The organism is Blautia segnis (genome assembly GCF_014287535.1).
In the GTDB taxonomy this organism is placed as follows: domain Bacteria; phylum Bacillota; class Clostridia; order Lachnospirales; family Lachnospiraceae; genus Blautia_A; species Blautia_A acetigignens.
Map to the genome: position 1 here is coordinate 57,672 of NZ_JACOOT010000023.1, position 86,731 is coordinate 144,402.

The following is an 86,731-nucleotide window of genomic DNA, read 5'->3' on the forward strand; positions in this document are numbered from 1 at the left end:
TTACTTGATGCATAACCGACGATATTCTTATAAACCACATACAACCATTTCACGCCGTTGCAATCGTTATAATATCCATAGCACTGGACTTTCTCGTCGTGATTCATCACTGCAAGGATTGATTTTCCTGTTCCTGCTCCCGCACGGAGATTCAATCCGGATACAGTCACCTTGTATGTTCCTGCAAGGCTCTTGTTGAATCCGTGTGCAACATCAACCTTTGTGTTGCTCTTGACTGGTGTTGTGTTGGATGCTCCCGCTCCGGATGACTTTGCACCGTCTGTGAGGTTTGTTGCTGTGTGAGCACCATCATTCAACAGAATATCTCCCGCAAGCAAGTACGCATCCGATGTCAGATATTTGTTTTCTGTCAGTACCTCGAATCCTGCTGCCTTGAGTGCTGCTCGCAGGTTTCCGGTATAACATGCCGTACTCACCTTTTTCAGTGCGTCAATCCCCAGTCTGTAACCTGCACCCTTTACGATTGCAGCGACACCGGATGAACAGTCTGCCTCACATGCAACTGTAATCTGTGCGGGGTCGAAATTTGAATCTGCAAGATTCGTCCAAAATGTACCCCTGTGAGACTGACAATATCCGATTTTATTATTGACTGCTGCTGCCTTTGCCATGCTCGCAATCATCGCTCTCACTTTTGCGTTCGGGTGACGGAGAACGCATTTCCATGGTCTACTATACCAATTTATAACCTGCCACTCTGTACCTGTTTGGTCTCCGGCTTTTCCTCCGGAGTATCTTCCGTTTTCGTCATGTCCGCAATTTGAAATCATTTGTTTTCCTCCTTGTCAAAATCGTCTGCTTTGAATCCGCACAATTCCGGATTCTTTTCTTGTATCTTGTCATATATCATCAATCCCGCCACGATTAGAGGTGTACACCACCACATCACCGCAGCAGGAATTGAAATGATGAATCCGGTCAACCTTGTTATGTGTTTCCCGAATTTTGCCTCGTCCGTGTCAGAATAGCAATCCCCGTATTCTCTCATTTCTTCCCGAATTTCTCTGTCTAAATCAAAAGAAATTTTCCAAAAATACAGATTTACCGCCACCCATACGATGACAGCGACGATTGCATATATCAGCACGATTGTGTGTGCGTTTCCGGTTGCGAAATCACATATCCTTTTCAACCGTTTCACCTGCCTCACCGCTCACAAGCGTCTGCATCGCTTTGTTGCTCTCAAGCATCTTTTTCATTCTCTCAAGTGCCTCGTCGACCATCATCGAAAAAGCCTCGAACGAAATCACTCTCGCAAGCCATGTGAACCGTGCGACGAACATATCATATACATATCGCAGTTTGATTTGACCTGTACCGCCTCCCAGTTCCTTTTCTGCCTTTGTGACTGCATAGAGCAGCCATTCTCTCACTTTGTTCAACTGTTTGTCTGACGGCATTTTCACGAAAACATATACTGCATATCCTCCCGCTGCACATACTGCAATCAGACCCACAATCACAAACCAATTCTCGACGATGTATTTCATCCTTGTACCTCCTCGTCATCCTGTTCCGGTTCGTCATTGTGTTGTATTTCTCCGTTTGACTTTGTTCCCTTGACCGTTTTCACGGACTTAATGAGTGCCATCGCCCCGCCCTCGACTGATAGAAAACGGAATACATTCTCAATCAGTGTCGACGGTTCTGAACCCATCCGCAAAAACACAAATATCATCACGACTGTAAAGATAAATGCTGCAAGAATCAAAGTGAATACAACACGTTTCATGAACAGACCGGACACCTTTTTGTCATGTCTCTCTTTTCGCTCCCTTATCCGGTACATTCTTTTCAGATGCCGGATTCTGATGCGTCGTTCCTGTTCTGTCATTCTCATGTATTGCCTCTTTTCTGTGAGGTTGATTCTTGCCTGTTTCCTGCCCTCCTGTTATCGGTCGGAATGCTGTTCTCCGTCCAGTCTCTTGTGATAACTCTTGAGTGACTGTTCCACAATGACAACACGCTCTCTCAACTGTTTCATCTCCTCACGGTTCTCTCTTGATTCCCGTTTGATGTCCTTGATGTCGTCTGCGATGTTCTCAAGTTTCACAACCACCATTGTGTCATTTTCTGCTCGTCTCTCCGTTTCTTCCTGTGTGTCTTTTTTGTCGTTCCTCTGCTTTGAGCAGATTCCGAAAAAGATTGCGAATGCAACCGACACTCCGGAGATTAGCAAGGAAACCTCAATCGTCAACGGCGTTCTCCTTTCCGAACTCTGTCGCCTCGATGTCGTCGGTGTCGCAGTATTTCCGCATGTGATATTCGAGAACATCCATCTCCCTGTCTGTCTCCTCTACCTCTTGCCGGAGTTCCGCTCTGACCGCCTCCTCGATTTTCGACTGTTCAATGATTGTTTGCTGTTTTTTCACGATTGCCGATAGATTTTCCGTCACATCGCACAATCGTGATATTATTTCAAGCGGACTCATTCTGTATCACCGCCGGAGAATTTTTCTCCTGTGATATATTCATATTCATCCGCTGAAATACTGCCCTTTGCGACACGCTCGGAAATCTGTTCCTTTGTGAGAGTGCCTTTTTTGTACATTCTTTTGAGACTTTCAACAAGCATTTTCATACTAAATCAACCCCTCCTCAATCAACTGCTGTGTGTATTCGTCAATGACCGCATCTTTCTGAAACTGTGTCACTGATTCGACGATTCCGGATGTGTTCTCCTCAACGACTGACTTCATGAGTGCCATGTTCTCATATTCCTTGACTGTCATTTCTTTCTCGTCGTACTGCCATTCGGTCACTGTCTGCATCTTTCCGTCGCTGCCCTCAACCTCTCTTGTCACCTGTTCGATGTTCTTACGCAGGTAAACCGTTGACGGCGACGATGTCCTGTCGACCTCCTCCGGCTTGTCCGGCTGTGTTCCTGTCACCTTTTTCCAGTCTGTCATGTTCATTCTCCTTTCTGCTATGCTTTGAAACTATCCTCTTGAGTTTCTTGACGTTGATTTTTGGTTTGATGTAATCAATGTAATAGTTGTATGTGTCCGTGTGTTTGAACAATCCCATATATGACAACATCACCGATGCGTTATACCATGAGATTTTATCCTGCTTTGAGATATGGTTTGCCTTACGTCTCGCAGCCTCAATGTTTGATTTCCGGATGGTTGTCCGGTCATGGTGAAATTGAAATCCCATAAAATCAAGCATACGACCCTTTGTGACCTGCTTTCCGTCTTTATCGAGTACCGGATTCCCGCCTTTATCAAATACCGGATATTCAAATCTAAACACCTGCCAATCGCCTTTTATTTCAAGGTCGAGATTGTCATTCAGATATGTTTCGATTGCTGCATGTATTTTGTGCAGTTTCTTTTTGCTCTTTCCCAGTATCACCATGTCGTCCATATATCGCATGTAATGCTCTGCATGGAGTTCCTCCTTGATGTAATGGTCGAGTGCTTTCAAGTAAAAATTGCCGAACCATTGTGATGTGAAATATCCCAACGGAACGCCTTTTCGCATCTCCTCAATAATTTCTTTCAGTTCATCGAACATCGCTCCTGTGATGCCGATTTCCTGCAATATCTCCAACGCTCCGGAGATGTCGTCAAATGCTATGCATCCGACAAGCGTTTTCGTCTGCTCTGCATCTATCTCAACGCCTGCATCCGTCAAAATCTTTGCAACGAGTGCTATTTTGTCATGTTCAATCAGTATGCAGAGTAATCTATAAAACCGTTTATCTCGAATTACCTCTTTGAGTTTCCTTTTGAGGATTCTCCGGTTTATGGATTCAAAGAAATGGTGAACATCCATCTTGAGAACAAAGAATTTCTTTCCGTCGTAGGAATCAAGCCATTTTCTCATGTACTTCTTTCCGTAATGAACACCCCTGTCCGGAATGCTCCCGCATGAAAATTCATACAATCCATTCATCACAATCGGTTTGAACTGACCTATTGCACAATGGTGAATGACCTGCTCATATTTGTAATGTGGTTTTAATATACGGCGTGTTTTCTTGCTGCTGCTCTCGTTGATGATGCTCGGTTTGTGATAGTCCGGAATGAACAACTCCTCTGTCAACATCTTTTTCAAGAGTTCTGTGTGTTCATCGAGGTTCTCTAATACCTCCCGCACATCATTCCTGTTCTTTTTCTTTTTGGATGCATTTATAAAACACTGTTTTATGTAGTCGTCTTGCAACATTGGTTCATATAGGTTGTTGTAACTTCTCATATAGTATTTTCTTATCTCCTATCGGTTTTTGTGCTTATGCTTACTCAACCGACCCTATATCCGGAATGATTTTCGCCTTGTGGCGTGGGATATAGGCTGCATTTGATTAAACGCTCCGATATGAGAAGAAATTGGACGCACCGATGTTCCAGTTCGCATTGCCCGCAGAATTGTTCAAATTCAAGTAATCCGCACCGCAGTTCTCGCCATTGTTACAGTTACCGCCGACAAGGGCGACCGCAGGGAGCAGGAACACCGCCCGACACCGCACCCTATATCCCTATATTCATTTTTCTAAAAACGACCACACCGCCTAACGGCGGGAATAGCGGAGGCGTTCCCCCTCCGTTCCTCCCCCTGCTGCTTACGCAGCGATAGGCTGTTCTAAGAAAACGGACGCACCGAAGTTCCAGTACGCAACGCCCGCAGAATTGCTCAAACTCAAGGAATCCGCACCGCAGTACTCGCCAGCGTTACAGCCACCGCCGACAAGGGCGACCGCAGTAATTCCGGCGTTCCACCAAAAATAATCACATGTGTATGTGCTACTGCTGCCACCTATTGAGTTGACAATGCGTCCGAATCTGCTTGACTTTGTTCCTTTCTGATAACCGTTGCCGGATGATGTGAATGTGATTCCGACCTTTTCAAAGTCCTTTCCTGTCAGATTGTACGGTGGTGTCATCTTTGCAAGGATTTCACCGCCTACCATCAACAGACCGTTGATTCTATCCCAGCGGTTGCCCCACGGTTTTTCCATGTAGAACACTTTGACCTCATGTGTTGTGTCGTTATATCCGAAAAACTGTCCTTTGTCCTTGAGTGTTCCGGTTGCAAGATGCCCGTAATTCTGTGATGCGTCGTTCACATATCCGGATGTCTGACCCTGTCCGAATGCAGTCTGTGAATTGTCTGTCTTTGACATAATCTTGAGCATACAATTCAACAGGTTTCGTTTGCTCCATGAGCCGATATTCCATCCCGCACCGTTTGCCTTTGCTCTTGCAATTTCTGTTGATGCGTTTGTGTTATACATGAGTGCCTGTCTTGCAAGTGAGCGGATGCGTGTTCCATCATACGAACCGCCAAACATCGGGAAATAGAGTTTGTCCGCATGTGAACCGTCCTCTCTGACATATGCGTCATCGTTGTATGATTCATCGTACTGGACGTTTGAAATAATCATGTACTCATAGTTTCCGACTTCAAACTGTGAGAGCCAAATCTTGCCCTTGTCACCGCTGCCATCGAATACACTCATTGCATTTCCTCCGTATGCCGTGTTTGAGACATCGGATGCCGTTTTTCCGTCTGCTTTCTTTGTGTGGTCGTTCGGGTCGAGTTTATAATCTTCTGTACCGTCATATTTGACCATTGCCGGATAATTGTTCTTTACAAAAAAGACGTTTCCCCAGTCTCCAAAATCGAACCGTCCGGCAGAATAATTCATCGCAGCGGGTGTCATTCCCACCGCATCGAAAAGATATGTGCATCGTGTCGCCGGATTGCTGTCATTTTTGTTGATTTTCATTCCGTAACGCTTTACACCCTTTATTCTTACATCTTCCCCGACTGCTGCCAGTATAGCGTTTGTATTCGCATATGTGCGGTCGAGTGTGTCTTTGTCTGCTACTTTTACAATCAAGTCTCCACTTGCCATTTTTTACGCCTCCCTTATCGTCAAAATTCCATCCTCAACCGTGAGGACACATGATTTCTTTGTGACGGTGTCAACCATAGTGTTGAGACCGTTCACAATGCCTTGACACGCTTTTGCTGCTGCACTCGCTGTCGACGCTGCATTGTTTGCCGTTGCTGCTGCACCGTTTGCACTGTTCGTCGCCTCTGTCATGTTCTTACTGAAATTGTTCACGGTGTTCATATATCCCTGTGTCAATGTCAGTATTTCCTCATAACGGGCATTGTTGACGATAATCGGCAGGTCAAAGAATTTCTTTTTACCATCTCCCTGTCTGATTTGATAATGACCGGATGCATCAAGTTCAACTCCGATTTCTCTTTCCTTGAGAATCAGAGTGTCCTCAACCGCTTTCCAGTCTGCCGTTGTTCCGGTGCATGGTCTGATTGCTGCCATTGTTCAACCTCCTTTGCTCCGTGATTATGGAATATATCACACAATCACTCCTTTGTGTTCGTTTCGCCGTCTGTTTCCAGTATCGTGGAATTATACTGCTAATTGTCGGGAGGTCGGCGTTCCTCCGTCAAAATCAACACCCTCATTCGCATTTCTGACCTGTGGTGTTGCTCCATCAATGAAAATCGGTGTCACTGTTCGCAGATACGGTGTTTCGCCGTCACAATCAAGATACATACTCGAATATAAAGCCTCGGCACGGTTGAAATAGTCCTGCACACTCTCAAGGATTTTCTCTGCTGATGCAAGCAGTGAATTTTGAATCGTGTCATCAATATCCTTTTTGTCCTGCTCGACCTGTTTCTTTGCCTCTGCAACTGCTGTCTGCATCTGTGACACATCCTGTCGAATCTGTGTCGCCGTGTTCAATGTCGCCTCAAGTTGCTCTTGATTCTGCAATGCATCCTCTGCCCGCTCTGTAACCTCTTTGCAGGCTGTTGTCGCCTTTTTGGATGCATCTGTTGCCTCATTCGTATTCTTGACCGCCTGTGAGGTGTCCTGCTGCCTCTGCTGCTCCTGTTGGATGCGGGTGTTCTCATTTTCCTGTCGCTTATTTTCTGCCGTCACCCTTGCCTTTTCCGCTTTCACTCTCGCATTCTCTGCGACCACTCTTTCGGATTCTGCTTTCTTGACTGCTGCATCCGTGTCATCAATATTCTTGATGTGTCCTGCAATCCGGTTCTCAAGGTCTGTGAACTCATTCGCTGACAAGATAGCATTTTCATTCCTCTGTGACGGTTCAATCTCCATTGTGAATGATGCGGATGTGATAACCTGTGAATCATCGCTTGTCCGGATTTCAATGTCGCAATACGCCGTTCCGGAGGCTGCAAGTGCTTGATTTGTCAATTCGACTGTCACATCCGAACCGGAATATGAACATGTGTTATACACATGCTTTCCGTCCGGCTTTGCGATGTTGATGACCGCTCTCGCACCCGTCGGGATTGTGTACGGTTCACCGTTGTTGAGCAGTCTTGCGACGATGAATCGTGTTGCCTTGTCTCCCTGCTTTGCAGATACTAAATATCTTTTAGTGTCTCCGGACATTTCAAGATTGATGTTCGTTGTCAGTTTCGTCAATGCTGCCATGCTCTCACCTCCTCTCGGTGTTTACTTCTTATTTTTCCGGATTCTCCGGTGCATCCTGCTCCGGCTGCTCCTTGTCCGGTTCTGTTTTCAAAACTCTCTTTGCTGCTTTCTTTGCCTTTTCGAGTTCCTCGTCCTTTGATGCCATCATCGCATTTGTTGAGTTTATGAGTTCAATCTTTGCCTCACTCCTCACCTCTGCCAGTACGGACGACAACACGCCGTCCATGATGCAGGGAGGCAACGCATGTCTTTTCTGTATCGTCTCCATAGCGTTGAGGATTTCTCCCTTTGCACATTCAATTCTTACTGCAATCGGTGTATTCATGATTATTCCTCCTTTGCTGCCTGTGTCGCTGTTTGTGCTGCAAGCAGCATGTCAAGTTTCTTGTCAATACTCTGCAAGAGTTCTGTGTTTGTCTCCTCTGCTGATTCCCTGGTCACAACCTCTGCTGTTTCGTTTGGTCTTGAGTTGTCGGTAGCATCTTCCGGAATTTTATACTCCGGTTCTGCTGCTCGTTTGACTTCCTCTGTCTGAATATTTTCGTCATTCATCTGCATTTCTTTTCCTCCTGTTTTATCCATTGCTCCATGTTCCGGACACTAATATTCCTCTTTTGAACTCAAGCGTCGCCGTTGACCACTTTGCCAGTTTCCCGTCGCTGCCTACTTCTAAAGGTTGTTTGAATGTTAGCGTTCCACTTATTGAGCCATCCTCAAAACTTACATTCCTTAATGTGAAGAAATGCATGTTGATGTCTGCCCCTGCATGTAGCATGTTCGCCTCGTAATTTCCACACTGCTGTGTGCAGTACGACCATTTCATCGTGTACACATCTGCATTCTGCGATTCTTTATTTGACCATGACATATACGCAGTGTTGTACTCAATATCAAAAACAAGTCCTCTCTGACTGTCGTTGTCTTTCATCGTGTTCGTTCCGATTTTTCCGACATAATATCCGTCACGATAGAAATGAGTTCCGTTGTAGTCAAATCGTGTTCTTTTTTGGTTATCCGTAATCGTTCCGGTGTACATTGTGATTGCGGTCGAATCAAACTGCATGTACGAACTGCCTTTATTAAATGCAATTCGGACATTGTATGCGTTCTGTGTGATTAGTGTTCCGAAATCATCGCTGTTCACTTTTTTGTTGACCTCGGAGGTTATTTCCTCCGCAGTCACTTGAATCTTTGCATCCGCATACAATGAATACAGTCCTAATACCTCAATATCCGTGATATACACGGGTGCGTTCTGTGTGTATGCGTAAATGTAAATATATTTCGTTCCCTCTGATACCGTGATTTCACGTTCAATCGTCGTGAACTCTTTGCTCTTTAACATTCCGGAGGATGTCGTTGAATAACTTCCCAACGCCCCCACCTGCACCCTTGCCGTGCTTTCGTACCCTGCTGCTGTTGCTGCCTTATATCTCACACGATATGTTCCCGCAGGTATTTTCCCTAAATTCTGCCGTATATAGGAACTGCTTGAGGATGTTTTCAGTATTTTTGCAACCGTACCCAAACCGGACACATCCATCACGGAGTTGTTTGTCTCGTCATTGTTGTACCAATTATCATCAAACCCGTTTGAAAAATCTCCGTTCACAACATAGTTGTGCATCGAATTTTCCTCCACATGTTTGACCTCTTGTGAGATTTCATCCTTTGTCGCTTTTATCAACGAATCCATCTCGACCGACGTATAATAATTTTTCAGTTTATAGGAAACGCCCTCCTCAATAGCCTCTTTTGATGCCGTGATTTTGGTTTCTATTTCCTCCGTGGTCGAATAACTCTCAAGGACTTTCTTTGTCGCCCTGTTTGAGATGGAGACCGCCTCCTCCGTGGCTGCTGCCGTCTCCTCTTTCTGAATCTCTGCGAATGTCTTTCTCGCATTGGAAATCTCAACCGTGTTCTTTTCCGGCGATTCCGGATATTCTGTGATTTTGACAATCCTCTGCTTTTCCCTCGTCCTCGTTTTCTTTGACACAAGTGTGACCGTGTCTCCGATTCCGTATGAGAGAATGTCTTTGTATTCCTCTGACGCTTTCGCAAGGTCGACCACCTCTGCGGTGTATGCCTTGTACGGTCTTGACATTTCCTCAATCTTTGCTGTCGCATCCTCAATCAGACTTGTGGTATTGGTATATCTTTCGTCTTTCCAAACATACGCCTTGATTTTGGAACTGTACTGAAAATTGTCGATGTAATCTTTTCCGGTCAACCATTCCGGTGTGATGCCGTCTTTGCCTATCGGATAGATTCTTGTGTAAAAATCGTATGTGTCCGACTTCAATGATATTTTCCGGAGGTTCAACCCCTCCATGAAATAGCAACCTTTGTCACTCCCTATCCGGTCATATATGTCGATTGTTTTTGTCAGAGAGTGGATGATGCACTCGCAACAATATGTCGTGAGGCACTTTTGCAGGACATCCCATGCCGTGACGCTTTCCTGCTCGTCGATGGTTCTTTTCTTTGTGACGGTGCATGTTCCGACATGCCATCCCGTACCCTCGAACGCAAACTCAAGACACGCCTTGATTGTCTGCTCCTGTGATTCAAAACCATACGGGAACGGCGTTCCCTCCAACTCCTCGACATTGAGGACTGCTGTGTATTTGTTGAACTGCTCTCCCTTTTCAACCGCTTTGATGACATATTCGTCCGTTTTGGTGCGTATATAATATTCTTCTTTTAGCAGGTCAACCAATGCTCCCGTTGTTGGATAACTGAACGACAACTCTTTGTCTCCGGAATCCAGTGTCGTGGTGATTTCCCTGTCCTTGAATCCGGACAATGTTCCGATTCTTTTCTTTTTGTCGTTAAAAATCTGCAATGCTCTCACCTCCTAAATCCACATAGGCGTGTATCTGATAGTTACTCTCGCCTTTGTGTTGGAAAATGTGAGTGCTGTTTCTCCGGTCTTTAATGCCGGAAACGTCCACATGTTCACCTTGTCGAATGCATTTGCCCCGTCGATTGTCACAAGTCCTGTCTTTGCATCTATCACAACCGTCTTTCCTGCTGCCAAACTCTCAATGATGATGTCATCCTCTCCCAGTCCGGTGATTGTGTAATTCGTCAAGGCACTCTTTGCATATACCTCCACAACGCACGGAGCGTCTCTTGTACCCACTTTATAGAACGATGCAGAGGTTTTCCCGTCGAATGTGATTGAGAGGTCGTCATCGACGAAAAAGCCGTCAAATTCGAGGTTTACAATGTACCTCTGTTTTACATTCTTTTTTTCGTAGTCATTTGCTGTGATGAATCCGATGTATGTTCCTTTGTAGCCGTCGAGTTCCATCTTGCAAGCCTTTGTGAAATTGCTCATGAACTCCGATGCAGCACGGATGATGTTGTTCCTGTCCTTGCCTTTGAAATATATTGACAGTTTCAAATGACCCATCTGAACCTCTGTCTCAAATTCCGTCGGCAGTGCTGCACTCGTCAGCCATTCATAAGAATTTGAAAAAGAGGGAGGCTGCACATCGGCGGTCAACTGCTTTGCATCGTATTTCTTGATGTCTATTCCGTTTATTTTCATCGCCCTGTTTTACCTCCCTTTTCGCTTATTTATTACCATTTCCGCATCAACCTTTGACACGGTTCTGCTTGCTATTTCGTCGCCGTCAATGTATGTGTGATTCGTTACATACACAACTTGCGATTTCTGTACTGCATCCAGTTTCTTGTCAAGGATGCTGTTCAATTTGTTGTAAAATTCCGCAAGAGGCAATATTGCCTCGTCTCCTGCCTCGCCTCCTACCATGAGACTGTTTCCGTTGATTCCGAACACGGTCGGATTCGTCATGATACCGCCGTTTTTGTACCATTCAATCGAGAATGACGGGAGTGAACCTTTTCCTCCGATTCCGTATGGTGCTTTTCCTCCGTTTACACTGATGTGTGGGAGGTTCAAATGTGGCAATGACCACTTGAAATTGAACACGCCCTTGATTTTCTCAATCACGCTCGAAACAGTAGACTTTGCACTTTCTAATTTTGACGAAAATGCACCCTTGATGTCGTCAAGCACCGATGACACGGTTGACTTTGCTGCTCCCATTTTTGAGGAAAACGCCGACTTGATACTGTCGAGTTTTCCACCCGTCAGAGTGTTCGCCGTACCCATGAGAGAGTTCATCGTGTCCTTTACGCCTGTGAATGTAGCAGACACGATTCCCTTGATTCCCCCGCCTTTTTCACTGTATGCGGATTTCATGTTGTTTAGTTTCGTTGACACATTGGACTTTGCCGTCTCCATGAGTGAGGTTGCCTTGTCCTTTATATTCGTGAAATCCGTTGACCATTTCGTTTTTATCTCCGAAACTTTTGAGGAGAATCCGGACTTGATTTCCGTCAATTTATTCGATGCATTGTTTTTCCATTCGGTCATTTTATTCGTGACCGTGGTTTTCATATTCTCCCAACCTGTCGAAACATTGGACTTGATGTCTGAAACCTTTGTTGAGAAATTCGTCTTTATTTCATTCAGTTTGTTTGATGCATTGGTTTTCCATTCCGTCATTTTTGTTGTGACGGAGGTTTTCATATTCTCCCAACCCTCGGAAACTTTTGTTTTGATTTCCGATGTCTTTTCAGAGAATTTTGATTTGATTTCAGAGAGTTTTCCTCCGGATAAATTATCAACGAATGTAAATCCTGCTGAATAATATCCTTTGATTCCCTCCCATCCGGCAGCAACAACGCCCTTGATACCGCCTCCGTTTTCTTCATAGGCGGTTTTCATGTTCCCCAGTTTTTCCTTTGCCGTTTCGGTCGCTGCCGACATGACATTGTGAACCGTGTCCTTTACGCCGTTGAATACTTTCGATGCAGCTTGTCCTATTGTGCTGTTTTTTATGTTGTCGCCGATTTCCTTGACCTTATTCGTGACCGCCTCTTTCGCTTTCGTGAATGCTCCCGTGATGGTCTCTTTGATTGCATTGAATTTTTCTTTGATGTTGCCCCACAATTCGGACAGTTTTTCTTTGACTTTATCCCAATTTTTATATAGTGCGACACCTGCTGCAATCAGTCCGGCAATCAGTGTCACAATCAAAATAATCGGACACAAGTTCATAACTGCATTGAGTGCCGTCTGTGCTACCGTCATTCCTCCGGTCGTCGCCGTGGCTGCTGTTGTGGCTGCCGTGTGTGCTGCCGTGGCTGCTGTTCCTGCCGTATCTGCTGCCGTTCCTGCTGCCGTGGCTGCTGTCTTTGCTGTTATCTTTGCAATGATTTTCGCAGCACCGGAAACAAATTTCTGTCCGGTCGTTATTGTGTCGGAGATACCCTTTGCCACCTTACCGAATCCGATTGACAACGGACCGATAGCAGCGACCACAAGACCGACCTTGAGGATTGTTTCTTGCTGTGCCGGAGAGAGCGACGTGAACCACTTTGTCAACTCTTGAATCTTTCCGGTCAGTTTCTCAATCATAGGTGCTGCGGATGTCTGTGCTGTGGATGCCAGTGTCGACAATGCCAGTTTTGCGTTGTTCATCGCAACTTTTGCATTATCAATCGGGTCGAGAGTTCCGTTGTAGGTGTCCTCGACCGTCGTTCCGTATTCCTCCATTGATGACGACAGACTGGTGAGGTCGATTCGATTCTCACGAATCGCCTTTGTCATTTCTGCTGCACCTTTCTTTCCAAACAGTTCCGTTGCAATCTGCATCGCCTCGGTCTCTGTTTTTGCGTTCTTGATGCTGCCGATAGTATCTGACAACGCCTCGTCCATTGATTTCCCCTCTGCTGTGGCGTTCTGTAATGCCTTTTTAAGACCCGCCATTGCTTGAGTTGAATCAACACCGTTTGCATCGAATTGAGCCATCAAATTGATTGCTTGAGGCAATGACAGACCCATTTCTTTGAACGCTGCGTTGTTATCAAGTACATTTGATTCAAGCGTGTCAACGGAGATTCCGGTTTCCTGTGCCTTTGCCGTGAGCAATCCTAACAGGTTTCCCGTCTGTGATGCATCCACGTTCCACGCTTTCATGATTTTGTCGACTTGGTCAACTGACTGTGTGACGTTTGTTCCATTGATTGTTGCAAACTGTATGAACTGTTTTGAGGTCTTTTCAAGTTCCGTTCCTGTTGTATGGAATCTTGTGTTGACTTCTCCGATTGCCTCGCCTACCGTCGACATATCCTCCGGCATTGTGCCGAAAACATTATCCGCAGACTTTGTCAATCCCTCAAGTGCCTCTCCGGTTGCTCCGGTCTTTGTCACTATGGTGTCATATCCCTCGTCGAGTTCTTTGAACGCTGCAATAGATGCTGCACCAATGCCCGCAATTCCGGCAGAGACAACCGACATTTTCTTTCCGAAACTTTCCATCTTTGTTCCCGCCGTATCGCAAGCGGTCGCAAATTTTTCAAGTTTATTATCTTTCAACTGGTCATTAACGTTTTTTAGTTCTGCCTCCATGTTCATGAGAGCAGTTTTTGACTTTTCCGTCTTTACTGTCTGATTTGCAAGTGCGGTCTCTGTCTTTCCGATTGCTGTCTCATTTGCAGTAAACTCTTTCTCTAACTTGTCAAGTTCCTCTTTGAGTGCCTTTGACTGTTCAGAGTTCTTTCCGGTCTCTGCTGTCGATTTCTCATAAGCCTCTTTTGCAGCATCAATCTTTGTTTTGAGTTCCTCTTGCTTTGTCTTTTGGTCTGACAGTTTCTTTGTCAACTTCTCCTGCTGCTCACTGTTCAATTTCACGATGTTTTTCTGCACCGTGATTTTTTGAGTGAGCGATTCGGCTTTTGCCTTGAGGCTATCTGTTTCCGACCCGAACAACTTTGCTTTCGTCGCTGCCGTCGTATATTCCGCAGACAAGACTTTCATCTGCGATGCTGCTGATTTCATTTGCGATTGATAACTGCTCGAATCTGCCGATATTTTGACGCTTGTATAAGCCATTCGGTCGCCTCCTCTCTTACTGATTTTCGTTGATTGTATCTAATTCAAATTTTAAGTAGTCCAACAACGTGACAATGTTCTCTTTCATGCATTGACTGTATGAGTTTTTCAATAGCCGAATCGCAATTTTTACAACACGGTCAACAATTTCCCCGCAGACTTTCCATTGATTTTCCTCCGGTTGTTCATCCTCGTCCTCATATCCATTTTCACGGTCATAGTCATCGAATGCGGATGCCTCTTTTTCCACCTGCTCAACCTCGACAATGTTCAACATCTTCTCTGCAACAATGTTCTGCATGATGAAATGAACCGTCTTGATTGCCGTCAGAAATTCAACTGCATCAATCTCCCCAACTGCTGCAAGCGACAATTCATTCCCGAACATCTCCTGCATTATCTTTTTGTTGAAAAACATCACTCCGGAGAATTTCTCCGTGTCATTCTTTTCCATGAGACTGATGTATTTTTTATACTGTTCTACCGTTACGGAATTGATGAAAAGTCTCTCACCTCTGCAAGTGACCTCGATTTCCGGTATCACTTGCCACTCTGAAAATTTTTCTCTATCTTCTCCATACGTTTGGTGAGGTCGTCGGCGATTCCCATATCAATGAACTGGAACTCAAGAATCAATCCTGCTGCATCAAGTCCGGTCTCCGGATTCTTTAATTCCTCAACGGTGAACTGGTCTCCGTATGCTTTGCAGATAAAAAGACCCATCGCCTCAATGTCCTGCTTTGAATACCTCTGTTTTGCGTCGACAATCTCTGCAAGTTCGAGATATTCCGTGTATGTGTCGATTGACATTTTCGGCATTGTAAACTCTTTGTTATTGACTATAATTTTTCTTTTCATGATTTATCCTCCTGTTATATGTCCTCTTATTAGCCTAAACCGCCGTTTTTCTCCTGCACTTTGCTGAACCATGCCTTGATTGCCTCTGCTGCCTTTGTGTCTCCGGAAACGAGGTTTGATTCGTCGACCGAAATCTCATACGCATTGTCAAGACTTCTCTCATAGAATGAACCCTTGATGCTCTTTGTTGTCGGAGACAATTTGCCCTCTTTTGTGCTTGCCTCCTCACTGATGCCCTCTGCGAACTTTCCGGCGTATAACCATTTGAAATCATACTTTCCGTTGAGTTTTCTTTCTCTCCATCCGACAGCGACCTCCGGTGCTTTATCATCCGCAGTCTTTACAAGAAAACCGTTCTCGTATAACTGACCGAAAAGAATCTGTCTGTCCTGTGGTGCAAGTGCATTGACCTCAAGTTCGATTTCTGTTCCCTCATAGGAATTGATGACTTCCTCTGTTCCATCGTCAGAGTAAATCTTTTCAGAACTCCACTTTTCGTCAACCTTTGCTTTGATTGCTCTTGCCAGTTTGACCGGAGTTTCTGCAACGTATGCTTTCGCATCGTTCTGTGTGAGTTTTGCGATGTAGAAATCTCTACAACCGCAAGTTCTACTCCTCACAATCTTCTGTTCTGTGTCGCTAACCTGTGTTACTGTTTCGCTCATGTCTATTCCTCCATTTCATAAAACTTTGAAAACCTTTGTGCTTTCATATAGATTCCGTCCTCCGGCTTTGAATCGTCTCCGTTCCTGCCGTCAAATGAGAAATCATTTTCTTTCATGAGTGACTTGATTTCCCTCGCAAGTTCAACCTCGTCATTCTCTGAAAATATAGTGACCTGCACTGACAGCGTCACTCCCTCTGCATCGTCGTCCGAAAAATTCTCGTCGTTTTCTCCCAAATCCCACAATGTCACATGTCTGTCATGGATGTTTTTGTCATACCATCCTTGCATCACAATGATTCTCCTGTCTGATATTGGTTTCAATGCGTCGGATGCATCTTTGATGATGTCCGGACTGCTGCTCATGCTCTCACCTCATTTCAATGTGTTGTCTAAATATGATTGATATTCCTGTTCTGCGATTTTTTGCAGTTCCGCATCTGCCTCACGCCCTGTTGCATAGATAAATTCTTGAGGCGGGCGATAGATAGTTCCCCAGTTTATGAATTTCACATAAAAATGTTCGCTGTTGTCCGACTTTTCCCATCCAACATCCGCAGACGCTCCGGTGTCTTTCACCTTGACCGCTCCTAGTGGTATGCTGTCCGCTGCATGTGATGTCACGGATGACTTTGAACCAAATCCTCGACCGGACAATTTAATGTCCGCAGATTTCGGAATCTTGCCGGACATGATGTTTTTCACGACTGGTTCGCTTTGCTTTACAATCTTTTGATTGACCTCTTTTATGTCCTCGTCGCTTGCTGCGTCCTCAAATGCTTTCATGAGTTCTTTCAAGCCTTGAAATTCCATCTCGATTTTCACTGCATCACCTCCGGTGTCAGATTATGACACTACGCTCCCGCTCTGCATTTCAACTGATATTTCCTGTCGTCTGTGAACATCGGACACGCATCATATATCTTGAACTCAACGCCTTTATACACTGCATAGAACTCTTTCAGATTCAATCTGATTTCCTCCATCTTGTCGCAGGCTCTTGTTTCAAACACAATCGTGTTCTCAAGACCTATCTGCAACGCATTGTATTTCTCGTTTGTTCCCAAACTCTTGACATCGCACCAACATGAGAAAAAATCCTGTTCCTCCTGCTGCCGTCTGCCATCAACAACGCTTGTTGTCTTGCGAATTATCTTGATTCTGCCTGTCATTCTGCTGCACCTCCGTATATTTCTTTCAATAGCATGGAGGAAACGGCAGCAGAGAGCGTTTTCGTGTCGCTCCGGTACTTGTCACGGTTGTCGTACAGTTCTTTCACGGACATAAATGCAAGCAGTTTTTGACGGCTTGTGAGGTTGTTCCGGTCGAAATTCGGAATCAGTTCCGTCATTTCATCCAGTGTCGTGTCAAACATCAATTCAAGGATTTCGATGTCGTCATCATAGTCGATGTGACAATATGTCTTGCATGTAGCAATCAGACCGCCTCTGTACTTCTCTTTTTCTTCATCCGTCATGTTCTCACCTGCTTTCAATAGCAGGACGGATTCACCGCCCTGCTGCCATATTACCCGTTGATAACTTCTGTAATCTGACCCTTGATGACTGCTCCCTTGTCAACAGGCTGCACATCGAAACGGTCACGCACCTTGATTCCGGTCATGTCCTTATCCCATAAACCCGCACCTTTGTCATTAAGGTCGATTGTGAGGACGTTTCTGTCAAAGAGTGTGACTGCCTCTTTTAAATCACCGCAGAAAATAGGATGCTTGTACCCGTCGATTGTGTGACCATCGGTGTTCATAATCTTCTCGGATGCAAGAGTTTTCTTTGATAATTTGATGATAGGATATTCACCGAAAAGCATCTTTCCCTTTGTCTGCTGTGTCGGGTCTTTCTGTAAAATATAGTTGCCGTCTTTATCCTTTAACTTGTCAAGGTAGTTGAAACCGCTCTGATTTGTGATAACAACTGCATTGTCAGCGATTGCAGGGTCTAACTGCTCATTGAAAATGTCCTTGAGGCTGTCAAGGTTCTCGACTGTGACCTCTTTCCCTTTTGTCATCTCATTGAGTACCTTGAGAATCATTGCGTTACGGGTTGCCTTTGTTTTCTTGGCAATCCATTTGTTAATGTATGCCATGATGTTGGATGCTGTGTCCTCAAGTAACTCTGCTGTCATCTTGAGGATTCCACCCTTTTTCTTTACCTTGTACTCAATCGGTAAAAATTCCGGTTCGTCCATCTCCGGAAAATCCGCAGCCTCGTCAACATTGTCAAATGGTGTTGATTCTGCATCAACCTCAATGTTTCGTGTTCCTGTCTTGGTTGTTACGCCCTCGACATTGACATACTGTTCAAGGTTGTCGGATGAACGACGCAACTCGATGATGTCTGTTCTGATGTCCTCCGGAATTGTCACACCGATTCCGACCTCTCCCTCACTTCCTGCGGTTGTGTCAGATGTGAGTGCATCCTTGTACACCTTGATGTCTGCCTCGTCTGCCTCTTTGTGCAGGAATCCGGCTTTGACAATGTTGACAAATGATTTCACGATGTTCTTTTTGTCCGGCTTGACATCCCCGCCGACCTGCTTTGCAGTTCCGTTGTTGACTTTGTCCTCGATGTCATCCTGCTCCTCCTCGTCCAAATCATAGAGGAGGTCAAATCTGTTCTGTAACTCCTTGAGTTCCTCTTTTGCTGCCTTTGCCTTGTCGAGTTTTCCATCGTTCACAAGGCTCTTGACTTCATTCTTCTTGTCGTTAATCTGCTTTAATAACTTCTGTAATTCCTTATTCATGACTTTCTGTCCTCCATTTCTTACATACCGTAAAGGTATAAATCATCAAGAATCTGCTGCTTTTCTGCCTCGATTCTCTGTTTCTCTGCCTCTGCTGCTGCATTGTTCCGGTTTTCCAATTCTGCAATTACGGCATCGACAATGTCCTTTGTGTCAATTCCTTTGAGTGCCTCCGGAATATTGTTGTATTTCTCGAAAAAGTCGGATGCACACGCTGCAACTGCTGCCTTTTCCTCGATTTCAACGTCGAAATACTGCTGCATCTTCTTACTGTCAAACCATGTCTCATTGCTCATAAGGGTCTGAATCTTGTCTCTTGTGACACCCTCCTGCACATGCTCCATGTAGACATCAAGAATCGAATCCTCGCAGAGATTCAACTGCTTTATAACTGCCTTGAAATCGTCTGCGTTTCCGTATGCCATGCATAACGGTTTGTGAATCATTGCTTGAGCACCTGTTGCAAAATGCAGTTCGTCACATGCGAACATGATAACTGATGCGATAGATGCAGCCATTCCGTCGACATATCCGACTTTGTGTCCGTCGTATCGTTTTAACTGGTTATAGATTGCCAGTCCTGCGAATACATCGCCACCGCCGGAATTGAAATAGATGTCAATGTCCTCATATCCATCTAACTGGTTGAGGAAATCTGCGATGTCCTGCGGACATCTGTCCTCCTCGTACCACATGGATTCCCATGTCGCCGATACAATGTCACCGTAGAAATACAAGGAACATCTGCTCTGTTCCTCGTCCTGCTCTAAATCCAAATAGCCGACATTTTCAACTTTCCCGCTGCGTTTATTCTTCTTTGTAAAATCAAAACGTCTCTTTTTTGGCATGATTATTCACCTCCCTCCTGTTCATCCTCGTCCTCTGCCTCGTCGGTTTCGTCCGGTTCTGTTGCTGTGTCCGGCTGCTCTGTGTCCGGCTCTGTTTCTTCCTCCGGCTGTTCCGGTTCATCGGCGTTCTCCTGTTCGGATTCGCCTTTCAAATATGCTGCACCCGCCATCGTCAACGGTACGATGCTACCGTTTGCAAGTAGGACATCGCCTCCCTCCGCATCTTCCATGTCGAGTTTACGTCTTGCCTCATTCGGTTTGATAATCATTCCACCGACACCGTTTCTCAAATATTCCATCTGTGTTTTTGAATCGGTTCGGAATAATACTTTTTCGTTGAATTTGTAATAATATCCGTCGTCTGCATCTTCATCCGGCAGCATTTTGAAATTGATTTCCTCCTCGTACTGCTTGATGATGAACAGTTCTGTGTCAACGTAGAACGATAACTGCTGCATTTCGCTGTTACTATATGACGACTTTGAATAGTCGTTGATTTGATTCGGTTTCACTCCGAACGCTCCGGCGATTTGCAGGGCATTATATTTTTTCAGTTCAAAGAACTGCGAATCAGTCAGTTTGATGTCAAGGGGCGTGAGTTTCATTCCTAACGGAACAGGCAGGATTTTTCCTGTGTTCTTTGCTCCGCTGCCGAACTCCTCAAACGACTTGACAAGTGCTGATTTTGCCTTTTCGTTCAATTCTCCGGTATATTCAAGAGTTGCCTTTGCCGTCAGACCGCTCTCGTACAGATTATTCATAAACGCCTGTGATTCGGATGCACCTGCAACCGTGTCTCTCAATATCTGCTGCACTGGTAGTCCTGTGATTCCGTCAAAACTGAAAGATGTCTTGAAATGCATCACCTCGTCTGTACTGAACACATATTGACGACCGGATGTCGGGTCTGTGTAGACGTACCACAAACGCCCCACTCCTGCGAATATCCCTGCATCGTCAACGACTATCTGCACACAATTTGACTGCATGACCCACAAATCAACGGTTTTGATTTCACCGCCGAATTTCTTTCGGTCAAACTTCTTTCTCATGTACACATATGCGTTTCCGTAGTGGTTACGGTTGATTTCAACCGTGTTCCAAAATGTTGTTGGTGTCATGAACGGATTTGGTCTTTTTGAGAGCAGTTTTGATGTATCTGTCGCCTCTGCCTCAATGATTCCCTTGTCCGTTTTCTGATAATATTTGATAGGCATTTTTGCAAGGGTTTCCGACAGCATCTTGAGACATGTGAAATATGTGACCTCCGATGTCGGTTTTCCTTTTCTTTTCAGTCCTATCCGCTCAAGGAATGACGGTGAGTTCAATGTCGTTTTGCCCCCGCTGTCCTGTGGTTCGCCTTTCCACCAATTTGAAATTTTTGCTCCTAGTCTTTGAAACGGATTCATTTATTTCTCACCGCCTTTCTTCATGTATTTTTCAAATTGCTCAAGCCATTCATTGACAGTTTCGTTCACATCCGGTCGGTACTCCTCTTTCATTGCGTGTTTCCATGCGTCGATGATAGCGTCAATCGGGTCGATTCGTTCTGTCGTGATGTCTTTGTCAATCTTTATTTCACCGTAGTTGTTCGAGATGGTCTTTGCGTTTGCAATCGACCAAACAAGCAGGCTGTCAACTGGAACAACTATCTTGTTTCCCTCTTTGCCGACTTCCATTCCCTCGATTTCCACATTGCCCGCAAGAATCTCAAGTCTGAAATCAACTGTCGCATCGTTCAACTCTTTTGCTGTCTGTGTGACAGAGATTGAATCGAATCCCATCGCCTCAAGGTCTGACAGGAACGCCGATGCATTGTGCGGGTCGTAACAAATCAACTGCGGTTTGAGGTTGTATTCTCTCACTAAATCCTCAAGATATTTTATGATGTATTTATAATCTGTCTTGATTCCTCCTAGTGTTTCCGTTACCGTCACAAGACCTTTTTCAATCCATACGTCATACGGTACTTTGTCGGTCTTGATGTGTTCATCCACTCTTGAGGATGGGATGAACGAATGTGTGTGAACAAAATATTTTTTCGTGTCCTCCACCATAAACGGAATCACGATTGCGATTGAGGTCAAATCTCCTCCGGATGACAAATCAACTCCGACATAGCATTTTGACCCTCTGAAATCCTTGAGTGATTTCAGAACGGCACACGCTTTCCATGATGCAATATCCTTGATGTACAATGAATTTGACCACTGCATCCACATGTTGAGCTGCTTGACAAGGAAATCTCTCAAGTCCTCACCGCCCATGTCACGGGCAGTGTGTGCAATCGGTATCAGATTTTCAAGTGCATCCCTGTCAAATTCAAGAATCGGGTTTGCTTTTATCCAATTTTCCGGCGTGTATCTGTCATCGTGTTCGTCCATCTGTGCGATATACACAAATTGACTGTCGTTCTCGAAAACGCCCTTGAGTAGATTGCAGCAATACTCATATAACTTGTAACACGGCGACTTGAGGTCGAATCCTGCTGTCGTGATGACCGAAATCAACGCCGACTTGAGTTTCTTGATACCACCCTCAAGCAACTTGTACATCTGATTTGTTTTGTGTGCGTGATACTCGTCGACAATTCCCAAATATGCACGATGTCCGTCAAGTGACTTTGTGTCTCCGGACAACGCTTTGATTTCCGAATGTGTCAGCAAACAGTCAATCGTGTGGTTGTGGTCGTGAACCTTGAACCACTCTGACAAATCCTCGTCGGAATTGATGAATTTTGCGACCTCGTCAAAAACAATGTTCGCTTGGTCTTGCTTTGTAGCCGTACAAAATATTTTTCCGTACTTGTACCCGTCAAAATTGCCGTAATAACACGCCAAAATACCATTGATGAACGATTTTCCGTTCTGTCGTCCTAATTGCACATAGGATGTTCTGAATCGTCTGTATGACTTTTCCTTTGTTCTCCATCCATTGAGTGACCCTAAAATGAAACACTGGAACGGATATGCCGTCACATGCTCATTTTCCTCGCCCTCTGCAATGGTCAATTCCTCTGCGAAATTGAGGATTTCCTCTGACTTTTCAACGTCGAAATAGTATTTGTACGGTGCTGCTTTCGATTTTTCGATGTCGTCAAGATGCCTTTGACATGCAAGACGGACATATTCTCCGGCTGTTATCTTGCCCGATACGACATCAAGGGCGTATTGTGTGCAGCGGTCTTGTGTTTCTCCTGCTTTTGCCATGCCTTAATTTGCATATTTCGCAAATTTGTTCTCCGGCTTTTGCTGTTGTGGTTTCGGTACGACCAAACGGCAGCGGGATGAAACTGTCAGTCCGAAATCTGATGCTCCCTGCCTACACTGTTTCATGCAGCGGTCTTGAATAATCATGAGGCGTTCTCTTTCTCCGGAAACGACCTGTCTTGTACCGACCTGCACACGTTCTTTTTCGCCCGTGTCCGGATTTTCCCGCATCTCATAGACTGGAACATCCTCCATCAATGGAGTTGCTCTGATTTGCTCTGTGATTTCGATGTACTGCGTTTGTGCAATGAGCAGTCTTGCCAGTGCATCGCAATCAAGGTTTGAAATCAGTTTGATTTCGAGTAATTCTTTCGCAATCTTCCGGAACTGTTTCTTTTGTTCCGGTGTCAAATATGACGGAGGTCTCACTTTGTCGCATGGTGCTGTGACCTCGGCGTTTTTTCGTGCCTCAATCTCGGCTTTTGTTAGGTGTTTTCGCCCGTTCATCACAACCAAATCTGTGGGTTGTCTTTGTCCTGCCATGATGCAACAAACCTCCTTTCCGTCAGTATTTCAGTGCTTTTGTGTCACATTCTGACACCTCTTTCGGATATACCCATCTACTGAAATTCCCGTGGGGAGTTTTCTCCAAGGAAAAGAGGGGGTGCGACTAAAAACGAATCGCACAAAACTTTTTTATATCCCCCTGCCTCTCGAAAGTGGTACTCAATCAGTGACCTCAACTGTTTTTGTGTTGCTCTCATACTTGCTTTGCTCTGCTTATATAAAGCAGTGATTGTGTTGTGTGTCTTATGGTTGAGAGGTATGAGGTTGAACGGATTCAAACGCTGTTCCCAGTCGTCCTCAAGTTCAATGATATGGTGAACCGGATTGCATGTGAGCAACTCATGCTCGACATATAATGCGTATATATCTACGTTGTCATAGACCTCAATGATACGCTCCCGCATCGCCCGCCATTCCTTTGATACATAGAACTCTGCTGCTCTCTCGTCTCGCCGTGTGTTGTTATATATCATGTGTCTCGACTGCTGCCGTTGCTCACATTCCTCGCACATCTTCATTGACTGCGGAATCAACTTCCCACACCTGCATGATTTCAATAGCATCTGTGTTCTCCTCTCTTGCTGTGTTCTCCTGCTGTGTTATCCACAAGAGGCGGGCAGTTATGCACATGACTGTGTATATCCCACCCGCATATAACAGGAGGGCAAACAGGCAAGAAAAAAGCGACTGCATATCTGCAATCGCTCGTCTCAACTGTTCACGCTAACATATTATCACGTTTATTTTGTCTTTTGTTCACCCACTTTTTACCCCTGTTTTCACCCTCATTTCACCCTGTTTTTACTCCGTTTTTATCATTTTCAATCGCTTTTGCACCGAATAACTTGATTGACAACCTCTGAATCATCACCCTGCACCACTTTTTCGGTGAGTTGCGTCCGCACCCTGTCTCCCTCACTATATCCTCGTATGACATGCCCTTTATATAGACCGCCTCAAGAGCGTCGTATTTGTACCCCTCACCTGCTGCCTCTGCATCTTCCTTGAGCGATGCAAGAGCCTTTTTCAAGTGTTCAAACAGAATGACCGTCTCTGCACGGCACTCTCTGACCGATTGCAGGAACGCCTTTTCTGCTGATATGTTGTATTTGCCTATATCCGGCACTTGAGAGGTCTCTGATACCGCCTCATTGATATATCGTTCCATTTCACGATAATTCTCAAGATATAGCAAGGTTTTTTCAATGACCGTCTGCTCCTTTTCCTCTTTCATGCTTTTTCCTCGCTTTCTGCTTTCTTCTCATAGGCAGACCGTGCATTTTACGCCAGTTATTCGTGTTTTTGCGATTTTTCGCATCTCTCAAACTGCTCATTTTCAAAATTGCCGTTTTTGCCTATTGCAAAGTCGTTCCTGTTCGCAAGACTGCCTCAACGAACGCCTCTGCTGTTGTTTCAATCTTAATTTCCGGTTTTTTTCGGTTTTTCCGGTTTCGTGACATCCGGATTTGCGGTCGCTTTGTCTGCTGCCGTCTCGATAATGCTCGAAATCTCTTTTTCTGATTTTCCCATCGCCCGAAATCGGTCAATTATGCCTTTTAAGATTCCCATATTATCACAACCCTCCTTTTCGCTTACATAAAAGGCAATTCGCCGTCGACATCGTCCGGAATGTTCATGAATCCGTCTCCTGTGTCTGAATATCCGGCATTTTCTGCCTGTTCTCCTGCTGCTTTCTTACTTTCTGCAAATTCCTGTTCCTCAATCACAACATCCGTCGTATATACCTTTTGCCCGTCTCTGTTGGTGTATGAGCCTGTCTGAATCCTGCCAGTAACAACAATTTTTGTTCCCTGTTTCAGATATTTTTCCGCAAACTCGCCGTTTTTCCCAAATGCCACGCATGAGATAAAATCTGCCGACTGTTGCCCGTCTCTTGCACCTCTCCGGTCGACTGCCAGTGTATAACGTGCCACGCACATGGATTCCTGTGAACTGTTCTGCTGTGTATATCTGACATTCGGGTCTCTTGTGAGCCTACCCATCAATATGACTTTGTTCATTCTCTTTTTCCGTCCTTTCTTGAATCAATCTCTCGTATAAACGCAAATCATCCGGCGGGATGTCGAGATTCCAGTCTCTCGCAAATTCTATCCCGCCGATGAACGCCTCTTTTTCTCTATCAGTCATTTTCCCGCTGCATGACATATTCATTTTGCATTTTCTGCAATCTGACAAGTCCTTTTTTGAACTCAAGGTCATCACCGTTCATGCAGACATCGAATATTTTCTCATAGTCGACAATGTGTGTCTTGATGAACTCTGCCTCTGCTGCCGTCCTGCTCTCATTGATGAACATTCCCTTGACTGCCTCTTTTATCATTTCACAATGGGTCTGTTCCTCCTCTGTCGTTGGAGGTGTGGTTGCAATCATTTTCTCATACGCATTGTCAATCGCTCCTGCAATGAGTTCTTTCCAACCCTTGCCCCGCTCTCCTAATAACTGACATTCAATATCCTCGAAACGGTTTCCTTGCCCTGCTGCCGTGATTCTGATGTCCTTTTTGCCCTTTGCTGCAATCAGAATCAAATCGTCGTCGTATGCCTCCATGTAGTAGTCAAATTTCGCATCAAAATTCGGATTCGGATTGATGATGATTTCCGGTTGACTGCTGCCCTCTGTTTGGATGCTCACTCCGATGTATTTTGCATCTGTCGCCTTTGCATTGATAAATATTGCTTTTAATTCGCTTTTGTTCATGCTGCTCCTCCATTCACTAATCTATTGAGTAACTGTTCATACATGGTTTTGTATGTATCTCTTTCGGTCTGCAATCTGATTGTGTCCTCTGCCGATGCCACATTCGCAATTTTCTTGTTTTCCTCAACATAGACTGCTGCATCCTGTTCAATCTCTGCGATTGCCTCCTCATGTTCCTGCTGCATTGTCTCAATTTCTCTCTTGAGACTGTCGATTTCCTCCTGCTGCTCCTTGATGGTCTTGTAATACTCTTTTGCTGTCTTAATGCCATTATCCAACTGCAAGGAAATCATGAGAGCAATGTCGATATTCTCCATTTCCTTGTCTGTCGCCTCTCCGATATATGTTCCGATGCGTTCCGTTGATACCGAATAAACCTGCTCACACAATACCGTGCTGATTCTGCCTGTTGACCTTATTGTCACATGTGTCGGGAGGTCTGTTTTTGGCTGTGTAGTCATATATACAACCTCAACAACATTGCTGTTCTCATTGTTCTTGTTGTTGCTAACCACTACCGCCGGACGGTCTGCGTGTTGTTCGCTCCCGTTGTAGGATGCCCCCCCTCTGCTGATATAGAACATTTCGCCTCTTTTGATGTCATTCATGATTATTCCTCCTTTTCTACTACAAGACCAATGACACACCATCCGTCCGTCAATCCGCTGCATGTGATGTCGTCGTCTTTGCATGTGATTCTCATGTCTGCTGTTTCTCCGGTTGCTTTACCTGCTGCAAATACTACCAATTTGACGACATTTCCGACCTTGAAACCGTCGTCTTTTGTTATCATGTACGGTTTTCTATATTCTCCCGTGTATTCCTCGAATTTGTCCTGTGACACTCTGATTGTCTTTATTTCCTCCGGTGCTGTTGACGGGAGTTTCTGCATCTTCTCCTCCTGCTCCATCTCACGGAGTTTTTTCTTTGTCTCACGGTCGATTGCATCCTGTTCCTCTGAATATCTCTGCTCGTCGGTCTTGTATGCCTCTGTACGGTTCTTGTACTGGTCGCATGATGTACATGTTCCGGTTTTGACGTTGCATGTCTCATATCCGGTGCAGGAATAACATATTGATGTGATTCCCTCCGGATGCGGTGTCTCATATTCGTCGCCCGCTCTCACTTCCGGCGGGTTCATGCCGATTTCTGTCTCTGTGTCGGATTCTGACACCTGCTGCCCTGCTGCCCTTTCTGCTTTCATGTCTTTCACATCTTTGTGTGTGAGTTCTCCGGTTTCTGTAAATTTCCCCAGTGCCTCCCGCTGCTCGTCCTCTGTCATCCCGCTCAATTCATAGGCTGTGGAAAATGTGAGGCGTTCGCCCTTGAGTTCCTCTTTCCATTCCGGAATCAGATTGTTGTTGACTGCCTCTATTTGAGCAACCTTTGTTTTGCTCATGTGCAGCATTGAGGAAATCACCTCTCTCAATCGTCCGGATTGCAGGTCATATCCCTTGATTTTCTTTCCCGCTGCTTTCATACGCTCAAGAGATGCCTTGAGGCGTGTTTCCTCCTCAATCATGTCTGAAACGGTCTTTGTACGGTATGCATTCGCAATTATGATTTCAACCTGCTCCTCGTCATCGTCCTGCGGTGTCGTCAATTTACTGGTCGCAAGTTCAAATTCTTTATATCCCTTTGATACAAGATACTTGAGAGCCTCCCACCGTCTTTCACCTGCCACGATTCTATATTCGCCCATTTCGCACGGTGCATATACAAGTTCGAGGTTCTGTTTCAGTCCATACATGAGGATGTCTCCTGCCAGTTCCTCAATCTGCTCTACACTGTAAAAATTCATATCATTCCGGTACATCTTGAAAATTGAGATGTCCTTTGTCCGGAATCTTGCTCTCGGAGATTCGTCAATCCCCGCTTTGCTGTTCTTGTTGAGTGCGTCTTTCACGCTGAATCCTGCTGCCATCTGTTCAACCTCCTGTCATTACTCTGTGAGTTTCTGTTTCTTTGTCTCTGTACGCTCGACGTTGATTTCACCCTTTGCATTCTGTGAAATTGATGCTTTGACCCCCCCTCGGAGGTTCAGTGTGACCTTTGCAAGTCCTCCGGTGTAAATCTCCTCGACTGCTGCCTTTAAGATGTTTACGATGCCCTCACCGCATCTCTTGTCCGGTGCTGCATTCTCTCCAAACAAGGCAGATACATTCATCATTGCTTTTTCTTTTCTCTGTTTCTCTTTCTGATACTCGACCGCCTCTGTGCAGTTACATGTCATTGTTGCCTGTTCCTCTGCCTGTGGTTGCGTCAGTTCCTTGTCGGTCTCAATCTGTACCATCTGACCGCAAAACCTGCACTGTGCTGTTTTCACGATGTTTCCCATGTGCTTTCCTCCTTTTTACTCGATAAATTGTTCAGCTTTGAATCTGTCTCCCATATCCATAAAATAATTGTATAAAAAATCTTTCTGATGTTTTGTCAGTGCTTTCATGTTTGTCACTATATATCCGGCATATCCGGACGGATTGTGAATCAGACAATATCCTTTGACCTCCGAAAGAAAATCACGCATGAGGTGTCCGATTTCATTGTCTCCGGATTCTTTCACCCATTTCCAATACTCATCCGTGAACCCTTTTCTTTCGCATATCTGTTCCGCTGATTCTTCATGCGTTCCGAACGGTGATTCCGTGAAAACGCCTGTCGGAGACAACCACCCGAACTCTTTCGTTTCGGTTTTCTTCTGTTCCTGCTCTTTTTGTGCTTGATTTGGCATTATCCCGTTCTCAAAATCATTGAGGTGTTTTCTGAATTTTTCCATGTTTAACTCTCTCGCTGTGATTCCCTCATAATTCAACGGTTCGCCGTTTTCTCCGTTCTTCAGCATGAGCATCCTGCATGTTCCCCATTCCATTTCCGAAAATCCCAGTTCGTAACATTCCATCACATAATACATTCCGATTCTCAAATCCGGATTTCTCTGCACCTCTATCATGTCAATAAAGTTTTTGTTTCCCAGTGCATCCCATACAATGTGAAAATAATATGCAAAACCTTTTTCAAAGGACTTGCATTTTCCCGAACTGTCAAGTGTGATGCAGGTATCGCACCCGCCTCCGCTTATGTGGTATTTGCAGGAGACGTTGTTGCAGGTGATTTTCCTCTTTCCCACATTTACCCCTCCATTTCCTTGAGTAACTCATGCACCACGCATCTGTAATCTTGAGACACAATTCCTCTCTTTGAAAATTTCGGGAGTGGAATCATCGCCGTTGTTGATTTTTCTGCAACGATTGAACGTCGAATCGGTGTGACGAACATGTCAAATCCGGATTCTGTTTTCAACCATTCCTCCACCTCAAGAGAGGTCTTGTTTTTCTGTCTCATTGTCATTAGTGCCTTGATTCTCAAGTCCGGATTGATGTCTCTCAAATCCTCAATCTGTTCCTCAAGGTTCTGCAATGCTTCGATTTCATATCCTCCGACCTTTACCGGAGCGATGACAAGTTCTGCTGCAATCAGAATGTTGATGACGACCATGTCAAGTAGGCGACCACAATCACAAATGCAATAATCGTATGCGTCAGATACTTCCTCCAACGCCTCACGCATCCTTGTTACTTGATTGTCCTCTGATTTGAGCAACAGGTTCATGTCGGTTTTCATGAGATAGCCATTCGCCGGAATGATGTCAATGTGCGAATAGTCGGTCGGTCGAATTAAATCGCCCGTTTTATATGTACCTCCGACACATTCATGTTTCTCAAGCAGTTCACTCATGCCGATTCCGTCCGGTTCATATACCCCGAACGTCTTTGATGTGTCTCCCTGTGGGTCTCCATCTAACACAAGCACTCTTTTCCCCTGCTCCTCGCCCAACATGTAGGCGATTGAATCGGATGTCGTTGTTTTCCCGATTCCTCCTTTTGGTGACATTACTGCAATAATTTTCATTTCGTTTCCTCCTGTTTCTTTTCCATATCTCTTTTTAAGTACCCAAAAAAGTGAGCAATCATGTCCGCAGTCCATGCATCGCCGATGACATCCTCTGCCTCATTTTTAGATAACCCTTTTGTATATCCGACTGGTAGTGTCTGCCCGATTTCCAACTCTCTTGTTGTTAAATATCTGCAAAAATCTTTATAGGCTATCAATCCGGAGTTTTTCCATCTATCTTGTTTTAGCGTTATGCAATTTATTTTTTCTCTATTTGTTACATTCGGACATTCTCCGTTTCCATCACCCCACATTCGTTCTCTGCTCGGCGTTCTATTTACTATGAACTTGTCGCAATATTCTTCATCAGTATCCTTGTAATCTTGAAAATTTATATGCCTATCTTTTGGCAATTCGATTCCTGGAATGTTCGTCCAATACAATCTATCTCTTTGTTGATATGATACTAGGCTACTATTTGCACGAATTGGTTCTACTCCCAAAAGTCTGTTTATAATCTTCTGGTCGTCAATCGGCATCCATACGTTTTCAAGAAAAAAAGTATTTAGGATTGTTCTCTTTCAAAATCCTTAAATATTCAAAAAATAGTGAACTTTGTTCTCCTGCTAACCCATCAATCACGTTGCAGTGTGATGTTCTCGCTCTGCTAAAATTTTGGCATGGCGACCCGCCTATTATGATGTCAACATCATATTTTTTTCCGTCAACTTTCCTTACATCTCCTATCTGTTCGATTGCATCTCCCCAATTATTAAAGCTGCATTTCATAGCCTTTGTTTTTATTTCTGATGCATAGTATTTTTCCACATCGAATCCCGCTCTTTTTAGAGCCAACATTCCGACGCTTATTCCATCAAATAGACTTAATACTCTGATTTTCATGTTTTTATCTCCTGTTATATATAAATTGTGTAATACAGTTTCATTTGCAATTCTTGAAACTTGAAATCCGGCGTTTCGTCCGGTCGTAGTGGTGACATGAGGTTCAATTCTTTCCATTTCCTATGAGTAATCTCCGGAACTGTTCTGAATTTCACAACCTCGTCAAATTTATACTGTTCATAGAGTTTGCAGTTCGTGTGACCGACCTCCGGTGCAAATAATGCAAGATACCCGACGAATATCTCCTCGTCTCCCTTGATGATTCGCAGCATGTCCGCACTCTCTAATGTGTTGAGTAAATCCGCAAGTGTCATGACCTGCCTCCCTTGACTTTCCCGTCCTTGAGGATGCTGTTATTCGGGAATGACATCATCCCTTTATTCTCACCTTGAATGAACATCGCCTTTATTTCATTACCGTCAATCAATTCAAGATACTCCTCAAGGACTTTGATTGCCTCCTCTGCTGAATAGCAGGTTGCAACAAAATGTCCTGCTGCTGCCATGTCTGCAAGGAACTCTTTTTGTGTGTCCTGCTGCCTGTTGTTGCCGTATTTCATTTCGATAAACAATCCGCAGTAAATCCCTTTCGGATATGGGAGGCACAAATCAGAAACACCCGCCTTGACACCCATCTGCTTGAATTTGACTGCCTCCTGCTTGTTTCTGCTGCCTCCGTTCGGTACATGGAACAACCATCTCAATTCCGGATAACGGTTCATGTTCCAATTCGCCCACGACACGACATTGATTTGCTCTGTGTCCTCACTTCTCATTGCATATTTCATGTTCATTTGCCTTTGCCCTCCTGTCTGCATGTGTCATAATATTCGCAGAACAAACAAATGTGTCTGCAATCCTTGACCTTGAACATCCATGTGAACCGTTGCAGCTTGTACCGCAGTATGTACCCGATTTGTGCAATGTACGGATGTTTCTGTCTGTATGTTTTCATTTGTCCTGCTCCTCCATTTCTAAAATCATAAAAGCATGTATGAAAATGCTCTTGTGTTTCCTGCCGAACTGGTCTTTTGCCGGAGGCACTTCATGCATGTTCTCAATCGTTCTCTTTGCCTCCCACCATCGGCGTGTTTTCCCGTCTCTCGAAATCGGTTTGAAATGTACCTTGACCGTTCCCTTGACGACGGAAAACTGGTCTCTGTCTACCCGCAGGATGTCATTGAATCCCGCTGCCTTGACTGCTGCCTCTGCTTTTCGGAAATACCTCTCTTTCGATTCCGGTTTCCAGTCAAACCTCATTTCCCGACCACCTCCTCAATCTCTTTCATTCTCTGCATGATTGCCGTGTTGTATGAATAGACATACACGCCGTTGTTCCACAAATGTTCCCTTGCACCTCTTTCACCGTAGTTGTACGCTGCAAGTGCATCCTGCACCGTTCCGTATTTCTTGAGGAGATACGAGAGGAAATCAATCCCGACTTTCACATTCTGATATGGGTTCATGAGGTCGGTGCAGTTCAATTTCTGCATCCGGTCGGTGTGCCATTTCTCATATATCTGCATATATCCCTTTGAGTTCCCGTTGTCTCCGGTCTTGTCGAACTCATATCCGGATTCATACTCTATGATTGCCAATACAAGGGCATACGGAACATCGTTTTGCTTGCATAGACATCTTGTGTATATCTGCATTTTCTCCGGAAAATAGCCTTTGTCTGCATACTTCTCCGGCAGGTCGTAGAACACGAATCCCTCAAGGTCATCACTCCCCCAGTCCTCGGACATGGTATCAAACACCTTGTATTTGTCCTCGATGCTCTCTGCCGTCTGTGTCATTGTTTCCGGATTCTGTATCACTTCCGCTTGCGTCGTCTCCGGTTTTTCCTCCTGCTGCTCCGGTTCTTTGACATTGAACAATATCACGCAAAATCCTGTCAGTAATACCGCAATCAATGTGATGTGAAATGCATTATATAAACCTGCTCTTTTCAATGCCCGTCTTATCCGTCTTATTCGTCTTTTCACCTGTCGACCTCCTTTTCCGCATTCGTGCATGTATATAAAACATGCAATTAAAATCGTTGTAGTACACTGCTGCATTCGTGAAATCCATGTCCGGATACCACTTTTTCAATGTCTCCGGAATGGAATCCCTATCCTTGACCATCTTGTCAACGAATGAGCCTATTTTTTTATAACTGCCTCCTGCTGCCGGACGTTTGGAATGAACGACCTTGATTCGTGGGTCTCTCAATCCTTGTGAACTGTTCCACCTCTTTTCCGACGGAACACGGTTCTTTTCCTCGACGATATAATTCGCCATACCGGACAGACCGTTTTCGTCCGTCTGCAATCGGCGAACCTCATTCCTGCTTGACTGTTTCCAACAGGATTCAACCGTCTCCATGTCTAACGCTCCATCCATGACAATGTGATGATGCCATCTGATTTCCGCATCCGGATTGTATGCGGTCACATAGACATATTTCGCATTCGGGAGACCTCTCTTTTTCCTCTGATAGTTGATGCGTCTGATGTACTTTTGCACATTCTTGATTGCTGCATCCACATCCCCGTCCGGTGGGAGATGCTCGTCATCATAGGTCAATGTCATCCAAATATCACGGTCACTGAAATTCTCATTGATTAGCCTCTCAACATATTTCCGTGCGTTCTTGTCATTCAGATTCTTTTGAGCCTTGTTGTTGTCTTTCTTGATAGTTCTCCCCTCCGGAGGTACTTCATCCATGCTCCGAAACTGCGGATATATCTCAATTTCAAACTGGTCTCCTGCTGTTATCTCTTTCAGTGCATATATAACTTTCTTTCGATGTTGGAACAGGTTCTCAATGAACCACTCATGCATGTCCTCCATCGCTTTGTTATATGCTGCCTCATAATCATACGGGATATATTGCATCCCTCTTTTTCTTGCCATCTGACACAATCCTCCTGTTATGTTTTCGTAGACTTGTTATTATCTATTACAAGGACGATAAAAGTTCCGAAAACCCTTGATTTTATAGACCTTTTCGGTCGCTTTTCAAGTTGCTTTTTTGTGTCAGATTTGCTATAATATTTCTATCAGTTAGCGACTGACACAATCAGTCGATACAAGGACGACCACTGCAATGGTTGTCCTTTTTTCTTTGCTCTCATGCTCCTGCTATGTACTGCCCCGCCGTTATGACGGGGCGTTTTCATTAAACGGCTGCAACCGCCTCTTTCTGTTCCCATCTGCGACGCTCCTCTGCTTTTCCTGCTGCCTTACCCTCGGCATACGCAGACATCACCATAATGGTCATTGACTTTCCCTCAAGGTCGTCAATATTCATGAATTTTTCTGCCATGCTCTCAATCACTGCCTTTTTCTCGTTTCTCGTCATTTTTCAACACCTCCTCGGATTCTCTCAATCTCTTTTTCTATGTTCTTTCCGGAATAATCTGCAAGCAGTTTTTCCGAAATGTGATACGTCCAAATTGAGGACATCTGCACCGCCGTTCCTATCGGGAGTTTTCCCTGCTGCATTGCTACCCTCACGAATTGCGGTGACACATTGAGGATTGCTGCTGCCTCTGTCGGCAATATTCGTCCTATATCCATCCTGTTTCCTCCTGTCGGTGGTTCTCTCGGTCTTTTCATCCCGTCCACCTCTTTTCCGGCAATGTATACCGTGTTGATGCTTTTCACATTAAAAATCATCGAAAACCTGTTGACCATCCACGCACTTTCTAGCAGGTGCGACCGCTGCCATGTTTCCCACGGTATCGCTGAACGATGTCTTTCGGCTTGCCATCGTCAGAGTGTCGGTTGCCATCCGGACACTGACGGGGCGACTGCTGCCCCGTTTCGGCTTTAATAATTCAGTTCAATCGGCTTTTTCTTTTCGTCGATGCAATCCTCATAATCGAAATCAAACCATGTGTCTAAATTCAAATCGTGTCCGTCTTTTGCCAGTCTCTCAAAATCTTTTTCCTCAAGTGGCTTGATGATGTATTTCCCTGTTTTGATGTCAATGTCTACCAATTCAACATATTTGATGTTGTAATAGCATCCGTTCGGTGTCTTTCTGTAACCGCTCTTGTCTCTTACGACCATTCGTTTGATGTCTTTTTTCCTTTCCGGCTGTGGGATGCTCTTGAGCATTGTTCTGATGCTCTTTACAAATTCCGCTTTTTCAAGGTTGCTACTCATATATAATGTTTCAATCGCTCTGTACTGTTCGTTTGTTACTGCTCTACCTGCAAGGTTTTCAAATTCAGATTTCATCATTGTTTTGTACCTCCTGTGTTCTTTGTAAGAACAGTATAATTCCTTGAAAGAACAATGTCAACTCTTTTTTGTTCTTTGAAAGAACTTTTTTATTGATTTTTGTCTCTTTCGGTGTTATGCTTTAGAAAATAGAGGAGGCGATTTCACATGACACAAGGCGAACGAATCAGAGAAGTACGAAAAGCACTCGGTCTCACCCTTGAAAAATTCGGTGAGAAAATAGGAATGAAAAAGAACTCTGTCAGTCAAATTGAAAACGGAAAAAACTCCGTTACTGAACAGGTTATCAAATCAATCTGCCGTGAATTTAATGTTGATTATATATGGTTGACTACTGGTGACGGTGAGATGTTCGTTGATACCGACGATGATTTCATCGAAAGAATCGACCGCATCATGGTAGGTGAGGACGATGCCCGCAAGAATCTTTTCAAGGCACTACTTGAGGCAAGCGACGAGGACATCGCAGCATTTCAAAGAATCATAGATTTATTTGCATCAAAAAAAGACTGACAGTCTTTCAACTGCCAGTCTCATGGGTGTAGAGATACAACACGAATTTGTATATCCTCTTGAGGATGCGTTCGCTGTGTATCTTTCCGACTATTTCGACAATAGCCTCTTTGTAATTCAAGGGAGACACCACCCCCTTTCCGAATTGCATTGTATCATATATTTCCATGATTGTGGAAATATCGAGGTTGATTTCCATAATCATGGAAATCGTTCCTCCTGCTGCCGGAATCCCGCTGCATTATGGTACAATTATTTGTATTCGGATTCAAACAGGTCGGTGATGTTCACGCCTAATGCAATCGCTATCATTTCAAGTTGAAACAATGTCGGTGACACCTTACCGTTTTCGATGTTGTTTATCGTAGATTTTCCGATTCCGGATTTCTTCGATAACTCCATCAATGTGAACCCTTTTGAGGTTCTCACTTCCCACACAAGGATTTTCATTCTGCTCACCTCCTCTCTTGAGGAAAGTTTACAGAATGTTGATTTTATAGAAATGGAGGTGTGTTCATGAAATACGGTGTCAGAAAGCCAAACATTAAGAAAAGCATCAAGGCAAGAACAACAGGAAAAGTCAAACGGCAGGTCAAAAAGGCGGTCAATCCCCTTTATGGTAAAAAGGGAATGGGAATCGTCAACGACCCGAAAAAGGCAGCATACAACGCAGTGTATAACAGAACTACCGTCGGCGTGTCCGACATCGCAAAAGGATTGACGGCTGCAAACGGAAATCCTGCTGCATCCAGTTCCACAAATGCACCGCAGAAAAAGGAATACTCTGCAAATACATACAGTGTTTGCGGAATCCTCATGATTGTTCTCGGTGCTGTCCTTGCACTTTTAGGATTGATTCTATTGCTTGCTGTTCCGGTTGCCGGAATAATTGCTATTGTGTTCGGTGTCGCATGTGTTGTCATCGGTCGCAAGTATAGAAAAGTCGCAAAAGAACGCCGTGCAAATGAATAATGCACAATAAAAAAGACGACCCACACTGCAATGTGAATCGCCTTTGTGAAACCTCCGTCTCATGCTCCTGCAAAAAGCACCGACAGAATGTTCCTGCAAACACCATTCTATCATAAAACCGTGCTTTTTGCATTGGTTTTATTTTTTATACTCTTTTTTAGGATGGTGATTTTATGAAACTACCGAACGGATTCGGAACGGTTTACAAATTATCGGGAAATCGACGGAATCCTTATGTTGCCAAAAAGACAAAAGGATGGGAAATCGACCCGAAAACAGGTAAATCAAAACAATTATATACGGTCGTCGGATATTACCCGACCCGTAAAGAGGCATTGACCGCACTTGCGGAGTTCAATGCAAATCCTTATGATGTGGATGCTGCAAAAGTCACATTCGAGGATGTATATGAGCGATGGTCTGATGAACATTTTCCGACCGTCAGTGATTCCAACGTCAAGGGTTATCGTGCAGCATGGGCGTTGTGTGATAAACTTGCACGGATGCGGTTTGTCGATGTCAAACTCGACCACCTGCAAATGATTGTCGATGAATCCGGCAAAAATTATCCAACACTCCGGAAATTGAAAGTCCTGCTCGGTCTGATGTATAAATACGCCGTGATTCATGAGATTATCCCAAAAGAACGGAATCTCGTTGAATACCTCGACATCAAAAAGGCAGGAAACCCGAACGCATACAACCGGAAACCTTTTTCAAAGACAGAGGTCAAAAAGATATGGGATGTCAAGGATTCAAATATATATTATACTGTCATCCTAATGCTGATATATACCGGATGCAGAATCGGCGAACTCCTCGACCTCAAGAAAGAAAATGTGAACCTTGAGGAAAGATATTTCAAGATTGTCGCCTCGAAAACTGCTGCCGGAATCCGTACCGCTCCAATCTCTGAAAAGGTTTATCCGTTCTTTGAATACTGGTACAACCTCAATGATTGTGAATATCTCCTCTCTACTCCGGAGGGTGAACATTTCAAATACCGGAATTATTATGATTCGTACTGGTCGCCACTTATTGAGACCCTCGGAATGAAACACCGTCCTCACGATACCCGTCACACATGTATTTCCATGTTGACGGTTGCCGGAGTGTCAGACAAGGTCATCAAGAAAATTGTCGGTCATAAAGGACAGGGTGTGACAGAGGTCGTATATACACATTTTGAAATTGAGGAACTGATTGACGCTATCAACAAAATATAGAGGTGTGCCATGAATAGAACTGAATACAAAAACAATTTCGGGCGTGAGCATTACGAACGAATCAATCTCGTTGTACCTAAAGGCATGAAAGACATCATCAAGGCTCTTGCATCCAGTAAAGGAATGTCAGTCAATGCGTACATGCAAGACCTTGTCAGAAAAGACCAATGCGGTTTATTTGATACAATGCAGATTGCAGAAAAGAACAGAGACATGATTTCCGGAATCACCGGAAACATGCACGACGGATATGACATCATTTTCAAGGACGGTCATTCCTGCCATTGCAGGACGAAAAAGGATGTCCGGTCATGTATCATTGAATACTGCAACGAAAAGGGCGATTGATTCGTCCTTTTTTTATTGCGAAAATGTGTCTTACACAAGACTTGCAATGTCTTACACAAGACAGTGTTTTCCGTGTTAGTTACCTGTTAGTTATGTGTTAGTTACCGTTGAAATTTCGTGTGTTTTTGTGGTATCTGATAGATTTATCGGAATATAAAGAAATCCCCGAAAACTCGATGTTTTCGGGGAAATTTGCTCTTTTCTGATATTCGTTTGAATTATCGCTTGCTGAACTGCGGAGCGCGACGTGCTGCTTTGAGACCGTATTTCTTACGTTCTTTCATACGAGGATCACGAGTAAGGAATCCTGCTGCTTTAAGAACTGGTCTGTACTCTTTATCTGCTTCAAGAAGGGCTCTGGAGATACCATGTCTGATAGCACCAGCCTGTCCTGTATATCCGCCACCGTGTACATTTACAAGGATATCGAATTTACCATCTGTTTCGGTAGCAGCCAGTGGCTGACGAACGATAACTTTAAGAGTATCTAATCCGAAATACTCATCGATGTCTCTTTTATTGATAGTGATTTTACCAGTACCTGGGGTAAGGTAAACTCTTGCTACTGATTTTTTTCTTCTTCCTGTTCCGTAGAATTTTGCGCTAGCCAATGTTTTCTACCTCCTCATTAAAATGTTAAAACTTCCGGTTTCTGAGCCGCATGTTTGTGTTCAGGTCCGGCATAAACGAAAAGTTTTGTGTACATTTCTCTTCCTAATGGTCCTTTTGGAAGCATACCTTTAACTGCCAGCTCAACAACTTTCTCAGGTTTCTTAGCCATCATCTCTTTTAATGTAGTCTCTTTCATTCCACCTACATAATCAGAGTGATTGTAGTAGATCTTCTGATCCATTTTCTTACCTGTAACTTTGATCTTGTCAGCGTTAACAACGATTACATAATCACCTGTGTCAACGTGTGGTGTAAACTGAGGTTTGTTCTTTCCTCTTAAAACGCTTGCTACGCCAGAAGCCAGACGGCCAAGGGTGCAGCCTTCAGCGTCAACTACATACCATTTTCTCTCGATTTTATCTGGATTAGCCATATAAGTCTGCATGGTTTTACCTCCTGTTATTTATCAACGATTGTTTGTATAAATGCGATATCTCGCATATTTTAGTAATATGGAAACGATGGTGCAATTACTGCGGAAATGTCCGAAACCGCTGATAAATACTGTCGCCGGGGCTATTGGCTAAAGTATCTCGCACTACGTCACATTGAGTAATTATATTATAACCCCTCTCTTCTGTCAACTACTTTTTCCCCATATTTCCATATTTTTTTCAAAAAGTTTTCCACATTCTGCCAGAGATTTGAACTAGATTTTCCACAAAACATATTTCCTGTATCCACCGCATGCACTTTTCTCCACAATCGTCTGAGAAAATGCCGACTAAATTAGCACACCCAAATTATGTATGATTTTATAAATTTCCACTAGCAATTTCCCTGACAAGATGTTATATTGGAAAGAATGTATTTTCGGATACGGGTACCCTTTTATTTTTTCTTCTTATATGATTGAGGTGAGGTTTTTTATGATAACATTTTTATCCCGTTTTTTCATTAAAGATTACAAAGATTACGCTTCCCCCAAGGTACGCCAGTCTTACGGCATGCTGTGCGGAGCTGTAGGAATTGCCCTGAACATTTTTCTTTTTCTTGGGAAATGGCTGGCAGGCATGTTAAGCGGTTCCATTGCCATCACGGCAGACGCCTTCAACAACTTATCAGACGCCGGCTCTTCTGTGATTACCCTTGTAGGCTTTAAGCTCTCCGGACAGAAACCGGACACCGAGCACCCCTTCGGACATGGACGAATGGAATACATCTCCGGGCTTCTTGTCTCTGTTGCAGTTCTGATCATGGGCTTTGAGCTGATCCGTTCCTCCATTGACAAGATCCGCACACCGGAGCCAATCGAATGCAGCCCGATCATCATCCTGGTACTGGCAGCTTCCATTCTGGTGAAAATTTATATGTACACTTACAACCGCGGAATCGGCCACAAAATCGACAGCACTGCCATGCAGGCAACTGCAGGCGATAGTTTAAGCGATACTGCCGCTACCAGCCTGGTGCTTCTTGCAACCATTATCAGCCAGCTTACAGGACTGATTCTGGATGGCTGGTTCGGTGTTCTGGTGGGAATCTTTATTTTCTATACCGGAATCACAACTATGAAGGATACCATCGATCCGCTCCTTGGTCAGGCTCCGGAGAAAAATCTGGTAGAAGAAATCGAGGAAATTGTTCTCGCCCATCCCCTTGTCCATGGCATGCACGACCTGATCGTCCACGACTACGGCCCTGGAAGACTGATTCTCTCCCTACACGCCGAAGTACCGGAACATGGAGACCTGCTGATCATCCATGACGAGATTGACAATATCGAGCACGAACTCCAGGACAAACTGAACTGCTCCGCAACCATCCACATTGACCCTATCGTCACAGACAATAAAGAGGTCAACGACATGCGCACCCAGATTGAGGAAGTTACCCACAATCTGGACCGCCGCCTTTCCATCCACGATTTCCGTATGGTAGAAGGCCCCACCCACACCAATCTGATTTTTGATGTGGCCGCTCCTTTTGAGTGTAAACTTACCAACGTAGAGATAACCAATCTCCTGAAAGAGCGAATCCGCAACATGGACGATGGCAACTACTGCGCCGTCATCCAAATCGACCGCGTTTATTTCTAATATTAAGCTGCGCCAAAATTCCCCCAGACAGTATTCTTACTGTTTGAGGGAATTTTTCTGCACCTTTCCCTAGAGCGTGTTTGAAAAAGGCTTGCTGCAAGATGTGCGTCACAATTTGTGGGAGATTTTGCCCGGATGAGGGCGTCGTAGCGGGCTACGACAACCGAATTCGGGTGAAATATACCGCAAAGTGGGGCGTGCAGATTGCGGGAATGATTTTGGGGGCAGGCTCTAAAATACATCAAAGCTTTAAAGATCACAAGTGTCCGAATGCGTCCGCCTTGAACCATATCTATCTTATATTCAAATAAACATCCTCCCTTGTATGGAATCCCCCGTCAATAATCACCTCATCCATATTCTCCGCCGTCACCGCAATAGGATCAATCTTATAATAAGGAATCTCATACGTACCGTCATTAAACGTCTCTTCCGCTTTATACTCCCCGGAACCAGATGTAATATCCTCCCCATTTCCAAGAGCCACCGCAAACTCCGCCGCCGTATTCGCCTCCTGCTCAATAGGTTTGTAAACCGTCATCTCCTGGGTGCCTTCCACAATTCTCTGACAGGCCGCCAGATCCGCATCCTGCGCAACCACAGCCACCTTTCCAGCCAGCCGGTTCTCCGACAAAACCTTCACCGCCTGACTGGCCAGATCATCATTTCCGCACATTACACCCACAATATCCCTGGTTACTTCCAGTCCCTTGTTCACATGATTCCCAGCCAGTTCCGCCAGCCAGTTATCACAGTAGCCAGTATAAACAACATTCAGATTGCTTCCCTCCAGAGCTTTGTTAAACCCTCGCACAACTTCATCCACATTTTTATCTGTAGGAGAACCATTAATCGCAAAAATATTTCCCCCGTCAGGACAAGCCTGCATCAGCGCCTCGCCCATAAGAGTTCCCACCTTTTCATTATCAATGGTAATATACAGGTCTGCATTGATATTCCCCACTATACGGTCGTAACAGATCACATAAATCCCCTTATCCTTGGCTTCCTTCACCACATCATAAAGGGCATCTCCGTCAATAGGGATCACCACGATCACATCCATATTCTTCTTAATAAAATACTCAATCTGCGAAATCTGCTCTTCCACCACGCCCCCGGCAACCTGCACATTCACCTCTGCCCCAAGGCTCTGCGCTGTGGAAACAAACATATCCCGGTCCCGAAGCCACCGCTCGATTACAAAAGAATCAAAACTCAGTCCAATTTGCAGCTTGTCCTCTTCCTCTTTTTCCGTCTTTTCAGGCTCCCTTTGGGCGGTACCGCACCCAGCTGTAAAAGCCAGCGCCAGAACCATAATCAGAAACGTCCATCTTCCCTTTTTCATTTTCCATACCTCGCCTTATATTCGCTTGGTGTCATATCCATCTGCTTCTTAAAAATCCTGCTGAAATAATTAGGATCCGAGTATCCGCTCTGAATTCCGGCTTCCTTCACGCTTATATTGGCATCCACCAGAAGCTCTTTTGCTCTCTCAATCCGCACTCTGGTCAGATACTCAATGAAATTTTCTCCTGTCTCATCCTTAAAAATCTTGCTGAAATAATAAGGACTGATATTCACCTGCCCGGAAACATCATCCAGGGAAATATCCCTGCTGTAATTTTCCTGAATATAAACCATGGCCTTCTTCACTGCTGAATTGGACTGATCCACCTTCTGGTCACGGATCGCACGGCACACATTCACCATTTTCTCCTGAAACCACTTATGAAGCTCTTCATAGGTGGAAAGAGACATTGCTGTATCCAGATAATCTCTGCGGTAACTGAATCCATAATTGATCGCCCCGCACTCAAATGCAATCTTCTCGCTCCAGATAATAAACTCCAGGATCTTCAGACGAATATTGTTCATATCCTGGGAATAATGCTCCACCATCCAGTCAAAGAAGAAATTCACCTCCTGAAGCATGCCTTCCTCATTTCCCTCCTCCAGGAAACGATACATCCGCTTCTCATTGTTGCCGGGAAATGCTTCATCATACACACCATTCTGGGAAAGATCCTCAATATGTATCACACGGCTGAGGCTGCCATTCAGCGCACGAAGAGCCTCGCGGTAAGAACGCTCCATCTCCGCCATCTCCCAGATTCTTCCGATTCCTACACGGAATTTAGCATCCAGACGGTTCTCCAGCCTTGCCACCAGCTCCCTGGCTTTTTCCACCAGATCAATACGGTCCTCATAAGGATTCTGGGAAATCTCGCAGGGAACTACCACAGGGATACGATTAGACATAATATTTCCTACCACACAGGGAAACGCGGATTTCACCACATCCCGAAATTCCGGGTAAAAGCTCTGCGCCTTCACATTCATCCCAACCGGGCTCACCAGCCTGCCGTTCTCATAGCTCTGCCCAAACTGCACCACCATAACAAACCCCTGTGCATATGCAATATCCAGAAGCTGCTGGTAATAATCTGCTGCCTGCATCTCCTTCTGGAAAAGCAAAGCACTTACATAGCTTGACTCCACAACAGGAATTACCGTTTCCAGTTTTTCCTGAATTTTCAACAGATTGCTTCTCTGATCACGAACTTTATCCACCTTTGCCGTGGCTTCTTCCACAACGGAAATGATTTTTCCTTTTGAAATAGGCTTGGTAAGATACTTTTCCACACCAAGATCAATGGCATCTTTCGCATAATCAAATTTGTCATAGGCAGAAATCACGTAAAACAGGGCAGAATTGTTAAACTTGCGTATTTCCCTCATCGCCTGGATTCCGTTGATTCCCGGCATGTGAATGTCCATAAACACAATATCCGGGTGAAAGGTTTCCGCCTTCTCGATCACCACTCTTCCTGTTTTAGCTGTCTCCACAATGCATTTTTCTCCAAATTCAGCCAGGATTATGCCTTTAAAAGCCTCCAGCATAAGTCCCTCGTCATCTGCTATCAGAATACGGTACATATCTTCATGCTCCTCTTCGTTCTTGCTTACTCTTCCCCTTCATTTTCAACAGGCAGCGTAATATGCACGCTGGTTCCCTTTCCAAGGCCGTCACTTTCTATGATAAGAAGCCCTTTTTGCTTATAATACAGCTCCAGCCTGTCGATTACATTTCCTACCGCAATTCCTGTGGAATAACGGTCCTCCCCATTGTTCCGGGCCCTTCCCGCCATTACAGACTGAATCATTTCCGGTGTCATTCCGGCACCATTGTCGCTGACTGTGATTTCCAGATCTTCTCCGGCCTTATGGATGGACATTTTGATTTTTCCGGTTTCCATACAGTCATGAATGCCATGCTGAACTGCATTTTCCACCAGCGGCTGCAGGATCATGCTGGGAATCCGGAAATCACCGATTCCCTCATCCACATCCTTTTCGTAATGGATGTCCCCTGCAAACCTTACATTTAAAATATAAATATAGTTGTCAACTGCTTCCACTTCCTCAAAAAGCATGGCATCGTCTTCCATTTTCCGCACATTATACCGGAAAAAATCCGCCATTTTTTCCAGAAAAATGCCAGTCCTCTCTGCATCCTCCAGCATGGCAAGCTGTGCTCCTGCATTCAGGCAGTTAAAAAGAAAATGGGGATTGATCTGGGCCTGAAGGTATTTCAGCTGAGCCTCCTTCAGATGAGTTTCCATAAGAAGCTCCCGCTCCTTCATCTGGGCCTGCTTCTCCATGCTCTCCCTCTGCTGGGCAATGTGAATGCGGATGCTGTCCAGCATCTGGTTAAAGCTTCTTGTTACAACGCCGACCTCATCCTCACACACTACCGGCAGAACCGGCACATCCAGATTTCCCATTGCAACCTCATGAGCTGTATTGGAAAGCTGGGTCAGCGGCCGGATCATAGAGCGCACAACCAGTAAAATAATAACCACGCCCACTGCTGCCACAATAAAAATAACTACCAGTGCCAGGCGATACAGCACATCCATAGAGGACAGAAGGATCTGGTAATTCGCAGAGTTGGTTCGAAAGCGCAGATTATTTAGCTTGTAAATGTAAGAATTAATATATTCATACAGCTGAAGCTCTTTTTCATAGGAAGATTTATATTTCTCAATATTTCTTCCTCGCTTGGCCTGAACCGTCTCGTTTGTTTGATCCAGATAGCTCTCAGACATTTTGCGGATATTTTTCTCCAGCATTTTCACTTCGCTGTCCACATTGCGGTCATTGAGCCCGTCCAGAAGCTGTCTGTAATCCTGCTCATAGCGATAGTAATTTTCCAGGGCTTTGCTTCCCTTTGTATTCAGATATTCGTAAACGGTTCCCTCCAGTTTATTCAGGGACTCAGACAGGTCATTGATCGCTGTATTACTGGAAAAAACAGCGTCAATGCGGTCCACGCCCATGTGGATCTGCTCAAAAATAAAAAAATTAATGCATACTACAAAGATCATGACCAGAACCATGGCAGCACTTAACCTGGTCTGGATGGAATTCTGCATCGAAAGGCTTTCTTTTTGTTCTCTCATTGATTCGCCCCCGTTCTGTAGGTTCCCACATTTTTCCGGGTGATCACATTCTGACCTACGCTGTAATAGCTGCTGGTGTGTCCAAGGGAGGAATATTCCTCAAGGGCATTGATGCTGTATCTTCCGATTTCCTCCATATCAAGAGCGATTGCAGAAGAAATGATGCCTTTACTGATGGCATCCAGAATTACATCCGAATAGTAGAAGCCAACAACATCCACGTTGCCTACCTGGTTATAATCGATAAGTGCCTGGTAAACACATTCTGTCACAACCTCATCCATGCAGACCAGCACGTCCGGAAGCGTATTTCCATTTACAAAAATGTCCCTTACAAATTCTTCTGTATCAAAATCAGAGCTGTTGTCAATGCTGTACTCGGAAATATTCACAGACTGATAGCCCTGCTTTTTTTCTTCCAGTTCTTTTTTGATCTGATAATAGACCAGATTAGTCTCCTGGGTTTTGGACTGGGAATTGGACAAAAGAAGCACCTGAGTGGTCTCATGCTCTTTCAAAAGTCCCAGGATCTGCTCAGTGTAGGCATTTCCAAGCTGGTAGCTGTTCAGGCCTACAAAGCTGATCCTTGCGCTGGAAGAGTCATCGGTCAGCACAGTTACAACCGGAATATTCTGGTCCATTGCTTCCTGAATCAGTTCCTGTTCTTCTGCGCTTCCGTCCGCTTCCAGAATGATCCCATCCACCTTGGAGGCGATTCCGATCCGCAGATAATCCGCTTTTGTATAAGTGGACTCTCTTTGGGGCGCGATCAGCTCTACATATGCATCTGCATCCCTGGCTGCCTCGCTGGCGCTCTCGTAGATGGAATCCCACATCAGGGTATTCTCCTCTCCGGAAATCATCAGATAATGTTTTTCATAGCCTGCTGCCCCTTCCCCTTCTCCCAGGTCTACCTGATCCAGAGTTTTCTGGAAATAAATCCAGATTCCGGACAGAAACAGCATGCATCCTGCCAGAACAAAAAAGACAGTCAGTGTGGATTTTTTCATAATTTTACAGTTCCCTTTTCTAAGATACTATAAGTTTAACATATTTACTTAATATGTGCAAAAAGGACCATTGCATTTTCTGCAACAGCCCTTTGCATTTACAACTGCCTGATACAGCAGCTTTTCACTTATTTTGATTTAGTTGGATTTTCTGTTGGAAATAACATCAAATACAACTGCGATCAGAAGTACGGCACCTTTTACTACGTACTGCCAGGAATCACCGATACCCATGATAGACATACCCATGTTGATAACACCAAGGAGAAGAGCACCGATTACAACACCGCCTACAGTACCGCTTCCGCCGTATGCAGAAGCACCGCCGATGAAGCAGGAACCGATTGCATCCATCTCGAAGGAAGTACCTGTACTACCATTTACAGAACCTACACGTGCTGCGCAGAGAAGACCTGCAAGTCCGGCAAGTAAGCCCATATTTGCGTATGCAATAAAGTAAACCTTGTTTGTATCAATACCGGAAAGCTGTGTAGCTTTCTCGTTGCCGCCGATTGCGTAGAAGTAACGTCCAAATGCGGTCTTGGATGTGATGAAGTTGTAGATCATGCAGATTGCAACTACCCATACAAGCATTACGGAGATACCTTTGTACTGGTACAGTTTGTAGCAGTACCACAGAATAACAACTGCGATTACGGCTGCTCTGCTGTAATCAGAAGCTGCTGTGTTCTGGCGATAGCCTTTTTTCGCTTTGTTTGCTCTGGATTTCATAGTGGAGAAAATAACGTAGCATGCAATGATCACACCAACGATCAGAGCGGAATATTTCTTTCCATCATCAAGTCCTGGAATGTTGATATAAGAAGTAAATACATTCAGGAAAGATTTGTTCTGGATGGATACGGTTTTGTTGTCCAGTACCAGGCGGCCGAATCCACGGAAAATGAACATACCAGCAAGTGTTGTGATAAATGGAGGAATTCTCTTATAACCAATCCAGTAACCCTGCCAGACACCAACCAGAAGGCCGATTACCAGACAGAGGATAATGGTAAGTAATGGGTTAAATCCCTTGCTGCCAATGAGAACAGCTGCAACACCGCCTACAAAACAGATAACAGATCCAACGGAAAGATCGATGTTACCACCAGTTAAGATACAAAGCAGCATACCACATGCAAGAACCAGTACGTATCCGTTCTGGAGCATAAGGTTTGACATGTTCTGTGCATAAAGAAGTCTTCCATCAGTAAGAACACAGAACAGGATAAATACGATCACAAGCGCAATGACCATCGTATATTTTCTAAAAAAATCCTTTATTTTGGAATTCATATCGTTTTCCCCCTTGATTATTTCTTCTGATTCTGCATGATATGTGCCATGATGCCTTCCTGGGTTGCCTCTTTCGCATCCAGTTCTCCAGCCATCTTGCCTTCATTCATAATATAAATTCGGTCACACATACCAAGGATTTCAGGCATTTCAGAGGAAATCATGATTACAGATTTTCCCTCTTCTACCATCTGATTGATCAGACAGTAAATATCATATTTCGCACCTACATCAATTCCTCGGGTAGGTTCGTCCAGAATCAGAATATCCGGTTCTGTAAACATCCACTTTCCAAGAAGGGCTTTCTGCTGGTTACCACCGGACAGATTGCCGATACGCTGCTCGTTGGAAGGTGTCTTGGTTCCCATTTCTTCTGTCATCTTTTCTGCAAGCTGTACTTCAAGGTCGGTATTGATGATTCCCCTGTCACAGACTTTGGAAAGACGGGCCAGAGTGGTGTTGAAACGGATGGACTCATCAAGGATCAGTCCGTTTGTTTTACGGTCCTCAGTTACATATGCAAGACCATGCTGGATGGCTGCCCGAGGATCCTTAAGATCTACTTTTTCACCCTTTATATACAATTCTCCGGTAATTGCACTGCCATAGCTCTTACCGAAAATGGACATTGCCAGCTCTGTACGGCCTGCACCCTGCAGTCCTGAGAAACCAACAACCTCACCTTTATGTACTTTAAAGGAAATATTGTCGTCTACAATTTTTTCCGGATACAGAGGATGATGAACAGTCCAGTTCTTTACCTCAAGCATCACGTCCTTGCTTACATTGTGCTCGCGTTTCGGATAACGGTCTTCCATAGGACGGCCAACCATTCCTTTGATGATTCGGTCCTCACTTAAGTCATCCACGCCTTTTGTAAGTGTCTCGATCGTACTTCCGTCTCGAAGAATGGTACAACGGTCTGCACAGTAAATGATCTCATTCAGTTTGTGTGTGATAATAATGGATGTCAGTCCCTGCTTCTTGAATTCCATAAGCAGATCCAGAAGCATTTTTGCATCTTCATCATTCAGGGATGAAGTAGGCTCATCCAGGATGAGCAGTTTTACTTTTTTGGAAAATGCTTTCGCAATTTCAACCAGCTGCTGTTTGCCGGTTCCAATATCTTTAATTAAGGTCTGGGCAGATTCGTGAAGTCCTACCTGAGCCATGTGTTTTTCTGCTTCACTGTAGGTTCTGTCCCAGTCGATGGCTCCTCTTTTATTTTTGATCTCGTTTCCGAGAAACATGTTTTCACCGATGGAAAGCAGTGGGATTAATGCAAGTTCCTGATGAATAATAACGATACCTTTTGCCTCGCTGTCATTAAGCTTTTTAAACTTACATTCTTCACCTTCATAGGTAACCGTTCCAGTATAGCTGCCGTATGGATACTGACCACTTAATACGTTCATCAATGTGGACTTTCCCGCACCGTTCTCACCGATCAGCGCATGAATCTCTCCACGCTGAACTTCAAGGTTAACGTTATCCAAAGCTTTGACACCGGGGAATTCCTTCGTAATGTGTTCCATTACTAAAATATTATCAGCCAAAATGGCGCCCCCTTTCCCATAAAGCAGGCGGGGCTTTTCACCCCGCCCACATTTACAACATTACTGTTCTTTTTGTGAGCAGTAACTTTTATTTGTATGACGTTCTCTCAGTTCACTTAGTTTGCCGGATGAAGATATCCGTCGTCGTCCATTGTGTAGTATCCAGGATCAACAAGTGCTTCCTGAAGGTTGTCTTTTGTTACAACTGTTGGAACCAGAAGGAAGGATGGGCATTTGTTGCCTTCAGATGTCTCATAGGACTCTGTGTCATAAGTACAATCGAAATCCCAGCCGGAAGCCTCGATCAGAGACTCATCAACGGTATCACCAGCCAGCATTGCTTTTGCCAGGTCAAGTGTTACTACTGCTTCGTTAGCAACTGCTTTGTAAACGGTCATGGACTGTTTTCCATCAACGATGTTTGCAAGGTTCGCTTCGTCACCATCCTGTCCTGTAATAAGAACAGTATTGCTTCCAGCATAGTCAGACTCAATTGCCTGTGTTACACCAAGTGCTGTGGAGTCGTTGGAGCAAAGTGCTACGTCAAGCTGTGTTCCGTCTGCATAGTAGGATGCCAGAATGTTCTGCATTCTTTCAAGGGCTGTCTGTGTATCCCATGCAGGTGTTGCAACAGAATCGAAGTCTGTCTGTCCGGAAACTACATTTAAGGTTCCTGCATCGATGTATGGTTTTAACACATCAAATGCACCGTTGAAGAAGTAGCCTGCATTGTTGTCAGCAGGATCACCAGCTGTAAACTCGATATTGTATGTCTTATCGCCGGCATTTTCAAGATCCAGAGTGTCTACAACGTACTGTCCCTGAAGGGTACCAACTGTGTAGTTATCAAAGGATACATAATAGGAAACAGCGTCGGATTTGATCAGACGGTCATAGGAAATAACCGGGATCCCTGCTTCTGCAGCTTCATCCATAACTGTGTTAAGAGCCTCACCATCAATAGCAGCTACTACTAACAGGTTAACTCCATCAGAAATCAGGTTCTGGATATCGTTTACCTGACGATCTGTCTCGTTGTCAGAGTAGGTAAGCTCAACTTCATATCCAGCGTCCTCAAACTGCTTCTGCAGATAAGAACCATCACGATTCCAACGTTCCAGTGACTGTGTAGGCATTGAAATACCGATCTTTCCGCCTTCAGCTGCTGCATCCTCTGCAAATACCGGAACTGTAAATGAACTAACTGCCATTGCTGCTACCATTGCCATTGCTACTTTTCTCTTCATGAAAAAACCTCCCGTATCATTTTTATTTGCTATGTCGTATAGCTTTCTGATGGGATTATAATATCATACAGGCAGTTTGTGTAAAATGGACTAATTTTGGATTGCTCTTTCAATTTTTGTGTTAGTATGTGCACATTTTTGTGCTGGACTGGATATTTTTGTTGTAGGATAGTACTAGATTGTAATTATGTGCTATTGACATTTTTGAGATGTGAAGGGGTGGATTAGTTAATCAAGGCGGACGCTTTCCCCCAGGTGTGCCGGGACAGACAATGGCGAATTTCGGGATTTGGCTCCGTCGCCTATTGATTTAACTTAAACTTGTTAGTAACCAGTGAGTTTGCAATGTATATTCGTGAGCAGGTCATTTCAGGAGCGGTCTTAACGGAGACGAGATCCACTGTCTACGGAGACTTAGCATCGAAGGCTCTCCTGAGATGCTTAGCCGCAGTTGACAGTTAGCTTGGCGGAGTGTTGCGACGACCTGCGATGAATATACATTGTGAACTCACGTCCGGGTAACGACGCTACTTCACTAATCCACCCTATAGTAAATCCATCCGCATCAATCAAAAAACTGTATTCCCATAAGAGTCAGTCCCTGGGCGGGGGCGGTGGGGCCGGCGGCGGAGCGGTCTTTGGCGTCCAGGATTTTCTGCATGCGCTCCGGCGGGTACTGGCCGTTTCCGATTTCAATCAGGGTTCCGGAAATAATACGCACCATATTATAGAGGAAACCAGTTCCGGAAACACGGATGGTAACCATATCTCCCTCGCGGAAAACCTCAATGCCAGTCACAGTACGGATGGTAGTTTTCACCTGGGCACCGGAACCGCAAAAGCTGGCAAAGTCATGACGTCCAATCAGATAAGAGGTAGCCTCCCGCATTTTGTCCACATCCAGCTTATAATGATAGAAATAAGAATACAGCCGCTCTGTAGGCACCGGGAATTTCCGGTTCAGAATACGGTATTCATAAGTTTTCTCACTGTCACAGTATCTCGGATGGAAATCCAGTTCCACCTCCTCAGACATCTGAATCCGGATATCCTCCGGAAGCCGCTGGTTCAGCGCATACGAAATCTTTTCCCCGGGAATGCGGGTATTGGTATCAAAAACAGCCACATTGCCAAGAGCATGCACTCCCGCATCCGTACGGCTGGCCCCGATGGTCTCAATCTTTTCCCCAAGAAGCTCGGAAAGAGTATCATTGAGAACTCCCTGCACGGTAATTCCATTTGGCTGAGTCTGCCAGCCGCAGTAATTGGTTCCATCGTATGCAACAACAAGTCCAATTCGCTTCATATTTTTCTCCTTGTTAAAAATCCCTCACCTGCTTCTTTCGCACAGATGAGGGAATATATATTCTCAGAAATTTATAGATATCGTTTACAGTCCTGCCACACGGAAGCCCACTGCAACCGCAAGATAAGCCACCATAACTCCATAGGCCGCATGGTCTCTCTTCTTATAGCTAAGAGGCTTCATCTGAGTACGATTGTCACCGCCGTGGTAACATCTCGCCTCCATAGCCATGGCCAGATCATTGGCCCGGCGGAACGCGGAAATAAACAGCGGCACCAGAAGGGGCACCATATTCTTCGCCTTCTGAATCAGATTTCCATTCTCGAAATCAGCACCGCGGGCAATCTGCGCCTTCATGATCTTGTCCGTCTCCTCCAGAAGAATAGGAATAAAACGAAGGGCAATGGACATCATCATGGCAATGTCATGAACAGGCACATGAATTTTATTCAAAGGACGGAGCAGTCTCTCCAGACCATCCGTCAGCTGATTCGGTGTGGTAGTCAGGGTCATAATGGAAGAACCGATTACCAGAAAAACCAGTCGGATCGCCATAGTTCCCGCAAGAACAAGCCCCTCCTTTGTCACCTTAAGAAATCCCAGCTTCCACACAACCTCACCAGGCGTCAGTATCATATTAAAAAATATGGTAATCAGAAGCAGCATAAAAATGGTCTTCAGTCCCTTGAAAATAAATTTTACCGGAACCTTTGACATCAGGATCATTCCAGCAAGAAATACACCTGCCACCGCATATCCTAAGAACGTATGAAACAAAAACACCGACACAATAAAAGCGATGGTTCCCACAAGCTTGGTTCTTGGGTCCAGCTTATGGATCATGGAATCCGCTGGATAATACTGTCCAATGGTAATATCTCTGATCATGCTTCGCTGCCTCCCTTCTTAAGAAGTGAAGGCTTCTGCTTTTTCAGCGCTGCCAGAATGGTCTCCTTTGCTTCCTCCACTGTGGTTGCAGTAGGATCCACATCCAGCCCATTCTCAGAAAGAGCATGCATGATATAGGTAATCTGCGGCGCCGCAAGTCCCATCTCTTCCAGTTCCTTATAATGGGAAAATACATTCTTCGGAGTATCGTCAAATACCATTTCCCCATGATTCATGACGATCAGGCGCTCCACATATTTGGCAATGTCTTCCATGCTGTGGGAAACCAGAATAATGGTGATTCCCCTCATTTCGTGAAGTGCTGCAATCTGATCCAGGATATCATCCCTGCCCTGCGGGTCAAGACCAGCAGTAGGCTCATCCAGTATCAGAATCTTCGGGTTCATGGCCAGAACGCCTGCAATGGCCACTCTCTTCTTCTGTCCTCCGGAAAGTTCAAATGGAGATTTGGTAAAATTCTCTTCTTTGACACCCACGTGGACAAGGGCTTTCTTCGCCTCTTCCTCTGCCTGCTCTTTGGAAAGTCCCTGGTTCATAGGACCAAAGCACACATCTGCCAGCACCGTATTTTCAAACAACTGGTGCTCCGGGTACTGGAACACCAGTCCCACCTCGCTTCGAAGCGCCCTGCGGTCATAATTTTCAGCCCACACATCTTCTCCATTATAAAGGACCTGGCCGCTGGTTGGCTGGATCAGTGCATTAAAATGCTGGATCAGAGTTGATTTCCCGCTTCCGGTATGTCCGATCACACCGATGAACTGACCATCCGGAATCACAAGATTAATGTCCTTCAAGGCATGGCTCTCATATGCAGTGCCCTGACTGTAAGTAAAGGTTACGTTCTTAAGCTCTATCGACATAATGCACCTACCAATTCCTCTTTTGTCAGTATTCCTTCCGGAATGTCCACGCCAGCCTTATGAAGCTCGTGGGCAAGCAAAGTTACCTGCGGTACATCCAGTCGGTATTTCTTCAGGGTCTCCACCTGGGAAAAGATTTCCCTTGGAGTTCCCTGCATCACAACATTTCCACGGTCCATTACATAAACCTTGTTGGCATGAATGACCTCTTCCATATAATGGGTGATCAGAATAACGGTTACATTCTCTTTTTGATTCAGCTCAGAAACAGCTTCCAGTACTTCTCTTCTGCCGTTCGGATCCAGCATTGCAGTAGGCTCATCCAGCACAATGCAGCTGGGACGCATAGCTACAACGCCAGCTATGGCAACTCTTTGCTTCTGTCCTCCGGACAGCTTGTTCGGAGATGCATAACGGTAAGCGGTCATTCCTGTCTTTTTCAGACTGTCATCCACACGCTTCCAGATTTCTTCTGTAGGAACGCCCATATTCTCAGGACCAAATCCTACATCCTCCTCCACAACCGTACCAATGATCTGGTTGTCCGGATTCTGAAAAACCATGCCTGCTCTCTGGCGGATTTTCCATAATTCCGGTTCCTTGGCTGTATCCATATCATCAACCCACATGGTTCCCTCAGAAGGGATCAGAAGCGCATTCATCTGCTTCGCCAGTGTAGATTTTCCGGAACCATTGTGCCCCAGAACGGCCACAAAATCGCCGGCTTCAATGTCCAGGTTTACATCATTGACGGCACGCTGTGTTGCCTCCACATTGCCGTCCTCATCATACTTGAGATAGTCAAATCCCAGCTTGAACGCCTTGATAATTCCCATATATTTTTCCTCGTATATTAGTTCTGAGCTTCGTCCGTAGCTGCCGGAGCGAATCCAGTCAACTCGTCCATTAACGCCCAGATCTCATCTCTTCCCTGTTTGGTCTCAGCAGAAAAAGGAATGATCCTGCTTCCCGGGCGCAGCTTCAGTCCGTCTTTGATTGCTTTTACATTCTTCTGTACCTGGCTTCTTTTCAGCTTGTCAAGCTTGGTTGCGATAATGATCGGATTGTATCCGTTGTTTACGATCCAGTCATACATCAGCTTGTCATTTGCAGAAGGCTCATGGCGGATATCAATCAGCAGAAAAACCGCCTTCAGAGTCTGGGAAGTGTGAAGATAACGCTCGATCATCTTTCCCCATTTCGCTTTCTCTGTCTCCGGGACCTTGGCATATCCATATCCCGGAAGATCCACAAGGTACATAAAATCATTCACATTGTAAAAATTGATGGTCTGTGTCTTTCCTGGCTGGGAGCTTGTCCTTGCCAGTGCCTTCCGGTTCATCAGACCGTTAATGAGGGAGGATTTTCCCACATTGGATTTCCCTGCAAAAGCGATTTCAGGTCTTCCTGTGTCTGGCAGTTTGCTGGTAATACCGCAAACGATATCCAGTGAAACATTTTTAATTACCATTTTTCCTACCTCTCATTTCAGGCAAGTGCTCGTTCCAGCACTTCGTTCATATTTTCAACGAAGATGATCTTCAGTCCGTCTGTGATCTCTTCATCCAGTTCTTTAATGTCAGGCTTGTTTTCCTTGGGTACAAGTACTTCCTTGATCTTGGCATACTTGGCAGCAAGAAGCTTCTCCTTCAGTCCGCCGATTGGAAGAACACGTCCCCGAAGGGTGATTTCTCCGGTCATTGCAAGGTCAGCGCGTACCGGCTTTCCAACAATTGCAGACAGCATGGCGGTTGCCATGGTAATTCCGGCGGACGGGCCATCCTTTGGAACAGCACCTTCCGGAATATGTACATGAATGTCATTTTCCTGGAAAAACTCCTGATCAATTCCATACTTAGAAGCAACAGAACGGATATAGCTGATGCCAGCCTGTGCAGATTCCTTCATCACATCTCCAAGCTGTCCGGTCAGCACAAATTCCCCTTTGCCAGGCATAATGTTGACCTCGATCTGAAGGGTATCACCGCCTACCTGTGTCCATGCAAGGCCTCTTGCGATACCGATCTCGTCTTTCTTGTTCGCCATCAGATAATTGTATTTCTCCTGTCCCAGGAAATCGGAAAGATTCTTGCCTGTGACTGTTACTTTTTCCTTGCCTTCTTCCATGATCAGACGTGCTGTCTTGCGGCAGATCTGTCCGATCAGGCGCTCCAGGTTACGCACTCCAGCTTCCTTGGTGTAATTATTGATGATCTTGCGAAGGGCTGTACTCTGAATGGAAAGCTTGCCTTTGGGGATTCCATTGGCTTCCATCTGCTTGGGAATCAGATGTTCCTTGGCAATGTGCTCTTTCTCATTCTCTGTATAACCGCTGATCTCAATAACCTCCATTCGATCCAGAAGAGGTCTTGGAATCCCCTGGATGTCATTGGCAGTTGCAATAAACAATACCTCGGAAAGATTCTGCGGCAGTTCTACATAGTGGTCATTAAAATGACTGTTCTGCTCCGGATCCAGCACCTCCAGAAGTGCGGAGGAAGTGTCTCCCTTGTAATCGCTGCTGGTCTTATCGATCTCGTCCAGAAGCATCAGAGGGTTGGCTACCCCTGCCTGTTCAAGGGCAACTGTCACTCTTCCCGGCATCGCTCCTACATAGGTCTTTCGGTGACCTCTGATCTCTGCCTCATCTCTTACGCCGCCCAGACAGATACGCACATAGCGTTTGCCTGTAGCTTCGGCAACGGACTTGGCAATAGAAGTCTTACCGGTTCCAGGAGGTCCCACCAGACAAAGAATGGGGGATTTGCCCTTGTGTGTCAGTTTACGGACAGAAAGGAACTCCATAATTCGTTCCTTTACATCCTTCAGGCCATAGTGCCCCTCTTCCAGGATCTTCCATGCAGCTTTCAGATCCTCAGAATCCTCAGAGCATTTGTCCCAGGGAAGAGAAAGAAGGGTCTCGATATATCCACGGAGAATACTGCTCTCCGCTGCATTGGTGCTGGTGATCTTGAAGCGTCCGATTTCCTTGAGAATACGGTCCTTCACTTCCTGGGACGCAGTCAGTTCTCTTGCTTTCCTACGGAATTCCTCTGCCTCATCAGCAGTATTATCCTCACCAAGCTCCTCACGGATCAGCTTCAGCTGCTCTCTCAAAATATATTCACGCTGGTTCTTATCCACCCGCTTCTTCAGCTTCTGCTGAAGGTCATGGCTGATGTCCAGCACATTGATCTCATTGCTGAGAATTGCGCCAAGAAGCTCATATCTGTCAGACAGCTTTCCTGCCTCCAGAAACTTCTGCTTGCTCTGCCAGGAAAGAGGCAGGTTTACTGCGATCTGGTCAATCAGCTCCTTTGTCTTCTGGCAGTTGAGAATCTGGGCAGCCAGTTCCTTGCCTATTTTGCCCCCTTTGGTGCAGTAGGTATGGAAAAGCTCCCGGATGCTTCTGTACATAGCCTCGAGCATTGCCTGAGGCAGTTCCTCTTCTTCCTCGTCAGTCAGGACGATCTCCGCCCTGAGATAGGGTGTCTCCTGCTCCAGTCCCAGAAGTTCTGCTCTTCTGGTTCCTTCCACAAGGACACGCAGCAGATTGTCCGGAAGTTTGACAACCTGTTTGATATATGCCACGGTTCCTACCTGAAAAAGCTGCACAAAGCCCGGATCTTCAATCTGTGGATCCTTCTGTGTCACCAGAAAAATCTTCTGATCCTGGAGCATTGCAGCCTCAATGGCTTTCTTGGAACGCTCCCGGCTTACATCGAAATGGATGATCATGCCCGGGAGTATGGTAGTTCCGCGAAGCGCGATGGCAGGAAGTACATTGATCGGCTCACTCATCTGTCGTCAGGTCCCTTCTTCACGCTGTTTCAGGAGTGCCTTTCTTGCGTGCACGCTGGTTTCTTCTGCCTGTATTGGAAGCACCTGCCTGCTGCACCAGAGGTTCCCCGTGAACGATCTGAGGTTCACCTGTTCCCTCCACAGCTTCTTTTGTAATAATGCATTTACGAATGGTGTCATCGGATGGAGTCTTGTACATCAGATCCATAAGGGTGCTCTCCATAATTGCACGAAGTCCTCTGGCTCCTGTTTTACGCTCCATAGACTTTCTGGCCATAACACGAAGTGCCTCATCCTCAAAGTCAAGCTCCACGCCGTCAAGCTCAAACAGCTTGTGGTACTGCTTGGTCAGTGCATTCTTCGGCTCCTGAAGGATGCGAAGAAGCGCATTCTCGTCAAGTCCGTCCAGTGTTACCACAACCGGAACACGTCCTACAAACTCCGGAATCAGGCCATAACGGATCAGATCCTCCGGCATTACCTGCTTAAACAGCTCGCCCACGTTCTGCTCTTCCTTGGAAGCAACCTCAGCACCAAAGCCGATTGCCTTGGTATCCTGTCTGCCCTCAATGATCTTCTCCAGACCGTCAAAAGCACCGCCGCAGATAAACAGAATGTTGGTGGTATCGATCTGAATAAATTCCTGATGGGGATGCTTTCTTCCTCCCTGAGGCGGAACGCTTGCCACAGTTCCCTCCAGAATTTTCAGAAGTGCCTGCTGTACACCTTCACCGGAAACATCACGGGTGATGGATACATTCTCAGACTTACGTGTGATCTTATCGATCTCATCGATATAAATAATTCCGTACTGCGCACGGTCAATATCATAGTCAGCAGCCTGGATAATTTTCAGAAGGATATTCTCAACATCCTCGCCTACATATCCGGCCTCTGTCAGTGTAGTGGCATCTGCAATGGCAAATGGCACATTCAGAAGTCTCGCCAGTGTCTGTGCAAGCAGGGTCTTACCGGAACCAGTTGGTCCCAGCATCAGAATGTTGCTCTTCTGAAGCTCCACATCCAGGTTCTTGGATGCAGTGACACGTTTGTAATGATTGTATACAGCAACAGAAAGTGCTTTCTTGGCCTCATCCTGTCCGATTACATAGTCGTCCAGAATCGCATGGATTTCCTCTGGCTTCATCAGATTGATCTCTGATCCAAGAATATCTTCCTGATCGTATCCTCCAAATTCTTCTTCCATGATCTCCGAGCAGATTCCCACACACTCATCGCAGATGTAGGCTCCATCCGGTCCAGCGATCAGCTTGCGGACCTGGTCCTCGGTTTTCTGGCAAAAGGAACATCTTACCTTTCCTTCTCTTATCTTCTCAGCCATGAATCTCTAACTTTTCCTTTCTACATAAAGAAGCCTTTTATTCAGAAAAAGATTTCTTTATTTATTAAAATTTGAAATTTTTTATAAAATATTCCTATTTTACAAAATTTTCCCATTTTACAAGATAAGACTCCTGTCAGTTCAGGAGTCTTTTCTTACAGTAGCATGCAAAAGAAAACTCCGGTCGGGGTTTCTTTTGTTTTCAATATTATTTGTGGGCTACAACACCATCGATCAGACCATAAGCCAATGCTTCTTCTGCGGACATATAATTGTCGCGGTCTGTGTCTTTCTCTACAACCTCAAGAGGCTGTCCGGTGTTTGCTGCCAGGATCTCATTTAATGTTCTCTTTGTCTTGGCAATGTGGTCTGCCACGATCTGGATCTCGGTAGCCTGTCCCTGGGCTCCGCCAGAAGGCTGGTGGATCATGATCGTAGAATTCGGCAGTGCAAATCTCTTGCCCTTTGTACCGCCAGCAAGAAGGAACGCTCCCATGCTGGCAGCCATTCCCAGACAAATAGTGGAAACATCGCACTTAATATACTGCATGGTATCATAAATTGCCATACCAGCTGTCACGGAACCGCCCGGGCTGTTGATATAAAGCTGGATGTCCTTTCCAGGATCCTCTGCTTCCAGAAAAAGCAGCTCTGCAACTACCAGGCTGGCAGTTACATCATTAACTTCTTCTCCCAGGAAAATGATTCTGTCCTTCAGAAGCCTTGAATAGATGTCGTAGCTTCTCTCCCCTCTGCTTGTCTGCTCAATGACATAAGGCACTAAACTCATATATTCCCTCTTTTCTTATCAGGTAAGCACTCCCGAGCCTGTCAGGAGTGCCTTCATTCAAATCTGATTACTCAGCGTCTGCTGCTTTCTCAGCCTCAACAGCTGCGTCAGCGATCAGTGTAACTGCTTTCTGAACAGACAGATCTTTCTTCAGCTGCTCAATTCCGTCCTCACCGATTGCTTCTCTGATCTTGTCAGCTTCCATCTTGTAAGCGTCTGCCATCTTCTGGATCTCTTCTGTGATCTCTTCCTCAGACGGCTGTGTATTCTCTGTCTCAGCGATCTTCTCAAGAACCAGTCTTGTCTGGATTCTCTTAAGAGCCTGCGGCTTCATGTCTTCCATCATCTTGTCCATGCTCTGGCCTGTGAACTGGAAGTACTGATCCATGGATAATCCCTGCTGCTGCATTCTTCTTGCAAAGTCATCCATCATCTGACGGCACTGGGTCTGGATCATAAGATCCGGAATATCCATCTGTGCATTCTCGATTGCTTTATCTACTGCTGCATTCTCTTTTGCAGTTCTTGCTTCTTTTTCTTTCTTCTCTGTCAGGTTCTTCTTAACGTCTTCTTTGTACTCAGCAAGAGTATCAAACTCAGATACGTCCTTAGCGAACTCATCGTCAAGCTCCGGAACCTCTTTGGTCTCGATTTTCTTAACATCGCACTGGAATACTGCTTCTTTGCCAGCAAGCTCTTTTGCCTGATATTCCTCCGGGAAAGTAACCTTAACTTCTACATGATCGCCTGTGTTAGCGCCAACAAGCTGATCCTCAAATCCAGGAATGAATGTGCCGGATCCAAGTGTAAGAGCGTAGTCAGATCCTTTGCCGCCGTCAAATGCAACGCCGTCAACAAATCCCTCGAAGTCGATTGTTGTGATATCGCCGTTTGCTGCTGCACGATCCTCAACAACAACTGTTCTGGAGTTCTTATCCTGCTCTTTCTTAACTTCTGCGTCAACTTCCTCGTCTGTTACAGCGATCTCAGTCTTCGGAACCTCTACTCCCTTGTAGTCTCCAAGAGTAACCTCTGGCTTGGTAGCAACATCAGCTGTGAAGATGAGTGCCTTTCCTGGCTCCATCTGTGTAACGTTGATCTCTGGCTGGGAAACGATTTCAAGGTCGCAATCAGCAATTGCTTTGCTGTACTCCTGCGGTACAAGAGAATTCACAGCATCTTCCATGAATACTCCCTTACCGTACATGCTCTCGATCATCTTTCTAGGAGCTTTTCCTTTACGGAATCCTGGAAGGCTGATTCTGCTTTTCTGTTTCTGGTAAGCTTTCTCCATTGCTTTGTCTAACTCTTCAGCGGAAACTTCGATGGTAAGTTTCGCCATGTTTTTCTCTAATTTCTCCACCTGTAAACTCATTTTCGTGTTCCTCCTTAATATTCAGGTAAAATGTCAGGTCCAATGCAGCCGCATGTGCATAGCGGATAGACATTGTCCGTTTTTCAATCATAATGCAGGGTTTCCCCCTATTATTACAGTCATTGTAGAAGTATAGCACAACCAGATTAAAAACACCAGTGTTTTTTTATGGTTTTCCCTGTTATTCCTGAAAAAAATAGAGTTTTTGGCGGTTATTCCTACTTATATACTACAGATTCTGCGATCTGGTCTGCTTTTTCCTGGCCAAGAAGCTGGGAAATCAGGGAAAGACTGAAGTCGATGGCAGTTCCAAGGCCGCGGCTTGTGGTGATATTGCCGTCCACGACTACGTTGTCCTCCAGGCGTACTGCATCTCCTAATCCGTCCATGCAGGATGGATATGCAGTTGCTTTCTTTCCATGTAAAAGTCCGATCTGGGCAAATATGGTGGGTGCTGCACAGATGGCTGCGATCCTGCCTCCATTATTATAGAAGTTTTTCAGAAGGTCGGTGAGGGGTGCAAATGCGCCAAGGTTGGTGGTGCCAGGCTGTCCTCCCGGAAGGACCAGCATGTCTGCATCCGTGAAGTCCGTTTCCGCGAAAGTCTGGTCTGTAAGCATGGTGATGCTGTGGGCAGTTGTGATCTGCTTTGTGTTTTTTATGGAAACTGTGGTGATGGTGATTCCAGCTCTTCGCATAAGGTCTACTACGGTCAGGCCTTCAATGTCTTCGAAACCGTCTGCGAGAAAAATGTATACTTTTTTGCTCATGGGAAAGTCCTCCTTATTTTGATTCCTATTGATAAATTCATTGTATCAACAAGCTAATTTTCCGAACAATCAACTTATCGATATACTAACTTGCTCATAACCTGCATATCAGTCAAACTGCAGCTATAAGTGAATATTAAATCTTTTTAAGGGTTACATTTGTTTTCCTTTATCAGATGCTGCCTGGAGTGCTTCGAATACGGCGCTGCGGAAGCCGTTTTTCTCAAGGGTGCGGACGCCTTCAATGGTAGTTCCGGCCGGGGAGCAGACCATGTCTTTAAGTTCGCCCGGATGCATGCCAGTTCCCAGAACCATCTTGGCACTTCCAAGTACAGACTGGGAGGCAAACTGATAAGCCTGCTTTCTTGGCATTCCCTGTGCGACTGCTGCGTCTGCCATTGCTTCAATGAACATAAAAACATATGCGGGGGAGCATCCGCTGACTGCTCCGACTGCATCCATCAGACGCTCCGGGACTACCTCTGTGCGTCCGAAGCTGTTGGTGATGGCAAGAATCTGGTCCAGATCCTCTTTGGTTACGCGGTCATTGGCGCAGGCGCCTGTCATGCCTTCGCCTACTTGTGCCGGGGTATTGGGCATCAGGCGTACCACTTTCAGAGGCTGCTCGCATTTTTCTTCCAGCCATGCAAGAGTTTTGCCGGGGGCAATTCCTACGATCATGTGATCCGGTGTCAGGCAGCCTTTGATCTGGCTGATTACTTCTTCGTAGAACTGAGGCTTCACAGCTAATATAACAATATTTGCATTTTTTACGACTTCACAGTTGTCCATAGTTGTGACAACCCCAAGTTTTTCCCGGCTTCTTTTGCTTCCTTCTTCTGTAAGATTTGAAACAATAATCTCATCTTTCGCAAATACACCTTTTTTCAGGATTCCACCGATCATCGCAGACCCCATATTTCCACATCCGATAAATCCAATTTTCATATTTTTCTGCTCCTCTCATGTAAGCCAATCATCAGTTAAGGCTCATTATAAAATAAAAAAATTTAAGGTGCAATATATAGGCATAAAAAAATAGCTGTCCTGTACTTTGGCGAGTCTCGACAGCTATTTTTTACGAAACATATTTGTCAATTTATATTTTTCCTGCTTAGGGTACTGTTGTGGTACTCGGTGGAGTAGGTCACATCCTCGCCGAACCAGCTGGGGGGCTGGTAGGCGTGGGCGGCTTCTTCGGAGGGGAACTCTACCTCAGCCAGAAGAAGGCCCTCATAAGGTGCTTTGAACACATCCAGTTCAATGGACAGTCCATCCTTCTCCGGAATCACATAGCGCACCTTGGAGATCACGATTCCGTCCGCCTTCAGCTTCAGGTGCTCATAAGCCTCCTTCGTCAAGGGCAGATTGTACTCCTCCCTTGCCAGAAGTCCCTTTGACTTATAGGTGAGATAATAGTTGTCATTTGACTTGCGAATCCGCACCACCGGTTCTGTGCACAGATATCCCTGTTCGATCACCTTGCAGGGATACTGCTCCAGATTTTCCGGAAGGTTCTCTTTTTTCACAAGAAATTTTCTCTCGATTTCCATAGAATTCCCTCCTGATAAAGCTTTTTCAAACATGCCCTAAAGCAGTTCAGGCATTACTATTCACTCCGTGTCCAGCAGCACTTAAGCTTCCTCTTTTTCTTCATCCTCTTCTTCCACAGGATCCGGAGTCCAGTTTCTTCTTCCGAATCTGGTGACAAGAGCCAGCATTTCTTTTTGCAGTTCCTTTGTAAACTGGCCTTCTGTCAGACGCCATTTCCAGTTGATACCAAGTGTGGACGGCTGGTTGATCCGGGCCGTATTATCCAGCTGCAGATAATCCTGGATTGGAATGATACATCTTCCAGCCGCACTTCCCATTACCAGACGGATCATGTTTCTGCAGATTCCCTTCTCATCATCATGGAAATTCCACAGATATTCACGAACCATATGACGCTCCTCAGGCGTAATATCACTGTACCAGCCAAGAAGAGTCTCATTGTCATGAGTTCCGGTATAAACCACACAGTTGTTTGTATAATTATGCGGCAGATAATCGCTGGCATTTCCGGTATCGCGGGCATCAAAAGCGAACTCGATTACCTTCATATTGGGATATCCGCTCTCCTCCACAAGACGCTTCACAGAATCTGTCATAAAGCCAAGATCCTCTGCAATAATGTCTTTTTGTCCCAGTCTCTGGGAAACGGTGCGGAACAGATCCATTCCAGGTCCTTTTTCCCACCAGCCGCGCTCCGCAGTCTTATCTCCATACGGAATTGCATAATATTCATCAAAACCGCGGAAATGATCGATACGGACAACATCATACATATTAAAGCAGTGCGCCAGACGCTTCATCCACCACTCAAAGCCTGTATTCCTGTGCACATCCCATCTGTACAGCGGATTGCCCCAGAGCTGTCCTGTTGCGGAAAATCCATCTGGCGGGCATCCTGCTACCTGTGTAGGCTCATTGTTCTCATCCAGCTTGAAAAGTCCCGGATTCGCCCAGGTATCTGCACTGTCCATGGCAACATAGATGGGAATATCTCCGATAATACGGATACCTTTTTTGTTTGCATAGGCTTTTAATTTCGCCCACTGCTCATAGAATTTAAACTGCATATATTCCTGAAATTCAATTTCGAAATAAAGCTCTCTTCTGTAATAATCCAGCGCATTGTTCCAGCGAAGACGGATATCCTCCGCCCATTCGGTCCACGGAATTCCTCCGAAGCGATCCTTCACTGCCATAAAAAGCGCATAATCACCAAGCCAGTGTGCCTGCTCCTGCTGGAATCTGACAAACTCCGGATTCTTTGAGATATCGCTTCTCTCATAAGCCTTGCGAAGAAGCTTATAGCGTCCCTTGTAGATTTTCTCATAATCCACATCATCTGCTCTGGATCCGAAATCCACAGCATCGCATTCCTTCTTTGTCAGAACCCCTTCCTCAATCAGATCCTCAAGACTGATGAAATAAGGATTTCCTGCAAAAGTAGAGAAGGACTGATAAGGTGAATCCCCATAGCTGGTAGGGCCAAGAGGCAGAATCTGCCAGCAGCCCTGTCCTGCTGCCTTTAACTGGTCTACAAACTCATAAGCACTTTTTGAAAAACATCCAATTCCATATTTTGACGGCAGGCTGCTGATTGGAAGCAGCACGCCGCATTCTCTTTGAATTCCCATTTTTCCCTCCATAATATCCTGAAACATAATCCTGATTCTTTCCCTATGTCCGCTGCAGACGCCGCAGCTTTCGCAGTTTGACATACTTGTTTGTATCATGGCACATTTCATCATACAGAATCAATATTAAATTTTCAAGAAATATGGCATTTTTTCCTAATAATGATATTTTTTCCTGTTTTTCACAAAACAGATCAGGGAACATACCATGCCCAGTCCCTCTGCAACTACAATAGCACCCCAGATTCCATCCATTCCCAGCACAGCAGGAAGCAGCAATACCATCCCTCCTCTAAAAATCAGGGTTCTTGTGAAAGACAAGAATGCGGACAGCGGACCATTACACAGCGCAGTGAAAAAAGAGGATGCATAAATATTAATTCCGCTTAACAAATATCCCAGTGCGAAAATCCGAAAGCCATGAACAGTCATATTCAGAAGTTCTTTGTCATAACCCACGAAAACAGCTGACAACGGATAACTGATAGCTTCAGAAACTACAACCATGATCACGGATGTAATGCCAATGATCGTGATACTTTTTCGGAATACGCTTTTTAACTCTTTATGATTTCCCGCACCATACTGGTAGCTGACCACTGGAGCACTTCCTGATGAAAAACCAAGAAATGCCGCTAGGAAAACAAAATCTACATACATCATAACAGAATAAGCCGCAACTCCCATTTCCCCGATTACTTTCATCAGCTGGATATTATATAAAATACTGATCAGGGAAGCAGAAATATTGCTGAGAAGTTCTGAGGAGCCATTGGAAGCAGCCTGAAGAAGCTGTTTTCCATAAAATCTGGTTCTGGTCAGCTGCAGACCATGTTCTCTCTTCTTTGCAAAATAAAGCAGAGGAATTGCACCGCCAACCACATATCCCATAACCGTTGCCAGCCCGGCACCAGCTACTCCCATTTTCAGCACAGCAATAAATACATAATCCAGCACCATATTGGTAACGCCGGATGCAATGGACAGCACCAGTCCAAGAACAGGCTTTTCATTTACCACAAAGAAATTCTGGAAGCTGACTTGCAGCATAAATGGTACACTTCCACTAATCAGGATAGTCCCATAAGTCACACTGCTTTCCATAAGAAGGTCGCTGGCTCCTGCAAGGCGCATAATAGGACGGACAAAAATAAGAATAATTACCGTCAGTATTGCACCGATTCCTATAATACTGTAAATCAACATGGAAAAATACTGATTTGCCAGCTCCTTTTTCCCTTCTCCAAGTGTTTTGGCTACCAGTGCACTGCCTCCCGTTCCCAACATAAATCCAACAGCTCCGATAATCATGGCGACCGGGAATGCAATGTTAATTGCGGAAAGTGCCATAGCTCCCACAAGATTGGATACAAACAATCCATCTACCACGCTGTAAATGGAGGCAACGATCATCGTAACCACAGAGGGCAGCGTAAAACGCAGCAAGCGGCTGTAGGTAAAATGATCGGATAATCTGATCTGCATAAATAAAATTTCTCCTTATTGTTTTTTCTTATTTCTTTCCAGAAGCTTTTTCATTTCATCTTCCAGTATGTCAATATGTCTATATCCGTAATAAAGGACATTTTCTCTTTCCTGGGATGTAAGTCTTTTAAATGCTCTTTGTTCCAGCTCAAAAATCGGGTCTACTGTACTTTGCGCCAGTTCTTTTCCTTTCTCAGTAAAATGGATGGTTTTGCTCTTCTTGTTTCCAGAATCCTGTGATAAACAGATTACGCCATCCTTTTCCAGCTTTTTTAATGCACTGTTTACTGTCTGCTTTCTGAGATGCAGGCTTTCACAAAGCTGCGCCTGAGTATAGCCGCCATCATTTTCCCGAACAAAATACAGAATATCAACCATAGTTTCTGTCATTCCGAAGTGCGATGCCAGCTTATAGTAGACTTCACAGTTTTTTTTGTAAATATTGTTCACTTCTCTGGAAAATTCTTCGAAAGTCATTTCTTTCATCTGTTTTCCCCTTTCTGATTGCGAAGAAGTTTTTCTTTGGTTTGATAAAATAATCCGAAATCGGATTATTTGCAGTATAGTCCTATTTCGGATTATTGTCAAGGTATAAAAAAACAGCTTGCATAGTGAAGTTTGGCATTTTTTACAGTAGCATTTATTCTGCTGTATTGCCTTTTCCTCATACTTGCAAACTGCTTTTTCAAAGCTATTCTTTTATGTTCTTTTTATTTTCAGGCTGTCCGGGAATTTCTCGCTCCAGTCATCCTGGTGCTGGCGTCAAATTCATGGAGTTTCCTCTTGGATTCTTCACTTAAGTTTCTTGGTACCTGAACCTGGATTGTTACGTACAGATCACCGTAGACTCCGGCTTTGCCCATAACCTGAATGCCTTTGCCTCTCAGACGGATCTTGCTGCCGGACTGGGTACCTTCCGGGATACGGCACATTACCTGACCGCTTAAGGTCTGAACTCTGGCTTCTCCGCCAAGAGCGGCTGTCAGAAACGGGATATTTACAGTGGTGTAAATGTCTGCGCCTTTTCGTTCAAATCCGGCTCTTTCTCCAACATGTACCTTCAGAAGCAGGTCACCTGCCGGAGCACCGCCATAGCCTGGGTTACCTTTGCCTCTTAAGCGGATGCTCTTTCCATTGTCGATTCCTGCGGGGATGTGAACCTTCAGGGTCTGTTTGCCCTTTCCGTCAGCGTCGGAAAGATTGATCAGCTTGTCGCAGCCAAGAGCCGCTTCGTCGAAGCTGATGGAAATCTCCGCATTCAGATCCTGGCCTTTCTGCTGGTAGCTGCCGCTGCCAAAGCCGCTGCTGTAGCCGGAACCATCAAAACCGCTTCCGCTAAAGCCTGCGCCGCTGCCAAACTGGCTTCCGAAGCCGGAACCTCCAAAGCCGTGTCCGCCGAAGCCATGAGCGGAACTGCCGTGGCCGAATGTGCTTCCTCCGAAGCCGCCTCCAAACAGATTCTTCAGAATGTCGTCCATGTCACCGCCTTCAAAATGGTATTCCTGATAGCTGCCGTCCGGGCTTCTGTAAGCACCGCTCTGGCCTTTTCCAAAGCCGCCAAAACCACCGAAACCAGAACTGTTAAAACCTGACTGGTTAAAGTCTCCGGCACCATATCCTGCTCCGCCGCCTTCTTCAAATGCCGCATGGCCGAACTGGTCATACAATTTCTTTTTCTCCGGGTCACTGAGCACGTTATAGGCTTCTGTAACTTCCTTGAATTTCTCTTCTGCATCTGCATTTCCTGCGTTTGAATCAGGATGATATTTCTTCGCCATCTTACGATAGGCTTTCTTTATTGTATCTTTGTCCGCGCTGCGGTTAATTCCCAGCACTTCATAATAATCTCTCTTTGCTCCCATATTGGTCACCTCTGACTCCTCAAATTCAACCTACACAAATTCCCCGGAATCACTCCCGGGGAAATCATTTTTCTTGTTCTATTCGTAATATAACATTCATTCGTGCAAGTGTCAAGCAAACATAGGGAAATTCATAATTTTTTCACATTGTTTCATTTTCTATGCTATAATAGTAACACTTTACAATTCTTTTTTGGAGGGAAATCAGATGAATCATAAAGAGCGTATGGAGCAGGGGCTGATCTATAATCCTAATCTTCCGGAGATCACGGGAGATCAGTTTGTGTATATGGATAAGCTGTGGGAGTTTAATCAGCTGAAGCCTTCACAGTTTGCAGAAAAAGAGCGCTATATGAAAGAAATGTTTGCCGAGTGCGGAGAGAACTGCTATATTGAGCTTCCATTTCGTGCAAACTGGGGTGGAAAAAATGTTCATTTCGGAAACGGTGTGTATGCCAATTTCAATCTCACACTGGTGGACGATGGGGACATTTATATTGATGACAAAGTCATGTTCGGGCCTAATGTAACCATTGCCACAGCGAACCACCCCATCGATCCAGGACTTCGCGAAAAAGCCATGCAGTACAATAAGCCAGTCCATATCTGCGAAAATGTATGGATAGGTGCGGGAACTGTCATTGTCCCTGGTGTTACCATCGGGAAAAATTCTGTCATCAGTGCCGGCAGCGTTGTCACAAAAGACATTCCGGAGAATGTGGTGGCCGTAGGCAATCCCTGCCGTGTGCTGCGGGAAATCGGGGAACATGAGCGCGAGTATTTCTATAAAAAGGAACGCATTGACTGGGAAAATTTAGGAGACATCTCATACACTCCCCTTGGCTGACTTTTCGCCAAACACTGCACTATAAAATAAACTAAGGACAAAACATGAAAAACAAACAATTAAATCTTACATCCGGTCCTATTTTACGGACTCTTGCAGAACTGGCACTGCCGATCATGGCATCTTCCTTCCTTTCCACTGCATATAACATTACGGACATGGCATGGATCGGGATGCTGGGCTCCAAGGCTGTGGCTGGCGTAGGCGTAGGAGGCATGTACGTATGGCTCTCCCAGGGATTTTCCTCCCTGACGAGAATGGGCGGCCAGGTAAACATGGCCCAGTCTCTTGGAAAAGGAGACCGGAAATCTGCAGCTGGCTTTGCCCAGGCGGCTCTGCAGCTTACCATACTTTTCGCTCTTTTCGTTACTGTAGTCAGTATGGTCTTTACAGGTCCTCTGCTGAAGTTCTTTACCCTGACAGATGCCGAAACCTACAACAGCGCCAGAATTTACATGCGCATCACCTGCGGACTGATTTTATTTTCCTTTCTTTCTCAGGTGCTGACCGGACTTTTCACAGCCCAGGGCGATTCCAAAACACCGCTGAAAGCCAACTTTTTCGGTCTGGTTCTGAACATGATCCTTGATCCTCTTCTGGTACTTGGCGTAGGACCTTTCCCAAGGCTGGAGGTGGTGGGAGCAGCCGCTGCAACTGTAACCGCCCAGATCGTGGTTCTGCTGATTCTGATCACCGGAATCATCCGCGATCATGGCGATTCCAATGTTCTGCGAAAGATTCAGCTTCTTTCCAGGCCGGAACTTTCTTACGTAAAAGGTGTATTCCGCATTGGAATCCCAACTGCATTACAGGGAAGTATTTACTGCATTATCTCTATGATCCTGACCAGAATGGTCTCCAGTTTCGGCGCCGGTGCAATCGCAGTACAGCGTGTTGGCGGACAGATTGAGTCTCTTTCCTGGAATACAGCAGATGGTTTTGGTTCTGCTTTAAATGCTTTTATGGGACAAAATTATGGAGCCAGGAAGGTTGACCGAATCAAACAGGGATACAGCATTTCCCTTCGGCTTCTGGTGTGCTGGACAGCTCTAATCACTATTGCCTTTGTATTTTTCCCAAGGTATATCTCCGTGCTGTTCTTCCATGAAGAGGAGGTGGTCCGGCTTTCTATTGATTATCTGCGGATCATCGGATTTTCTGAAATCCTGCTCAGCGTCGAGATGATGACCGTTGGCGCACTTTCCGGACTTGGAAGGACACAGCTTTGCAGCGTGATCAGCATTTCCCTTACCGTTATGCGTATTCCGCTGGCACTGATCCTTTCCGGCACTTCCCTTGGTCTGAATGGAATCTGGTGGGCCCTAACCCTTTCCAGTGTTGCGAAAGGAATTATTTTCTATATTACTTTTCAGTATATTTGCAGACATAGTCTGCTGAAAGCGGCTGGCTCAAAAAATTAAGCAAAATACTCTGGCTTACGCCAAAACATAATCATTGATAAAAAATCCCAGGCGGCTGCATGTACTTTACAGGAAGTACAGCAGATGCCTGGGACAATTTATTCATAACAATATTATCATTTCATGCTATTCTCCACTACTCCTGGAAGTACCTCATAAATGGGACAGCCCATCTTCCCCTGAAAATATTCTTTTATTTCCAGTATCTTTTTCCATCTGTCTATGGTAGCCGGATGAACGCCGTACCGAATGGTCACATCCACAAACTGTTCCATGAACTGGTAATCTTCCTCGCTGACATCGAATTTGCCAATAAAGGTGCGGATATCCTGGATCATAAATGCGTGGGAAATACAGATCTGGGCAGCCTTTTCCCAACCACGCTCTAGAATATATGCTTTCTCCGAATCCAGATCTGCACAGCGGCGTGCAATATTTTCGCAGGCCAGTGCCACATATCTGGAATGATCCACCCATACACCGGGGTTGGACTGATAAGCTTCTTTTAATGCCTGTTCTGCTGTTTTACGATCTGGTTCCATATAAAGTACCTCCTGAAACGAAAATGCCGCCTGTCGGCGACATCACTCACTACATACGAAAATCCGTTACTCTGTATCTGCAAACCTCATCCAGAACTCTGAGAGGTAAGGAGGATGAAAAATGCAGCATCGCTGCGTCCCCTGTATTTCATCCTCCCGAGTATCATTATAGTGCATTTTATATTTTTGCAATACATTTTTTCTGCCATTTTGTATTAAAATCCTGCCATTTTTCAGGCAGGCACATACTGCTACATATTCTGCAGTGTCAGTGAGACACCTGACAGAATCAATAATACTGCCATCATCCTCCGTACCGTCTTTTCCTTCAGCAGGGAACTGCTTTTCATTCCCGCAAACAATCCCAGAATGGCAATAGGAATCAGCATAAGCGCACTTTTTAGGGTATCAAAGGTAAGCAGATGAAGGGCACTGTACAAAATAATCCGGAATGTATTGTCCGCAATAAATACGGCGCTGATATTGGCCTTGAACTCGCTTCCGCTGTCCGTCACCCGGTCCACATAGACTGCTAGAAGTGCTCCAACGCCAAATAGCCCGCAAAGAACACCAGCTAACAAACCAACTGCTCCAAATGTAAGCCTGGACCTGGGCGAAGATTGGGACAACGGATTCCCCTCTACCCTTTTCTTGTCCCGAAAAAGCATTTCCAGCCCAAAGAGCACTGCCACATTGCCAAATATCACCTTGATATTGCTTACATCTGCATTTTTCAGAAGCAAAGCCCCCGGGATGCAGCCTGCCAGCACAAGGGCTGCCAGCGGCAGATATACCTTATAATCCAGGCTTTTCCTGTTTTTCCAGGTGAGGATAAAATTGGTGGGATACCCGATCAGCAGCTCCACCGGCGAAATATTGGCATTGGCTGCGCCAAAGCTCAAAATCGAAGTAAACACCAGCGTATTTGCAAATCCGCACAATCCCTTAATAAAGTAAGCCGTAAAAGCGGCTATGATCCATAGATACATAACATTTCCTCTCTATTTATGCTCCGTCTTCTGCCTGTACTCTCCCGGAGTGCAGTTCATATATTCCCGGAAAACCTTGCCGAAGTAGCTGCTGCTTCCAAGGCCGCAGGCGTGGCTGATCTCTGTAACGGAGGCGCGGGTTTCCGCCAGCATCTGGCAGGCCATCTGGAGGCGATAGTTCTGGATATACTGCATGGGCGTCATGTGCAGGCATTCCTGGAAAATGCGGAAGCATTCCCGCTCGCTTAGGAACACTGCGGATGCCAGCTGGGAGATGACCAGCTTTTCCGAATAGTGCTGATGAACATAGATCATCAGGTCTTTGATTTTATCGTTGTTTTTGCGCAGTTTGGGAGGCTGTGCAAGAAGAGGAACTGCCTGCTGGAAGATCCGAATCCAGATTTCAGAGAGCACTGCCCGAAGATGAATTTCAAATCCAAACTCCTTTTCGGAAATGTCAAATGCATTCCGGATCATCTTCAGGATTTCCTGGTGAACCGGATTTCCCGGATATAATGCAATCATTTCCGCCTGCGGCACTGTAATAAGCGGCAGTACATATTTCTCTTCAATCCTGCTGCCGCGCCCGCCGGCAATCAGGGACGCATCAAAGATATGGCAAAATTCAACATTCTCATTGATCAATGAAATCCCTCTGGAAGCATGCAGAATATTAGAATTCAAAAGTCCGCCGCTGCCTGCTGGAAAACAGATTTTCCCACTAGGGAGATTGTACTCCACTTCCCCGCTTTCCACATAAAAAAGCTCCACGGCCTTATGCCAGTGCCAGGGCACAAAATGATCCGGATATTGATCCAGCTCTGCCCTTGAAGCAATATAAGGAAAATCCATCCCAAAATCCGGAAGCAACTCCTCCTGGCTTCCTGCATGAAACTGAATCTGCCTGATCTTCTTCATGAATTTCCCCTCTTCTTTCCGTGTATTTGAGCGCCCAAAGGCTGCCTAAATGAATGTCTTTATTCTTCTTATCCTACCCGCATGGAAATCATCTTCGCCTTCATTGCTGCCATAGCGCTTTGCCTGCCGGATGATCTCCATGCAGTCCATATCCGGCATTTTCCAGTCGATCAGACAGATATCAAAAGGCCGCTTCTTCTCATTGGCAGAGCGGACCAGGTCGATGGCCTCCTGTCCGGTAGTTACATAGCGGTTCTGAATTTCCAGGCTGTCTAGGATCAGGGAAGTGCTCTCACAAGTGGCTGGATCATCATCCGAAGAATATTCTTGGTGATCACCATTCCAAGTCCGGTTCCCTGAATGCCCTTCAGACGCTCGTCTTCTGCTCTCTCAAAAGGAACAAACAGGCGCTGCACAAACTCCGGCGTCATTCCATATCCATTGTCCTCGCAGGTAAAAACATATTCAGAGTAAAAAGCAGACCCGGAGGGAATCTCTTTCAGGCCAACAGAAATTTTGAAGGCGTAGGGAATCCCCCACTACGTCCTCGTGGATCACATTGCAGATATCAATGAAAAGCTCCTGCTTCTTGGTGGTGATCAGGCATTCATGAACTCTCTGGGTATCGTCAAGATGCGCCTCTGCAATTGTTGGCATTCTCCGCGGCAGCGTATGACTGTTCTGCCACTGCCACAGCCTTTGCCAGAGATTTCCTGTGCTCTCTCTCATTTGCAACAATATCGTCCACCATGCGAAAGCCCATAAGCACATGCTGTTCATCATCCAAACGCATATATTTCATCTGGCACAGGTGCTTTTTTCCTCGATGATACTCTCATAGGTAAAGCTGTACTCTGGCTTGTAGGAAAGAATCTCTGCTACTTTTTCGTAATCCATTTTCCCAAGCAGGCCTTCCTGGTCTTTCTTCGGTACATGGCTCAGAACATATCACTCACAGATTTCCTCATAGGAAGCAGAGTTTTCGGTATTCAGTTCTTCAAGCTGGATGTCTTTCTCCCACATAAATATATTTCTCTCCTGTATTGCTGCATGGTTTCTCTGGTAACCAAAAAGAGGAATACCATAGACCAATCTATAGTATTCCCCTGCATCATCTTGTATCTGCAACTGGCTGCCATTTCACAGGCCCTATATTGCGTCACAGCCTTTCGACTGCTTTGCCCATTATTTAATTGTGAACTGGATTAGTCCTGGAAAATTATAGCATTAAAGATTTTGTTTTTCAACCAATTTTTTAGATGGCAAGAAGATTCTTAATCGCTTCCATATATACCAGAACTGCCTCTTCCATGCCGGATACAAGAATAAACTCGTCAGCACCATGGATGTGGTAATCAATACCCAGTTTCTCAGGTCCGAATGCGATAATATTCTTCAGGGATTTAGCATAGGTTCCGCCGCCGATTACCATTGGCTTGTTTTCGGTGTCACCGGTTACATCCACGTATGCTTTGTACAGTGCATTGACAAGCGGAGACTCTCTTGGGAAAAACAGAGGATTGCCGATTGTTCCGATCTCAATGCGTCCGTTCTCGTCTTCCAGTCTGCCCTGGCACATTTCGCGCACCTGGTCTGCCTTTAAGGTAACCGGAACACGGATATCAATAGTACAGGAAATCACGCCGTCCTGTGTTTTCACAATGCCGTTGCAGAAGGTAAGGTCGCCGTATTCGTCTGCGAATTTCAGGCCTACACCGGAACCGTCACAGTCTGTGCCAATGTGGCTGTTGTAAAATTTCACGAAGTCATCTTCAAATCCAGCCTCTTCCAGGCACTGGCAGGTTACGCCTGCTGCATTGATTCCAAGTGCCGGTGTGCTTGCATGGGCAGGAACTCCTTTGGCATAGATGGTAAGGGTTCCGTTCTCTTCTGTTACTTTATATTCCTGAAGCTTTGTCTGGGAAAAAGCAGCCTCAAGCTTCTCTTTCAGCCTTGCTTCTGCCGGAATCACGGTGGTGCAGTTGTCGCACACTGCATTGGAAACAAATCCGCCGTTCATAGAAATGATCTTTGTATTCTTGGAGTATGCCATCATAGACATATGCCCTTTTTCGCCGTGGATACATGGGAAATTGGCATCCGGAGTAAAGCCGCAGGACAGCTCTTCTGCTACTTCATTATAATGCTTCATGCATTTGGAGCCAGTCTCCTCGTTGCAGCCCATAATCAGGCGGACACGCTTGTTCAGCTTCACACCGGAATCACGGAGAAGCTTCATTGCATAGAGGGCTTCGATCACAGGTCCTTTGTCATCTGTGGTTCCTCTGCCGTATACGTAGTCCCCTTTGCGTGTCAGCACAAATGGGTCATAAGTCCAGTCACCGCCTACCGGAACAATATCCAGGTGTCCTGCGATGCCGACGATTTCCTCTCCCTCGCCCATCTCTGCATAACCGCAGTAATTGTCCAGATTCACAGTCTTAAAGCCAAGCTCCTGTGCGATCTGAAGTCCCATCTCAAGTGCTTTGGCAGGGCCTTCCCCAAATGGCATTCCCTCTTTTGCCGGAGCAAGCTGGGAATCAATTGCAACCAGCTTTCCAAGATTGGTAAGCATTTCTTCTGATAATGCGTGGATTTCTTCTTTTATAGTACTCATAGCTCCTCCTGATATCTGTTCTGTTATTTCGCTTACTTCTGCCCGGTCTTATGGTTCCCGGGTATTTTTGTTTTTATCAGTTTCATTATAGCAGTGTTGTCAGAAACTGTACATCTAAATTTTGCACGTCACTAAAATACTCCAAAATCCTTGCAGACTTTTGTTGACGCAGGGGTACAGGCTGCAGACGCTGATGACACACCGGGCCAGAGACTGAAAAAGGTTCGCGTTGGCTATCTGATTTATCCAGGTTATCAGGAAGGAGAAGGAAATGCCCCCAAATCCGGATATGGCTATGAATATCTTCAGCAAATCGCCTATTATGCCGGATGGGAATCAATAAAGGAAGTATTTAGGTGGACCTATTTGAAAGCAGTGAGAAACGGTACGCTGATATGAACAGCGGCAAGCTGGACGCCATTGTTTCCACAACAGTTGCAGAAAAAGAGATTTCCAAGTATCTCTGGAATTCCATTTTGAAAATCGGATATTCTCCTTATTATTTGGGAGTGAGCAAGAAAAGCCCGGAACTGTACGCGGAATTAAATAATGCGATCACCAAGATTCTTCAGTCTGACTGGTATTATAATGAGAAGGTTTATCTGAAATACAATGGAAAAACTTCTCCTGCGGCTACGCTTATTCCGGCGATAGAGATTATCCGGCGAAGCGTTCCTTTTCCCGGATAATCTCTTTTTTTACACCATATAAGTATTATGACTTACCGAGCAGTTTTTCCCAGGGTTCATAGCCTTTCATGTAGGAGAAGTCCTCTCCGTCCCGGAATAATGTCAGCAGGTTTTCTTCCATTTCCCTGGTGTATGGGTTTTCGGCGGTTTTGAATTCCATGTGCTGGTACAGCCTGGATTCCCGGAAATCGCATATGGTGTCCACATTTTCCAGAAGCTGCTTTGCTACCTGGAAGGTATCTTCCACATTTTTCTCTGCAGTTACAATATTAAGCAAAGGGGCACATTGGTTATATTTTCCCATGTCAAATACAGCAGCCAGAGTACACATTTTTTCCGCCAGAAATCTTGCGTATGCACCGTTCTTTTCCTTAAGAGCCTTTGCTGTCATAATGGAAAAAGCCAGATTTAAGGTGGTGTATTCTGAAAAAACAGCATTCTCCAGCTTTTCATATGCCTCTTCTGTTTTTCCCTGCTCCATATAGAGTCTGCCCCAGTTTACCTTTTTCATTGGGTCATAGTCGGAAAAATAGTTTAAATATTTTTCTGCCATTTCGTAGTTCTGTTTTCTTAAATAAAATCCAAACAGGGAATCCGCTGCGTGGTGCTGGATGCTCTCGTTCTCATCATTCAGCGCCAGTTCATACCAGGAATTAATCTGGTCATCATACCTGTCCGGATTCTCGCACTCTCCCAGGATTCTTCTGGAATCCAGCATGACCGCGATCTGCCAGATGAGCAGATTGCAGTTTGGGTACTCGTTTATGGTGTTGACTGCCCACTGATAGGTCTTCTCATAGCCTTCCTCGGAAAACATTTTTTCCATTTCCCGGATCAGTTCTTCAATCTCAGCATCTGTAAGATTTTCCCGAAAAGCCAGCAGCGTATCCAGGGAAATATGAAGCAGCCTTGCAATGGGCGCCAACAAATCAATGTCAGGCTTCGAATTGCCGTTCTCCCACTTATTCACAGCCGGCGTGGTCACTCCTAACCGATTTGCCATCTCCTCCTGGGTGAAACCGGATTCTTTCCTGTATTTCTTAATTACACTTCCAATGTCCATTCCTGTTATCTCCTCTAAACGAACTTGTCACCAGCCGGTGACATCATCATATATAAAAATCAGTTACAGCAAAAGCTTTTGTAAGTAAATCATAACAGGATTGCGGACAGGGGACAATTGAATTGTTGTTAAGTAATTTTCAATTTTTTTAACTGGTGGGAAATAAGAAGGGTTTTCAGAGATGCAAATGGGAGGGAATTCATAGTACCATATTTGTATTGTAAAACCAGATAGAAACTGCTATAATTTTGCCAAATACTTTAGAACCTGTTTAAATACTGTAAAATCAGAATTGCGGAGGTGCTGCGAATGAAATTAAAAGATATCTCGGCGGGACCAGACTGGGTTGTATGGATTGCTTTTATAGTATTTGCAGTGTTTTCCATAGTTTTGCTTCTGGGGCGTGGAAGCTGGCTTATTTCCGGATACAATACTGCGTCCAAAGAAGAAAAGGCAAAATATAAAGAGAAAAAATTATGCAGAGTAATGGGAAGCGGAATGGCTGTTATAGCGGTTCTCATATTGATCATGGGTGTGTTTGAAAGCATCCTGCCAGTATTTTTTGTATATATTTCAATATAATGGGAAAGTCAAGGAGAGCGCCGAAGCGCCCTCTTTTTTGAACCAACGAATACTTATTTCCGTGCCACAAGATGCGCCCGAAAGCCTTTCTGCTTCTCCATAGTCAGCACGATGAAACCAGCCTTCTGTGCCATGGAGATGAATTCAGAAGCTTTATGTATTTTTACGTCGCCGTGTCCAACCAGGTTTGCCAGCGGCATTTCCAGATGATTCATCAGCCAGACAATGAAATCAGATAAGGTATAATCACGCAGAACCAGGCGGCCGCCTTTTTTCAGAACGCGATATGCACTATTGAAAAAATCCTGGGGATTCGGATAGTGATGGAAACTGTTGGAGCAAATAACTGCATCAAAAGAACCCTCTGCAAAAGGCAGATTTTCGCTGTCGCCTACGAGAAATTCCGTATTGGAAAGATTTTTTGCCTGAGCCACACGGATCATTTCGGGGGTGAGGTCAAGCCCTACATAATGTTTATCCGGGTATTTTTCATGAAGCAGCTCAATCATCGGTCCTGTTCCGCATCCGCAGTCCAGCACATCGTGAAACTCTTCTTTTTCCAGTTCAGCCAGAATCGGTGGGTAATCATCCTTGCACATTTCATAAATACCAGCATGTCCGCTGTCATAGACTTTTGCGGCCTGCGTAAATTCTTTGATAGAGAGTTTTTTATATTCTTCCGGTGTCATAGCAGTCATCTCCTTCACGTTTATTTTTTCGTTAGATACTACTAACCACATTACCATAAATCCACTGGAAAGTCAAAAATTTTGTTTTCGGTACCGCTAACTTCCGGTTGCAGCTCTATATAAGAGTGTGCTAAACTAAAAGTAAGATAAAACTAACCGGACAAAGCAAGCGAAAAATGATCCAGCAGAAGGAGGAGAAAGAGTATGATCGCACAAGTACTGTTGGAAGGTTTGATACTTGGCATTTTGTTGATGGAGGTATGCGCATTCGGGATTCGAAAGGGTGCTGTAGGGATGGTGCAAGAGATTTCTGGTCAGGCTTCTGGCAGCTGTTTGTGTAATGGACAGATGGCCGTCAGAAAAATCTATGATGAAACTGGCGATGGAAAACAATCTTTTGGCGCATATGGCCCTGGTGCTGGTATTTTTCCGGAATTGCCAGAAGCTGGACCACTACATACTTCCGCTTTTGCTTTCTCATAATTGCTTCAAGATTGTCCCCGCCTTTTGCGATATACTTCACGAACCAGATGTACCGTTTGAAGACCAATTTCCCGTAATTCTTTTTCTGATAAATTCGTAACCTTGATCATAGTGCCTCCTGTATTTATGAGTTAGCTGCAACTCACCATAAACAATCGTTACTTTCAAGCGGTAAAGTGATAGCCGATTACATAACAATGTAGTATTTTCACTTCTCTCTGTATATTTGTTCTATTTTGAACCCTTTGAGTGCCTTTTGCATATCCTAAAATCAGAAGTCAAAAAAGGAGTTCATCTGCATGAGAAATAAAAAATGGATTTCGGCTGCGGCGGCAGTGGTTCTGGCGGTGACGGCGCTGCCGTTTACAGTGACTGCGGGAAAAAATGAGGAGAAAGAGCTTACGAAGGTTACTCTGAATGAGGTTGCGCATTCTATTTTTTATGCGCCGCAGTATGTGGCCATTGAAGAAGGCTACTTCGCAGAAGAAGGGCTGGATCTGACACTGGTGACTGGATTTGGGGCAGATAAGGTTCTGACAGCACTAATCTCTGGTGAAGCAGATATTGGATTTATGGGGGCTGAGGCATCCATTTATGCCTATCAGGAAGGTGCCACCGACCCGGCCGTGAACTTTGCACAGCTCACCCAGAGAGCTGGAAATTTCCTGGTGGCCAGGGAGGAAATGCCTGATTTTAAATGGGAGGACCTGAAAGGCAAGAAAGTTCTTGGCGGACGTAAAGGTGGCATGCATATATCAATGTAAATTATGAGACGATTGTAATTTTGTGTAATTGGGTGGATGGGTTGAATAGTGCAAAGAAAAGAGAGGGGCCTCGGCACCCTCTCTCGATCACAGGCTTCTCAAGTATCTGTAATCTGATCACTGATTGATACTATACGGTGTTTTCAGAAAAAATGCAATAAAAATATAGAAAATTATTAAGCTACCTGTGGATAGTCAATAACAGCAATTTCCTGCATCAGTTTCTTTGCCATATTTACAATCGTTTCAAGTCGTTCAGCAACTTCGTCCGTATAATATTTTTCCCCACACTGCTCACATTCAAGGCATGGAACATTCTTAATTACAATAATGCAATTTTTATAATTTACGACGTGTGTTGTTGTACTATTTACTGTTGTACTGTTTTTACAATACATACACATATCCATCACCTCTTTCTTCGAGTCTTTAAATCATCTTCAAATTTCTTTGTATCTGGATAGTACGCTGTTATGATATATATATTTATATTATCACAACCTGCAACAATATGCAAAATCTGCCCATTTACATTATATCCAAAAATCAGACAGCTTGGATTAGAAAAATCATCTGGATAATCTTCTATGATTTCACCGGTTGCAATTCCATTTTTTACATCGGCACGACTGATATCTCTTTCCTGCATTCGCTGTAAACAATGCTGTGTCCAGAGAATTTTTGATTCAGCACACAATTTTTGATATATTTCTAAATTCATTCGTTCTCTCCTTAACATTGTTGTAATCTATGAATATTATACATCATTTTTTTGCTCATATAATACCTAAATCTAGTTTACAGATGTCCAATTTTCGACTATGATAATTACATGATTATTTGAGGTGGTAAATTTCGTTGCAACCACACACCCTATGGATTAAAAGAGATGCAGGAGCCGCGACGCCTGCCAAATAATCTCAGTATTCAAGCAAGGGTATCCAAAGGGGCGGCACTCCCCTTGGCACACGATTTTCCCTCAGGAAAGTCTAGTGTGTTATACCTTTATGAAATTGTGGCTGCCGGGAAGAAATTCTATATCCTTGCGATTATCCCCAATTCCCGGCATTCTGTGCTGAAAGGTACTCCGTAAAGGAGTTGCCTGAAAGAACAGAACTAAGTCTGAATATTAGCATAACAATGCTGTTATTCAGACGATGCCACATTTAAAGAAAGGTATATCCATACTTCCGTTAGCCATCCTCTGAATTTTTCTCAGATACACTATTGTCACAGATATATTTTGCAAAATTCTGCACCATTGCAAGTCCCTCATCATTCAGATCTGTTGTTTGCCCCATATAATAAGCTACTGCATTTGCTACGTCAGTACTTGTAATATCGGAAGCCGGCTTATCAGGCAATGCATTCCGGATCATCTGTACGGCTTCGGCTGTAGCAACCGCTTTTGTTGGTTCTTTTTTCTGCATACCAGATTTAACATCACGTAATATTGTCATAAATTGAATCTTGATTTTTTCAATGTCTGCTTCATTCGCGCCTATTTTCTGTGAACTTAAAAACTGCTTATCTTTTATAATCTCTTTTCTTTTTGATGGCTTTGCAGTCATCAGATCAGTCAGTTGATCAACAGCAAAATCAATCACCTTATTTCGTGCCATTATACCCTCAGCAATGGTATCATCAAAATAATTTCGAATCATAATACATAATTTTGGAAAATTTTCATGCTCCAATAATCGGTTCAAAATATCTACATCTATTCTTCTGGTAATCAGTCTCGTTACCGATTCTTCCGACAGTCCAAGTTCCGATATATCATAACTTTTGGGTGAAGTGATCTGAGTGATTCCAAGCAGATAATCTGTTGAAACATGAAAAAACCTGGCGACATCTATTACAATGCTTATATTAGGATTTTTTGTTTCACCGCTCTCAATACGACTGATTTGCGAATGAGTCACATGAAGCTGATCGGCTAACTGTTTTTGGCTTAAATCATGGTCTTTCCGCAAATTACTTAATCGGTATGCCAGACTTGTTTCATCTTCTATTAAATCAGATTTCCCCATTGTTTTGTCACCTCCTAAACTACTTCCATTATATCTGTGCCTGTGCAAATTTGCAATTTTTTATCAAATCGTATTCTTGATTTTCATTGTACGTGAATAAATCAGGGGTGCGATTTTTTCATGCTAAACTGTCAACATGATGGATCAGACAGAACCTTGAAAACTAAATGACCGTTCCGGAACTTTATAAACCGCCACGATTTTCTGATTAGAAAAGAGCGCTCACAAAGAGACGACACAGCGCCGAGAAGGGTTGCCTGTCTGGAAAGGAACTGGATAAAACGGCACAGCTCTAAATTCAAACTTAAATCAGGAGGAAAATAGAATGAGATTATTTGAAACAATAAAAGAAACTGTAACAGTCGGACAGGCTGCAGAATATTATGGCATGAAAATTGGAAGAAACAACATGATCTGTTGTCCATTTCATAATGACCATCATCCAAGTATGAAACTGAATACCACTTATTACTACTGCTTTGGTTGTGGTGCAACCGGAGATGTGATTCAGTTTGTTGCAAATCTATTCGGACTGAGTAACTATGAAGCCGCCAAGAAAATTGCTGTAGATTTTGGTATTACACCAGATAATCTGCCAGTAATAGCAGCTCTGAAAAAGCCAGAGTACATGGAAACAAAGAACAGACAGAAAGAATTATGTGAATGTCAGAAAATGGTATGTGAATATCTTCACCGTCTGGAAAAATGGAAAGCACTGTATGCACCGGAACGACCGGATTTACCTATGGACGAACGATTTGAAGAAGCATATGAAAGTCTGAGTTATATCGAATATCTGGCAGACTATCTGACCTTTGCAGATGAAGAGGAAGGTTTTGAAGTTGTAAAATCCATGAAAGAAACAGGCTATCTGGAAGATTTGAAATATCTTTCAGGACCTCGTGATGAGGAGGATACATATGAAGAAGCAGCTTAGTAACTATCCAGTTTGGTTTGACGGAACCAATATCAATGAAGCTGCCTTTTGTGAGGAATTTCTCCATACGCATAAAATACTCTTTGCCAACAATGCATTTTTTACTCCGGAGGGGCGGATTACTGATGATCTGCCCCTTCGTGGGGAAATATTCGAAAGTCTGAAACAGACCAGTTATGTGAAATCCATTGTTACTGCTCAGGGAAAAATGGACTTGGAACGTAAAGGAAAGCAAAGTTACCAGGGGTGGCTTTTTTCCAGACTGCTTGCATTCAGTAATGGTGATTTGCAGGCATTGTATGACCGGAGTGATGGATTTTACCGAAGGCAATTAGTACTGACAACAAAGGAGAAACCTACTGATCGTGTAGATGATCCCTATCTGGCAGAAAAAATGAAGAATGAAGCCGAAAGTATTTTTCTCTGGGCGTTTGAAGGACTACAACGGTTAGTCCGTCAGGATTTTAAATTTACAGAAAGTCCCCGCATCAAGGCGAATCGTGAAAATGTGAAACGAGACAATAACAATGTACTGGAGTTTTTAGAATCAGAAGGATACATTCGTTTTCAGCCAGAAGCAAGTGCAAGTTCCAAGGAACTGCATGAGAGCTATCGTCTCTGGTGTGAAGAAAATTCTATGACTGCATTAAAAAATCGAAGTTTCTCAGATGCTATGATTGCAGTTCAGACAAAATACAATCTGGTACGTATGTACATAGTGATTCAATGCAAATTACACATTATATATTTTTCAGGCTGGCTGTCGGAAGTAGCATGACAATTAGCCTGTTTTTCGGAAAGGAGGAGATACAAATGCAGAAAGCACAATACGGCATTTTAAGGCTTGCAAAATACAAAGGACCTGAAATCAGCAATATTGAAGCACATAATGAACGGAAAAAAGAAAAATATGCCAGCAATCCGGATATAGATAGCAGTCGAAAAAATCTAAATTATCACTTGATTGAGCCAGTCAGAAAGTACCGGGCAGAATCGAATCGACTGATTGAAGAATACGGATGCCGGACACGCAAAGACAGTGTACGTGTTGTTGAAGCTTTGATTACTGCCACACCAGAATTTTTCAAAGGTAAGAAAAAGAGCGAAATCAGAGCGTATTTCCAAACAGCTTTGGAATTTATAGAGAAATATCAAGATTCAAAAACAATCCTTTCGGCTGTGGTGCATATGGACGAGAAAACTCCACATATGCACCTTTCTTTTGTCCCGATAACCCAAGATGGGAGGCTCTGTGCAAAAGAGATTCTTGGAAATAAGAAAAAGCTGACCTGGTGGCAGGATGAGTTCTGGAAACACATGGTAGAAAAATATCCAGATCTGGAACGTGGAGAAGCCGCCAGCATGACCGGGCATGAACATATTCCACCACGACTTTTCAAAGAAGCAGCACATCTAACCAGACAGGCCAAGCAGATTACGGATTTACTGGAAAATACAAATCTCTTTAATGCCGATAAAAATACAGATAAAGCAGTGGAACTTTTACAGAAGTTTTTCCCCGCAATGGAGAACTTTCAGACACAGGTTCGGAAATATGATAAGACGATTAGTTCCTTAAAGTCAGATAATGTATCATTAAAAAGGCAGACACAGGATTTGAGCAGACAGGTAAAAGAAGCAACGTCCAGCAGTATACGAAAGAAAATGGATGATGCCAGGCTCAGAGCTGACTATGAAAATCTCCAGAATCTGATGGATTGTATTCCACCAGAAATACTGGAACTGGCAAAACGAGGACAATTAACCCATTCAGACCGTGAACGGTAAAATTATTTTAAAGTGGACAGACACGAAAACTGTCCACTTTTTATATGATAGTTATAGAAAATTTAAAAGAAAGGATGTGATAACCTTGCGGAAGCCAACGTATTATCTCTGGCGTACCGATTTTTCTTCACAGGAAGAATTTGAAGCTGAACGTAAGAAATATGCTGATATTGGCTTCAGGGTTGTCACATTTCTGGATGGAGATTCAAACACTAATATTCATGATGGTATTAAAGCACTGGTTAAAAATCACTGGGATAGTGTATAATTTAACCAGTTTTTGTTTTCAGAGCCGCCGCTTCTTTTTTGCGTAATTCTTCTGTAAAATGGAAGTTATCTATTTCTCCTCTTCGTTAAGACCTAGTACAGCGAATATTACTTGCTATCCCTGATACCTTATTCTTTCTACCAGCGTTTCCTTTTTCAGATTACTGCTTAAAACACAGGAAAGTACAATCTGCAACAGACCGACCAAAAAAATCATAATAAAAATTGGTACGATTGGAACATGATAGATATTCATTCCAAATATTCCATTATGTTTTGCATAGGAAAAAAGTGCATAGCCGAGCGGCAGACCAATGATCAAAGCTACGCATATGGTACCAACCGTAAAAATCAGTCCCTGTAACTGCAGGCATAAATTTAATTGTTTATTTGTCATACCCACAGCCTGTAATATACCATATTCCTGCTTTTTTGTCGTAATATTCATGATCATGGTATTCGCCATATTCATAAACCCGATGAGTCCTACAATAGCCATAAACAGATAACAGCCAAGCTTCATCATGCTGCTTGCAAATTCGGCAGATTGTAACTGCGCATGATAAGTATCCATTTTTATATGCGAAGTATTAGAAATCAAAGTATTCAGACTTTGTTCTACAGATGCCACATCTTTTTTATCACAGTCCACCCACAGATAGCCATAGGCTGTTCCTCTCGGATTCATGGAACGATATACACCTTCCGGAATGACAAGATAAGTGTCCGCACTTACAAAAGATCCTGCAATCTTTCCCTGATAGGTATAGCTTCCACTTCCATTCTCAAAGTCAAATGCAATGGATTCACCCGGAGCATATCCATCTTGTTCCATCCACGTTGACCAGCCAAAGAAAATATCACCATTCTTTACCGCCTGATCATAGTCCATAGAGCCAATATCCCCTTCTTGGCGCATAAAATCAAAATCCTTTTTACTCACAATAGTAGCCGGAAATCTTGTTCCGTTCAGATTTACAGAGACAATCTCTCTCGTCATGACATCTGTTACTCCCGGAATGCTTTTGATTTCTTCAATCAGCGAATCATTCAATGGATCATCCGTCAGAATCGTATCCAGATTATTCTCCGGATATCTTTCATCATACTCAGCAGAATAGTCAAGCTGCAGTTCAAATTGTCCATGATTAACGGAAAGACGTGCTTCATGCTCCGTGTCAATATTTCCCACATAATTAGAGATAATCACAAACAATACGCAAGAAAAACCCATTGTGAGGATAGTACCAATAGTTCTTTTGGGATTACCCGTTACATTTGCCATTGCCATAGAAAACACGGTGACATTTTTTCTGCCATTTCGTTTTCCTTTTTTTTGTGTTTCTGCATTTTCTAAATACCGTGTTGCTTCGATAGGTGAAATCCGTGAAACAATTTTCATTGGTTTACGCAGTGCCAAAGCAACGGTAAGAAATGATACGAAAATACAGAGAAGCATAACAGGCAGGGAAAACAGAGGCACCTGCTGATTTTGAACTCCCATAGAGCCAGTTCCGGTTGATACAAGGTTCCCCTGTTCTACCAGCCAGTTAAAACCGCATTTTGCAATCAGAAAGCCCAAAAGCAATCCAACTGGTATTGAAAAAAATGTCAAAAAAATGCCCTCTCTGAAGATCAGTTGTTTCATCTGCTTTTTTGTCGCTCCCAGAGCCTTGATTTTTCCATACTCCTGTATCTTGTTGGCAATACCGACCTGAAAAATATTATAAATAACCACAACAGAGAAAAGTACAATTGCAAGAATCAAAACCCCGCATACCGCAATCGTTTCATAACTCGGCTGCAAGACCCATTGCAAATAGAGATCATTGACTATAACGTTTTTTTCTTCGATTCCACAAGCTGCTGCAATCTGCTTTATAACCGAATCAATATTATTCATAGATACATTTGCAGAATCATTTAAAGTAAAATAAATATTATACTGTCTGTCATTATCTGCGACGTGCTCATCATAAAACTCCTGTGACCCGAAAGCAACATAAGATGCCT

Annotated in this window: 108 protein-coding genes and 1 riboswitch (1 of these 109 running past the window's edge); of the genes, 17 read left to right on the plus strand and 91 right to left on the minus strand. The window is 44.6% G+C overall.

All coding sequences use genetic code 11. From position 1 onward, the window contains the following. From H8S54_RS09955 to H8S54_RS10190, 48 genes are all read right to left on the minus strand, one after another. On the minus strand, positions 1 to 791 hold the 5' portion of the coding sequence (locus H8S54_RS09955) for an SH3 domain-containing protein (protein WP_186901428.1). 16 nt of this gene lie to the left of the window's left edge; 791 of the gene's 807 nt are visible here — the first part of the coding sequence; its start codon is at positions 789 to 791; the stop codon falls past the left edge of the window. Next, the gene (locus tag H8S54_RS09960) at positions 788 to 1,153 is read right to left on the minus strand and encodes a hypothetical protein (protein ID WP_055287292.1); all 366 of its coding nucleotides are present in this window, start codon (positions 1,151 to 1,153) and stop codon (positions 788 to 790) included. Before H8S54_RS09960 ends, H8S54_RS09955 begins: the two co-directional genes overlap by 4 nt. Then, the gene (locus H8S54_RS09965) at positions 1,137 to 1,511 is read right to left on the minus strand and encodes a hypothetical protein (protein WP_101874791.1); all 375 of its coding nucleotides are present in this window, start codon (positions 1,509 to 1,511) and stop codon (positions 1,137 to 1,139) included. The genes H8S54_RS09960 and H8S54_RS09965 overlap by 17 nt, the downstream gene beginning before the upstream one ends. Then, complete coding sequence (locus H8S54_RS09970) at positions 1,508 to 1,861, minus strand: hypothetical protein (RefSeq protein WP_226972216.1); 354 nt, start codon at positions 1,859 to 1,861, stop codon at positions 1,508 to 1,510. Before H8S54_RS09970 ends, H8S54_RS09965 begins: the two co-directional genes overlap by 4 nt. A gap of 51 nt (positions 1,862 to 1,912) precedes the next feature. After that, positions 1,913 to 2,218, minus strand: a complete 306-nt coding sequence (locus tag H8S54_RS09975; RefSeq protein WP_055287287.1) for a hypothetical protein — start codon at positions 2,216 to 2,218, stop codon at positions 1,913 to 1,915. Next, a complete protein-coding gene (locus H8S54_RS09980; protein ID WP_101874790.1) occupies positions 2,208 to 2,453 on the minus strand; it encodes a hypothetical protein in 246 nt (81 codons plus the stop codon). Before H8S54_RS09980 ends, H8S54_RS09975 begins: the two co-directional genes overlap by 11 nt. Beyond that, entirely contained in the window at positions 2,450 to 2,602 is a 153-nt protein-coding gene (locus H8S54_RS09985; RefSeq protein ID WP_082426029.1) for an XkdX family protein, read from the minus strand. The genes H8S54_RS09980 and H8S54_RS09985 overlap by 4 nt, the downstream gene beginning before the upstream one ends. A gap of 1 nt (position 2,603) precedes the next feature. Next, positions 2,604 to 2,825 (minus strand): hypothetical protein, encoded by a 222-nt coding sequence (locus tag H8S54_RS09990; protein ID WP_055287281.1) that lies wholly within the window; start codon positions 2,823 to 2,825, stop codon positions 2,604 to 2,606. Positions 2,826 to 2,838: 13 nt separating this feature from the next. After that, the gene (locus tag H8S54_RS09995) at positions 2,839 to 4,224 is read right to left on the minus strand and encodes an RNA-directed DNA polymerase (protein WP_186901429.1); all 1,386 of its coding nucleotides are present in this window, start codon (positions 4,222 to 4,224) and stop codon (positions 2,839 to 2,841) included. Between the two features lie 364 nt (positions 4,225 to 4,588). After that, positions 4,589 to 5,884 carry a hypothetical protein gene (locus H8S54_RS10000; protein ID WP_186901430.1) on the minus strand — a complete coding sequence of 432 codons (1,296 nt, stop codon included), beginning with the start codon at positions 5,882 to 5,884 and terminating at the stop codon, positions 4,589 to 4,591. 3 nt (positions 5,885 to 5,887) lie between these two features. Then, entirely contained in the window at positions 5,888 to 6,319 is a 432-nt protein-coding gene (locus H8S54_RS10005; protein ID WP_055287276.1) for an alanine-zipper protein, read from the minus strand. 90 nt (positions 6,320 to 6,409) lie between these two features. Next, positions 6,410 to 7,471: a BppU family phage baseplate upper protein gene (locus H8S54_RS10010; RefSeq protein ID WP_186901431.1), complete on the minus strand. Its 1,062-nt coding sequence runs from the start codon at positions 7,469 to 7,471 to the stop codon at positions 6,410 to 6,412. 28 nt (positions 7,472 to 7,499) lie between these two features. After that, entirely contained in the window at positions 7,500 to 7,796 is a 297-nt protein-coding gene (locus tag H8S54_RS10015; RefSeq protein WP_118588774.1) for a hypothetical protein, read from the minus strand. A 2-nt stretch (positions 7,797 to 7,798) separates the two neighbouring features. Further along, entirely contained in the window at positions 7,799 to 8,029 is a 231-nt protein-coding gene (locus H8S54_RS10020; protein ID WP_147344782.1) for a hypothetical protein, read from the minus strand. Between the two features lie 16 nt (positions 8,030 to 8,045). Beyond that, a complete protein-coding gene (locus H8S54_RS10025) occupies positions 8,046 to 10,316 on the minus strand; it encodes a phage tail protein (protein ID WP_186901432.1) in 2,271 nt (756 codons plus the stop codon). A 12-nt stretch (positions 10,317 to 10,328) separates the two neighbouring features. Next, complete coding sequence (locus tag H8S54_RS10030; protein WP_186901433.1) at positions 10,329 to 11,027, minus strand: phage distal tail protein; 699 nt, start codon at positions 11,025 to 11,027, stop codon at positions 10,329 to 10,331. Between the two features lie 9 nt (positions 11,028 to 11,036). Then, entirely contained in the window at positions 11,037 to 14,402 is a 3,366-nt protein-coding gene (locus tag H8S54_RS10035) for a phage tail tape measure protein (RefSeq protein ID WP_243176775.1), read from the minus strand. 16 nt (positions 14,403 to 14,418) lie between these two features. After that, positions 14,419 to 14,946 carry a hypothetical protein gene (locus H8S54_RS10040; RefSeq protein ID WP_055287264.1) on the minus strand — a complete coding sequence of 176 codons (528 nt, stop codon included), beginning with the start codon at positions 14,944 to 14,946 and terminating at the stop codon, positions 14,419 to 14,421. Further along, positions 14,943 to 15,260, minus strand: a complete 318-nt coding sequence (gpG, locus tag H8S54_RS10045) for a phage tail assembly chaperone G (RefSeq protein WP_173880438.1) — start codon at positions 15,258 to 15,260, stop codon at positions 14,943 to 14,945. The genes H8S54_RS10040 and gpG overlap by 4 nt, the downstream gene beginning before the upstream one ends. A 29-nt stretch (positions 15,261 to 15,289) precedes the next feature. Further along, entirely contained in the window at positions 15,290 to 15,925 is a 636-nt protein-coding gene (locus H8S54_RS10050; protein WP_055287260.1) for a major tail protein, read from the minus strand. A gap of 2 nt (positions 15,926 to 15,927) precedes the next feature. Then, positions 15,928 to 16,290 (minus strand): hypothetical protein, encoded by a 363-nt coding sequence (locus H8S54_RS10055; RefSeq protein ID WP_101874780.1) that lies wholly within the window; start codon positions 16,288 to 16,290, stop codon positions 15,928 to 15,930. Between the two features lie 9 nt (positions 16,291 to 16,299). Continuing rightward, a complete protein-coding gene (locus H8S54_RS10060) occupies positions 16,300 to 16,749 on the minus strand; it encodes an HK97-gp10 family putative phage morphogenesis protein (protein ID WP_055287256.1) in 450 nt (149 codons plus the stop codon). 29 nt (positions 16,750 to 16,778) lie between these two features. Then, positions 16,779 to 17,096, minus strand: coding sequence for a phage head closure protein (locus H8S54_RS10065; protein WP_071144209.1), 318 nt, complete (start codon positions 17,094 to 17,096; stop codon positions 16,779 to 16,781). Then, complete coding sequence (locus H8S54_RS10070; RefSeq protein ID WP_071144210.1) at positions 17,093 to 17,401, minus strand: head-tail connector protein; 309 nt, start codon at positions 17,399 to 17,401, stop codon at positions 17,093 to 17,095. The genes H8S54_RS10065 and H8S54_RS10070 overlap by 4 nt, the downstream gene beginning before the upstream one ends. A 50-nt stretch (positions 17,402 to 17,451) precedes the next feature. Beyond that, positions 17,452 to 18,684 carry a phage major capsid protein gene (locus tag H8S54_RS10075; protein WP_186901434.1) on the minus strand — a complete coding sequence of 411 codons (1,233 nt, stop codon included), beginning with the start codon at positions 18,682 to 18,684 and terminating at the stop codon, positions 17,452 to 17,454. Positions 18,685 to 18,704: 20 nt separating this feature from the next. After that, the gene (locus tag H8S54_RS10080) at positions 18,705 to 19,532 is read right to left on the minus strand and encodes a head maturation protease, ClpP-related (protein ID WP_186901435.1); all 828 of its coding nucleotides are present in this window, start codon (positions 19,530 to 19,532) and stop codon (positions 18,705 to 18,707) included. A gap of 2 nt (positions 19,533 to 19,534) precedes the next feature. Further along, positions 19,535 to 20,941 carry a phage portal protein gene (locus H8S54_RS10085; RefSeq protein ID WP_186901436.1) on the minus strand — a complete coding sequence of 469 codons (1,407 nt, stop codon included), beginning with the start codon at positions 20,939 to 20,941 and terminating at the stop codon, positions 19,535 to 19,537. After that, the gene (locus H8S54_RS10090) at positions 20,942 to 22,741 is read right to left on the minus strand and encodes a terminase large subunit (RefSeq protein WP_186901437.1); all 1,800 of its coding nucleotides are present in this window, start codon (positions 22,739 to 22,741) and stop codon (positions 20,942 to 20,944) included. A 3-nt stretch (positions 22,742 to 22,744) separates the two neighbouring features. Continuing rightward, positions 22,745 to 23,284, minus strand: a complete 540-nt coding sequence (locus H8S54_RS10095; RefSeq protein WP_055287242.1) for a phage terminase small subunit P27 family — start codon at positions 23,282 to 23,284, stop codon at positions 22,745 to 22,747. A gap of 814 nt (positions 23,285 to 24,098) precedes the next feature. Beyond that, complete coding sequence (locus tag H8S54_RS10100; protein WP_101874776.1) at positions 24,099 to 24,542, minus strand: hypothetical protein; 444 nt, start codon at positions 24,540 to 24,542, stop codon at positions 24,099 to 24,101. Between the two features lie 185 nt (positions 24,543 to 24,727). After that, positions 24,728 to 24,877: a hypothetical protein gene (locus H8S54_RS10105; protein WP_186901438.1), complete on the minus strand. Its 150-nt coding sequence runs from the start codon at positions 24,875 to 24,877 to the stop codon at positions 24,728 to 24,730. Positions 24,878 to 24,900: 23 nt separating this feature from the next. After that, entirely contained in the window at positions 24,901 to 25,329 is a 429-nt protein-coding gene (locus H8S54_RS10110) for a single-stranded DNA-binding protein (protein WP_186901439.1), read from the minus strand. A 119-nt stretch (positions 25,330 to 25,448) separates the two neighbouring features. Then, positions 25,449 to 26,027, minus strand: coding sequence for a hypothetical protein (locus H8S54_RS10115; protein ID WP_055287234.1), 579 nt, complete (start codon positions 26,025 to 26,027; stop codon positions 25,449 to 25,451). Next, positions 26,024 to 26,635, minus strand: coding sequence for a type II toxin-antitoxin system PemK/MazF family toxin (locus tag H8S54_RS10120; RefSeq protein ID WP_186901440.1), 612 nt, complete (start codon positions 26,633 to 26,635; stop codon positions 26,024 to 26,026). Before H8S54_RS10120 ends, H8S54_RS10115 begins: the two co-directional genes overlap by 4 nt. A gap of 2 nt (positions 26,636 to 26,637) precedes the next feature. Continuing rightward, positions 26,638 to 27,951, minus strand: coding sequence for a ParB/RepB/Spo0J family partition protein (locus H8S54_RS10125; protein WP_186901441.1), 1,314 nt, complete (start codon positions 27,949 to 27,951; stop codon positions 26,638 to 26,640). 18 nt (positions 27,952 to 27,969) lie between these two features. Further along, complete coding sequence (locus H8S54_RS10130; RefSeq protein ID WP_226973289.1) at positions 27,970 to 28,365, minus strand: hypothetical protein; 396 nt, start codon at positions 28,363 to 28,365, stop codon at positions 27,970 to 27,972. Positions 28,366 to 28,380: 15 nt separating this feature from the next. Next, positions 28,381 to 29,154 carry a hypothetical protein gene (locus H8S54_RS10135; protein ID WP_148871916.1) on the minus strand — a complete coding sequence of 258 codons (774 nt, stop codon included), beginning with the start codon at positions 29,152 to 29,154 and terminating at the stop codon, positions 28,381 to 28,383. Positions 29,155 to 29,156: 2 nt separating this feature from the next. Then, on the minus strand, positions 29,157 to 29,936 hold the full coding sequence (locus tag H8S54_RS10140; protein ID WP_186901442.1) for a ParA family protein: 780 nt from the start codon (positions 29,934 to 29,936) through the stop codon (positions 29,157 to 29,159). Continuing rightward, positions 29,933 to 30,457: a hypothetical protein gene (locus H8S54_RS10145; RefSeq protein WP_186901443.1), complete on the minus strand. Its 525-nt coding sequence runs from the start codon at positions 30,455 to 30,457 to the stop codon at positions 29,933 to 29,935. Before H8S54_RS10145 ends, H8S54_RS10140 begins: the two co-directional genes overlap by 4 nt. Positions 30,458 to 30,467: 10 nt before the next feature. Next, positions 30,468 to 30,821, minus strand: coding sequence for a DNA cytosine methyltransferase (locus H8S54_RS10150; protein ID WP_186901444.1), 354 nt, complete (start codon positions 30,819 to 30,821; stop codon positions 30,468 to 30,470). Between the two features lie 14 nt (positions 30,822 to 30,835). Then, positions 30,836 to 31,135: a hypothetical protein gene (locus H8S54_RS10155; RefSeq protein WP_186901445.1), complete on the minus strand. Its 300-nt coding sequence runs from the start codon at positions 31,133 to 31,135 to the stop codon at positions 30,836 to 30,838. Continuing rightward, positions 31,132 to 31,614 (minus strand): VRR-NUC domain-containing protein, encoded by a 483-nt coding sequence (locus H8S54_RS10160; RefSeq protein WP_186901446.1) that lies wholly within the window; start codon positions 31,612 to 31,614, stop codon positions 31,132 to 31,134. Before H8S54_RS10160 ends, H8S54_RS10155 begins: the two co-directional genes overlap by 4 nt. Positions 31,615 to 31,771: 157 nt before the next feature. Next, the gene (locus tag H8S54_RS10165) at positions 31,772 to 32,080 is read right to left on the minus strand and encodes a hypothetical protein (RefSeq protein WP_186901447.1); all 309 of its coding nucleotides are present in this window, start codon (positions 32,078 to 32,080) and stop codon (positions 31,772 to 31,774) included. Next, a complete protein-coding gene (locus H8S54_RS10170) occupies positions 32,077 to 32,808 on the minus strand; it encodes a lytic transglycosylase domain-containing protein (protein WP_270525669.1) in 732 nt (243 codons plus the stop codon). The genes H8S54_RS10165 and H8S54_RS10170 overlap by 4 nt, the downstream gene beginning before the upstream one ends. After that, positions 32,753 to 33,721: a rolling circle replication-associated protein gene (locus H8S54_RS10175; RefSeq protein WP_186901449.1), complete on the minus strand. Its 969-nt coding sequence runs from the start codon at positions 33,719 to 33,721 to the stop codon at positions 32,753 to 32,755. Before H8S54_RS10175 ends, H8S54_RS10170 begins: the two co-directional genes overlap by 56 nt. A 265-nt stretch (positions 33,722 to 33,986) precedes the next feature. Then, positions 33,987 to 34,169 carry a hypothetical protein gene (locus tag H8S54_RS10180; RefSeq protein ID WP_055287211.1) on the minus strand — a complete coding sequence of 61 codons (183 nt, stop codon included), beginning with the start codon at positions 34,167 to 34,169 and terminating at the stop codon, positions 33,987 to 33,989. Continuing rightward, positions 34,166 to 34,504 carry a hypothetical protein gene (locus tag H8S54_RS10185; protein ID WP_243176776.1) on the minus strand — a complete coding sequence of 113 codons (339 nt, stop codon included), beginning with the start codon at positions 34,502 to 34,504 and terminating at the stop codon, positions 34,166 to 34,168. The genes H8S54_RS10180 and H8S54_RS10185 overlap by 4 nt, the downstream gene beginning before the upstream one ends. Positions 34,505 to 34,639: 135 nt before the next feature. Beyond that, the gene (locus tag H8S54_RS10190) at positions 34,640 to 35,056 is read right to left on the minus strand and encodes a hypothetical protein (RefSeq protein ID WP_186901450.1); all 417 of its coding nucleotides are present in this window, start codon (positions 35,054 to 35,056) and stop codon (positions 34,640 to 34,642) included. 147 nt (positions 35,057 to 35,203) lie between these two features. On the opposite strand from H8S54_RS10190, the gene H8S54_RS10195 reads away from it, so the two are divergent. Further along, the gene (locus H8S54_RS10195) at positions 35,204 to 35,569 is read left to right on the plus strand and encodes a helix-turn-helix domain-containing protein (protein WP_118588751.1); all 366 of its coding nucleotides are present in this window, start codon (positions 35,204 to 35,206) and stop codon (positions 35,567 to 35,569) included. Between the two features lie 7 nt (positions 35,570 to 35,576). Here H8S54_RS10195 and H8S54_RS10200 read toward each other — a convergent pair whose 3' ends face one another. Together H8S54_RS10200 and H8S54_RS10205 are read right to left on the minus strand one after the other, a co-directional pair. After that, positions 35,577 to 35,774, minus strand: a complete 198-nt coding sequence (locus tag H8S54_RS10200) for a hypothetical protein (protein WP_118369655.1) — start codon at positions 35,772 to 35,774, stop codon at positions 35,577 to 35,579. Between the two features lie 47 nt (positions 35,775 to 35,821). Further along, entirely contained in the window at positions 35,822 to 36,019 is a 198-nt protein-coding gene (locus H8S54_RS10205; protein WP_022164642.1) for a helix-turn-helix domain-containing protein, read from the minus strand. A gap of 66 nt (positions 36,020 to 36,085) precedes the next feature. Here H8S54_RS10205 and H8S54_RS10210 point away from each other — a divergent pair, with 66 nt between their 5' ends. The 3 genes from H8S54_RS10210 (at position 36,086) to H8S54_RS10220 (ending at position 38,115) form a co-directional block, all read left to right on the plus strand. Continuing rightward, positions 36,086 to 36,541 (plus strand): DUF3040 domain-containing protein, encoded by a 456-nt coding sequence (locus H8S54_RS10210; protein ID WP_022164641.1) that lies wholly within the window; start codon positions 36,086 to 36,088, stop codon positions 36,539 to 36,541. Positions 36,542 to 36,714: 173 nt separating this feature from the next. After that, positions 36,715 to 37,767: a tyrosine-type recombinase/integrase gene (locus H8S54_RS10215; RefSeq protein ID WP_118588749.1), complete on the plus strand. Its 1,053-nt coding sequence runs from the start codon at positions 36,715 to 36,717 to the stop codon at positions 37,765 to 37,767. Positions 37,768 to 37,776: 9 nt separating this feature from the next. Next, the gene (locus H8S54_RS10220) at positions 37,777 to 38,115 is read left to right on the plus strand and encodes a hypothetical protein (protein ID WP_055287201.1); all 339 of its coding nucleotides are present in this window, start codon (positions 37,777 to 37,779) and stop codon (positions 38,113 to 38,115) included. A gap of 218 nt (positions 38,116 to 38,333) precedes the next feature. On the opposite strand, the gene rpsI is transcribed toward H8S54_RS10220, so the two are convergent. After that, on the minus strand, positions 38,334 to 38,726 hold the full coding sequence (gene rpsI / locus H8S54_RS10225) for a 30S ribosomal protein S9 (protein ID WP_173765305.1): 393 nt from the start codon (positions 38,724 to 38,726) through the stop codon (positions 38,334 to 38,336). 17 nt (positions 38,727 to 38,743) lie between these two features. After that, positions 38,744 to 39,172, minus strand: a complete 429-nt coding sequence (gene rplM / locus H8S54_RS10230; RefSeq protein WP_117853326.1) for a 50S ribosomal protein L13 — start codon at positions 39,170 to 39,172, stop codon at positions 38,744 to 38,746. 484 nt (positions 39,173 to 39,656) lie between these two features. Between rplM and H8S54_RS10235 the strand changes: the two genes are divergently transcribed. Continuing rightward, positions 39,657 to 40,826, plus strand: coding sequence for a cation diffusion facilitator family transporter (locus tag H8S54_RS10235; protein WP_186901451.1), 1,170 nt, complete (start codon positions 39,657 to 39,659; stop codon positions 40,824 to 40,826). A 2-nt stretch (positions 40,827 to 40,828) separates the two neighbouring features. Here the strand turns inward: H8S54_RS10235 and H8S54_RS18975 are convergent, their stop codons facing one another. Continuing rightward, entirely contained in the window at positions 40,829 to 41,008 is a 180-nt protein-coding gene (locus H8S54_RS18975) for a DUF6783 domain-containing protein (protein WP_334298057.1), read from the minus strand. Here H8S54_RS18975 and H8S54_RS18980 point away from each other — a divergent pair. Then, entirely contained in the window at positions 40,928 to 41,137 is a 210-nt protein-coding gene (locus H8S54_RS18980; protein ID WP_317259449.1) for a DUF6783 domain-containing protein, read from the plus strand. The genes H8S54_RS18975 and H8S54_RS18980 overlap by 81 nt on opposite strands. Here the strand turns inward: H8S54_RS18980 and H8S54_RS10240 are convergent. The 23 genes from H8S54_RS10240 to H8S54_RS10350 form a co-directional block, all read right to left on the minus strand. After that, positions 41,119 to 42,174 carry a substrate-binding domain-containing protein gene (locus H8S54_RS10240; protein ID WP_021924375.1) on the minus strand — a complete coding sequence of 352 codons (1,056 nt, stop codon included), beginning with the start codon at positions 42,172 to 42,174 and terminating at the stop codon, positions 41,119 to 41,121. The genes H8S54_RS18980 and H8S54_RS10240 overlap by 19 nt on opposite strands. Beyond that, on the minus strand, positions 42,171 to 43,766 hold the full coding sequence (locus tag H8S54_RS10245; protein ID WP_186901452.1) for a response regulator: 1,596 nt from the start codon (positions 43,764 to 43,766) through the stop codon (positions 42,171 to 42,173). The genes H8S54_RS10240 and H8S54_RS10245 overlap by 4 nt, the downstream gene beginning before the upstream one ends. Positions 43,767 to 43,792: 26 nt before the next feature. Next, a complete protein-coding gene (locus H8S54_RS10250; RefSeq protein WP_117853321.1) occupies positions 43,793 to 45,292 on the minus strand; it encodes a sensor histidine kinase in 1,500 nt (499 codons plus the stop codon). After that, positions 45,289 to 46,302, minus strand: coding sequence for a substrate-binding domain-containing protein (locus tag H8S54_RS10255; protein WP_021924372.1), 1,014 nt, complete (start codon positions 46,300 to 46,302; stop codon positions 45,289 to 45,291). Before H8S54_RS10255 ends, H8S54_RS10250 begins: the two co-directional genes overlap by 4 nt. 138 nt (positions 46,303 to 46,440) lie before the next feature. Continuing rightward, the gene (locus tag H8S54_RS10260) at positions 46,441 to 47,598 is read right to left on the minus strand and encodes an ABC transporter permease subunit (RefSeq protein WP_117853319.1); all 1,158 of its coding nucleotides are present in this window, start codon (positions 47,596 to 47,598) and stop codon (positions 46,441 to 46,443) included. Between the two features lie 17 nt (positions 47,599 to 47,615). Continuing rightward, positions 47,616 to 49,154: a sugar ABC transporter ATP-binding protein gene (locus H8S54_RS10265; RefSeq protein WP_117853317.1), complete on the minus strand. Its 1,539-nt coding sequence runs from the start codon at positions 49,152 to 49,154 to the stop codon at positions 47,616 to 47,618. Between the two features lie 116 nt (positions 49,155 to 49,270). Further along, positions 49,271 to 50,401, minus strand: coding sequence for a substrate-binding domain-containing protein (locus H8S54_RS10270; protein ID WP_117853314.1), 1,131 nt, complete (start codon positions 50,399 to 50,401; stop codon positions 49,271 to 49,273). Positions 50,402 to 50,966: 565 nt separating this feature from the next. Beyond that, positions 50,967 to 51,707 (minus strand): tRNA pseudouridine(38-40) synthase TruA, encoded by a 741-nt coding sequence (truA, locus tag H8S54_RS10275; protein WP_117853312.1) that lies wholly within the window; start codon positions 51,705 to 51,707, stop codon positions 50,967 to 50,969. Between the two features lie 84 nt (positions 51,708 to 51,791). After that, complete coding sequence (locus H8S54_RS10280) at positions 51,792 to 52,595, minus strand: energy-coupling factor transporter transmembrane component T family protein (RefSeq protein ID WP_021925821.1); 804 nt, start codon at positions 52,593 to 52,595, stop codon at positions 51,792 to 51,794. Further along, positions 52,592 to 53,479 (minus strand): energy-coupling factor transporter ATPase, encoded by an 888-nt coding sequence (locus tag H8S54_RS10285; RefSeq protein ID WP_021925820.1) that lies wholly within the window; start codon positions 53,477 to 53,479, stop codon positions 52,592 to 52,594. Before H8S54_RS10285 ends, H8S54_RS10280 begins: the two co-directional genes overlap by 4 nt. Continuing rightward, a complete protein-coding gene (locus H8S54_RS10290) occupies positions 53,470 to 54,315 on the minus strand; it encodes an energy-coupling factor transporter ATPase (RefSeq protein WP_117853307.1) in 846 nt (281 codons plus the stop codon). Before H8S54_RS10290 ends, H8S54_RS10285 begins: the two co-directional genes overlap by 10 nt. Before the next feature lie 17 nt (positions 54,316 to 54,332). Then, positions 54,333 to 54,950 carry a ribosome biogenesis GTP-binding protein YihA/YsxC gene (yihA, locus tag H8S54_RS10295; RefSeq protein WP_021925818.1) on the minus strand — a complete coding sequence of 206 codons (618 nt, stop codon included), beginning with the start codon at positions 54,948 to 54,950 and terminating at the stop codon, positions 54,333 to 54,335. A gap of 17 nt (positions 54,951 to 54,967) precedes the next feature. Further along, on the minus strand, positions 54,968 to 57,280 hold the full coding sequence (gene lon, locus H8S54_RS10300; protein WP_173765299.1) for an endopeptidase La: 2,313 nt from the start codon (positions 57,278 to 57,280) through the stop codon (positions 54,968 to 54,970). A 19-nt stretch (positions 57,281 to 57,299) separates the two neighbouring features. Continuing rightward, a complete protein-coding gene (gene clpX, locus H8S54_RS10305; RefSeq protein ID WP_021925816.1) occupies positions 57,300 to 58,622 on the minus strand; it encodes an ATP-dependent Clp protease ATP-binding subunit ClpX in 1,323 nt (440 codons plus the stop codon). Positions 58,623 to 58,830: 208 nt separating this feature from the next. Further along, on the minus strand, positions 58,831 to 59,412 hold the full coding sequence (gene clpP, locus H8S54_RS10310; RefSeq protein ID WP_117853302.1) for an ATP-dependent Clp endopeptidase proteolytic subunit ClpP: 582 nt from the start codon (positions 59,410 to 59,412) through the stop codon (positions 58,831 to 58,833). 67 nt (positions 59,413 to 59,479) lie between these two features. Further along, a complete protein-coding gene (gene tig / locus H8S54_RS10315; protein ID WP_173765297.1) occupies positions 59,480 to 60,787 on the minus strand; it encodes a trigger factor in 1,308 nt (435 codons plus the stop codon). Between the two features lie 218 nt (positions 60,788 to 61,005). Beyond that, positions 61,006 to 61,557, minus strand: coding sequence for a DJ-1 family glyoxalase III (locus H8S54_RS10320; protein WP_186901453.1), 552 nt, complete (start codon positions 61,555 to 61,557; stop codon positions 61,006 to 61,008). 153 nt (positions 61,558 to 61,710) lie between these two features. Then, positions 61,711 to 62,505, minus strand: coding sequence for a pyrroline-5-carboxylate reductase (gene proC, locus H8S54_RS10325; protein ID WP_021925119.1), 795 nt, complete (start codon positions 62,503 to 62,505; stop codon positions 61,711 to 61,713). Positions 62,506 to 62,651: 146 nt separating this feature from the next. Continuing rightward, a complete protein-coding gene (locus tag H8S54_RS10330; protein WP_021925118.1) occupies positions 62,652 to 63,110 on the minus strand; it encodes a CYTH domain-containing protein in 459 nt (152 codons plus the stop codon). An 81-nt stretch (positions 63,111 to 63,191) separates the two neighbouring features. Continuing rightward, the gene (gene malQ / locus H8S54_RS10335; RefSeq protein ID WP_117853365.1) at positions 63,192 to 64,736 is read right to left on the minus strand and encodes a 4-alpha-glucanotransferase; all 1,545 of its coding nucleotides are present in this window, start codon (positions 64,734 to 64,736) and stop codon (positions 63,192 to 63,194) included. Positions 64,737 to 64,898: 162 nt separating this feature from the next. After that, the gene (locus tag H8S54_RS10340) at positions 64,899 to 66,227 is read right to left on the minus strand and encodes an MATE family efflux transporter (protein WP_021925116.1); all 1,329 of its coding nucleotides are present in this window, start codon (positions 66,225 to 66,227) and stop codon (positions 64,899 to 64,901) included. Between the two features lie 15 nt (positions 66,228 to 66,242). After that, entirely contained in the window at positions 66,243 to 66,713 is a 471-nt protein-coding gene (locus H8S54_RS10345) for a MarR family transcriptional regulator (RefSeq protein WP_186901454.1), read from the minus strand. 230 nt (positions 66,714 to 66,943) lie between these two features. Then, positions 66,944 to 68,089 (minus strand): DnaJ C-terminal domain-containing protein, encoded by a 1,146-nt coding sequence (locus tag H8S54_RS10350; protein ID WP_186901455.1) that lies wholly within the window; start codon positions 68,087 to 68,089, stop codon positions 66,944 to 66,946. Positions 68,090 to 68,297: 208 nt separating this feature from the next. Here H8S54_RS10350 and H8S54_RS10355 point away from each other — a divergent pair, with 208 nt between their 5' ends. Continuing rightward, on the plus strand, positions 68,298 to 68,936 hold the full coding sequence (locus tag H8S54_RS10355) for a sugar O-acetyltransferase (protein WP_186901456.1): 639 nt from the start codon (positions 68,298 to 68,300) through the stop codon (positions 68,934 to 68,936). A 44-nt stretch (positions 68,937 to 68,980) separates the two neighbouring features. Beyond that, positions 68,981 to 70,357, plus strand: a complete 1,377-nt coding sequence (locus H8S54_RS10360) for an MATE family efflux transporter (RefSeq protein ID WP_186901457.1) — start codon at positions 68,981 to 68,983, stop codon at positions 70,355 to 70,357. A 116-nt stretch (positions 70,358 to 70,473) separates the two neighbouring features. On the opposite strand, the gene H8S54_RS10365 is transcribed toward H8S54_RS10360, so the two are convergent. The 9 genes from H8S54_RS10365 to H8S54_RS10405 all read right to left on the minus strand — a co-directional run bounded on the left by H8S54_RS10365 (position 70,474) and on the right by H8S54_RS10405 (position 75,423). Continuing rightward, positions 70,474 to 70,899, minus strand: a complete 426-nt coding sequence (locus H8S54_RS10365) for a hypothetical protein (protein ID WP_021925111.1) — start codon at positions 70,897 to 70,899, stop codon at positions 70,474 to 70,476. Between the two features lie 251 nt (positions 70,900 to 71,150). Further along, the gene (locus H8S54_RS10370) at positions 71,151 to 71,888 is read right to left on the minus strand and encodes a sulfite exporter TauE/SafE family protein (RefSeq protein ID WP_173765289.1); all 738 of its coding nucleotides are present in this window, start codon (positions 71,886 to 71,888) and stop codon (positions 71,151 to 71,153) included. A gap of 12 nt (positions 71,889 to 71,900) precedes the next feature. Then, positions 71,901 to 72,806 carry an AraC family transcriptional regulator gene (locus tag H8S54_RS10375; RefSeq protein ID WP_173765287.1) on the minus strand — a complete coding sequence of 302 codons (906 nt, stop codon included), beginning with the start codon at positions 72,804 to 72,806 and terminating at the stop codon, positions 71,901 to 71,903. A gap of 45 nt (positions 72,807 to 72,851) precedes the next feature. After that, on the minus strand, positions 72,852 to 73,088 hold the full coding sequence (locus H8S54_RS19360) for a response regulator (protein WP_117853282.1): 237 nt from the start codon (positions 73,086 to 73,088) through the stop codon (positions 72,852 to 72,854). Next, the gene (locus H8S54_RS10385; protein WP_173765349.1) at positions 73,085 to 73,339 is read right to left on the minus strand and encodes a sensor histidine kinase; all 255 of its coding nucleotides are present in this window, start codon (positions 73,337 to 73,339) and stop codon (positions 73,085 to 73,087) included. The genes H8S54_RS19360 and H8S54_RS10385 overlap by 4 nt, the downstream gene beginning before the upstream one ends. Further along, the gene (locus H8S54_RS10390) at positions 73,272 to 73,463 is read right to left on the minus strand and encodes a hypothetical protein (protein ID WP_147343010.1); all 192 of its coding nucleotides are present in this window, start codon (positions 73,461 to 73,463) and stop codon (positions 73,272 to 73,274) included. Before H8S54_RS10390 ends, H8S54_RS10385 begins: the two co-directional genes overlap by 68 nt. After that, positions 73,435 to 73,608: a hypothetical protein gene (locus H8S54_RS10395; RefSeq protein ID WP_021925107.1), complete on the minus strand. Its 174-nt coding sequence runs from the start codon at positions 73,606 to 73,608 to the stop codon at positions 73,435 to 73,437. The genes H8S54_RS10390 and H8S54_RS10395 overlap by 29 nt, the downstream gene beginning before the upstream one ends. A gap of 146 nt (positions 73,609 to 73,754) precedes the next feature. Beyond that, entirely contained in the window at positions 73,755 to 73,898 is a 144-nt protein-coding gene (locus H8S54_RS10400; RefSeq protein ID WP_173765285.1) for a hypothetical protein, read from the minus strand. Between the two features lie 28 nt (positions 73,899 to 73,926). Continuing rightward, positions 73,927 to 73,999: riboswitch (cyclic di-GMP riboswitch) on the minus strand. Between the two features lie 62 nt (positions 74,000 to 74,061). Continuing rightward, a complete protein-coding gene (locus H8S54_RS10405; protein ID WP_173765283.1) occupies positions 74,062 to 75,423 on the minus strand; it encodes a M20 family metallopeptidase in 1,362 nt (453 codons plus the stop codon). A 150-nt stretch (positions 75,424 to 75,573) separates the two neighbouring features. On the opposite strand from H8S54_RS10405, the gene H8S54_RS10410 reads away from it, so the two are divergent. Both H8S54_RS10410 and H8S54_RS10415 read left to right on the plus strand, forming a co-directional pair. Further along, complete coding sequence (locus tag H8S54_RS10410; protein ID WP_021925104.1) at positions 75,574 to 75,822, plus strand: hypothetical protein; 249 nt, start codon at positions 75,574 to 75,576, stop codon at positions 75,820 to 75,822. Then, positions 75,780 to 76,112 (plus strand): amino acid ABC transporter substrate-binding protein, encoded by a 333-nt coding sequence (locus H8S54_RS10415; RefSeq protein ID WP_147343008.1) that lies wholly within the window; start codon positions 75,780 to 75,782, stop codon positions 76,110 to 76,112. The genes H8S54_RS10410 and H8S54_RS10415 overlap by 43 nt, the downstream gene beginning before the upstream one ends. Before the next feature lie 25 nt (positions 76,113 to 76,137). Here the strand turns inward: H8S54_RS10415 and H8S54_RS10420 are convergent, their stop codons facing one another. Then, a complete protein-coding gene (locus tag H8S54_RS10420; RefSeq protein WP_021925102.1) occupies positions 76,138 to 77,175 on the minus strand; it encodes a helix-turn-helix domain-containing protein in 1,038 nt (345 codons plus the stop codon). A gap of 309 nt (positions 77,176 to 77,484) precedes the next feature. On the opposite strand from H8S54_RS10420, the gene H8S54_RS10425 reads away from it, so the two are divergent. After that, positions 77,485 to 77,757 carry a DUF3784 domain-containing protein gene (locus H8S54_RS10425; protein ID WP_021925101.1) on the plus strand — a complete coding sequence of 91 codons (273 nt, stop codon included), beginning with the start codon at positions 77,485 to 77,487 and terminating at the stop codon, positions 77,755 to 77,757. Between the two features lie 53 nt (positions 77,758 to 77,810). Here the strand turns inward: H8S54_RS10425 and H8S54_RS10430 are convergent, their stop codons facing one another. Beyond that, positions 77,811 to 78,497, minus strand: a complete 687-nt coding sequence (locus tag H8S54_RS10430; RefSeq protein ID WP_330600161.1) for a class I SAM-dependent methyltransferase — start codon at positions 78,495 to 78,497, stop codon at positions 77,811 to 77,813. A gap of 153 nt (positions 78,498 to 78,650) precedes the next feature. Between H8S54_RS10430 and H8S54_RS10435 the strand changes: the two genes are divergently transcribed. Together H8S54_RS10435 and H8S54_RS10440 are read left to right on the plus strand one after the other, a co-directional pair. After that, a complete protein-coding gene (locus H8S54_RS10435) occupies positions 78,651 to 78,929 on the plus strand; it encodes a hypothetical protein (RefSeq protein ID WP_021925099.1) in 279 nt (92 codons plus the stop codon). A gap of 299 nt (positions 78,930 to 79,228) precedes the next feature. Then, positions 79,229 to 79,693, plus strand: coding sequence for an ABC transporter substrate-binding protein (locus H8S54_RS10440; protein ID WP_021925097.1), 465 nt, complete (start codon positions 79,229 to 79,231; stop codon positions 79,691 to 79,693). Between the two features lie 176 nt (positions 79,694 to 79,869). Here H8S54_RS10440 and H8S54_RS10445 read toward each other — a convergent pair whose 3' ends face one another. From H8S54_RS10445 to H8S54_RS10455, 3 genes are all read right to left on the minus strand, one after another. Next, a complete protein-coding gene (locus H8S54_RS10445) occupies positions 79,870 to 80,097 on the minus strand; it encodes a type II toxin-antitoxin system MqsA family antitoxin (RefSeq protein ID WP_021925096.1) in 228 nt (75 codons plus the stop codon). Positions 80,098 to 80,102: 5 nt separating this feature from the next. Next, positions 80,103 to 80,414: a DUF4258 domain-containing protein gene (locus H8S54_RS10450; protein WP_186901458.1), complete on the minus strand. Its 312-nt coding sequence runs from the start codon at positions 80,412 to 80,414 to the stop codon at positions 80,103 to 80,105. A gap of 472 nt (positions 80,415 to 80,886) precedes the next feature. Then, complete coding sequence (locus H8S54_RS10455) at positions 80,887 to 81,726, minus strand: helix-turn-helix domain-containing protein (RefSeq protein WP_186901459.1); 840 nt, start codon at positions 81,724 to 81,726, stop codon at positions 80,887 to 80,889. 325 nt (positions 81,727 to 82,051) lie between these two features. On the opposite strand from H8S54_RS10455, the gene H8S54_RS10460 reads away from it, so the two are divergent. From H8S54_RS10460 to H8S54_RS10475, 4 genes are all read left to right on the plus strand, one after another. Then, positions 82,052 to 82,663 carry a CHC2 zinc finger domain-containing protein gene (locus H8S54_RS10460; protein ID WP_173765263.1) on the plus strand — a complete coding sequence of 204 codons (612 nt, stop codon included), beginning with the start codon at positions 82,052 to 82,054 and terminating at the stop codon, positions 82,661 to 82,663. Then, complete coding sequence (locus H8S54_RS10465; RefSeq protein WP_186901460.1) at positions 82,647 to 83,441, plus strand: DUF5906 domain-containing protein; 795 nt, start codon at positions 82,647 to 82,649, stop codon at positions 83,439 to 83,441. Before H8S54_RS10460 ends, H8S54_RS10465 begins: the two co-directional genes overlap by 17 nt. Before the next feature lie 35 nt (positions 83,442 to 83,476). Next, a complete protein-coding gene (gene mobV / locus H8S54_RS10470) occupies positions 83,477 to 84,451 on the plus strand; it encodes a MobV family relaxase (RefSeq protein ID WP_186901461.1) in 975 nt (324 codons plus the stop codon). 76 nt (positions 84,452 to 84,527) lie between these two features. Further along, complete coding sequence (locus H8S54_RS10475; protein ID WP_186901466.1) at positions 84,528 to 84,719, plus strand: hypothetical protein; 192 nt, start codon at positions 84,528 to 84,530, stop codon at positions 84,717 to 84,719. Between the two features lie 114 nt (positions 84,720 to 84,833). Here the strand turns inward: H8S54_RS10475 and H8S54_RS10480 are convergent. After that, positions 84,834 to 86,731 (minus strand): ABC transporter permease (locus H8S54_RS10480; RefSeq protein ID WP_186901462.1); only part of this gene is annotated, 1,898 nt, incomplete at its 5' end.

Bases quoted from the DNA above. Each gene is read 5' to 3' on its own strand.
- H8S54_RS10125 (WP_186901441.1), bottom strand. From the start codon at position 27,951: ATGGCAGCAGGATTCAGCGTGAAAGACGCACTCAACAAGAACAGCAAA.
- H8S54_RS10085 (WP_186901436.1), bottom strand. From the start codon at position 20,941: ATGAATCCGTTTCAAAGACTAGGAGCAAAAATTTCAAATTGGTGGAAA.
- H8S54_RS09970 (WP_226972216.1), bottom strand. From the start codon at position 1,861: ATGAGAATGACAGAACAGGAACGACGCATCAGAATCCGGCATCTGAAA.
- tig (WP_173765297.1), bottom strand. From the start codon at position 60,787: ATGAGTTTACAGGTGGAGAAATTAGAGAAAAACATGGCGAAACTTACC.
- H8S54_RS10260 (WP_117853319.1), bottom strand. From the start codon at position 47,598: ATGAATTCCAAAATAAAGGATTTTTTTAGAAAATATACGATGGTCATT.
- H8S54_RS10465 (WP_186901460.1), top strand. From the start codon at position 82,647: ATGAAGAAGCAGCTTAGTAACTATCCAGTTTGGTTTGACGGAACCAAT.
- H8S54_RS10190 (WP_186901450.1), bottom strand. From the start codon at position 35,056: ATGATGAAATCTGAATTTGAAAACCTTGCAGGTAGAGCAGTAACAAAC.
- H8S54_RS10145 (WP_186901443.1), bottom strand. From the start codon at position 30,457: ATGCCGATTGACGACCAGAAGATTATAAACAGACTTTTGGGAGTAGAA.
- H8S54_RS10320 (WP_186901453.1), bottom strand. From the start codon at position 61,557: ATGAGCAAAAAAGTATACATTTTTCTCGCAGACGGTTTCGAAGACATT.
- H8S54_RS10205 (WP_022164642.1), bottom strand. From the start codon at position 36,019: ATGAAAATCCTTGTGTGGGAAGTGAGAACCTCAAAAGGGTTCACATTG.
- H8S54_RS10355 (WP_186901456.1), top strand. From the start codon at position 68,298: ATGAATCATAAAGAGCGTATGGAGCAGGGGCTGATCTATAATCCTAAT.
- mobV (WP_186901461.1), top strand. From the start codon at position 83,477: ATGCAGAAAGCACAATACGGCATTTTAAGGCTTGCAAAATACAAAGGA.
- clpX (WP_021925816.1), bottom strand. From the start codon at position 58,622: ATGGCTGAGAAGATAAGAGAAGGAAAGGTAAGATGTTCCTTTTGCCAG.
- rplM (WP_117853326.1), bottom strand. From the start codon at position 39,172: ATGCAGACTTATATGGCTAATCCAGATAAAATCGAGAGAAAATGGTAT.
- H8S54_RS10270 (WP_117853314.1), bottom strand. From the start codon at position 50,401: ATGAAGAGAAAAGTAGCAATGGCAATGGTAGCAGCAATGGCAGTTAGT.
- H8S54_RS10140 (WP_186901442.1), bottom strand. From the start codon at position 29,936: ATGAAAATTATTGCAGTAATGTCACCAAAAGGAGGAATCGGGAAAACA.
- H8S54_RS10435 (WP_021925099.1), top strand. From the start codon at position 78,651: ATGATCGCACAAGTACTGTTGGAAGGTTTGATACTTGGCATTTTGTTG.
- H8S54_RS10390 (WP_147343010.1), bottom strand. From the start codon at position 73,463: ATGCCAACAATTGCAGAGGCGCATCTTGACGATACCCAGAGAGTTCAT.
- H8S54_RS10020 (WP_147344782.1), bottom strand. From the start codon at position 8,029: ATGCAGATGAATGACGAAAATATTCAGACAGAGGAAGTCAAACGAGCA.
- H8S54_RS09985 (WP_082426029.1), bottom strand. From the start codon at position 2,602: ATGAAAATGCTTGTTGAAAGTCTCAAAAGAATGTACAAAAAAGGCACT.
- H8S54_RS10195 (WP_118588751.1), top strand. From the start codon at position 35,204: ATGACACAAGGCGAACGAATCAGAGAAGTACGAAAAGCACTCGGTCTC.
- H8S54_RS10460 (WP_173765263.1), top strand. From the start codon at position 82,052: ATGAGATTATTTGAAACAATAAAAGAAACTGTAACAGTCGGACAGGCT.
- lon (WP_173765299.1), bottom strand. From the start codon at position 57,280: ATGAGTGAGCCGATCAATGTACTTCCTGCCATCGCGCTTCGCGGAACT.
- H8S54_RS10440 (WP_021925097.1), top strand. From the start codon at position 79,229: ATGAGAAATAAAAAATGGATTTCGGCTGCGGCGGCAGTGGTTCTGGCG.
- H8S54_RS10095 (WP_055287242.1), bottom strand. From the start codon at position 23,284: ATGGCAGGACAAAGACAACCCACAGATTTGGTTGTGATGAACGGGCGA.
- H8S54_RS18980 (WP_317259449.1), top strand. From the start codon at position 40,928: ATGTGCGTCACAATTTGTGGGAGATTTTGCCCGGATGAGGGCGTCGTA.
- H8S54_RS10200 (WP_118369655.1), bottom strand. From the start codon at position 35,774: ATGATTATGGAAATCAACCTCGATATTTCCACAATCATGGAAATATAT.
- H8S54_RS10375 (WP_173765287.1), bottom strand. From the start codon at position 72,806: ATGAAGAAGATCAGGCAGATTCAGTTTCATGCAGGAAGCCAGGAGGAG.
- H8S54_RS10175 (WP_186901449.1), bottom strand. From the start codon at position 33,721: ATGGCAAGAAAAAGAGGGATGCAATATATCCCGTATGATTATGAGGCA.
- gpG (WP_173880438.1), bottom strand. From the start codon at position 15,260: ATGAAAAGAAAAATTATAGTCAATAACAAAGAGTTTACAATGCCGAAA.
- H8S54_RS10280 (WP_021925821.1), bottom strand. From the start codon at position 52,595: ATGATCAGAGATATTACCATTGGACAGTATTATCCAGCGGATTCCATG.
- H8S54_RS10290 (WP_117853307.1), bottom strand. From the start codon at position 54,315: ATGGGAATTATCAAGGCGTTCAAGCTGGGATTTGACTATCTCAAGTAT.
- yihA (WP_021925818.1), bottom strand. From the start codon at position 54,950: ATGGTAATTAAAAATGTTTCACTGGATATCGTTTGCGGTATTACCAGC.
- H8S54_RS10005 (WP_055287276.1), bottom strand. From the start codon at position 6,319: ATGGCAGCAATCAGACCATGCACCGGAACAACGGCAGACTGGAAAGCG.
- H8S54_RS10115 (WP_055287234.1), bottom strand. From the start codon at position 26,027: ATGAACAAAAGCGAATTAAAAGCAATATTTATCAATGCAAAGGCGACA.
- H8S54_RS10285 (WP_021925820.1), bottom strand. From the start codon at position 53,479: ATGTCGATAGAGCTTAAGAACGTAACCTTTACTTACAGTCAGGGCACT.
- H8S54_RS10450 (WP_186901458.1), bottom strand. From the start codon at position 80,414: ATGAATTTAGAAATATATCAAAAATTGTGTGCTGAATCAAAAATTCTC.
- H8S54_RS10425 (WP_021925101.1), top strand. From the start codon at position 77,485: ATGAAATTAAAAGATATCTCGGCGGGACCAGACTGGGTTGTATGGATT.
- H8S54_RS10120 (WP_186901440.1), bottom strand. From the start codon at position 26,635: ATGAATGACATCAAAAGAGGCGAAATGTTCTATATCAGCAGAGGGGGG.
- H8S54_RS10130 (WP_226973289.1), bottom strand. From the start codon at position 28,365: ATGGGAAACATCGTGAAAACAGCACAGTGCAGGTTTTGCGGTCAGATG.
- H8S54_RS10160 (WP_186901446.1), bottom strand. From the start codon at position 31,614: ATGAACATGAAATATGCAATGAGAAGTGAGGACACAGAGCAAATCAAT.
- H8S54_RS10405 (WP_173765283.1), bottom strand. From the start codon at position 75,423: ATGAGTACTATAAAAGAAGAAATCCACGCATTATCAGAAGAAATGCTT.
- H8S54_RS10150 (WP_186901444.1), bottom strand. From the start codon at position 30,821: ATGAAAATCAGAGTATTAAGTCTATTTGATGGAATAAGCGTCGGAATG.
- H8S54_RS10235 (WP_186901451.1), top strand. From the start codon at position 39,657: ATGATAACATTTTTATCCCGTTTTTTCATTAAAGATTACAAAGATTAC.
- H8S54_RS10455 (WP_186901459.1), bottom strand. From the start codon at position 81,726: ATGGGGAAATCTGATTTAATAGAAGATGAAACAAGTCTGGCATACCGA.
- H8S54_RS09995 (WP_186901429.1), bottom strand. From the start codon at position 4,224: ATGAGAAGTTACAACAACCTATATGAACCAATGTTGCAAGACGACTAC.
- H8S54_RS10395 (WP_021925107.1), bottom strand. From the start codon at position 73,608: ATGAAATATATGCGTTTGGATGATGAACAGCATGTGCTTATGGGCTTT.
- H8S54_RS10010 (WP_186901431.1), bottom strand. From the start codon at position 7,471: ATGGCAGCATTGACGAAACTGACAACGAACATCAATCTTGAAATGTCC.
- H8S54_RS10110 (WP_186901439.1), bottom strand. From the start codon at position 25,329: ATGAACAAAGTCATATTGATGGGTAGGCTCACAAGAGACCCGAATGTC.
- H8S54_RS10360 (WP_186901457.1), top strand. From the start codon at position 68,981: ATGAAAAACAAACAATTAAATCTTACATCCGGTCCTATTTTACGGACT.
- H8S54_RS09965 (WP_101874791.1), bottom strand. From the start codon at position 1,511: ATGAAATACATCGTCGAGAATTGGTTTGTGATTGTGGGTCTGATTGCA.
- H8S54_RS10090 (WP_186901437.1), bottom strand. From the start codon at position 22,741: ATGGCAAAAGCAGGAGAAACACAAGACCGCTGCACACAATACGCCCTT.
- H8S54_RS10240 (WP_021924375.1), bottom strand. From the start codon at position 42,174: ATGAAAAAGGGAAGATGGACGTTTCTGATTATGGTTCTGGCGCTGGCT.
- H8S54_RS10000 (WP_186901430.1), bottom strand. From the start codon at position 5,884: ATGGCAAGTGGAGACTTGATTGTAAAAGTAGCAGACAAAGACACACTC.
- H8S54_RS10075 (WP_186901434.1), bottom strand. From the start codon at position 18,684: ATGAATAAGGAATTACAGAAGTTATTAAAGCAGATTAACGACAAGAAG.
- H8S54_RS10445 (WP_021925096.1), bottom strand. From the start codon at position 80,097: ATGTGTATGTATTGTAAAAACAGTACAACAGTAAATAGTACAACAACA.
- H8S54_RS10250 (WP_117853321.1), bottom strand. From the start codon at position 45,292: ATGAGAGAACAAAAAGAAAGCCTTTCGATGCAGAATTCCATCCAGACC.
- H8S54_RS10420 (WP_021925102.1), bottom strand. From the start codon at position 77,175: ATGGACATTGGAAGTGTAATTAAGAAATACAGGAAAGAATCCGGTTTC.
- H8S54_RS10430 (WP_330600161.1), bottom strand. From the start codon at position 78,497: ATGTGGTTAGTAGTATCTAACGAAAAAATAAACGTGAAGGAGATGACT.
- H8S54_RS10050 (WP_055287260.1), bottom strand. From the start codon at position 15,925: ATGAGCGAAACAGTAACACAGGTTAGCGACACAGAACAGAAGATTGTG.
- H8S54_RS10210 (WP_022164641.1), top strand. From the start codon at position 36,086: ATGAAATACGGTGTCAGAAAGCCAAACATTAAGAAAAGCATCAAGGCA.
- H8S54_RS10030 (WP_186901433.1), bottom strand. From the start codon at position 11,027: ATGAAAATAAACGGAATAGACATCAAGAAATACGATGCAAAGCAGTTG.
- H8S54_RS10015 (WP_118588774.1), bottom strand. From the start codon at position 7,796: ATGAATACACCGATTGCAGTAAGAATTGAATGTGCAAAGGGAGAAATC.
- H8S54_RS10245 (WP_186901452.1), bottom strand. From the start codon at position 43,766: ATGTACCGTATTCTGATAGCAGATGACGAGGGACTTATGCTGGAGGCT.
- H8S54_RS10155 (WP_186901445.1), bottom strand. From the start codon at position 31,135: ATGACACTTGCGGATTTACTCAACACATTAGAGAGTGCGGACATGCTG.
- H8S54_RS10220 (WP_055287201.1), top strand. From the start codon at position 37,777: ATGAATAGAACTGAATACAAAAACAATTTCGGGCGTGAGCATTACGAA.
- H8S54_RS10105 (WP_186901438.1), bottom strand. From the start codon at position 24,877: ATGGGAATCTTAAAAGGCATAATTGACCGATTTCGGGCGATGGGAAAA.
- H8S54_RS10215 (WP_118588749.1), top strand. From the start codon at position 36,715: ATGAAACTACCGAACGGATTCGGAACGGTTTACAAATTATCGGGAAAT.
- clpP (WP_117853302.1), bottom strand. From the start codon at position 59,412: ATGAGTTTAGTGCCTTATGTCATTGAGCAGACAAGCAGAGGGGAGAGA.
- H8S54_RS10100 (WP_101874776.1), bottom strand. From the start codon at position 24,542: ATGAAAGAGGAAAAGGAGCAGACGGTCATTGAAAAAACCTTGCTATAT.
- H8S54_RS10055 (WP_101874780.1), bottom strand. From the start codon at position 16,290: ATGAGCAGCAGTCCGGACATCATCAAAGATGCATCCGACGCATTGAAA.
- H8S54_RS10365 (WP_021925111.1), bottom strand. From the start codon at position 70,899: ATGGAACCAGATCGTAAAACAGCAGAACAGGCATTAAAAGAAGCTTAT.
- proC (WP_021925119.1), bottom strand. From the start codon at position 62,505: ATGAAAATTGGATTTATCGGATGTGGAAATATGGGGTCTGCGATGATC.
- H8S54_RS10370 (WP_173765289.1), bottom strand. From the start codon at position 71,888: ATGTATCTATGGATCATAGCCGCTTTTACGGCTTACTTTATTAAGGGA.
- H8S54_RS09980 (WP_101874790.1), bottom strand. From the start codon at position 2,453: ATGAGTCCGCTTGAAATAATATCACGATTGTGCGATGTGACGGAAAAT.
- H8S54_RS10345 (WP_186901454.1), bottom strand. From the start codon at position 66,713: ATGAAAGAAATGACTTTCGAAGAATTTTCCAGAGAAGTGAACAATATT.
- H8S54_RS10185 (WP_243176776.1), bottom strand. From the start codon at position 34,504: ATGGTCAACAGGTTTTCGATGATTTTTAATGTGAAAAGCATCAACACG.
- H8S54_RS10070 (WP_071144210.1), bottom strand. From the start codon at position 17,401: ATGACGGATGAAGAAAAAGAGAAGTACAGAGGCGGTCTGATTGCTACA.
- truA (WP_117853312.1), bottom strand. From the start codon at position 51,707: ATGAAGCGAATTGGACTTGTTGTTGCATACGATGGAACCAATTACTGC.
- H8S54_RS10340 (WP_021925116.1), bottom strand. From the start codon at position 66,227: ATGCAGATCAGATTATCCGATCATTTTACCTACAGCCGCTTGCTGCGT.
- H8S54_RS10180 (WP_055287211.1), bottom strand. From the start codon at position 34,169: ATGACGAGAAACGAGAAAAAGGCAGTGATTGAGAGCATGGCAGAAAAA.
- H8S54_RS10065 (WP_071144209.1), bottom strand. From the start codon at position 17,096: ATGACAGGCAGAATCAAGATAATTCGCAAGACAACAAGCGTTGTTGAT.
- H8S54_RS10330 (WP_021925118.1), bottom strand. From the start codon at position 63,110: ATGGAAATCGAGAGAAAATTTCTTGTGAAAAAAGAGAACCTTCCGGAA.
- H8S54_RS10350 (WP_186901455.1), bottom strand. From the start codon at position 68,089: ATGGGAGCAAAGAGAGATTATTATGAAGTGCTGGGAATTAACCGCAGC.
- H8S54_RS10165 (WP_186901447.1), bottom strand. From the start codon at position 32,080: ATGAGGTTTGACTGGAAACCGGAATCGAAAGAGAGGTATTTCCGAAAA.
- H8S54_RS10035 (WP_243176775.1), bottom strand. From the start codon at position 14,402: ATGGCTTATACAAGCGTCAAAATATCGGCAGATTCGAGCAGTTATCAA.
- H8S54_RS10255 (WP_021924372.1), bottom strand. From the start codon at position 46,302: ATGAAAAAATCCACACTGACTGTCTTTTTTGTTCTGGCAGGATGCATG.
- H8S54_RS10080 (WP_186901435.1), bottom strand. From the start codon at position 19,532: ATGCCAAAAAAGAGACGTTTTGATTTTACAAAGAAGAATAAACGCAGC.